Source organism: Amycolatopsis arida (assembly GCF_900115565.1).
Classification (GTDB): Bacteria; Actinomycetota; Actinomycetes; order Mycobacteriales; family Pseudonocardiaceae; genus Yuhushiella; species Yuhushiella arida.
Genome location: NZ_FOWW01000001.1, coordinates 253,731 through 369,073, shown reverse-complemented (window position 1 = coordinate 369,073; position 115,343 = coordinate 253,731). Strand labels below are relative to the sequence as shown.

The 115,343-nt window shown below is 73.0% G+C and carries 87 protein-coding genes, 4 pseudogenes and 1 riboswitch (1 of these 92 only partly in view); of the genes and pseudogenes, 60 read left to right on the top strand and 31 right to left on the bottom strand.

Features of this window, described 5'->3' with window-relative positions; translation table 11 throughout:
• The 6 genes in view from BM051_RS01725 to BM051_RS01700 are tightly spaced (at most 23 nt apart) and all read right to left on the bottom strand, a layout consistent with a single transcriptional unit that may run on beyond the window.
• Window positions 1–254, bottom strand: partial view of a Cgl0159 family (beta/alpha)8-fold protein gene (locus tag BM051_RS01725; protein WP_092526849.1) — the beginning only. It extends 640 nt beyond the left edge of the window; the window shows 254 of its 894 coding nt (coding positions 1–254); it begins with the start codon at window positions 252–254; the stop codon falls past the left edge of the window.
• A complete protein-coding gene (gene iolC, locus BM051_RS01720) occupies window positions 251–1,186 on the bottom strand; it encodes a 5-dehydro-2-deoxygluconokinase (RefSeq protein WP_092526846.1) in 936 nt (311 codons plus the stop codon). Before iolC ends, BM051_RS01725 begins: the two co-directional genes overlap by 4 nt.
• Window positions 1,183–1,968, bottom strand: coding sequence for an ATP-binding cassette domain-containing protein (locus BM051_RS01715; RefSeq protein WP_092526843.1), 786 nt, complete (start codon window positions 1,966–1,968; stop codon window positions 1,183–1,185). Before BM051_RS01715 ends, iolC begins: the two co-directional genes overlap by 4 nt.
• Window positions 1,965–3,011 (bottom strand): ABC transporter permease, encoded by a 1,047-nt coding sequence (locus BM051_RS01710; RefSeq protein ID WP_092526840.1) that lies wholly within the window; start codon window positions 3,009–3,011, stop codon window positions 1,965–1,967. The genes BM051_RS01715 and BM051_RS01710 overlap by 4 nt, the downstream gene beginning before the upstream one ends.
• Complete coding sequence (locus tag BM051_RS01705) at window positions 3,008–4,024, bottom strand: sugar ABC transporter substrate-binding protein (RefSeq protein WP_425319709.1); 1,017 nt, start codon at window positions 4,022–4,024, stop codon at window positions 3,008–3,010. Before BM051_RS01705 ends, BM051_RS01710 begins: the two co-directional genes overlap by 4 nt.
• Before the next feature lie 23 nt (window positions 4,025–4,047).
• On the bottom strand, window positions 4,048–4,956 hold the full coding sequence (locus BM051_RS01700) for a sugar phosphate isomerase/epimerase family protein (protein WP_092526836.1): 909 nt from the start codon (window positions 4,954–4,956) through the stop codon (window positions 4,048–4,050).
• A 155-nt stretch (window positions 4,957–5,111) separates the two neighbouring features.
• Between BM051_RS01700 and BM051_RS01695 the strand changes: the two genes are divergently transcribed.
• The 3 genes from BM051_RS01695 to BM051_RS01685 are packed head-to-tail and all read left to right on the top strand — an operon-like array spanning window position 5,112 to window position 8,659.
• Window positions 5,112–6,119, top strand: coding sequence for a LacI family DNA-binding transcriptional regulator (locus BM051_RS01695; protein WP_092528373.1), 1,008 nt, complete (start codon window positions 5,112–5,114; stop codon window positions 6,117–6,119).
• Window positions 6,120–6,131: 12 nt separating this feature from the next.
• The gene (locus BM051_RS01690) at window positions 6,132–7,634 is read left to right on the top strand and encodes a CoA-acylating methylmalonate-semialdehyde dehydrogenase (protein ID WP_092526833.1); all 1,503 of its coding nucleotides are present in this window, start codon (window positions 6,132–6,134) and stop codon (window positions 7,632–7,634) included.
• A gap of 20 nt (window positions 7,635–7,654) precedes the next feature.
• The gene (locus tag BM051_RS01685) at window positions 7,655–8,659 is read left to right on the top strand and encodes a Gfo/Idh/MocA family protein (RefSeq protein WP_092526830.1); all 1,005 of its coding nucleotides are present in this window, start codon (window positions 7,655–7,657) and stop codon (window positions 8,657–8,659) included.
• Window positions 8,660–9,219: 560 nt separating this feature from the next.
• On the opposite strand, the gene BM051_RS01680 is transcribed toward BM051_RS01685, so the two are convergent.
• The 6 genes and pseudogenes from BM051_RS01680 to eat all read right to left on the bottom strand — a co-directional run bounded on the left by BM051_RS01680 (window position 9,220) and on the right by eat (window position 14,733).
• Window positions 9,220–9,840, bottom strand: coding sequence for a LysE family translocator (locus tag BM051_RS01680; RefSeq protein ID WP_092526827.1), 621 nt, complete (start codon window positions 9,838–9,840; stop codon window positions 9,220–9,222).
• A 123-nt stretch (window positions 9,841–9,963) separates the two neighbouring features.
• Window positions 9,964–10,790: pseudogene (locus tag BM051_RS01675) on the bottom strand (dioxygenase family protein).
• 79 nt (window positions 10,791–10,869) lie between these two features.
• The gene (locus BM051_RS01670) at window positions 10,870–11,799 is read right to left on the bottom strand and encodes an AraC family transcriptional regulator (protein ID WP_092526824.1); all 930 of its coding nucleotides are present in this window, start codon (window positions 11,797–11,799) and stop codon (window positions 10,870–10,872) included.
• Window positions 11,800–11,945: 146 nt separating this feature from the next.
• Window positions 11,946–12,350 carry a DUF6098 family protein gene (locus BM051_RS01665; RefSeq protein WP_092528371.1) on the bottom strand — a complete coding sequence of 135 codons (405 nt, stop codon included), beginning with the start codon at window positions 12,348–12,350 and terminating at the stop codon, window positions 11,946–11,948.
• Window positions 12,351–12,454: 104 nt separating this feature from the next.
• Window positions 12,455–13,087, bottom strand: coding sequence for a DUF4360 domain-containing protein (locus BM051_RS01660; protein WP_092526821.1), 633 nt, complete (start codon window positions 13,085–13,087; stop codon window positions 12,455–12,457).
• A 170-nt stretch (window positions 13,088–13,257) separates the two neighbouring features.
• Window positions 13,258–14,733: an ethanolamine permease gene (gene eat, locus BM051_RS01655; RefSeq protein WP_092526818.1), complete on the bottom strand. Its 1,476-nt coding sequence runs from the start codon at window positions 14,731–14,733 to the stop codon at window positions 13,258–13,260.
• Between the two features lie 234 nt (window positions 14,734–14,967).
• Here eat and BM051_RS01645 point away from each other — a divergent pair, with 234 nt between their 5' ends.
• The 13 genes from BM051_RS01645 to BM051_RS01585 all read left to right on the top strand — a co-directional run bounded on the left by BM051_RS01645 (window position 14,968) and on the right by BM051_RS01585 (window position 29,689).
• Window positions 14,968–16,308 carry a glutamine synthetase family protein gene (locus tag BM051_RS01645; protein WP_092526812.1) on the top strand — a complete coding sequence of 447 codons (1,341 nt, stop codon included), beginning with the start codon at window positions 14,968–14,970 and terminating at the stop codon, window positions 16,306–16,308.
• A complete protein-coding gene (locus tag BM051_RS01640) occupies window positions 16,289–17,053 on the top strand; it encodes a gamma-glutamyl-gamma-aminobutyrate hydrolase family protein (protein WP_092526809.1) in 765 nt (254 codons plus the stop codon). The genes BM051_RS01645 and BM051_RS01640 overlap by 20 nt, the downstream gene beginning before the upstream one ends.
• The gene (locus tag BM051_RS01635) at window positions 17,050–18,414 is read left to right on the top strand and encodes an aldehyde dehydrogenase family protein (protein WP_092526806.1); all 1,365 of its coding nucleotides are present in this window, start codon (window positions 17,050–17,052) and stop codon (window positions 18,412–18,414) included. The genes BM051_RS01640 and BM051_RS01635 overlap by 4 nt, the downstream gene beginning before the upstream one ends.
• Window positions 18,415–18,419: 5 nt before the next feature.
• Complete coding sequence (locus BM051_RS01630; RefSeq protein ID WP_092526803.1) at window positions 18,420–19,184, top strand: 3-oxoacyl-ACP reductase; 765 nt, start codon at window positions 18,420–18,422, stop codon at window positions 19,182–19,184.
• Between the two features lie 94 nt (window positions 19,185–19,278).
• Window positions 19,279–19,683 (top strand): hypothetical protein, encoded by a 405-nt coding sequence (locus BM051_RS01625; RefSeq protein ID WP_134046405.1) that lies wholly within the window; start codon window positions 19,279–19,281, stop codon window positions 19,681–19,683.
• 285 nt (window positions 19,684–19,968) lie between these two features.
• Window positions 19,969–20,068: riboswitch (glycine riboswitch) on the top strand.
• Window positions 20,069–20,115: 47 nt separating this feature from the next.
• Window positions 20,116–22,986 (top strand): aminomethyl-transferring glycine dehydrogenase, encoded by a 2,871-nt coding sequence (gene gcvP / locus BM051_RS01620; protein ID WP_092526797.1) that lies wholly within the window; start codon window positions 20,116–20,118, stop codon window positions 22,984–22,986.
• Window positions 22,983–24,092, top strand: a complete 1,110-nt coding sequence (gcvT, locus tag BM051_RS01615) for a glycine cleavage system aminomethyltransferase GcvT (protein ID WP_092526794.1) — start codon at window positions 22,983–22,985, stop codon at window positions 24,090–24,092. The genes gcvP and gcvT overlap by 4 nt, the downstream gene beginning before the upstream one ends.
• Window positions 24,093–24,100: 8 nt before the next feature.
• Window positions 24,101–24,478: a glycine cleavage system protein GcvH gene (gene gcvH, locus BM051_RS01610; RefSeq protein WP_092526791.1), complete on the top strand. Its 378-nt coding sequence runs from the start codon at window positions 24,101–24,103 to the stop codon at window positions 24,476–24,478.
• Complete coding sequence (locus BM051_RS01605; protein WP_092526789.1) at window positions 24,478–25,755, top strand: serine hydroxymethyltransferase; 1,278 nt, start codon at window positions 24,478–24,480, stop codon at window positions 25,753–25,755. The genes gcvH and BM051_RS01605 overlap by 1 nt, the downstream gene beginning before the upstream one ends.
• A 3-nt stretch (window positions 25,756–25,758) precedes the next feature.
• A complete protein-coding gene (locus BM051_RS01600) occupies window positions 25,759–26,733 on the top strand; it encodes a lipoyl synthase (protein WP_092526786.1) in 975 nt (324 codons plus the stop codon).
• A gap of 9 nt (window positions 26,734–26,742) precedes the next feature.
• Window positions 26,743–28,119: an L-serine ammonia-lyase gene (locus BM051_RS01595; RefSeq protein WP_092526783.1), complete on the top strand. Its 1,377-nt coding sequence runs from the start codon at window positions 26,743–26,745 to the stop codon at window positions 28,117–28,119.
• A 43-nt stretch (window positions 28,120–28,162) separates the two neighbouring features.
• A complete protein-coding gene (locus tag BM051_RS01590; RefSeq protein WP_092526780.1) occupies window positions 28,163–28,912 on the top strand; it encodes a FadR/GntR family transcriptional regulator in 750 nt (249 codons plus the stop codon).
• Between the two features lie 285 nt (window positions 28,913–29,197).
• Window positions 29,198–29,689, top strand: a complete 492-nt coding sequence (locus BM051_RS01585) for a mycothiol transferase (protein WP_092528369.1) — start codon at window positions 29,198–29,200, stop codon at window positions 29,687–29,689.
• Window positions 29,690–30,138: 449 nt separating this feature from the next.
• Here the strand turns inward: BM051_RS01585 and BM051_RS01580 are convergent, their stop codons facing one another.
• Window positions 30,139–30,795, bottom strand: coding sequence for an O-methyltransferase (locus BM051_RS01580; RefSeq protein ID WP_092526777.1), 657 nt, complete (start codon window positions 30,793–30,795; stop codon window positions 30,139–30,141).
• Window positions 30,796–30,834: 39 nt separating this feature from the next.
• Entirely contained in the window at window positions 30,835–31,830 is a 996-nt protein-coding gene (locus BM051_RS01575; protein WP_243859881.1) for an AraC family transcriptional regulator, read from the bottom strand.
• 256 nt (window positions 31,831–32,086) lie between these two features.
• Here BM051_RS01575 and BM051_RS01570 point away from each other — a divergent pair, with 256 nt between their 5' ends.
• Window positions 32,087–33,244, top strand: coding sequence for a glycoside hydrolase family 172 protein (locus BM051_RS01570; RefSeq protein ID WP_092526774.1), 1,158 nt, complete (start codon window positions 32,087–32,089; stop codon window positions 33,242–33,244).
• On the opposite strand, the gene BM051_RS01565 is transcribed toward BM051_RS01570, so the two are convergent.
• Entirely contained in the window at window positions 33,245–33,448 is a 204-nt protein-coding gene (locus BM051_RS01565; protein WP_092526771.1) for a hypothetical protein, read from the bottom strand.
• A 180-nt stretch (window positions 33,449–33,628) separates the two neighbouring features.
• On the opposite strand from BM051_RS01565, the gene BM051_RS01560 reads away from it, so the two are divergent.
• A complete protein-coding gene (locus BM051_RS01560; protein WP_092526768.1) occupies window positions 33,629–34,855 on the top strand; it encodes an NAD(P)/FAD-dependent oxidoreductase in 1,227 nt (408 codons plus the stop codon).
• A gap of 73 nt (window positions 34,856–34,928) precedes the next feature.
• Window positions 34,929–35,513: a Uma2 family endonuclease gene (locus BM051_RS01555; RefSeq protein WP_243859879.1), complete on the top strand. Its 585-nt coding sequence runs from the start codon at window positions 34,929–34,931 to the stop codon at window positions 35,511–35,513.
• Here BM051_RS01555 and BM051_RS01550 read toward each other — a convergent pair.
• The 3 genes from BM051_RS01550 to BM051_RS01540 form a co-directional block, all read right to left on the bottom strand.
• Window positions 35,491–36,726, bottom strand: coding sequence for a Bcr/CflA family multidrug efflux MFS transporter (locus BM051_RS01550; protein ID WP_092526765.1), 1,236 nt, complete (start codon window positions 36,724–36,726; stop codon window positions 35,491–35,493). The genes BM051_RS01555 and BM051_RS01550 overlap by 23 nt on opposite strands.
• Before the next feature lie 143 nt (window positions 36,727–36,869).
• Window positions 36,870–38,507, bottom strand: coding sequence for a trypsin-like serine protease (locus BM051_RS01545; protein ID WP_166677871.1), 1,638 nt, complete (start codon window positions 38,505–38,507; stop codon window positions 36,870–36,872).
• A 16-nt stretch (window positions 38,508–38,523) separates the two neighbouring features.
• The gene (locus tag BM051_RS01540; protein WP_092526759.1) at window positions 38,524–39,039 is read right to left on the bottom strand and encodes a hypothetical protein; all 516 of its coding nucleotides are present in this window, start codon (window positions 39,037–39,039) and stop codon (window positions 38,524–38,526) included.
• 401 nt (window positions 39,040–39,440) lie between these two features.
• On the opposite strand from BM051_RS01540, the gene BM051_RS01535 reads away from it, so the two are divergent.
• The 7 genes from BM051_RS01535 (at window position 39,441) to hrpA (ending at window position 53,645) form a co-directional block, all read left to right on the top strand.
• A complete protein-coding gene (locus tag BM051_RS01535; RefSeq protein WP_166677870.1) occupies window positions 39,441–43,391 on the top strand; it encodes a polymorphic toxin-type HINT domain-containing protein in 3,951 nt (1,316 codons plus the stop codon).
• A gap of 29 nt (window positions 43,392–43,420) precedes the next feature.
• Window positions 43,421–44,209, top strand: a complete 789-nt coding sequence (locus BM051_RS01530; protein WP_166677869.1) for a HEAT repeat domain-containing protein — start codon at window positions 43,421–43,423, stop codon at window positions 44,207–44,209.
• A gap of 157 nt (window positions 44,210–44,366) precedes the next feature.
• Entirely contained in the window at window positions 44,367–45,593 is a 1,227-nt protein-coding gene (locus BM051_RS01525) for a PucR family transcriptional regulator (protein WP_092526750.1), read from the top strand.
• 132 nt (window positions 45,594–45,725) lie between these two features.
• On the top strand, window positions 45,726–46,616 hold the full coding sequence (locus tag BM051_RS01520) for a hypothetical protein (RefSeq protein ID WP_092526747.1): 891 nt from the start codon (window positions 45,726–45,728) through the stop codon (window positions 46,614–46,616).
• Window positions 46,616–48,391 (top strand): GMC family oxidoreductase N-terminal domain-containing protein, encoded by a 1,776-nt coding sequence (locus BM051_RS01515; RefSeq protein WP_092526743.1) that lies wholly within the window; start codon window positions 46,616–46,618, stop codon window positions 48,389–48,391. The genes BM051_RS01520 and BM051_RS01515 overlap by 1 nt, the downstream gene beginning before the upstream one ends.
• Window positions 48,392–48,488: 97 nt before the next feature.
• Window positions 48,489–49,658 (top strand): lactate 2-monooxygenase, encoded by a 1,170-nt coding sequence (locus BM051_RS01510; protein ID WP_092526741.1) that lies wholly within the window; start codon window positions 48,489–48,491, stop codon window positions 49,656–49,658.
• Between the two features lie 42 nt (window positions 49,659–49,700).
• Window positions 49,701–53,645: an ATP-dependent RNA helicase HrpA gene (hrpA, locus tag BM051_RS01505; protein ID WP_092526738.1), complete on the top strand. Its 3,945-nt coding sequence runs from the start codon at window positions 49,701–49,703 to the stop codon at window positions 53,643–53,645.
• A 109-nt stretch (window positions 53,646–53,754) separates the two neighbouring features.
• Here the strand turns inward: hrpA and BM051_RS01500 are convergent, their stop codons facing one another.
• Window positions 53,755–55,452 (bottom strand): bifunctional 3'-5' exonuclease/DNA polymerase, encoded by a 1,698-nt coding sequence (locus BM051_RS01500; RefSeq protein WP_092526735.1) that lies wholly within the window; start codon window positions 55,450–55,452, stop codon window positions 53,755–53,757.
• Window positions 55,453–55,619: 167 nt separating this feature from the next.
• On the opposite strand from BM051_RS01500, the gene BM051_RS01495 reads away from it, so the two are divergent.
• Entirely contained in the window at window positions 55,620–57,254 is a 1,635-nt protein-coding gene (locus BM051_RS01495) for an acyl-CoA synthetase (RefSeq protein WP_092526732.1), read from the top strand.
• On the opposite strand, the gene BM051_RS01490 is transcribed toward BM051_RS01495, so the two are convergent.
• Entirely contained in the window at window positions 57,247–58,203 is a 957-nt protein-coding gene (locus tag BM051_RS01490; RefSeq protein ID WP_243859891.1) for a hypothetical protein, read from the bottom strand. The genes BM051_RS01495 and BM051_RS01490 overlap by 8 nt on opposite strands.
• A 191-nt stretch (window positions 58,204–58,394) precedes the next feature.
• Here BM051_RS01490 and BM051_RS01485 point away from each other — a divergent pair, with 191 nt between their 5' ends.
• From BM051_RS01485 to BM051_RS01470, 4 genes are all read left to right on the top strand, one after another.
• Window positions 58,395–59,585: a S8 family peptidase gene (locus tag BM051_RS01485; protein WP_092526729.1), complete on the top strand. Its 1,191-nt coding sequence runs from the start codon at window positions 58,395–58,397 to the stop codon at window positions 59,583–59,585.
• Window positions 59,586–59,696: 111 nt separating this feature from the next.
• Window positions 59,697–60,449, top strand: a complete 753-nt coding sequence (locus tag BM051_RS01480; RefSeq protein ID WP_092526726.1) for an SDR family oxidoreductase — start codon at window positions 59,697–59,699, stop codon at window positions 60,447–60,449.
• A complete protein-coding gene (locus tag BM051_RS01475; RefSeq protein WP_092526723.1) occupies window positions 60,449–61,102 on the top strand; it encodes a histidine phosphatase family protein in 654 nt (217 codons plus the stop codon). The genes BM051_RS01480 and BM051_RS01475 overlap by 1 nt, the downstream gene beginning before the upstream one ends.
• Before the next feature lie 64 nt (window positions 61,103–61,166).
• On the top strand, window positions 61,167–62,087 hold the full coding sequence (locus BM051_RS01470) for an SMP-30/gluconolactonase/LRE family protein (RefSeq protein ID WP_243859877.1): 921 nt from the start codon (window positions 61,167–61,169) through the stop codon (window positions 62,085–62,087).
• A gap of 99 nt (window positions 62,088–62,186) precedes the next feature.
• On the opposite strand, the gene BM051_RS01465 is transcribed toward BM051_RS01470, so the two are convergent.
• The gene (locus BM051_RS01465; RefSeq protein ID WP_092526717.1) at window positions 62,187–62,789 is read right to left on the bottom strand and encodes a GNAT family N-acetyltransferase; all 603 of its coding nucleotides are present in this window, start codon (window positions 62,787–62,789) and stop codon (window positions 62,187–62,189) included.
• Window positions 62,790–62,916: 127 nt separating this feature from the next.
• Here BM051_RS01465 and BM051_RS01460 point away from each other — a divergent pair, with 127 nt between their 5' ends.
• Entirely contained in the window at window positions 62,917–63,759 is an 843-nt protein-coding gene (locus BM051_RS01460; RefSeq protein WP_243859889.1) for a TetR/AcrR family transcriptional regulator, read from the top strand.
• A gap of 10 nt (window positions 63,760–63,769) precedes the next feature.
• The gene (locus BM051_RS01455) at window positions 63,770–65,023 is read left to right on the top strand and encodes an MFS transporter (RefSeq protein ID WP_243859875.1); all 1,254 of its coding nucleotides are present in this window, start codon (window positions 63,770–63,772) and stop codon (window positions 65,021–65,023) included.
• Window positions 65,024–65,030: 7 nt separating this feature from the next.
• Here BM051_RS01455 and BM051_RS01450 read toward each other — a convergent pair whose 3' ends face one another.
• From BM051_RS01450 to BM051_RS01440, 3 genes are read right to left on the bottom strand one after another with little or no spacing between them, the layout of a single operon-like run.
• Complete coding sequence (locus tag BM051_RS01450) at window positions 65,031–65,888, bottom strand: alpha/beta hydrolase (RefSeq protein ID WP_092526708.1); 858 nt, start codon at window positions 65,886–65,888, stop codon at window positions 65,031–65,033.
• Window positions 65,888–72,412: a type I polyketide synthase gene (locus BM051_RS01445; RefSeq protein ID WP_092526705.1), complete on the bottom strand. Its 6,525-nt coding sequence runs from the start codon at window positions 72,410–72,412 to the stop codon at window positions 65,888–65,890. Before BM051_RS01445 ends, BM051_RS01450 begins: the two co-directional genes overlap by 1 nt.
• The gene (locus BM051_RS01440) at window positions 72,412–74,226 is read right to left on the bottom strand and encodes a fatty acyl-AMP ligase (RefSeq protein ID WP_092526702.1); all 1,815 of its coding nucleotides are present in this window, start codon (window positions 74,224–74,226) and stop codon (window positions 72,412–72,414) included. The genes BM051_RS01445 and BM051_RS01440 overlap by 1 nt, the downstream gene beginning before the upstream one ends.
• Before the next feature lie 501 nt (window positions 74,227–74,727).
• Here BM051_RS01440 and BM051_RS01435 point away from each other — a divergent pair.
• Window positions 74,728–76,044: an MFS transporter gene (locus BM051_RS01435; RefSeq protein WP_243859874.1), complete on the top strand. Its 1,317-nt coding sequence runs from the start codon at window positions 74,728–74,730 to the stop codon at window positions 76,042–76,044.
• Here the strand turns inward: BM051_RS01435 and BM051_RS01430 are convergent.
• The 3 genes from BM051_RS01430 to BM051_RS01420 form a co-directional block, all read right to left on the bottom strand.
• The gene (locus BM051_RS01430; RefSeq protein ID WP_092526696.1) at window positions 75,947–78,106 is read right to left on the bottom strand and encodes an MMPL family transporter; all 2,160 of its coding nucleotides are present in this window, start codon (window positions 78,104–78,106) and stop codon (window positions 75,947–75,949) included. The two genes, BM051_RS01435 and BM051_RS01430, sit on opposite strands and share 98 nt — an antisense overlap.
• A 218-nt stretch (window positions 78,107–78,324) precedes the next feature.
• On the bottom strand, window positions 78,325–78,960 hold the full coding sequence (locus BM051_RS01425) for a TetR/AcrR family transcriptional regulator (protein ID WP_092528361.1): 636 nt from the start codon (window positions 78,958–78,960) through the stop codon (window positions 78,325–78,327).
• Between the two features lie 73 nt (window positions 78,961–79,033).
• Window positions 79,034–80,119, bottom strand: coding sequence for a LacI family DNA-binding transcriptional regulator (locus tag BM051_RS01420; protein WP_092526693.1), 1,086 nt, complete (start codon window positions 80,117–80,119; stop codon window positions 79,034–79,036).
• A gap of 444 nt (window positions 80,120–80,563) precedes the next feature.
• Here BM051_RS01420 and BM051_RS01415 point away from each other — a divergent pair, with 444 nt between their 5' ends.
• The 5 genes from BM051_RS01415 (at window position 80,564) to lpdA (ending at window position 84,444) form a co-directional block, all read left to right on the top strand.
• Window positions 80,564–81,538 (top strand): threonine ammonia-lyase, encoded by a 975-nt coding sequence (locus tag BM051_RS01415; RefSeq protein WP_092526690.1) that lies wholly within the window; start codon window positions 80,564–80,566, stop codon window positions 81,536–81,538.
• 71 nt (window positions 81,539–81,609) lie between these two features.
• Window positions 81,610–82,017: a nitroreductase family deazaflavin-dependent oxidoreductase gene (locus BM051_RS01410; protein WP_092526687.1), complete on the top strand. Its 408-nt coding sequence runs from the start codon at window positions 81,610–81,612 to the stop codon at window positions 82,015–82,017.
• A 26-nt stretch (window positions 82,018–82,043) separates the two neighbouring features.
• Entirely contained in the window at window positions 82,044–82,220 is a 177-nt protein-coding gene (locus tag BM051_RS28890; protein ID WP_166677867.1) for a hypothetical protein, read from the top strand.
• Between the two features lie 12 nt (window positions 82,221–82,232).
• Window positions 82,233–83,021, top strand: coding sequence for a lysophospholipid acyltransferase family protein (locus BM051_RS01405; protein WP_092528359.1), 789 nt, complete (start codon window positions 82,233–82,235; stop codon window positions 83,019–83,021).
• A 22-nt stretch (window positions 83,022–83,043) separates the two neighbouring features.
• On the top strand, window positions 83,044–84,444 hold the full coding sequence (gene lpdA, locus BM051_RS01400; protein ID WP_092526683.1) for a dihydrolipoyl dehydrogenase: 1,401 nt from the start codon (window positions 83,044–83,046) through the stop codon (window positions 84,442–84,444).
• Between the two features lie 27 nt (window positions 84,445–84,471).
• Here lpdA and BM051_RS01395 read toward each other — a convergent pair whose 3' ends face one another.
• A complete protein-coding gene (locus BM051_RS01395) occupies window positions 84,472–85,671 on the bottom strand; it encodes a cytochrome P450 (protein WP_092526680.1) in 1,200 nt (399 codons plus the stop codon).
• A 223-nt stretch (window positions 85,672–85,894) separates the two neighbouring features.
• Between BM051_RS01395 and BM051_RS30580 the strand changes: the two genes are divergently transcribed.
• The 14 genes from BM051_RS30580 to BM051_RS01325 all read left to right on the top strand — a co-directional run bounded on the left by BM051_RS30580 (window position 85,895) and on the right by BM051_RS01325 (window position 106,108).
• Entirely contained in the window at window positions 85,895–86,611 is a 717-nt protein-coding gene (locus BM051_RS30580; RefSeq protein ID WP_092526677.1) for a GbsR/MarR family transcriptional regulator, read from the top strand.
• A gap of 797 nt (window positions 86,612–87,408) precedes the next feature.
• On the top strand, window positions 87,409–88,896 hold the full coding sequence (locus tag BM051_RS01385) for a sugar ABC transporter ATP-binding protein (RefSeq protein ID WP_092528357.1): 1,488 nt from the start codon (window positions 87,409–87,411) through the stop codon (window positions 88,894–88,896).
• A 29-nt stretch (window positions 88,897–88,925) separates the two neighbouring features.
• Entirely contained in the window at window positions 88,926–89,948 is a 1,023-nt protein-coding gene (locus BM051_RS01380) for an ABC transporter permease (protein ID WP_243859885.1), read from the top strand.
• Entirely contained in the window at window positions 89,945–91,003 is a 1,059-nt protein-coding gene (locus BM051_RS01375; RefSeq protein WP_092526671.1) for a substrate-binding domain-containing protein, read from the top strand. The genes BM051_RS01380 and BM051_RS01375 overlap by 4 nt, the downstream gene beginning before the upstream one ends.
• A 52-nt stretch (window positions 91,004–91,055) precedes the next feature.
• Window positions 91,056–92,231: a Gfo/Idh/MocA family protein gene (locus tag BM051_RS01370; protein WP_092526668.1), complete on the top strand. Its 1,176-nt coding sequence runs from the start codon at window positions 91,056–91,058 to the stop codon at window positions 92,229–92,231.
• A 141-nt stretch (window positions 92,232–92,372) separates the two neighbouring features.
• A complete protein-coding gene (locus BM051_RS01365) occupies window positions 92,373–96,938 on the top strand; it encodes a ThuA domain-containing protein (protein ID WP_092526665.1) in 4,566 nt (1,521 codons plus the stop codon).
• Window positions 96,939–97,043: 105 nt separating this feature from the next.
• The gene (locus tag BM051_RS01360; RefSeq protein ID WP_092526662.1) at window positions 97,044–98,213 is read left to right on the top strand and encodes an inositol-3-phosphate synthase; all 1,170 of its coding nucleotides are present in this window, start codon (window positions 97,044–97,046) and stop codon (window positions 98,211–98,213) included.
• Between the two features lie 41 nt (window positions 98,214–98,254).
• Complete coding sequence (locus tag BM051_RS01355) at window positions 98,255–99,109, top strand: SCO3242 family prenyltransferase (RefSeq protein ID WP_092528355.1); 855 nt, start codon at window positions 98,255–98,257, stop codon at window positions 99,107–99,109.
• An 11-nt stretch (window positions 99,110–99,120) separates the two neighbouring features.
• On the top strand, window positions 99,121–100,587 hold the full coding sequence (locus BM051_RS01350; RefSeq protein WP_243859873.1) for an EboA domain-containing protein: 1,467 nt from the start codon (window positions 99,121–99,123) through the stop codon (window positions 100,585–100,587).
• Window positions 100,584–101,462: a TatD family hydrolase gene (locus BM051_RS01345; protein ID WP_092526659.1), complete on the top strand. Its 879-nt coding sequence runs from the start codon at window positions 100,584–100,586 to the stop codon at window positions 101,460–101,462. The genes BM051_RS01350 and BM051_RS01345 overlap by 4 nt, the downstream gene beginning before the upstream one ends.
• On the top strand, window positions 101,462–102,568 hold the full coding sequence (gene eboE, locus BM051_RS01340; protein ID WP_092528351.1) for a metabolite traffic protein EboE: 1,107 nt from the start codon (window positions 101,462–101,464) through the stop codon (window positions 102,566–102,568). The genes BM051_RS01345 and eboE overlap by 1 nt, the downstream gene beginning before the upstream one ends.
• A complete protein-coding gene (locus BM051_RS01335; RefSeq protein ID WP_092526656.1) occupies window positions 102,565–103,983 on the top strand; it encodes an alkaline phosphatase family protein in 1,419 nt (472 codons plus the stop codon). Before eboE ends, BM051_RS01335 begins: the two co-directional genes overlap by 4 nt.
• Complete coding sequence (locus BM051_RS01330; RefSeq protein ID WP_092526653.1) at window positions 103,980–105,002, top strand: sugar phosphate isomerase/epimerase family protein; 1,023 nt, start codon at window positions 103,980–103,982, stop codon at window positions 105,000–105,002. The genes BM051_RS01335 and BM051_RS01330 overlap by 4 nt, the downstream gene beginning before the upstream one ends.
• Before the next feature lie 269 nt (window positions 105,003–105,271).
• Window positions 105,272–106,108: a sugar phosphate isomerase/epimerase family protein gene (locus tag BM051_RS01325; protein WP_092528349.1), complete on the top strand. Its 837-nt coding sequence runs from the start codon at window positions 105,272–105,274 to the stop codon at window positions 106,106–106,108.
• Window positions 106,109–106,227: 119 nt separating this feature from the next.
• Here BM051_RS01325 and BM051_RS01320 read toward each other — a convergent pair whose 3' ends face one another.
• Window positions 106,228–106,674 (bottom strand): NUDIX hydrolase, encoded by a 447-nt coding sequence (locus BM051_RS01320; protein ID WP_092528347.1) that lies wholly within the window; start codon window positions 106,672–106,674, stop codon window positions 106,228–106,230.
• Between the two features lie 324 nt (window positions 106,675–106,998).
• Between BM051_RS01320 and BM051_RS01315 the strand changes: the two genes are divergently transcribed.
• Window positions 106,999–109,092 carry an acyltransferase family protein gene (locus BM051_RS01315; RefSeq protein WP_092526650.1) on the top strand — a complete coding sequence of 698 codons (2,094 nt, stop codon included), beginning with the start codon at window positions 106,999–107,001 and terminating at the stop codon, window positions 109,090–109,092.
• A gap of 4 nt (window positions 109,093–109,096) precedes the next feature.
• On the opposite strand, the gene BM051_RS01310 is transcribed toward BM051_RS01315, so the two are convergent.
• A complete protein-coding gene (locus tag BM051_RS01310; RefSeq protein ID WP_134046547.1) occupies window positions 109,097–110,494 on the bottom strand; it encodes a wax ester/triacylglycerol synthase domain-containing protein in 1,398 nt (465 codons plus the stop codon).
• A gap of 105 nt (window positions 110,495–110,599) precedes the next feature.
• Here BM051_RS01310 and BM051_RS01305 point away from each other — a divergent pair, with 105 nt between their 5' ends.
• The 6 genes and pseudogenes from BM051_RS01305 to BM051_RS01285 all read left to right on the top strand — a co-directional run bounded on the left by BM051_RS01305 (window position 110,600) and on the right by BM051_RS01285 (window position 114,884).
• Complete coding sequence (locus tag BM051_RS01305) at window positions 110,600–111,637, top strand: DNA polymerase IV (RefSeq protein ID WP_092526644.1); 1,038 nt, start codon at window positions 110,600–110,602, stop codon at window positions 111,635–111,637.
• Window positions 111,638–111,766: 129 nt separating this feature from the next.
• Window positions 111,767–112,576, top strand: a pseudogene (erm, locus tag BM051_RS01300) (ErmE/ErmH/ErmO/ErmR family 23S rRNA (adenine(2058)-N(6))-methyltransferase); the annotation flags it as partial.
• A gap of 98 nt (window positions 112,577–112,674) precedes the next feature.
• Window positions 112,675–112,797, top strand: a pseudogene (locus BM051_RS28885) (DegT/DnrJ/EryC1/StrS family aminotransferase); the annotation flags it as partial.
• A gap of 75 nt (window positions 112,798–112,872) precedes the next feature.
• Window positions 112,873–113,430, top strand: a complete 558-nt coding sequence (locus BM051_RS01295; RefSeq protein ID WP_092526639.1) for a hemerythrin domain-containing protein — start codon at window positions 112,873–112,875, stop codon at window positions 113,428–113,430.
• Window positions 113,431–113,512: 82 nt separating this feature from the next.
• Window positions 113,513–114,055, top strand: coding sequence for a DUF2231 domain-containing protein (locus BM051_RS01290; RefSeq protein WP_092526636.1), 543 nt, complete (start codon window positions 113,513–113,515; stop codon window positions 114,053–114,055).
• A 1-nt stretch (window position 114,056) separates the two neighbouring features.
• Window positions 114,057–114,884, top strand: a complete 828-nt coding sequence (locus tag BM051_RS01285) for an MBL fold metallo-hydrolase (RefSeq protein ID WP_092526633.1) — start codon at window positions 114,057–114,059, stop codon at window positions 114,882–114,884.
• An 86-nt stretch (window positions 114,885–114,970) separates the two neighbouring features.
• On the opposite strand, the pseudogene acnA reads toward BM051_RS01285, so the two are convergent.
• Window positions 114,971–115,343 (bottom strand): annotated as a pseudogene (gene acnA, locus BM051_RS01280) (aconitate hydratase); the annotation flags it as partial.

Below are 115,343 nucleotides of genomic sequence, written 5' to 3'. Positions count from 1 at the left end.
AGGCCGTCCACCGCCGGATGGTCGAGCGCGATCAGCAGCCGCTCGACCAGCGAGCGGCGATCGGCCATCGCCAGCGGGTCGGCGCCCACCCCGAGCGCGCCGCGCGCCGGATGGTCGGCGGCGACCAGGAACAGCGTGCCGTCGCCGGACAGCAAGGACGGTCGGCGGCGCCGGGCGGCGTAGGCGCGAGCCACGGCGGCGGGATCGGTGGCGCGCATGGCCAGCAACTCCCGCCAGCGTGCGTCGGACATCATGTGCGCAGCAACTCCTCGATCTCCGCGGCCGTGGGCATGGCGTCGGCGCAGGCGAGCCGGCCGGCGACCAGCGCGCCGGCGGCGTTGGCGTAGCGGGCGATCCGCACCGGGTCCCAGCCGGCGAGCAGGCCGTGCACGAGCGCGCCGCCGAAGCCGTCGCCCGCGCCCAGCCCGCACACCACCTCCACCGGCCGCGGCGGCACCGTCCACGCGCCCTCCGGTGTCGCCACCAGCACCCCGTCGGCCCCCTTCTTGATGATCGCCAGCTGCACCCCCCGGTCGAGCATCCGGCGCGCGGCCTCGTCCGGGTCGGCGGTGCCGACCGCCACCTCGGCCTCGGTGCGGTTGCCCACGGCCACGGTCACGTGCTCCAGCATGCCGCCTATCTCCGCCCTGGCGGTGGCGACGTCCGGCCAGAACATCGGCCGGTAGTCCAGGTCGAGCACGGTGTGCACGCGCCGGCTGCGGCGGCGCAGGATCTCCCGCTGCGTGCCGCGCGCCGGCTCGGTGCTCACCCCGGTGCCGGTGACCCACAGCAGCGGCACCTGCTCGACCACCTCCCATGGCACGTCGTCCGCGGTGAGCGTGAGGTCCGGGGCGACGGGGGAGCGGTAGAACAGCAGCGGCGGGTCCTCCGGGGGGTCCAGCGCACAGAACACCACCGGCGTCCGCAGATGCTGGGCGGTGCCGACGTGATCGGCCGCCACCCCGAACTCCCGCAGCGCCGCGCGCACGTAGTCGCCGAACCCGTCCGGGCCCACCTTGGTGAGCACGGCCGTCCGGCGGCCCAGCCGCGCGGCCGCCACCGCCACGTTGGTCGCGGTGCCGCCGAGCGACTTGGCGAACGTGCGCACCTCGGCCAGCGGCACGCCGCTCTGCTCGGGGTAGAGGTCCACCCCAACCCTGCCGATCGTCAACGCCTCCAGCGTCATGCACTCTCCATGGACCGCAACTCGTGCTCCAGCGCCGCCAACTCGGCGCCGCCGGCCATCTGCCGGGTCAGCTCGGGCAGGTCGATCTCCGACTTCTCGTAGCCGCCCAGCGCGGCACCCCGCTTGAGCAGCAGGAAGCGGTCGCCCACCGGGTAGGCGTGGTGCGGGTTGTGGGTGATCAGCACGACGCCGAGGCCGCGGTCGCGGGCCTGCGCCACGTACTTCAGCACCACCCCGGCCTGCTTGACGCCCAGCGCCGCGGTCGGCTCGTCCAGGATGAGCACCTTCGCGCCGAAGTACACCGCCCGCGCGATCGCCACGCACTGCCGCTCGCCGCCGGAGAGCGTGCCCACCGGCTGCTCGACATCGCGCAGGTCGATGCCCATGTCGGCCAGGGCCCGCTTGGTCGTCGTCCGGCCCTTGCGCCGGTCCAGCAACCGGAACGGGCCGAACCCGCGGGTCGGCTCCGAGCCCAGGAAGAAGTTGCGCCACACGCTCATCAGCGGAACCACGGCCAGATCCTGGTACACCGTGGCGATCCCGCGGTCGAGCGCGTCCCGCGGCGAGGTGAACCGCACCGGCTCGCCCTCCACCCGGAACTCGCCGCTGTCGTGCTGGTGCACCCCGGCCAGGATCTTGATCAGCGTCGACTTGCCCGCGCCGTTGTCGCCCAGCACGCAGGTGACCTCGCCGGGCCTGACCACGGTGGACACGTCGCGCAGCGCGATGACGCTGCCGTAGGTCTTGCCGATCCCGGTGACCTCGATCAGTGGCTCGCTCATCTCCGTACCCTCTCCGCCCTGCGCCGGAACGTGTTGTTGACCAGCACCGCGGCCAGCAGCATCACGCCGAGGAAGAGCATGAACCAGTCGCTGTCCCAGCGGGCGAACACGATGCCCTGCCGAGCCATGCCGAAGATCAGCGCGCCGATCGCGGCGCCGATCGCCGAGCCGAAGCCGCCGGTGAGCAGGCAGCCGCCCACCACCGCGGCCACGATGAACTGCAGCTCGAGCCCGATGCCCTGGTTGGCCTGCACCCCGGCGAAGCGCAGCACGTTGATCGAGCCGACCAACCACGCGGCGAACGCGGTGGTCATGAACAGCATGATCTTCGTGCGCACCAGTGGCACGCCGACGGCCCGCGCGCTCTGCGGCGCCCCGCCCACGGCGAAGATCCAGTTGCCGAACCGGGTGCGGACCAGCACCAGCGCGGCGAGCGCGGCGAAGGCGATCCACCACAGGATCGAGACCTGGAACGCCGTGCCGCCGACGTTCACCGTGGAGGCGAACACCAGGCCGGCCGACTCGTAGCCGTCGGTGGCCCGCATGCCGGACACCTGCACGGTGCCGGTGACCAGCCGGGTGACGCCGAGGTTGAGGCCCTGCAGCGCGAGGAACGTGCCGAGCGTGACGATGAAGCTGTGCAGGCCGGTGCGCATCACCAGCCAGCCGTTGAACGCGCCCACACCCATCGCGAACACCAGCGACGCCAGCAGGGCCAGCCACACGTTCCAGCCGGCCTGGGTGGCCAGTGTGGCGGTGACCAGCGCGGTCGAGGCGGTCATCACGCCGGCGGAGAGGTCGAACTCGCCGCCGATCATCAGCAGCGCCACCCCGACGGCCATGATGCCCAGGGTGGACGAGTCGTCCAGCCAGGTCGCCACCCCGCTCGGGCTGAGGAACTGCTCGGTGACCACGGAGAAGAAGGCGAACACCACCACGGCGCCGAGCAGGGCGCCGATCTCCGGGCGGACGATCAGCCGGTCGAACAGCCGCGGGGTGGCCACCCGCTCGTCCACCTGTGGCGGGGACGCGGTGACGGTCATCGGGTGCCTCGCTGGACGTACTCGGCGATCCGATCGACCTCGCCCTGCTCCACCAGGTCGGGGCCGGTCAGCACCGGCCGGCCGCCACCGACGACGTTGGCGTTGTCCCGGTACAGCCTCAGGAACGACACCGGCAGGTAACCCTGCAGGTACTGCTGCTGGTCGACGGCGAAGAGCACCTCGCCGGCCTGCAGCGCGGCCACCACGTCGGAGTTGAGGTCGAACGTCGCGACCTCGGCCTTCGAGTCGACGCTCTTGATCGCCGCCACGGCGCGGGTGGCCACCTGCGAGTTCAGCGCCAGCACCGCGTCGATCGTGGCGTCGGTCTGTACCGCGCCACGGATCCGGGACTCCACGTCGGTGGGGTTGTTGATGTCCACCTGCAGTGTCTGCACGGTGCCGCCGAAGCCCTCCCGCGCGCCGTCGCACCGCTGGTTCTGGCCGATGTTGCCGGCCTCGTGGATCACGCACAGCAGCTTGGTCTTGCCCAACTCGGCGAACCTGCTACCGGCGGCCTCGCCGGCGATCGTCTCGTTCTGTCCGACGTGGGTGAGCGCGCCGAACTCGGCGCTTTGCTGGTCACCGGAGTTGATGGTGATCACCGGAATGCCGGCGCTCACCGCGTTCTGGATCGAGGTGCGCAGCGCGCCCGGGTTCGCCATGGACACGACCAGCCCGCCCACGCCCTGCGCGACGGCGTTGTCGATCAGCTTGGCCTGGTTGCCGGGGTCGCCGTCGGAGTTGTACTCGACCTGGACGTCGAGCTCGCGCCCGGCCGCCTCGGCGCCGTTCTTGACCACGTTCCAGAAGGCGTCGCCGGCGGTGCCGTGGGTGACCACCGCGACCCGCAGCGGGCCGTCCTGGGACGGCTGCTGCTGCGGCGCGCCGTCCCCGCCGCCCTGCTCGCCGCCGGGTCCACTGCACGCGGCGAGCAGCAGGCCGGCCGCGGCCAGCGCCAGGATCCGGCCCGCCCGGACGGATCGGGTTCCGTGGGATCGGGACATCGGGGACATCGGGGACATCGGGGACATCATTGTCACTCCTGATCGATGGGTTGCTGCTGGAGACGATCCACGATGGACGCCAGCCGGTCCAGGCTGCGCGCGGTGTCGCGGCGGGGCTCGTCGAGCGGGCTGTCCGGGCCGAGCGCCGCGTCCTGCTCGAGCACGTACCAGCCGGTGTAGCCGGCCTCGCGCACGAACCGGACCATGGCCTCGATGTCGACGTCGCCGTCGCCGAGCGGGACGTAGAGTCCTTCGGCCACGGCCGCCGCGTAGCCGATCTCGCCCGCGCGCACCCGGCCGGCTAGGTCGGCGCGCACGTCCTTCAGGTGCAGGTGGGCCACCCGGTCGGGGTGGCGCTTGGCGAGGTCGACGGGATCGGTGCCGCCGACCATCAGGTGCCCGGTGTCCAGGCACAGCGGCAGGTCGGAGTCGGCGAGGAAGCGCTCCACCGCGGCGCTGTTCTCCACGTGCGTGCCCACGTGCGGGTGCAGCACGGTGCGCAGGCCGTGCCGGGCGGCGGTGCCGGCCACCTCCCCGGCGGTGTCGACCAGCGTGCGCCACTGCGTCTCGGTGAGCGCGGGTCGCTCGTCGTAGCCGTCCAGTCCGGTGGCCGCGGCGAGCACGAGCACGTCGGCTCCGCACGCGGCGAGCAGCGCCGCCGAGTCGGCCGCGGCCCGCACCGCGTCGGCCGGCCGCTCGTGCAGCGGCACGGCGAGGAACCCGCCGACCAGGCCGAGGCCGTGGTCGCCGAGCAGGCTCCGCAACGCGGCCGGGTCGCGGGGCAGGTAGCCCGGCGGGCCGAGCTCGGTGGCGCGCAGTCCCAGCTCGGCCATCTCGCCGAGCACGGTCGCCGCGTCCAGCACCCGGCCCCAGCCCGGCACCTCGCACACGCCCCAGGAGATCGGGGCGGCGGCGACGCGGATGGTGGACGGAGTGGTCATGCGGTGCCCTCTTCCCACGTCGTGCGGTGACTCCTCCACGCCGTGGCGCCGCGTCCGGCAGTCCGGGTGTTGGAGCGCTCTATTGATTAGAGCGCTCCAAGGATGTAGCGTGCGTCACGGCAGTGTCAAGGGTTGGTTTTCCGGCGGGAGGCGTGGTGGTCCGACCGACCATGGAGGACGTGGCCGCGCGAGCGGGCGTGTCCCGCGCGTTGGTGTCGCTGGTCATGCGGAACTCGCCCAAGGTGAGCCCGCGGCGCAGGGCGGCCGTGCTGAAGGCCGCCGAGGAGCTGGGCTACTCCCCGCACGTGCTCGCCAGGTCGCTGGCCAGCCGGACGTCCACCGTGCTCGGCGTGATGGTGTCCGACCTGCGCAACGCGTTCTTCGCCGAGGTGATCGAGGGGCTCGACGCCGCCGCCAGCGCCGCGGGGTTCCACGTCGTCCTCAACACCGGCGGCCGGCGGCCGAGCCGCGAGCGGGACGCGCTGCGCGGCCTGCTGTCGTTCCGCCCGGCCGGGGTGGTGCTGCTCTCTCCGGTGCTGCCGGCGGCGGCGATCGAGGAGGCGGCCCGGCAGTGCCCCGTGGTGCTGGTCTCCCGCGGCTCCCGGCTGCCCACCGTGGACACCATCAACGACGACGGCGAGGCCGGCGCCACGCTCGCGGTGGATCACCTCGTCGGGCTCGGCCACCGGCGGATCGCGCACTTCGACGGCGGCGGAGCGGCCGCGTCGGCCCGCCGCCGCGGCTACCGGGCGGCGATGGTCCGGCACGGGCTGGAGCCCATGGTGATCCCCAGCGAGCACACCGACAGCGCCGGGGAGAAGGCCGTGCGCCAGCTGCTCGCCGAGCACCTCGCGGACCTGCCCACCGCGGTGTTCGCCGGCAACGACTTCAACGCGATCGGCACGATCTCCGCGCTGGAGGAGGCGGGGCTGCGCGTGCCGGACGACGTGTCGGTGGTCGGCTACGACAACACCTCGCTGGCCGCGCTCCGGCACGTCTCGCTCACCACGGTCGACCAGCCCCGCGTCGAGATGGGCCGGCTCGCGGTGGAGGCCGTGCTGGAGCGGGTCCGCGGCGAGCGCACCGAGCCGGTCCGGCACCTGCTGCACCCCTCGCTGGTGGTACGGGCCACCACCGGTTCCCCGACATCCCGCAGCGCCTAGAAGGAGAGTTCGATGACCGAGATCGTGCCGCACTGGATCGACGGTGCCCGCCATCCCGGCGGGTCCGGCCGGCACGGGGACGTGTTCCAGCCCGCCACCGGCGCGGTGGCCCGCAGGGTCGCGCTCGCCGACACCGCGGACGTGAACGCCGCGGTGGCCTCCGCCGTGAAGGCCGCGCCGGACTGGGCGGAGAGCTCGCTGTCCACCCGGGCCAGGGTGCTCTTCGCGTTCCGCGAGCTGGTCGAGCGGCACGCCGGCGAGCTGGCCGAGCTGATCACCGCCGAGCACGGCAAGGTGCTCTCGGACGCGGCCGGCGAGGTGCGCCGCGGCCTGGAGGTGGTGGAGTTCGCCTGCGGGATCCCGCACCTGCTCAAGGGCGAGCACTCCGAGCAGGTGTCCCGGGGCGTCGACGCGTACTCGGTGCGCCAGCCGTTGGGCGTGGCCGTCGGGATCACCCCGTTCAACTTCCCGGTGATGGTGCCGATGTGGATGTTCCCGGTGGCGATCGCCTGCGGCAACACGTTCGTGCTCAAGCCGTCGGATCGCGATCCCTCGCCCTCGGTGCGGCTGGCCGAGCTGTTCGCCGAGGCGGGGTTGCCGCCGGGGGTGCTCAACGTCGTGCAGGGCGACGCCGACGCGGTGAACGCGCTGCTCGACCACCCGGACGTGGCGGGGGTGTCGTTCGTCGGCTCGACACCGATCGCCCGGCACGTCTACTCCAGCGGCACCGCGGCCGGCAAGCGGGTGCAGGCGCTCGGCGGCGCGAAGAACCACATGGTGGTGTTGCCCGATCTCGGCCCAGCCGACCTCGACGACGCCGCGGACGCCGCGGTGTCGGCGGGCTACGGCAGCGCGGGGGAGCGGTGCATGGCGATCTCCGTGGTGGTCGCGGTCGGCGACGTCGGTGACGCGCTGGTGCCGGTCATCGCCGAGCGCACCCGCGCGCTGCGCACCGGGCCGGGCACCGAGCCCGAGTCGCAGATGGGGCCGCTGGTCACCGCGCAGGCTCGGGACCGTGTCCTGTCCTATGTGGATGCCGGTGTGACGGAGGGCGCCACGCTGGTGGTGGACGGGCGCGGGTACGCCCCCGCCGGGCACGAGAGCGGCTTCTGGGCGGGACCGACGCTGTTCGACCACGTCACCCCCGACATGTCGATCTACACCGACGAGATCTTCGGACCGGTGCTGTGCGTGGTGCGGGTGCCGACCTTCGAGGCGGCGGTGGAGCTGGTCAACGCCAACCCGTACGGCAACGGCACGGCCATCTTCACCGGCGACGGGTTGGCCGCGCGGGAGTACCAGCGGAGGGTGAGCGTCGGGATGGTCGGCGTGAACGTGCCCATCCCGGTGCCGATGGCCTACTACTCCTTCGGCGGCTGGAAGGACTCGCTGTTCGGCGACACCCACGTGCACGGCGCGCACGGCGTGCACTTCTACACCAGGGCCAAGGCGATCACCGCGCGGTGGCCGCGACACCGGGCGGGTGTCGACCTCGGCTTCCCGACCCACGGCTGACACGAGAGGACGACGAACGGATGAGACTGGGACTGGCCGGTGCCGGCCGGATCGGCGCGATGCACGCGGAGATCCTGCGCGGGCTCGACGAGGTGGACGCGCTGGTGATCGCCGACGCCCAGCCGCAGCGGGCCGGGGAGGTGGCCGGCAAGCTCGGCGCGGAGCACGTCGAGGATGTCGAGGCGCTGTTCGGCGCCGGGCTGGACGGCCTGGTGGTCGCCGCGGCCACCGACGCGCACCCGGAGCTGATCGTGCGGTCGGTGGAGGCGGGGATCCCGGTGCTGTGCGAGAAGCCGGTGGCCGGGGACGTCGCCGAGACCGTGCGCGTGCTGCGCCGGGTGACCGGCGCCGAGGTGCCGGTGCACGTCGGCTTCCAGCGGCGGTTCGATCCCGGGTACGCGGCCGCGCGGGCGGCCGTGCGGTCCGGGGAGCTGGGGTGGGTGCACACCCTGCGCGCGACCACATTGGACCCGGCGCCGCCGCCGGCGACCTACATCCCCACGTCCGGCGGGTTGTTCCGGGACTGCGGTGTGCACGACTTCGACGTCATCCGTTGGGTGAGCGGGCAGGAGGTGGCCGAGGTCTACGCGGTGGGGACCAACCGCGGCGAGGAGTTCTTTCGCGCGGCCGGCGACGTCGACACGCTCGGGGCGGTGCTGACCCTGGCCGACGACACCATCGCGCTGGTGTCGGCCACCCGGTACAACGCGGCCGGGTACGACGTGCGGCTCGAGGTGATGGGGTCGCGGCAGAGCCTCGCCGTGGGGTTGGACGAGCGGATGCCGCTGCGGTCGGTGGAGGCCGGCGTGGCGTGGCCGAGCGGGCCGGCGTACCCGACGTTCGTGGAGCGGTTCCAGCCGGCGTACGTCGCGGAGTTGCGGGCGTTCGTGGCCTCGGTGCGCGGGGAGACCAGCGAGGCGTGCACCGTTGCCGACGCGCTGGAGGCGAGCTACGTCGCGGAGGCGTGCGAGCTGTCCCGCCGCGAGCACCGCCCCGTGCGGATCTCCGAGGTCCGCCGGGACTGACCACGCCGTGCCGCGGCGGGGTGACCACGCTCAGCCACGGACCTCCGCCGCGGCGGCCTCTCACACCGCGTGTGCGCCCGGTGCGGGTGAGCACGGCGGCGGTGAGCACCGCGGCGGCGGTGAGCACGGCGGCGGTGAGCACGGCGGCGGTGGCGAGCACGGCGGCGGTGAGCGCCGCGGCGCAGAGGCCCGCTCGGATGTCCAGTCGACGCAGGCGGAATCACCGGAACGGGCCCACCGAGAACGAATGTACGTCCCCGGCCCACCTACCTATTACCCGCCGCACCCTGGGGGCCATCCCCGGGTCCATTCTATCGGTTCTGGGGGTCCGCAACGGGCGCTCGCGAAATCTGTGGATCACTATGGGTGGTGTGGACAACTCGCCGTCGGCAGGGCCGGGAGACTCCGCAGGCACATCGGGGGGGAGTGGCCGTGGGATGGACAGACCCGGCCAGCCGTGGTGGTGGTGATGGCGGGTGGACGGCGGTGCGGGCGGCAGTTGGCGGCCGCTTTCTCGGTCGAGTTTGGCGAAAGAATATGACGATGCTGGAAAACGTCGATCAACGGTCGGTGAGCGCGAGCCGGGCACCGAGTCCCACGAACGCGCCGGCGAAGACCCGGCGCATCCAAGTGAGCACCCTGGGTCGGCTGATGACGTAATTGCGGATCAGCGCGGCGAACGCGCCGTAGCCGACGAAGACGACGAAGGTCAGCACCATGAACACCGCGCTGAGCTCGACCATGCGCAGCAGCGCGTACGGCTCGCCGGAGGACACGAACAGCGGCAGGAAGGCGACGAAGAAGATGGTCAGCTTCGGATTGAGAATGTTGATCAGGACACCGGAGACGATCACCTTCCTGGCCGATCGTGGCGCGGAGTCTCGCGCGGTGGTGTCGAGCGCCAGCGCGCCCTTCTCCCGCAGCATGCTCCACGCCATGTAGAGGAGGTAGGCGACGCCGAGGTACTTGAGCACCTGGAAGGCCACCGCGCTGGTGTGCAGCAGCGCGGCGAGGCCGGTGATCGCCGCGACCAGGTGCGGGATGATACCGAGCGTGCAGGCGAACGCGGCGACGACGCTGGCCCTGGTGCCCCGGGAGAGTCCGGCCGCCATCGTGTAGAGCACCCCGGTGCCCGGTATCGCGACGACGACGAGTGCGGTCAGCAGGAACTCGACGCTCACGGTGGCCTCCCAGCTCGACGGTGCCGCGCCGGCACCACGGGCGCCGCGCTGTCGGTCGTCACCTTACTCCGAGACGCCGAGGGTGGAACCCGAAACCGGTCCCACCGCTCGGCACTGGCTGGGTCATCGGGCTCGCCAGAGCGCCGGCGCGGCGGGAGGCTCCCACCCCGGCTGGGTTACGTGCGCCTGGAGGCAGACGTAGCCGCGCCCACCGTGGGTGACTCGGTCGCCCGCCGCGTACGCGGTGCCGGCAGCCCAGGTGCCACCACCTGCGGGCCCGGCTGTTGCGGCACGTCGAGCACGAAGTCGAACGTGGCCTCCCTCCCGGTCGGGGTGTCCCGCACGGTCATCAGCAGCCGCGGATCGAAGATCGCGTCCGTGTTGTTGCGCGGCTCGCCGGGGAAGTAGAGCTGTGTGGTGAGCACCCGCCGCCCCGGTGCCTGCACCTTGACGTGGATGTGCCGGGTGCGGCCGGGGTAGAGGCCCGGCACGATCGTCACCAGCCTGTACCCGCCGTCGGCACCGGTGAACTGGTGTCCGCGGAAGCGGAAGCCGACGTTGTCGTAGGCACCGGCGTGGTCGGCCTGCCAGAAGCCGAGCAGCACGTCGCCGATCGGCAGGCAGGCGAGGCCGAAGACGTAGCCGGTGACGGTCAGCCTCGTACCGGGCGTTCTCGACTGCACCAGCGAGGCGCGCCGCGGCGAGTTCGGCTTGAAGTAGGGGCCCTCGGTCTGCGGCGGGGTGGGGTCGTCGCCGTCGTCGCACTCGGGGGTCAATGTCGGGGTGCCGCCGGCGGCGCCGACCGTCCTGGCCAGCGCGGGCAGGCCGGTCAGTGCCGCACCCACGGCGGGGGCCGCGACGCCCGCGGCGAGCGCCGCGCGCAGCACGGTCTTGCGGCGGAGGCCGCGGCTGCCGTGCGGTTGTCCTTCGGTCGTGGTGGGGTCGTCCATGCCGGCTCCTCGGGGATCTCGGGAAGGCGTGGCACGACCGTAACCAGGCTGTACGGGCCCGGACGATGGACGGAATCGGTCAATCGTGGTGAATCTCGCGGGTGTCGCCGCCGCGCCAGTGCCGGTCCCCGGTGCGCCGGAAGTCACCAGGACTCACGCCCGTCTCCCGGCGGAAGAACCGGCAGAAGTACGCGGGATCGGCGAAGTCGAGCCGGCCGGCGACCTGCCGCACCGTCAGCGCCGTCTTCACCAGCAGCCGTTTGGCCTCGGCGACGCGGGCCTCGCGGAGCAGTTGGGAGGGCGTTCGGCCGGTCGCCGCCCGCACCGCCTCGGTGAGGTGGCCCGGCGTGACGCCGATGCGCTCGGCGTAACCGCGGACCGACCACTCGGTCAGGTCCGTCCGGTCGGTGAGCCGGGCGAACTCCGCGGCGACCGCCCCCGGTCGCGCGGGTGACGCGGCGACCGCCGGCGCGGCCAACCGGGCGGCGCGCACGACGAGGACGTGGAGCAGTGCGCGCAGGACCGACTCCGCGCCCTCGGCCCGGCGGCGGTACTCCTCGTCGAGCTCGGCGATCAGCCGGGCCGTCCCGCGGTGCGCGGCCTCGTCGAGGGCCAGCCACGGCCGCTCGCTCAGCCGGCGCAGCAGGTCCCGGTCCTCGGGGTGGTCCAGCAGGAAGTCGTCGGTGAACAGCACGACGAACCCGGTCAGGTCGCGGACGCCCTCCCAGTGGTGCACCTGGCCGGGGGCGAGCACGCCGAGGTGTGGCGGGCGCAGCTCCCACCGGGCGACGTCGACGACGTGCGTGCCGGTGCCGGCGGTGACGTGGACGATCTCGTGGAAGGTGTGCCGGTGCGGGAACGGCGCCCGGGACATCGGGCCGATGCTGTCGAACGTGCCGATGGCGAACGGCAGCGCGGTGGGTGTGGGTACCTCGAGGCGGTGCACCGGCGGGTCCCCGTCCCGCGGGGCTCGGCAGGGCGTCCCCGGCAACACGGTGGTCCCGCGCATCAGTCCCTCCCAGTGGTCCGCACAGCGGCCCCTTCCGGCGAAGAGGTTCAGACCAATCGGGTGTACCGGCATGATGGCACGGAGCGGGGGCGGCGCGGAACGATCCGAACGTGGGATTCGCCGTCCCGACCGTCGAACTCGCGGTTCTAGTGAGTGGACTCACCGGCGTTGAGGCGCTGGTGGTAGTGGCGCTGGGCCTGGTCGAGCAGGGCCGGGCTCACCCAGGCAACCGGCGTGATGTCGACGACAAGGGGCTCGTTGTCCGGGCCGAAGTCCACCTGTCGGCCGTTGAGCAGCCACGGGCGGGCGCCCTCGCGCAGCTCCCGCAGGTACTGGCACACCCGCCGGGCCAACCAGTCCTCCAGCGGGAGCGACCACCAGCCGGGCGCCGGCAGCGGGTTGACCGAGAGGCCGGGCATCAGCAGCCCGCTCTCGTGGTCCCGGCTCGGGTGCCGCGCGTCGGACTCCGGCCCCGGCGAGTAGCGCAGGTAGGGCGCCACGCCGAGCGATGTCAACTCGGCCAACTCGGCCAGGTCGTGCACGGTGAACATGTCGGTGCTCACCGCACCGGGGTCCCCCCGTCCCGCGCCGGTCAAACCTCGACGGGGTACGCCCGGCCGGCGCGCCGGCCGGGCGTACCACCTCCTCTCCGGTATCAGGAATCGCACTTCTTCCACGCGAAGTGGTACGTCGTCTTGATGCTGCCGTCGGTGGAGTCCATCGTCATGAAACTGGTGGTCTTCGTCGGGTCCGACGTTCCGGCGCTCACCCGCAGTTCCGTGTTGACGTTGAAGTTGCGTTCCTCGCCGCACGGCTTGTACACCAGCTGCGCGATGTCGGTGACGTCCGTGGCCTGCCAGTTGTCACTGTAGGGCCCGTTGTAGTTGTGGTCGACGTGCGCGGTGGGCGCCATTCCCTGGAAATAGTAGTTCGCCCGCTGCGTTCCCTTCGCGCCACGGGCCAGGTGCGCGAAGCCGCGGTAGTCGGCCTGGGCGATCGCGTAGGTGAACCCGTGCGGCACGTGCACCCGCAGATTGAGTTGGCAGTTCTTCCGGAAGTCGGTCGGCGACGCGCCCACACCCACCTGCGCCAGGTAGTCGCTGTAGGTCACGGTGAACGCCTTGTTGTCCGCCGACACCGCCACCGCCGCCGTCCCGAGCGGGCAGCCCGAGCCGTTGACGGTGACGATGTCGATGACGATGGAGTCGTTCGGCGGATTCCAGGATGTCGCCGCGGGTGCGGTGACCGTCGACAGGGCGAGGCCGGCTGCCGCTATCATGCTGAGCATCAGGGGGTCCTTTCCAGGGGCGAAGGGAATCGGATTCCGAGGGGCACCGCGCGGTAAGCAGAGCCTAGCCTTCGGTCCGGTTCCCCGGCGCCGCTGAATGGGGCAAAATTCCCATCATCGAATGGTATGGACCCGCCGTTATGTATTCGATTGTCTCGGTTCGCCGAAAGTCAGTCGGCGAGTTCCTCCTCCGCTTTCCGGATCGCCGCGAACTCCTCCTCCGGCGCGGCGGCGACCAGCCGGTGCCGGCTGTAGAACCAGAAGTAGCCGAGGAACGCCAGGAAGATCGCGGCGGTGATGCCCGCGGCCAGGATGTCGACCAGGAACGTCGCCACCACGGCGGCGACGGCCAGCACCAGCGCCACCGCCGTGGTGGCGATGCCGCCCGGCGTGCGGTACGGCCGGTCGAGCCCCGGCTCGCGCACCCGCAGCACGATGTGCGAGAGGTTCAGCAGCACGTACGACACGGTCGCGCCGAACACCGCCACGTTGATCAGCAGCGCACCGTCGCCGGTGGCCGTCGCCAGCGCGAAGCCGATCGTCCCCGGCACGATCAGCGCCAGGTAGGGCGTCTTGCGCCGGCCGGTCCGGGACAACCAGCGCGGCAGGTACCCGGCCCTGGACAGCGCGAACAGTTGGCGCGAGTAGGCGTAGATGATCGAGAAGAAGCTGGCGACCAGCCCGGCGAGGCCCACGTAGTTGATGATCTGGGCGAGCAGGTTGTCGCCGCCGTAGGCCGCGCGCACCGCCTCCGGCAGCGGGTTGTCCGACGTCGCGATCGCCGCCGAGCCCGCCCCGCCCGGCGCGGTGACCAGGATCAGCGCGGCGAACACCACCAGCGCCGCCATCGCGGCGATGATGCCGCGCGGCATGTCCCTTCGCGGGTCGCGGGCCTCCTCGGCGGCCAGCGGCACGCCCTCGACGGCCAGGAAGAACCAGATGCCGTACACCAGCGCGGCGAGCATCCCGGCGATGCCGAACGGCAGGAACGAGCTGGCGCCCCACGCGTCGGTCGGCGCGATGTCGAACAGCTTGTCGGTGGAGAACTTCGGGATCATGCCGGCCACGAACGCCACCAGCGCCAGCACGGCGACCGCGGTGATCACGAACATCACCCGCAGCGCCTCGCCGACGCCACGCAGGTGGATCCCCACGAAGATGAGGTAGCAGACCAGGTAGACGGGCCAGCTGTTGGTGAGCCCGAACAGCCCGAGCGTCTCGACGTAGCCGCCGATGAAGATAGCGATCGCCGCCGGGGCGATCGCGTACTCGATGAGGATGGCCGTGCCGGTGGCGAACCCGCCGAGCGGGCCGAGCGCGCGCCGGGCGAAGCCGTAGCCCGCGCCGGCCACCGGGAGCGCCGCGGACATCTCGGCGAGCCCGAACACCATGCAGCCGTACATCACGGCCATCAGCACGGTGGCGACGAGCAGCCCGCCCCAGCCGCCCTTGTCGAGCCCGAAGTTCCAGCCGGCGAAGTCGCCGGAGATGACGTAGGAGACGCCGAGGCCGGCCAGCAGCAGCCAGCCGGCCGCGCCGCGGCGGAGCTGGCGCCGGCGCAGGTAGTCGGCGTCGACCTGCTGGTACTCCACGGACGCGGAGGGTTTGGCAGGCTTGGGGGGACCGGCGGAGGTGGTGTCGGACATTCGGAAGCTCCCTCGACGGGCTCGGCAATGGGTAGCTGTTAGTCCTTTGGGATTGTCCGAGAGTCGGGCAGGGTCTCCGTCTTGTCAAGCCGCCTGTCAAGCGTCTTGTCGGGCCGCCTTGTCAAGGTGTCGGCAGAACGGCTACGGTCAATGGTCTGGAAGAGAACCTTTAAGGGGTCGGTGATGACAGTGCCCGCCACGTCCGACACGCCCGCGGCGCGGCCGCGACCCGGCATGCTCGACCTCGACCGGCTGCGCCGGCTGGTCGACGACGGCACCGTGGACACCGTCCTGGTGGCCATGACCGACATGCAGGGCCGGCTGCAGGGCAAGCGCTGCGCCGCCCGGTACTTCCTGAACGAGGTCGTCGCGCACGCCACCGAGGCGTGCAACTACCTGCTCGCCGTGGACGTCGACATGAACACCGTCGACGGCTACGCCATGTCGTCGTGGGACACCGGCTACGGCGACTTCGTGCTCCGACCCGACCTGTCCACCCTGCGGCTGGTGCCCTGGCACGAGGGCACCGCGCTGGTGCTGTGCGACGTCGAGCGGGTCGGCGGCGGGTCGGTGCCCGCCTCGCCGCGGCAGGTGCTGCGCCGCCAGCTCGACCGGCTCGCCGAGCGCGGCCTGACCGCCTTCGCCGGCACCGAGTTGGAGTTCATCGTGTTCGCCGACTCCTACGAGCGGGCCTGGCGGCGTGGCTACCGAGATTTGACCCCGGCCAACCAGTACAACGTGGACTACTCGATGCTCGGCACCGGCCGGATCGAGCCGCTGCTGCGCCGGATCCGCAACGCCATGGCCGGGGCGGGCCTGTACGTCGAGTCGGCCAAGGGGGAGTGCAACCCCGGCCAGCACGAGATCGCCTTCCGCTACGCCGACGCCCTCACCACCTGCGACAACCACGGCATCTACAAGACCGGTGCGAAGGAGATCGCCGCGCAGGAGGGCAAGAGCCTCACGTTCATGGCGAAGTACAACGAGCGCGAGGGCAACTCCTGCCACATCCACGTCAGCCTGCGGGGCACCGACGGCACGCCGGTGTTCCCCGGTCCGGACGGACACTCCCCGCTGTTCCGCCACTTCCTCGCCGGGCAGCTCGCCTGCCTGCGCGAGCTCACCTACTTCTTCGCGCCGAACGTCAACTCCTACAAGCGGTTCGTGCCGGGCAGCTTCGCGCCGACCGCCGTCGCCTGGGGCACCGACAACCGGACCTGTGCGCTGCGGGTGGTCGGGCACGGCGACTCGCTGCGGGTGGAGAACCGGGTGCCCGGCGGTGACGTCAACCCCTACTTGGCGGTCGCCGCGCTGCTCGCCGCCGGCCTGCACGGCATCGAGCACGAGCTGCCGCTGGAGCCGGAGACCACCGGCAACGCCTACCGGGCGGAGCTGCCGCGGGTGCCGACCACCCTGCGCGAGGCCGCCGACCTGCTGGCCGGCAGCGAGGTGGCCCGCACCGCGTTCGGCGACGACGTGGTGGAGCACTACCGCAACGCCGCGCGGGTGGAGCTGGCCGCCTTCGACGCCGCCGTCACCGACTGGGAGCGGATCCGTGGCTTCGAACGGCTCTGAGCGGGACCGACGCCCGGTGGTCGGCCTGACCACCTACGTCGAGCCGACCCGGTTCGGCGTCTGGGCGGTCGACGCCGCCGTGCTGCATCGGTCCTACCTGGACTGCGTGGTGCGGGCCGGTGGTGTTCCCGTGCTGCTGCCGCCGGTCACCGACGGCCACGCCGAACTGGTGTCCACGGTGGACGCCCTGGTGCTGGTCGGCGGCGCGGACATCGACCCGGCCCGCTACGGCCGGCCGCCGCACCCGGCCACCGTCACCCGGCCCGAGCGGGACGCGTTCGAGTTCGCCCTGCTCGACGCCGCGCTCGCCGCCGGCCTCCCGGTGCTCGGCGTGTGCCGGGGCATGGAGGTGCTCAACGTGGCACTCGGCGGCACCCTCGTGCAGCACCTTCCGGAGGTCGCCGGGCACGCCGCGCACCAGCCCGCGGTCGCCACGTTCGGGACCACGGAGATCACCCTCGCCGAGGGCAGCCGCGCGGCCGCCATCCTCGGCCGGCGCACCACCAGCCACTGCTACCACCACCAGGCGGTCGAGCGGCTGGGGAACGGGCTGGTGCCCGTCGGCTGGGCCGCCGACGGCACGGTCGAGGCGGTGGAGCTGCCCGCCGAGCGGTTCGTGCTCGGCGTGCAGTGGCACCCCGAGCAGGTCGGCGACGACCTCCGGCTGTTCGCCGCGCTGGTGGAGGCGGCCCGCGATCCACGACACCGACAACACCGAACGACCCGTGCGGGGAGGCAGCCATGACCGACATCCCGGTGATCAACCCGGCCACCGAGGAGGTGGTTCGGACGGTGCCGCTGACCTCGGCCGAGGAGACCGACGCGGCGATCGAGCGGGCGGTGGCCGCGTTCCCGGCGTGGCGCGCGGTGGCGCCCGGCGACCGCGCCCGGCTGCTCCGCCGCTTCGCCGAGGCGGTGGACGCCGACATCGAGAACCTGGCCCGGCTCGAGGTGGCCAACGCCGGGCACACCATCGGCAACGCCCGCTGGGAGGCCGGCAACGTCCGCGACGTGCTGCACTACTACGCCGCCGCGCCGGAACGGCTGATCGGCCAGCAGATCCCGGTGCCCGGCGGGGTGAACGTGACCTTCCACGAGCCGCTCGGCGTGGTCGGCGTGATCGTGCCGTGGAACTTCCCGATGCCGATCGCCGGTTGGGGGTTCGCGCCCGCGCTGGCCGCCGGCAACACCGTCGTGCTCAAGCCGGCCGAGCTGACCCCGCTCACCGCGGTGCGGCTGGCCGAGCTGGCGCGGGAGGCCGGCATCCCGGAGGACGTCTTCCAGGTCCTGCCGGGCAAGGGCTCGGTGGTCGGGCAGCGGTTCGTCGACCACCGCGCGGTGCGCAAGGTGGTCTTCACCGGCTCCACCGAGGTCGGCAGGCAGGTCATGGCCGGTTGCGCCGCGCGGGTGAAGCGGGTGACCCTGGAGCTGGGCGGGAAGAACGCCAACATCGTCTTCGCCGACGCCGACCTGGAGCGGGCCGCCGCCAGCGCGCCCTTCGGCGTGTTCGACAACGCCGGCCAGGACTGCTGCGCCCGCTCGCGGATCCTGGTGGAGGCGCCGGTGTACGACCGGTTCCTCGAGCTGCTCGAGCCGGCCGTCAAGGGTGTCGTCGTGGGCGACCCCAGCGCCGAGGGCACCGAGATGGGCCCGCTGATCTCGGCCGAACACCGCGCGCGGGTGGCCGGTTACCTGGCCGACGGCGCGCCGGTGGCGTTCCGCGGCAGCGCCCCCGACGGCCCGGGCTTCTGGTTCCCGCCCACCGTGGTCACCCCCAGCGACCCGGCCGACCCGCTGGTCACCGAGGAGGTCTTCGGCCCGGTGGTCGCCGTGCTGCCGTTCCGCGACGAGGCCGAGGCGATCGCCATCGCCAACGACACCGACTACGGCCTGTCCGGCTCGATCTGGACCTCCAACGTGGGCCGCGCGCTGCGGGTCTCCCGCGGGGTGGAGGCCGGCAACCTCTCGGTCAACTCGCACGCCTCGGTGCGTTACTGGACGCCGTTCGGCGGGTTCAAACAGTCCGGCCTCGGCCGCGAGCTGGGGCCGGACGCCGTCGCGGCGTTCACCGAGACCAAGAACGTCTTCATCGACACGGAGGTGTGACAGGCATGGAACGCTTGCGGGACCGGGTCGCCGTCGTCACCGGCGGGGCCAGCGGCATCGGGCTGGCCACCGTGCGGCGGCTGGCGAGCGAGGGCGCGCGCGTGGTGGTCGCCGATGTCGACGCCGACGCCGGCAAGGCCGCCGCCGAGGAGGTGGACGGACTGTTCGTGGCCACCGACGTCACCGACGAGGCCCAGGTCGAGGCGCTGTTCTCGACGGTGGTGGACCGTTTCGGCAGCGTCGACGTCGCGTTCAACAACGCCGGCATCTCGCCGCCGGAGGACGACTCGATCCTCACCACCGGGCTGGAGGCCTGGGAGAAGGTGCAGCGGGTCAACCTCACGTCGGTCTACCTGTGCTGCAAGCACGCCATCCCGCACATGCGGCGGCAGGGCAAGGGGTCGATCATCAACACGGCCTCGTTCGTGGCGGTGCTGGGCGCGGCGACGTCGCAGATCTCCTACACGGCGTCGAAGGGTGGCGTGCTGGCGCTCAGTCGGGAGCTGGGCGTGCAGTTCGCCCGCGAGGGCATCCGGGTCAACGCGCTGTGCCCCGGCCCGGTCAACACGCCGCTGCTCCAGGAGCTGTTCGCCAAGGACCCGGAGCGCGCCGCGCGCCGGCTGGTGCACGTGCCGATGGGCCGGTTCGCCGAGCCGGAGGAGCTGGCCGCCGCGGTGGCGTTCCTGGCCAGCGACGACGCGTCGTTCGTCACGGCGTCGACGTTCCTGGTGGACGGCGGGATCTCGGCGGCGTACGTGACGCCCCTGTGAGGGAGGAGATCGAGTTCCCCCGCTCGGGGGTACGCGCCCGCGCCGGTGGTCGAAATACTGCGGAGGTCCAGACCAATCCGGTGATGGAGGTCAGATGAGATCGATCCAGCAGAGAGTCCTCGGGGTGACCGCGGCCGGGCTCGCCGCGGCCGGTGTGGTGGTCGGCGCCGCGGCCCCCGCGGCCGCGGCCACCGAGCCACCCGGCGGCTGCGTCACCCACGAGATCCACCTCGACCCGGCCGCGCGCGAGGCGGGCTGGACCGTCGAGTGCGTCGGCCGCCGGTACGTGTTCGCCGACGTGGTCGTCTTCTCCGGCGGCGTCGCCACTGACAACCCGCGCGAGGCACGGTGGGTCGAGGCGGGCGAGACCTGGAAGGACCGCAACGTCTACGAGCAGACCGACCCGCCGATCGACCACCTGTGCGTACACCTGGTGAGCTACGAGGACCCGACCGATCCGCTCGAGATCCCGGGCCAGATCGGCCACCGCTGCGTGTGACCCGCTGAGCGGATGACCGGCGCGCGAGCAGACTGGGGACCAACGACGTTCACCCGCGCCGGTCATCCGTCCCACGGCGGTGCCGAGTTCGTCACCGGGCGGCCGTGGCGGTAGACGGCGGCGTGGCGGGCGGCGTAGGTTACCCCGCGATAGACTGAGGACCAGACCACAACTGCATATCGGCCGGACGAGCCGGAGCGGGAGAGCTTCCGCCGCGGACCAGCGGGCGGGACACCGAAGGAGCAAACTCCCCACCAATCTCTCAGGTACAGCTACCGCTTCAGGCCAGGCCACTCTGGAAAGCAGGCGCCCGGCGCGCCTCACCCAAGGTGAAAGCGGCACCACGTGCCGTGAAACTCTCAGGTGCCATGACAGAGGGGGAGTTCCGAGCGCGAGCGGGCGAACCGCCTCGCGTGAGAGAGAGGAGCTCCCGTGTCCTTCGCGTCGCGTCACATCGGACCCGCACCGGCGGAGCAGGCCAAGATGCTCGCCGAGTGCGGGTACGGCAGCCTCGACGCACTGGTCGACGCCGCCGTTCCGGCCGGTATCCGGCAGCACGGCGAGCTGCGCCTCCCATCGGCCGCGGCCGAGCACGAGGCCACCGCCGAGCTGCGTGCCCTCGCGGCGCGCAACCGGCCGATGACCCAGATGATCGGCCTCGGCTACTCCGACACGCACACCCCGCCGGTGATCCGCCGCAACGTGCTGGAGAACCCCGCCTGGTACACCGCGTACACCCCGTACCAGCCGGAGATCTCGCAGGGCCGGCTCGAGGCGCTGCTGAACTTCCAGACCATGGTCGCCGACCTCACCGGGCTGACCACCGCCAACGCGTCCCTGCTCGACGAGTCCACCGCCGTCGCCGAGGCCGTGCTGCTGATGCGCCGCGCGAGCAAGTCGAAGGCCGCGACGGTGGTGCTCGACCGCGAGTGCCTGCCGCAGACCATCGCCGTGGTGCGGACCAGGGCCGAGGCGGTGGGCATCGAGGTCGACGTGCGCGACCTCGCCGAGGGGCTGCCGGACGACGTCTTCGGTGTCGTCGTGCAGTACCCGGGGGTGTCCGGGGTGCTGCGCGCGCCGGAGTTCTACCGCGGGGTCGCCGAGGCCGCCGCCGCGGCCGGCGCGCTGACCTGCTACGCCGCCGACCTGCTCGCCCTGACACTGGTGACCTCGCCCGGTGAGCTCGGTGCCGACGTGGCCGCCGGCACCACCCAGCGGTTCGGTGTCCCGCTCGGCTACGGCGGCCCGCACGCCGGGTACCTGGCGGTGCGGTCCGGGTTGGAGCGGTCGCTGCCCGGCCGGCTGGTCGGCGTGTCGGTGGACGCCGACGGCGCGCCCGCCTACCGGCTCGCGCTGCAGACCCGCGAGCAGCACATCCGCAGGGAGAAGGCCACCAGCAACATCTGCACCGCCCAGGTGCTGCCCGCCGTGCTGGCCGCGATGTACGCCGTCTACCACGGCCCGGACGGGCTGCGCGGGATCGCCCGGCGGGTGCACGGGCACGCCGTCGCGCTGGCCGCCGGGTTGCGGGCCGGTGGGGTCGAGGTGGCGCACGAGCACTTCTTCGACACCGTGCTGGCCAGGGTGCCCGGCCGGGCGGCCGAGGTGGTGGCCGCGGCTCGGGAGCGCGGCGTCAACCTGGGGCTGGCCGGCGCCGACACCGTGCGGGTGGCCTGCGACGAGGTGACCACCGCCGACATCGTCGGCACGGTGCTCGCCGCCTTCGGGGTCGAGGCGGGCGAGTCCCCTGGCGGCGACGCGCTGCCCGAGGGCCTGGCCAGGACGTCCGGCTACCTCACCCACGAGGTGTTCTCCGCCTACCACTCCGAGACCGCGATGCTGCGGTACCTGCGCCGGCTGGCCGACGCCGACTACGCGCTGGACCGCGGCATGATCCCGCTGGGCTCGTGCACGATGAAGCTCAACGCGACCAGCGAGATGGAGCCGATCAGCTGGCCGGAGTTCGCCGGCCTGCACCCGTTCGCTCCGGTCGAGGACGCCGAGGGCTACTCCGAGCTGGTCGGGCAGCTCTGCCGGTGGCTGGCCGAGGTGACCGGCTACGACGAGGTGTCCCTGCAGCCCAACGCCGGCAGCCAGGGCGAGCTCGCCGGGTTGCTGGCGATCCGCGCCTACCACCGGGCGGGCGGCCAGCCGGAGCGCGACGTCTGCCTCATCCCGTCCTCGGCGCACGGCACCAACGCCGCGTCCGCGGTGCTGGCCGGGATGCGGGTGGTGGTCGTGGCCTGCACCGACGACGGCGACATCGACCTCGCCGACCTGCGGTCCAAGGTGGATCAGCACGCCGACCGGCTCGCCGCGATCATGGTGACCTACCCGTCCACGCACGGGGTGTACGAGGAGGGGATCGCCGAGCTGGCCCGGATCGTGCACGACGCCGGCGGGCAGGTGTACGTCGACGGCGCCAACCTCAACGCGCTGCTCGGCGTCGCCAAGCCCGGCGAGTTCGGCGGCGACGTGTCGCACCTGAACCTGCACAAGACGTTCTGCATCCCGCACGGCGGCGGCGGTCCCGGCGTCGGCCCGGTGGCGGTGCGCGCGCACCTGGCGCCCTACCTGCCGAACCACCCGCTGCTGCCCGCGGCCGGCCCGGAGACGGGCGTCGGCCCGATCAGCGCGGCGCCGTACGGCTCGGCCTCGATCCTGCCCATCTCGTGGGCCTACGTGCGGATGATGGGCGCCGCCGGGCTGACCGAGGCCACCAGGGTGGCGGTGCTGGCGGCCAACTACGTTGCCGCCCGGCTGGCTCCGCACTACCCGGTGCTCTACACCGGACAGCACGGGCTGGTCGCCCACGAGTGCATCCTGGACCTGCGCGGGCTGACCAAGCAGACCGGCGTCACCGTCGACGACGTGGCCAAGCGGCTGATCGACTACGGATTCCACGCGCCCACCATGTCGTTCCCGGTGGCCGGCACGCTGATGGTCGAGCCGACCGAGAGCGAGGATCTCGCCGAGATCGACCGGTTCTGCGCCGCGATGATCGCGATCCGCCGGGAGATCGACGAGATCGCCGTCGGCCGGTGGCCGGTCGAGCGCAGCCCGCTGCGCAACGCGCCGCACACCGCGGAGATGCTGACCCGCGAGTGGGACCTGCCCTACGACCGCGCGCTGGCCGTGTACCCCGGGGTGTCCGCCACCGGTGGCCGGCCGCGGGACAAGTACTGGCCGCCGGTGCGCCGCATCGACGGCGCGCGCGGGGACCGCCACCTGGTTTGCTCCTGCCCGCCACCCGGCGCGTTCGACCAGCCCACCCCCACGTCCGGAAAGGACGGTGCGCGATGACGAGGCAGTCCCCGCTGCACGAGGTGCACGCCGCGCTGGACGCGTCGTTCACCGACTTCGCCGGCTGGTCGATGCCGCTGCGCTACCGCAGTGAGCTGGCCGAGCACAAGGCGGTCCGCGAGGCCGCCGGGATCTTCGACCTCTCGCACATGGGCGAGCTCGAGGTGCGCGGCCCGGAGGCGGCCGGCGCGCTGGACCACGCGCTGGTGGGCAACCTGTCCGGGGTCAAGCCCGGCCGCGCCCGCTACACGATGCTCTGCCACGACACCGGTGGCGTGCTCGACGACCTGGTGGTCTACCGCCTCGCCGAGGACCGCTACCTGGTGGTGGCCAACGCCAGCAACACCGCCGTGGTGGCCAGCGAGCTGCGCGACCGGGCGCACGGCTACTCCGCCGAGGTGGTCGACTCCTCGGCGGACACGGCGTTGATCGCCGTGCAGGGCCCGCGCGCCGCGGAGATCGTCGGCGGGGTGCTCGACTCCGTCGAGCTGGAGGGCGGCCTGCCGGCGCTGAAGTACTACGCGTCGACGCCGGCCGTGGTGCGCGGGCACGAGCTGCTGCTGGCCCGCACCGGCTACACCGGCGAGGACGGCTTCGAGCTGTTCGTGCCGGCGGCGGAGGCCGCCGACGTGTGGCGGGTGCTCACCGAGGCCGGCGAGCCGCACGGGCTGCGGCCGGCGGGGCTGGCCAGCCGGGACACCCTGCGGCTGGAGGCCGGCATGCCGCTGTACGGCAACGAGCTCACGGTGCGGACCACGCCGTTCGACGCCGGCCTCGGCCGGGTGGTGAAGTTCGACAAGCCCGGCGACTTCGTCGGCAGGGCGGCGCTGGAGAAGCGGCGGGACGAACCGGACCGGCGGGTGCTCGTCGGCCTGCGGGGCGCCGGCCGCCGCGCGCCGCGGCACGGCTACCGGGTGCTGGACGGCGAGCGGGAGGTCGGCGAGGTCACCTCGGGCGCGCTGTCGCCCACCCTCGGCCACCCGATCGCGATGGCCTACGTGAATGCCGGCCTGCGCGAGCCCGGCACCGCGCTGTCCGTCGACGTCCGCGGCCGGACCGAGCCCGTCGAGGTCGTCGCCCTGCCCTTCTACTCGCGAGCCAAGTGAGGACTCCCGTGAACGTTCCCCAGGACCTGGGCTACACCAAGGAACACGAGTGGCTGCGCGTCGCCGACGGCGTCGCCACGGTCGGCATCACCGCGTTCGCCACCGACTCCCTCGGTGACATCGTCTACCTGCAGCTCCCCTCGGTCGGCGACACCGTCACCGCCGGCGAGGTGTGCGGGGAGATCGAGTCGACCAAGTCGGTGAGCGAGCTGTACGCCCCGGCCGGCGGGGAGATCGTCGAGGTCAACGACGCCGCGGTCGACTCGCCGGAGATCGTCAACACCGACCCGTACGGCGACGGCTGGCTGTTCCGTGTCCGCACCGCCGAGGTGCCGGAGCTGCTCGACGCCGCGGCCTACGTCGCGTTGACGGACGGGGAGGTCTGATGTCTCTCTTCGGCGCTGATCTGGCCACGGTGGACCCCGAGGTGGCGAAGGCGGTGGCGGCCGAGCTGGACCGCCAGCAGTCCACCCTGGAGATGATCGCCTCGGAGAACTTCGCCCCGCTCGGCGTGTTGGAGGCGCAGGGCTCGGTGCTCACCAACAAGTACGCCGAGGGCTACCCCGGTCGGCGCTACTACGGCGGCTGCGAGCACGTCGACGTGGTCGAGCAGCTGGCCATCGACCGGGCCAGGGAGCTCTTCGCGCCGGGGAGCGACACGCACGTGAACGTGCAGCCGCACTCCGGCGCGCAGGCCAACGCGGCGGCGATGGCCGCGCTGCTGCAGCCGGGCGACACCATCCTCGGTCTCGACCTCGCCCACGGCGGGCACCTCACCCACGGCATGCGGATCAACTTCTCCGGCAAGCTCTACGACGTGGTCGCCTACCACGTCGACAAGGAGACCGGGTTGGTCGACATGGCCGAGGTCGAGCGGCTGGCCGCCGAGCACCGCCCAAAGCTGATCATCGCGGGCTGGTCGGCGTACCCGCGGCGGCTCGACTTCGCGGCGTTCCGCCGGATCGCCGACGCGGTCGACGCGAAGCTGCTGGTGGACATGGCCCACTTCGCCGGGCTGGTCGCCGCCGGGCTGCACCCGAACCCGGTGCCGCACGCGGACATCGTGACCACCACGACGCACAAGACGTTGGGCGGACCCCGTGGCGGCATCGTCCTGTGCCGCCCGGAGCTGGCGAAGAAGGTCAACTCGGCGGTGTTCCCGGGCCAGCAGGGCGGGCCGCTGGAGCACGTCATCGCGGCCAAGGCGGTGGCGCTGAGGATCGCGGCGAGCGAGGAGTTCCGGGACCGGCAGCGGCGCACCCTGGAGGGCGCCAAGACGCTGGCCGCCCGGCTGTCCCACCCCGACTGCGTGGCCGCCGGCATCCGGGTGCTCACCGGTGGCACCGACGTGCACCTGGTGCTCGTCGACCTCGTGCGGTCCACGTTGGACGGAAAGCAGGCGGAGGACCGGCTGCACTCGGTGGGGATCACGGTGAACCGCAACGCCGTGCCGTTCGACCCGCGCCCGCCGATGGTCACCTCCGGGCTGCGGATCGGCACCCCGGCGCTGGCCACCCGAGGGTTCGGCGCGGACGACTTCGCCGAGGTCGCGGACGTCATCGCCGCGGCACTGCGACCGGACTTCGACGCGAGCACCGAGCACGAGCTGCGGGCGCGGGTCGAGCTGCTCGCCCGCAGGCACCCCCTCTACCCGGAGTTGTGAGATATGAGTGCGTCGCCTGAGGGTCGTCGGTTGTTGCGGTTGGAGGTTCGTAACAGCGAGACGCCGATTGAGCGGAAGCCGTCGTGGATTCGGACGCGGGTGCGGATGGGTCCGGAGTTCACCGAGTTGAAGGGCTTGGTGCGCCGGGAGGGTTTGCACACGGTGTGTGAGGAGGCGGGGTGTCCGAATATTTATGAGTGTTGGGAGGATCGGGAGGCGACGTTTCTGATCGGGGGGGATCAATGCACGCGGCGGTGTGATTTCTGTCAGATCGACACTGGCCGTCCGGCGGAGTTGGATCGGGATGAGCCGCGGCGGGTGGCGGCGTCGGTGGCCAGCATGGGGTTGCGGTATGCCACGGTGACGGGGGTGGCGCGGGATGATCTGGCGGGATTGGTAATCCACGCGGAGTGTCCGGGGGCGGGGGTGGAGTTGTTGATCCCGGACTTCACCGGCAACCCCGACCAGTTGGGTGAGGTGTTCTCGTCGGGGCCGGAGGTGTTGGCGCACAATCTGGAGACGGTGCCGCGGGTGTTCAAGCGGATCCGCCCGGCCTTCCGCTATCAGCGTTCGTTGGAGGTGTTGGCCGCGGCGCGGGCGGCGGGGTTGGTGACCAAGTCCAACCTCATCCTCGGGCTGGGGGAGACCCCCGAGGAGGTCGAGCCCGCGCTGCGCGATCTGCGGGAGGCGGGGTGTGAGCTGATCACCCTGACCCAGTATCTGCGGCCCTCGCCGCGGCACCACCCGGTGGATCGGTGGGTCAAGCCCGAGGAGTTCGTCGCGCACGCGCGCACCGCCGAAGCCCTGGGGTTCTCCGGGGTGATGGCCGGGCCACTGGTCCGCTCCTCCTACCGCGCCGCCCGACTGTATGCCCAGGCCATGCACCACCGCGGCCAACCCCTACCCGACCACCTCACCCACCTCGCCACCACCACCCCCGCCACCCAGGAAGCCACCAGCCTCCTCGCGAACCGTTAGGAGTCGGCCATGGCGATCAGCGTCTTCGACCTGTTCTCCATCGGCATCGGACCCAGCAGCTCGCACACGGTGGGCCCGATGCGCGCGGCACGCACCTTCGCCGAGGGGTTGGCCGCCGACGGGTCGCTGGACCGGGTGACGCGGGTGCGTGCCGAGCTGTTCGGCTCGCTCGGCGCGACCGGGCACGGGCACGGCAGCGGCAAGGCCGTGCTGCTCGGCCTGCTCGGCGAACGGCCCGAGTCGGTGGACACCGACGCCGTGCCGGGCATCGTGGCCGGGATCCGATCCGCGCGGCGGCTGCGGCTGCTGGGCCGGCACGCGATCGACTTCCGCGAGGACGACGACCTGGTGCTGCACCGGCGGCGCTCGTTGCCCGCCCACCCGAACGGCATGGTGTTCCGCGCCTTCGACGCGGCCGACGGGGTCGTGCGCGAGCGGACGTACTACTCGGTCGGCGGCGGGTTCGTGCTGGACGAGTCGGCGATGGCCGGCGAGCCGGCGATCGCCGAGGACGCGACGCCGGTGCCGTACCCGTTCCGCACCGGCGCGGACCTGCTCGGGCACTGCCGGGAGACCGGGTTGCCGATCAGCGAGGTCATGCTGCGCAACGAGCTCACCTGGCGGTCCGCCGCGGACGTGCGGGCGGGGCTGCTGGAGATCTGGCAGGTCATGGTCGAGTGCGTGCGGGCCGGGTGCGCGCGGGACGGCGTGCTGCCCGGCGGGCTGAAGGTGCCCCGGCGGGCCAAACGGCTGCACGACAAGCTGCGCGCCGAGGACGGCGCGGGGGACGCGCTGTACGCGATGGACTGGGTCAGCCTGTACGCGCTGGCGGTGAACGAGGAGAACGCCGGCGGTGGGCGCGTGGTGACCGCGCCGACCAACGGCGCGGCCGGCATCATCCCCGCCGTGCTGCACTACTACCGGCGGTTCGTGCCCGGCACCGGCGACGATGGCGTGGTGACGTTCCTGCTCACCGCCGGGGCGATCGGGTCGGTGCTGAAGCAGACCGGGTCGATCTCCGGGGCGGAGGTGGGCTGCCAGGGCGAGGTGGGGTCGGCGTGCGCGATGGCGGCGGCCGGGCTCACCGAGGTGCTCGGCGGGACGCCGGACCAGGTGGAGAACGCCGCGGAGATCGGGGTGGAGCACCACCTGGGGTTGACCTGCGACCCGGTGGGCGGGTTGGTGCAGATCCCGTGCATCGAGCGCAACGCGATCGGCGCGTCCAAGGCGATCCACGCGGCGCGGATGGCGCTGCGCGGGGACGGCAGCCACGTCGTGTCGCTGGACAAGGCGATCAAGACGATGCGCGAGACCGGCGCGGACATGAAGGTCAAGTACAAGGAGACCGCGCGGGGCGGGCTCGCGGTCAACGTGATCGAGTGCTGACGTCTCTACACTCGACAGTAGGGACTCGACTCGAGGAGGCACAGTGAACGCGCAGCCCGACCGCGCCCCCGCGGAGGGGCCGGGCGGCGGGGTCAGCGCGGGGGAGGCGCTGTTCCGGCCGGTGCGAGCGGGCAACGCGTTCGAGGAGACCGTGGAGCGGCTGCTGCAGGCCGTGCGACTCGGGGTGGTTGGCGCGGGGGAGCGGTTGCCGGCGGAGCGGGAGTTGGCCGAGCGGCTCGGGGTGAGCCGGGTGACGCTGCGCGAAGCCATCCGCGTACTGGCCGACGCCGGGTACGTGGTGTCCCGGCGGGGGCGGTACGGCGGGACGTTCGTGACCGACCAGCTGCCGGAGCCGCACGGCGCCGGGCGGGCGGTCGACCCCGGGGAGTTGGAGGACACGCTGAGCCTGCGGTACGTGGTGGAGACCGGGGCGGCGGAGTTGGCGGCCGCGCGGGCGTTGCCGCCGGCCGACCGGCGGCACCTCACCGGCACGCTGGCCGAGGCGACGGGGGCGAGCGTGGCCGACTACCGGCGTCGCGACTCGCGGTTCCACCTGGCGATCGCGGAGATGACGGCGTCGGAGTCACTCACCACCGTGCTGGCCGACGTGCGGATGCGGGTGAACCAGCTGCTGGACGAGATCCCGCTGATCGAGCCCAACCTGGACCACTCGAACCGGCAACACGGGGCCATCGTCGACGCCATCCTGGCCGGCGACGCGCCCGCCGCCCGCAGAGCGATGGCCGAGCACCTCGAGGGGACGGCATCCCTCCTCCGCGGTTTCCTCCGCTGACCGGTCGCCGGCAGCGTCGTCTGTAGAGGACAGTGGTTGTTGGGCACCGCTGCCCGCCGTCGAGGAGCGCAGGAGCACTGAACGACGCTGGCCGGCCCTTGCCTTCGGCAGACCTGACCGGCTCGCGCCCACACCGGGCGTGGCGATCGTCAGCTACCGTGGGAGGCACGGCCACCGTGTTCTGTTCACCATCCAGCGCGCCTTGACAGTGACCACACGGTGGCCCTTTCTGATCACGGCACACCATGAGCACAACATGCGGCAAGCAGGGAGTACCGCGTGACGATGCCCCATCGGCGCTGGCCCGACGAACTCGCGACCGACGAACTGCGGCTCCAGTTGGATTTTCTTCGGTTCTCACGGCAGACCGCGGTCGGCAAGGTCGCCGGGCTCACCCCCGCACTCGCCACCGCGGCACCGCTGGCCACCTCACCCCGCACGACCGCGCTCGGTGTGATCAAGCACCTCACGGCCGCGGAACGGTACTGGATCTCGATCATCGCCGCCGGCGCCGACCTGCCCTCCCTGTGGCAAGGCAGCCCGGACCCCTCGTGGAACCTCTCCGACACCGACACACCCCCGACGGTCATCGCCGCCTACCAGACGGAGTGGACCCATTCCGCCGTCGCACTCGCCGACAAAGGACCGGATGACCTGACGGCGGACGGCCAACGAACCATCCGGTGGATTATGGCCCACGTCAACCAAGAAACCGCCCGACACGTCGGGCACCTCGACATCCTGCGTGAACTCGCGGACGGCGAAGTCGGCGAGTGACCCGCGATCACAAAGCGCGGCTGCCGTACTAGAGCGTCCCCCACCCACTCCGGGGGCCGGCCCCGCTTCCAGTCTACCGATGACAGGGGCCGCGGAAGGGGGTCGTGAAAATCTGTGGATCACTGATGGGGGATGTGGACAACTGGCTGCGCGAGCGAACAGTATGGCGACGCCAGCGGACAACTCGTCGACGCCCCGGCCAACACGGTGATGCGAGGGCCAAACAGTGACGCGAGGGGTCAACTAGGTGACGCGAGGCGCAGCACGGCGACGGGAGCGGCAAACTCCGTGACGCGAGGGGCCAACACGGCGACAGGAACGGCGAACACGCGCGCACGGCGCGCGGACACGGGTGCGTGGAGCGCGGACACGGGTGCGTGGAGCGCGGACACGGGTGCGTGGAGCGCGGACACGCCGGTGGGGGCGTGGAACGGGTTGGGGTGGGCTGGTCAGGAGGTGACCAGGGCGAGGGTGAAGCCGTCGTAGCCCTTGGCACCCACGGTCTGCAGTGCGGTGGCGTCCACCCGGGGCTCGGCGGCGATCAGGTCGTGCAGCTCGCGCACCCCGCGCACGCTGGGGTCGTCGGCGGGGCCGTGCACCACCGCGCCCGCGCGGACGACATTGTCCACCACGATCACCCCACCCGGCCGGGACAGCCGCAGCGCCCAGCGGAAGTACTCGGGGTTGTTCTCCTTGTCCGCGTCGATGAAGGCCAGGTCGAACGGGCCGGTCAGCTCCGGCAGCGTGGCCAGTGCCGCCCCCAGCCGGACGTCTACCGCGGACCCCAGTCCGGCTCGGTCGAGGTTGGACCTGGCCACCTCGGCGTGGCGCGGATCCGCCTCCAGGGTGACCAGCTCCCCGCCCGGCGGCAGCGCCCGCGCCATCCAGATCGCGCTGTACCCGCCGAGCGTCCCCACCTCGAGCACCCTGCGCGCCCCGCACAACCGCACCAGCAGGTTCAACAGCTTCCCCTGCGCGGCGGACACCGCGATCGCCGGCAGCCCGGCTTCCCGGCTCGCCGCCAGCGCGCCCTCCAACGCCGGGTCGTCGCCGACGAGCACCCCCGCGAAGTAGTCGTCGACCTCGGCCCACAGCTCATGATCCATAGGTCCTGTCTACCCGTCCCCGGCCGCCGGCGCGACCGGTCACCCGGCGAGCTTGCCCGGATGGAACGCGCTCGGCGACGACCCGGTCCACCGCTTGAAGGCCCGGCGGAACGCGCTCGGCTCCGAGAACCCCAGCCGCTCCGCGAGATAGCTCACCGATCCCGTCCCCGCGGCGAGCGTGGAGATCGCGATGTCCCGGAACAACGCGTCGCGGATCTCGGCGAACGACGTCTTCTCCCGCGCCAGCCGCCGACGCAGCGTCTGCTGGCTGACCCGCAGCCGCCGGGCCACCTCGCCCGGCGTGGCCACCTCGCCGTCGAGGCTCCGCTCGAGGATCCCCCGCACCTGGTCGGCCACGCTGGTGATGTCCTCGTCCCGCCCGCACAGCAGCGGTGAGGGCGTACACCGAAGGAACCGCTCCAGCGAGTGCTCGTCCCGCACGATCGGCGCCGGCAGGGCCGCCGGGCTGAACACCAGCGCGAGGGTGCCGGCACAGAACCGGGCCGGGCAGCCGAACACGATCGGGTAATCGCCGGCGTGCGCGGGCGGCGGGTATGGGAACGTCGCGAGCCGCACCGCCGTGCGCCTCCCGATCAGCCAGCTGGCGAAGTGGTGCGTCAACCGCAGCATCGACTCGCTCAGGAACCGGTCCGGATCGGACTCCGGCGCGATCGCGCACTCGAACCGCAGCGTGTCCTGCTCCGGCCGCAGCCGCATCGGCGGCGCCCCGGGCAGCAACCGGTAGAAGCGGCACATTCGGCGCAACGCATGCGCCAGGTCGTCGGCGTGTACCGCGCTCTCGCACATCACCGCGAACGCCCCGCGCGGCACCTTCTGCGTCGTCCTGCCGAGGAACTCGTCGTCGAGCACCTCCAGCAACACGCGGACCAGCCGGGTGAACTGGCAGACGCTCACCCGGCCGTGGACCGCGCTGCCGGCGCTGCCGGCCGAGCCGGTGGGGGCGATGCCCGCCCTGGCCAGCAGCGCGACGCCGTCGTGCCCGGCCCGCCGCGCGCCGAGCAGGGCCGCCTCCACGTAGTGCGCGGGAACCGTCCGAAGCGCCGTGCCCGCTCCTCGAGTCCATGCCGACGTCGGGTGCCGCCGGATTTTACTTACGGTCGGGTATGAACGTAAGTATCGAAACGAGTAAACGTGGCCCTTGGTTGCGCACACGCTGCCTCCATCGAGAAGCCCGTAACTTCCGTGCAAACTTGCAGGTATCTTCCCAAGAGTCACTCGCCGGCCGCCTGTGCCGCTGCACGGACGGGGCGGGCCTCGCTACCGTTCTGGTATGGACGTCCGCGACCTGACCACGGTCTCGCCGACGCTGGAGTGCCGCTCGGTCACCTTCGAGAACCCGGCCGGGGAGCGAGGCGCCGGCGGCGTGGCGGCACACGGGCGCAAGGGCGCGCCGAGCCGCGATGTCGCCGCGGGGGAACGCGTCACCCTGGCCGACCTGCCCGGGCCGGGCACCGTCCGGCACCTGTGGCTGACCTTCCCGCCGGGGCCGCCGGAGCGCACCCGCGCGGTGTACCTCGAGGTGTTCTACGACGACCTCGACGAGCCGAGCGTCTCGGTGCCGTGCGCGGACTTCTTTGGCGTGCCGCACGGCCGGCCCAAGCCGCTGGTCAGCGCGCTCACCACCGTCCAGGAAGGGCGCGGGTTCAACAGCTACATCCCCATGCCGTTCGGCGACCGGATCCGGGTGGAGCTGGTCAACGGCTCGGACCGGACCCTGCCGGTGTACTTCCAGCTCGACCTCACCCTGGGCGCGGACCCCGGCGCCGGGCGGTTGCACGCGCGGTTCAGCCGGCAGAACCCGACCACGTTGCGCCAGGACTTCGTGATCGCCGAGGGGCTGCGCGGACCCGGCCGGTTCCTCGGCTGCGTGCTCGGCATCCGGCCGCTCGACCGGGGGACCTGGTACGGCGAGGGCGAGGTCAAGATGTACCTCGACGGCGACACCGACCTGCCGACCATCTGCGGCACCGGCCTGGAGGACTACGTCGGCACGGCGTGGGGGATGGGCGTGCACTGCGCGCCCTACGGCGGGGTGCCGCTCGAGGTGAAGCCGCCGGACGCGGGGCTGGGCACGCTGCCGGACTTCGTGGGGTGCTACCGCTGGCACGTGCTGGATCCGGTGATGTTCGCCGAGGAGCTGCGGGTGACCGTGCAGCAGATCGGTGCCGACCACTTCCTGGCCGGCGAGGAGGAGCGGCTGCGCGCGGCGGTCGAAGGAGGGCGGGTCGCCGGGCGCGGCGTGCGGCACCGGGAGGGCCCGGTGATCGCGACCGGGCTGTTCGAACGGGTCGACGACTACTGCGCCACCGCGTTCACCCTGTGCGCCCGGCCGCAGCCGGTGCCGAGGGTGGACATCGCCGCGGCGACCGCCGACCTCGACCGCCGGGAGTACGAGCGGCCCGACGAGCTGGAGTTCCTGTTCCCCTGACTACCCGTTGCCGGCGCGGGCCACGGCCACCACGGCGTCGCGCAGCGCCGCCCGCAACCGGCCGACGTCCAGCGGGGCGAGCACGGCGGCCTCGCCCGGTGGTGCGACGAGGACCACGCGGTCACTGCTGACGAACACCGTCAGCTCGCGCCGCCTGCCCGCGATGTCCCGGCAGCTGATCGCCCATTCGTCCCGCACTGCCACGTCCCTCGCCCCTCGACTTCTCGCGTTCCTCGTGCGTTCGAGGATGGGACGTCCGGTTCGGGCGGGCATGACGCGATCACCCGAAACCGGCCATCGACCACCCGATCGGGGCTGCCGGGGGTGGGTCACGCCGGTAACGTCCTCGGTGTCGCGCTGACCGCTCGTCCGAGGAGATGACGCATGCCCGAGCCCAGCCGAATCGTGATCATCGGTGGCGGACTGGCCGGTGCCACCGCGGCCGGCGAGCTGCGGGAGCGCGGCTACTCGGGAGACGTGGTCCTGCTCGCGGAGGAAAGCCATCGCCCGTACGAGTTACCCGCGCTGTCCAAGGCGGTGCTGCTGGGCGAGGCCGACGAGCCCGACTGGGTGCACGAGCCGGGCTTCTACGCCGAGCGCGGCATCGAGCTGCGCTCCGGGGTGATCGCGACCAGGGTCGAGCTCGGGGCGCGGGTGGTGCGGGACTCGGCCGGCGCGGAGCATCCCTACGACCGGTTGCTGCTGGCCACCGGGTCGGTGCCGCGTCGGCTGCCGGTGCCGGGCGCCGACCTGCCGGGGGTCTGGCACCTGCGCACGCTGGACAGTGCGCTCGGGTTGCGCGCGGCGTTCCAGGAGGCCGAGCGGGTGGTGATCGTCGGGGCCGGGTGGATCGGCACCGAGGCGGCCGCCGCGGCCCGCCGACACGGCGCCGAGGTGACCGTGGTCGACCAGTCGGCGTTGCCGCTGCAGGGTGTGCTCGGCGACGAGGTGGCCGAGGTCTTCCGTGACCTGCACGGCGAGCACGGGGTGCGCTGGGAGCTGGGCGCGGCCGTCGCCGAGCTCACCGGCGGGCCGGAGCGGGTGCGCGGCGTGCGGCTGGCGGACGGGACCGAGCTGCCGGCGGACGTGGTGCTGGTCGCGGTGGGCGTGCAGCCGCGGACGGAGCTGGCGCACACCGCGGGGCTCGAGCTGGCCGACGACGGCGGGGTGGCGGTGGACGCCGGGCTGCGCACCGCCGCGCCCGACGTGTACGCGGCCGGTGACATCGCGGCGCACTTCCACCCCCGGTACGGCCGGCGGGTGCGGGTGGAGCACTGGGCGAACGCGAAGAACCAGGGCGCGCACGTGGCCGGCAACCTGCTCGGCGGGCACGAGCCGTACGTGCGCGCGCCGTACTTCTTCACCGACCAGTACGACCTGGGCTGCGAGTACCGCGGACTGGCCGACGTGGACACCGACGAGGTGGTGGTGCGTGGCGACCTCGCCGGGCGCCGGTTCCTGGCCTTCTGGCTGCGCGACGGCAAGGTCACCGCGGCGATGAACGTCAACGACTGGGAGCACGGCGACACGCTGAAAGCCCTGGTGGACGGACAGGTACCGGCGACAGGGGACCGGCTGCGCGAGGGCGACCTCGCCGCCCTGCTCCCCTAGCGACACCCTGATCGAGGGAACGGGTTGCCGGCCGGTGACGCGGCTAGGCTCTCCGTGAGGAGGTGGTACACCCATGGCGTTCCCAGGCGCGTACCCCGACCAGCGGTGGCTGCGGTTGCCGGCGCCGCCGGTCGCACTGGCCGACTTCGACGCCATCGAGGAGGACACCCGCTACCGCTACGAGGTCGAGGACGGTGTCCTGATCGTGTCCCCCCGGCCGGCGACTCTCCATCAGATCGCCCTCGCGAAGCTGATCGTCCAGCTCGACGCCCAGGTTCCGAGCGGTATGACGTTGGCGCCCGAGGTGGAGGTGCTGCTCGCCGAGTCGCCGCTGAGGATCCGCGTTCCCGATCTGGTCGTGCTGCGGCCGTCGGTCGACATGTCCGGACCACGGCAACGGGCGGAGGACGTGCTGCTCGTGGTGGAGATCGTGTCGCCGGGGTCGGTGCGGCCGGACACCCGGGACAAGCCCGACGAGTACGCCGAGGCCGGCATCCCGCACTACTGGTTGGTGGACCTGAACCGGCCGGTGTCGGTGACCGGGTACCACCTCACCGGGGAGTTCGGCTACCGGGAGTCGTTCGAGGCGAGCGGGCAGGTCGCGGTGGACAGCCCGTTCCCGGTGCGGCTCGACCTCACGCGGTTGCCGGCGCGCTGACCTCGCGCCGGGTGAGGGTGGCGAAGGCGAGCAGCGCCAGCACCGCGAACCCGAGCATGACCAGGGTCATCGGCACGGCCGAGCCCCGACCGGCCAGGCCCACCAGTGGTGCGGCGAACCCGCCGACGACGAACTGCAGCACCCCGAGCAGCGCCGCCGCCGAGCCGGCGATGTGCGCGTGGTGGTGCAGCGCCAGCGACGACGAGTTGGGCATCACCAGCCCCATGCTCGCCACGACGAGGAACAGCGCCGGCAGCAGCCAGGCCAGGCCGAGACCCAGCGCGGCGGCCAGGACCATGCCGAGCGAGCCGGCGGCCGAGGCGAACAGGCCCACGCCGAGCAGCACGCGCTCGGGCACCCTGCCGACGATCCGCCCGTTGACCTGGCCGAGCAGCACCAGGCCCAGCGCGTTCAGCCCGAACACCAGGCCGTACTGCCGCGGGGTCAGCCCGTAGACGCCCTGCAGCACGAACGACGAGCCGGCGAGGTAGGCGAACATTCCGGCGAAGACGAACCCGGAGGCCAGCGCGTAGCCGAGGAACGTGCGGTCGCGCAGCAGCCGGGCGTAGGTGCGCAGCGCCCGGCCCAGCCGGGCGGGGGTACGCCGCTCGGCGGGCAGCGGCTCGGGCAGCGCGAGCAGGGTGGCGAGCAGCAGCAGCGCGCCGAAGCCGGCGAGCACCACGAACACGCCGCGCCAGGACGTCCAGGTCAGGACCTGCCCGCCGAGCACCGGCGCCAGGATCGGTGCCAGGCCGGTGACCAGCATGAGCATCGAGAAGAAGCGGGTCATCGCGGTGCCCGAGTAGAGGTCGCGGACGGTGGCCCTGGCCACCACCATGGCGGCCGCGGCGCCGGCCGCCTGCAGTGCCCGCGCGACGATCAGCACCTCGGCGGAGGGACTCAGCGCGCACAGGACCGACGCGAGGACGTAGCCGACGATGCCGACGGCGAGCGGGCGGCGCCGGCCGAGTGCGTCGGACAACGGGCCGACCACCAGTTGGCCGACCGAGAGCCCGACGACGAACGCGGTGAGCGTCAGCTGCATCGTGGCGTCGGCGGCCCGCAGGTCGGCGGCCATCTCGGGCAGCGCGGGCAGGTACATGTCGATCGACAGCGGCGCGAACGCGGACAGCCCACCGAGCAGGAGGACGTGCCGCAGGTGGCCCTCCCGCCGCGGTGTCGCCGGAGGAACATCCAGTTTGCTCGTGCTCATCCCTCTCCCCACGGTGCCCAGTCTGTCGGAAGAACTTAGGTAGCGACACTAAATATTCCGACCAGTGCCGGGTCACCCGCCGAGCACCGCGAGCTGGCGGTCGGACCGCCCACGGCGTGAGCCGGGGCGGCCCGACCGGCGGGTCAGTTGCGGTAGGCGATCACCTCGCCGGTGCGCGCGATGTAGTCGATGCGGCCACCCTGGAACCAGCTACGACGGCCGGCTTCGAAGGCCTGCTCATTGCTGATGGGGTAGCCGAGGTACGAGCGCTCCCACCCCATGGAGGCCCACTTCTGCCGGATGGCGCCGTGTACTTCCCAGGCTCCCGTGGTCGGAGTCCAGTAGATCGAGGCGTTCCTGGTGAAGTGCACGTAACGGCCGACCCCGTCGGGTGTGGCGGTCACGTCGATCTCGGGGACTCCGAGGCCGCCCTTCTCCCGCCCGTACTCCTTCCATCTGATGTAGATCCCGCCGTACACGGCACACAGACGGGTGTCGGATCCGACGTAGAGGATGGCGCCATGGCTGTTCTTCCGGAACTCCACGTATGCGCCCCATTTCCCAGTGGAGTCGGTTGTCTCCTTCTGCTCGCCAACCGGAAATCCGAGGCCCCCTTCTCGACCCAGGTCCTCCCACCTGTGGTAGAAGGACCCTTCGAGGTGGTGTGCCCCAGTGCTCGGTGAGTGTGAAATAGTGCTGAAACTGTTGCAGCCGAGACTACTGTCCGCGGTGCTGGCTTGGGTGGCGGTGGAGCGGCATACGTTCAGTTCCAGATTGTTGTAGCTGCCAGCTCCGTCTGCTGTGCTGATCTCGTCGGTGTACGGGGCTCCCAGTTCTCGATGCCCACCCAATCGCAAGTAGGTGTCGAGGATCGCGCCACGGATGAACTTCGTCTCGTGGGTGTCGTCCGACCAGTACAGGCGGGCGCGTTGCTCACCGCGCTCGAACTCCTGGTAGCGGTAGGGCCAATCCACGACTTCGGGGCCGACAGGTGTTCCGATCTCGTCTTCCAAGGTGGGGTCGCTCGCCATGCGTTGCTTCACCGGCGAGCGTTCCAGCCACCCGGCGATGTCGTCGAGTCGGGTTTCCACAACGCCGCTCCGGGTCTCGGACTCGCCGAAGCACCCTCCTTGCCATGACGCGCTGTGGATCCCGACGAGCTCGAGCCGGCCATCCGCCTCACGCACGGCGGGACCGCCGGCGTCGCCCTTGCAGATCGCGGCGTCAGAAGCCACCGGTGTGAGGGAGACTGTGGTGTCGTCCAGTGTGTCGACGGAGAACTCCCCCGCGTGCAGCCGACCTGGTACCCATTCAGTTGCCGTCCGACCGAAGCCGAGCGCCGTCACTTGATCTCCCGGAGAGGGAGCGGTGGTGCCGACGGAAACCGGTGGGACGTCGAGCACGGGTTCGTCGAGTTTGGCCAGCACCAGGTCCCGGTGTTCCCGCGGCACCAACGTGGTAATCGTGCGCTTCTGCGCGGTACTGGCTCCAAGATCCGGACTGCCGACCGTGACCGTGGTGTAGATCGATGGCTTGCCCGGCGGAATGGGGAAGCCCTGATCGGGATTTGTGGCGAAGCAACTGCTCGTCGTGATGATCCACTCCACGTCGATCAGTGCCCCGGTGCATTCTCGCTCGTAGGTCTGGATGCTCGCGACGAAGCGGTACTTCTCGTCGAGTGCGGATCCACCGCCCACCGCGTGCGCGGACGCGGCGGTGAGCGCGCCGGCCGTCGTGGCGGCCACCAGCAGGCTGGAGATGATCGCAGATCTTCTTCTCATGACTCGGCACTCCCGATCAGTAGACGCTGATCCTGAGCAGGGCCTGCGGTCCGCCATCCGGATCAGCACCCTCGCCCACCGAATTCCACTTGCCGGACTCGAGGTAGTAGGTCTTGGTTCCCTCGGGCGTCGTGAGTCGGGCTCGGCTGGACCGGTCGCTGGCTTTGATCAGGAACACACTGGGAATCTCCATCGTGAGCCACGCCACTGGGTCAGGATCTTTGCTGCTTCCAACCGACGTAGCATCATCCGGTCCGATGTAGTCGAAACAGATCTTGCTGACGTCGTTGCTGAGAACCTCGATGAGACCGGCTGGACCGCAGTCGACCAGCAGTAGTTGGCCGTTGCCCTTGATCAGCTTCACGCCCCGCTCGGCGAGGATTCGTTCCGCGCCCGGATAGCTGAAGTCCTCGACCAGATGTGGTGGGTTCTCGCTGGCCGCGGCTTGCCGGACCAATGATCCTTCCTCGGCGTCCGCGGGCTTCCCGGCCGTACCCGTCCCCAGCGTGATGGCCAGCAGGACCGCCAGCACGCCGAGCGCCGCACCCCCCGTTCGGATCAATGTTCCTCGACGAATTTGCATAACTCGGTTCCTTTCGGACATGACTCATGTCGTGGTAGGGGAACGCGATGTCCCCCTGGTGTGGACCCTTCTCGGGTTCGCGTTCGAGTCAACCGGGCCGCCGGCGGAGGAGTCATCGGCCAAGTGGCGGATTGATTGAGACGTGAGCTTTACTAATGTCGACGAAGTCTGACGTACACGGCCACATGTTGGTGTAGCGGCGACAGGGGGTTTCAATGCCGCGGGGTCGAATTCGTGCTGCCTTGGTCACGATATTGTCGGTAACGCTGCTGGCTGGATTGTTTACCATTCCCCCGGCCACCGCCGCGCCAGCAGCGCCAGCCTTGTCCCAGGCAACGGGAACCGAGCCGGTGAGCGAGCGCGCTCAGGCCGTCGCCATGCTGAAGACGGGTGGGCCGAACCTGGCGAAAGCCGCGGAGCGTGCGTTGCTCGGCTCGGCCGAGGATCTGCGGGAATTCCTCGAGAACGGGCGTCATACGGCGACAGCACAGGATCTCCGCGGCCAGGTGGAGCAGGTTCTCGCCGCGGGCGGCCGGTTGACGAGGGAGGCGGCGCAGAAAGCGCTCGACGGCTCCGCCGACGACATGCGCGCCTTTGTCGAAGGTGGCTGGAAAGGACCCTGGGAACAGGACCTGTTGCTGCGGGTGTCGCAACTCCTGCACACCGGTGGACCCAAGGTGCGGGAAGCCGCCCAACGTGCCCTCGACGGCACCACCGAAGACGTGCTGGCATTCGTCTCCAGCGGGCACCAGCAGGCTCAGGACAACGACGACCTGCTGAAGGTCGCCCAGCTGATGCACGAAGGCGGACCGCGGGTGCGGGAGGCGGCGCAGCGCGCGCTGGACGGCACGATCGAGGACGTCCGCGAGTTCCTCCGATCCGGGTACCAGGTCGCGGCCGCCCGTGATCAGGAAGCGGCGTCGGTGGCTCAGCTCGCCGACGTGGCCAGGGCCGCCGGGGCGCGGGCGGCCGAGCAGACGAAGCTCGCCGAGGAGGCGTCGGCGCGGGCGGTGCACGCCACCCGGTTGGCGAAGGAGGCCGCGGATCGCGCCGCGGCCGAGACCGCGGCGGCCCGGGACTCGTCGGTGCGGGCAGCGGATGCCGCGGGCAGGGCGGCGGACGCCGCCCGCCGTGCCGCGCAGGCCGCCCAGACCGCGATCACCGCGGCCAACGCGGCCAACCATGCCGCGCGGGTGGCCGCCGACGCGGCCAGCCAGGCCGCCACCGCGGCCGGCCTGGCCGGGCAGGCCGCCGCTCGAGCCAACCGTGCGGCGCAGGCGGCACATGCCGACGCCCAGCAGGCCGCCGCTGCCCGGCGCACCGCGGAACAGGCGCGCGACGCGGCGGCGGGTGCGCGCAAGGCGGCCGAAGCGGCCGAGGCCGCCGGGCAGGCGGCCATCGCGGCCGCGGAAGCCGCCGTGGCCGCGGCCAGCGCCGGAGCGCATGCGGCCGAGGCGTCCACGGCGGTGAACGAGGCCGGTGCGTATGCCGAACAGGCCGGTGCCAGCGCCGAGCAGGCGCGACGCGCGGCGGCCTACGCGAAGCAACGTGCCGACGAGGCCATCCGCGCGGCCCGGCGGGCGGAGGCGATCGCGCGCGAGGCCGCCGCCGCGGCGTTCGAGGCGCGGCAGGCGGCCAACGACGCGGCGAGACATGCCGACAACGCGGCCGCGGCCGCCGAGGACGCCGCCAGACATGCCGGAGAGGCGGCCGGAGAGGCCGACGTCGCGGAACGGCACGCCGCGCGTGCGGCGGCCGCGGCGGACCAGGCCACCAAGGCCGTCGAGCAGGCGCGCCGGATCAGCGAGGTCGCCCGCCAAGCGGACGAGGAACGGCTGCTGGCCCAGGAGAAGAAATGGGTCGCCGACGCCGAGCAAGCCGCGCGGGCCGAGGCCGAACGCGAAGCCGAGCAGGAGTGGCAGGCGGGCGAAGCCGAACGGTTGGATGCCGAGGCCGAACGACTGCTCGCCGAGGCGCGGGACCCGAACGCGGATCCCACCCTGGTGGTCGCCAACGGGCGCAAGGTCGCCGCGCGGCTGATGAAGACCGGTGGCGCGTGGGTCAAGGCCGCCGCGGAGGACGCACTCGCCGGAACCCCCGACGATGTGCGGCAGTTCGTCCACGTGGGTCTCGCCGTCGCGACCGAGGCCGACGACCGGGCCAGCCTCGACTACCTGGCCGGGGTCACGGACAAGCCCGCGCTGCACGACGCGGCCATCGCCGCCATGGCCGGCGCGCACGAGGACGTTCGCCGGTTCCTGGACATCGGGCAGCACGAGGTGCAGGCCAACGACTACCGGCTGCAGGTCGCCCAGATCATGCACACGGGTGGGCGTGAGGTGCAGGCCGCCGCGCAGGCCGCGCTGGACGACGGTGGGGTCGAGGCGCTCGTGCGGTTCCTGCGAATCGGTCAGCACGAAGCCCGGGAGAAGGACGACCGGCTCACGATCGCGCAGATCCTGCACGACGGCGGGCCTGAGGTGCAGGCGGCGGCGCAGGCGGCGCTGTCCGGCCCACCGTCCTACCTGCGGAACTTCCTGGACACCGAACTGCACAAGGCCCGGCAGCGCGACGCCGATGCCGCCTCGCACGTCGCGCAGATCAACTCCTTCATCGCCGGCGCCGCCGGGTTCGCCGCCAGGGCCAGGGAGGACGCCGCGAGGGCGAAGGAGGCCGCCGCGATCGCGCACGGCGCGGCCGGCGAAGCGGACAACTACGCCCGGCAGGCACGGGCGAGCGCCACCCAGGCACGGCAGCACGCCGACAACGCCAGGCAGTCCGCCGAGGCCGCGGAACAGTCCGCCAGGCAGGCCGCCGAATCGGCGCGGATCGCGCGCGACGCGGCCGCGGCGGCGCAGGCGGCGGCACGCGCGGCCGCCGAGTCGGCCGCCCGCGCGACCGCCGCCGCTCAGGTGGCCCGCGGTTACGCCGACCAGGCGTACGCCGCCGCCGCTCAGGCTCGTGCCGACGCCATCCGGGCGGGGCAGGACGCGGCAGCCGCTGCCCGGGCGGCCACCGAGGCCGCCCGGATCGCCGCCGAGAAGCAGCGCCAGGAGCGTGAGCGCGAACGGCGCGAGGACAAGGAGCGGCGAGACGATCTCGACGGTGGTCTCGGAGACCCGGGGGACGTCGTCGATCCCGACGTCGACTACAGCGGGTTTCGTTCCGACGACGACATCCTGCGCGCCGAGGGCGGGCAGGCGATGGTCAACGAGTACCACACGGCGCGGACCAACGCGGGCAAGACCGTCCTCGACTTCGTCCTCGCCAACGGCGGGCAGATCTTCCTCGACCTGATCGGGTGGACCGACGCCGAGAAGTGCTTCACCACGGGCGACATCGGCGCCTGCCTGTGGACCCTCCTCAACACGCTCGGCCCGATCAAGCTGCTCAGCGCGGCGTTGAAGCTGCCGGAGATCGGTACCGCCATCTACCGCATCGTCACCGGGATCGGCCGGTTCAAGGTGGCGGTCACGGCAGGTCGGCATACCGTGCAACGTCTGCGCAATCTCGTCGACGACATCTTCCAACGCATCCGGAGACCGTGCGGCAGCAACAGCTTCACCGCCGGGACGCCGGTGCTGCTCGCCGACGGTTCCAGCAAGCCCATCGAGGAGATCGGCCTCGGTGACCAGGTGCTGGCCACGGATCCCGCCGAGCATCTCACCGCGGCGAGAACGGTCACGAACCTGATCCGCGGCGAAGGCACCAAACGTCTGGTCACCGTCACCGTCGACACCGGTGACGGCAATGGCTCGGTCGACGCGACCGAGGAGCACCCCTTCTGGGTCGCCGAGCCCGGTGAGTGGAAGGACGCCAAGGACCTCGCGCCCAACGACCGGCTACGACTGCCGGACGGGCACTACGTCACCGTCACCGCCACCCATCACTGGACCTACCACCTCGAGGTCTACAACCTCACCGTCGAGGGCCTCCACACCTACTACGTCCTCGCCGGCACCGCCGCGGTCCTCGTCCACAACTCGGGCGGACCCGAGATCTGCCGCCTCGGCCAAGCCGGCGAGGCCGCCATCAACCGGCCGAAGTACACTGGGGATCCGATCATGGTGAATGGAAGGGAGCGGCTACCAGACTTCGTCGACGGGCTAGGGATAGGCGAGGCGAAGAACGTTCAGTACCAGCACCTGTCCGCGCAGATCCGGGACTACATGGAGATTGCGAGACAAAGAAAGACCGTCTTTATCCTCTATGTTCGAACCAGTGGCCGCACGAAACTTTCCGGACCATTGAGGGAACTTCGAGACAACGGGACTATTCAAGTCAAGGAAGTGATTCCATGACGAGAGAGTCATGGACGAGCTCCGAGGGAATGACCCACCGCGAGGTCGTTGAGCGGGTCCTCAATGATCCAGAGATCCAAGCCGGTGTGGAAGCCGACCTGGCCGAGGATCCGAGGTACGTCGAGTTGCGGCGGCTGTACGATGAGGCTGCCGCAGGGCTGCTCGCCGACCTGCAAGGCCTGGTACCCGACTTCGATGAGTTGGGTTACCGGATGACAGCGGTCAGTGACTTGTGGGCGCGCGCCGTGTTTCATTACGACAGTTCTGGGAACGTAGTTTCGCGGCGGAAGATCGACTATCGAGCCGCTGTGCCGGTGTTGTTGGAGTGGTCGCCGAAGGTGAGATTGTTTCACCTCGCCGAGGACATCGTCCGTGCGCTCTCGGCCAACTTTGCCAAGAAGCAGGCTCGGCCTGTGTTCTTCCAACTCTTCAGGGACGTGCCCCCGGTGGAGGACCCGCGATATCCAGAAGAGAACGATTTGAAACAAGAGATCTTACGCACGACTATCGGTACAGCTTTGGGCTCCTTTGCTGATCCCTCCGTGGCGGACGAGATGATCGAGTTGGCGCTGGACCGGTCCTACGGCTCCGCGCGGGCGGGGATCGTGAACCCCGGGTTGGCCAAGACCAAGGACGAGCGGGTTCCGGACGTGCTGCTCAGCCTCCTGGACGACCCCACCGTGGCCCCTCAGGCCGTGCAGGGCCTGGGGCGGATCCGCCACGAGCCGGCGCGACCCCCAATCGAGCAAGCGCTGGACAGCCCGGACGAGAACGTCCGGTACCAGGCCAAGCGAGCCCTCAAGCGGCTGACCTCCTGAACCCGGGCGACCCGGCAGGGGCGTGACCGGTCACCACGCTGCACGGGAAGGGAACCGAGCGTGTCACGACCGTGACAAGGGACGGGCCGCGGCCGAGCGGGGATAATCCACCGACCCGAGGTGGGGCGGATAATCCCACCGCGAGGAGGCGGTGGCGATGACGGAGTTGTCCCAGCGGATGGCGCGGGTGCTGATCACCCGGCTCGACGCGCTCACCGACGCCCTCGTCGACGACATCCTCACCGAGAACCCCGGCTACCACGACGCCGCGCTGGTCTCGCTCGCGGAACTGAGCCGCTCGTGTCGGAGCAATCTCGAGCGGGTCCTCCAGCTGCTCGGCGACACCGTCCCCACCGGCGCCAACCCCTTCGACGCCGCCATGGCCACCGGCGCGCGCCGGGCCGAGCAGCGCGTCCCACTGGACTCGGTGCTCCGCTCCTTCCGCCTCGGCGGCCGGGTCATCTGGCGCGCCATGGTGCGGCTGGCGAAGGAGGACGACAGCGTCGACCGCGACCAGCTCCTCGACCTCGCCACCTCACTGTGGACCGTGGTCGACGAGACCTCCTCCGAGCTGTCCCGCGCCTACCGACACGCCGAGGTGCAGCTCCGCCAGCTCGACACCCACCGCCGGCACGCACTGGTCGAGGACCTCCTCCGCGGCCGCGGCCGGGAGGCCGGCTTCATCGACCAGGCGGCCACCGAGCTCGGCCTTCCCGCGGCCAGCGACTACGTCGTGCTGGTCGCCGACCTCGCCGCGGACGGCACCCCCGGCCTGGCCATGCCCCAGGACGCCCTCGCCGTCTACGGCGTCCGCTCCGTGTGGGAGCCCCGCGCGCAGACGATGGTCGGCCTGGTCGCGCTCGAGGGCCACCCGGTGACCCACGTCCTCGACCTCCTCCGCGGCGGCGTCCGCGCCCGCGTCGGGGTCAGCCCGGCCGTGCACGGCCTCGCCGAGGTCGCCGCCGGGCACGACCTCGCCCTGCTCGCCCTGCGCACCCTCCCCACTGACGGCATCGGCCTCGCCCAGCTCGACGAGCGGCTCCCCGAAGCCCTCGTCGCCCGCTCACCCGAGCTGGCCGAGCGGCTCCTGCACGCCGTGCTCGGCCCCCTGCTGCGCCTCCCGCCCGGCGAGCGCCAGGTGCTGCTCGACACCCTGCGCGCCTGGTTGGAGACCAATCGCTCGGCCGCCGGCACCGCGGCCCGCCTCTACTGCCACCGCAACACGGTCCTCAACCGGCTGCGCCGGCTGACCACACTGCTCGGCCGTGACCTGCAGGACCACGGCAGCGGCCTGTCGCTCGCCCTCGCCCTGATCGCCCACGACCTGCGCGGGGCTGGCACCCCTGCACAGGGGAGGACCCGGCATTCTGGGCATTCGGCCTAGTGCGCCCGGACCGAACGGCTGATAGGCACGGATGTGCCGGGCGTCACAGCGCGAATCGTGCCGCTCCAGGTGCGCAGGGTGGCGTCCGGTGGAGTGCTGACCGCTGCCCACCCCACAGGGAAAGAACCCACCATGAGCCACTCACCCTCGCTCGGCCGGCGGGCCTTCCTCGCCCGGCTGGGCCTGCTCGGCGCGGCCGTCGGCGCCGGCGGCCTGCTGCCCCGCGGCGCGCTGGCCCCGGCCGCCGCCGCGCCCGACCCGCTCGCCGGCGTCGTCGGCCTGCTCCGCCCGGTCCTCGCCGAGCTCGCGCGGGACACGCTCAACGGGCTGAGCGTGTTCGCCACCCCCGGCCCCGACCGCTACTCCGCCGCCCAGGGCACGCCGAGCGACACCCCCGGCGCGCTGGAGGCCGGCACCACCGACTTCCTCATCCAGGCACTGGACAACTTCGTGCCGTTCCCCGACCAGCTCGCCAAGCCGATCGGCGCCGCGCTGGCCACTGGCCTCGCCGACACCGGGATCGACCTGCCCGGCCTGGACCTGCTGCCCGGCGAGCTGGGCACGCTGGACCGCGCCCTGCGCGCCCTGCTGGAGAACGACGCCACCATCCCGCTGTCGCTGCCCGCCGCCGGCCTGCTCAACCTGCTGGGCACCCAGGTCAACCCGGCCGCGGTGAACGGGCCGCTGTTGTCCCCGTTCTCCCGGCTGAGCTACGCCGAGAAGGCCCGCGCCTTCGCGCTGCTGGAAGGCCCCGACTCCGACCTCGTCGCCCTGCTCGACGTGCACTTCCCGCAGCCGCTCAAGGAGTCGGTGTCCGGCCTGCTGAAGTTCGTCGCCGGTGCGCTCATCGAGTTCGCCACCTTCGGCTCCTACACCGAGTTCGCCGTGTTCGACCCGCGCTCCAAGCAGCTCACCGCCCGGCCGGTGGGCTGGCGGCTCACCGGCTACCAGCCGCACGGCCCGGTGGAGGGCTGGGACGAGTTCATCGGCTACTACCAGGGACGCCGGGAGGTGCACGACTGATGCGCGACGTCATCGTCATCGGTGCGGGCGGCGGCGGTCCGGTGGTCGCCAAGGAGCTGGCCGCCCAGGGCCTCGACGTGCTGATGCTCGAGGCCGGACCGCGGCACGCCGATCCGCGCGAGCAGTGGACCAGCTTCGAGAACGACGCCAACAACCCGCTCACCGGCTACTTCCGGTTCGGCCCCACCGACCGCTCGAAGCCGGCGTGGTTCCGGGAGTGGCCGCAGAACTCGTTCGTCTGGCAGCTCTCCGGCGTCGGCGGCACCACCCAGCACTTCTACGGCAACTACCCGCGCGCCTACCCCGGCGTGTTCAACGACTACGCCGGGCCGGACCGGGCCGAGTACGACGTGGCGCACCGGTTCCCGTTCGGCTACGCCGAGCTGGTGCCCTACTTCGAGTGGGTGGAGGCCACCGCGCCGGTGATGACCGCGGCGATGGGCACCAAGGAGCAGACGTTCTTCCGCGGCTGCGAGACACTCGGCCTGCCGGTGCAGACCACCAAGACCACCCTCGGCCCCTCGTACCGGCCGCAGGAGAACGCGATCTTGCAGCCCGGCGGCAACGCGGGGAAGACGTCCGACCGCAACCTGCTGACCTTCCCCGACGCCACCGGCTGCACGTTCTGCGGCTACTGCTTCCAGGGGTGCATGCGCCCGGTCGGCGCGCCGCGCAACCAGTTCGCCAAGCGCTCCACCGACAACAGCTACGTCCCGATGGCGCTCACCGCCGACGTGTGGGCGCCCGGCGGCCGGCCGGTGGAGCTGATCACCGACGCCTACGTCACCCGGATCCACACCGAGCGGCGCGCCGGCGAGCTCGTCGCCACCGGGGTGACCTGGCGGGACAACGCCTCCGGCGCCGAGCACCGGGAGGAGGCGGAGGTCGTGGTGATGGCCGGCGGCTGCACGGAGAACCCGCGGCTGTGGTTCAACAGTGGGCTGCCCAACCCGAACGGCTGGGTCGGCCGCGGCTACACCGACCACTTCTTCGACTGGGTGATCGGCGCGTTCGACGACTACACCGGGCACAGCAAGGGCGTCGGCTCGTCGGCCCGGCTGGACCACCCGCCCTACGGCGGGCTGGAGAACGTCGGCCTTCCGCCGGCGCTCACCGCGTTCTCCACCGCGCTGTCCGACAGCGGCATCCGCGGCCACTACACCAACGGGCGGGGCCCCACCGGCCCGTGGGACGGCCCGGGCGGCCGGCTGCCTGGCCCCGAGCTGAAGGAGCTGCTTCGCCACGGCGTCGACCGGCTGCTGGCCATCCTGGTGATCACCGACGACGACGTGGAGCCGGACAACCGGGTGACGCTGTCCGCATTGCCGGCCGACGAGAACGGACCGATCCCGAAGGTGGTCTTCCAGCACCGCCGCCGCTCGGCCAGGACGAACCGCAACCGGGAGTTCATGGCGCGCAAGGCCGCCGAGGTGCTCCGCGGCGCCGGGGCCAGGAAGGTGTACCGGATCGACTGGGCACCGCTGATCCTGCACGTCCAGTCGTCGATGCGGATGGGGGAGTCGGAGCGGGACTCGGTGCTCGACGCCAACGCCGAGACCCGCGCGGTGCGCCGGCTGTTCGTCGCCGACAACTCGGCGTTGGCGAACGCCCTCGGCGGGCCGAACCCGACGCTGACCACCCAGGCGGTGGCCACCCGCACCGCGGAGCGGATCTTCCGGACCTACTTCGGCGGTGACCCCTGGGTACGCGACGGTTCCCCGGTGGTGTCCACCGACCCGCGGATCAGCGTGCGGCTCGGCGAGCTCGGCCGCTGAGGCCACCCAGCCAGCCGAGGCCACCGAGGCCACTCCGCCTACCGGCCGGTAGGTTCGAGTGCCAGGCCGGTACGGCGGACACCTCGGGAGGCAGGACGTGACGGAGCGATTCGGCGGATACCAGAACGAGATCTACCTGCAGGGCCTCGGCGGTGCGGTACCCCCGTTCACCACCGACCCGACGAAGCTGGAGGACTCGGCCAGGGAGCTGATGGACCCGGGCCCGTTCGGCTACGTCGCCGGAGCCGCCGGCTCGGGCGCGACCGCCAGGGCCAACCGGGCCGCGTTCGACCGCTGGCGAATCGTGCCGCGCATGCTCGCCGAGGCCACCGACCGCGACCTGAGCACTACCGTGCTCGGCACGCCGATGCCGGCGCCGGTGGCGCTCGCGCCGGTCGGCGTGCAGTCGATCGTGCACCCGGACGCCGAGCGGGCCACCGCCCGCGCCGCCGCCGCGCTCGGCCTGCCGTTCGTGCTGTCCACGGCCGCGTCCAGCACGATCGAGGAGGTCGCGGCGGCCGGCGGCGACGGCCCCCGCTGGTTCCAGCTCTACTGGCCCACCGATCCGGACGTCTGCGCCAGCATCCTGGACCGGGCGAAGCAGGCCGGGTACACCGCGCTCGTCGTCACCCTGGACACCTGGACGCTCGCCTGGCGGCCGGTCGACCTGGACCAGGGCTACCTGCCGTTCCTGCGCGGCGAGGGCGTGGCCATCCCGTTCTCCGACCCGGTGTTCCGGGCCACGCTGGACGCCCCGCCGGAGGACGACCCCGGCACCGCCATCCTGCGGTGGCTGTTCATGGTCACCGGCACCGACCGGAACTGGGACGCGCTGCCGTTCCTGCGCGAGCACTGGGACGGGCCGATCGTGCTCAAGGGCATCCAGCACCCGGACGACGCCCGCCGCGCGGTGGACGCCGGCATGGACGGCGTGGTGGTGTCCAACCACGGCGGCCGGCAGGTCGACGGTGGCGTCGCCGCGCTCGACGCGCTGCCGGAGGTGGTCGCCGCGGTGGGCGACCGGATCGAGGTGCTGTTCGACTCCGGCGTGCGCACCGGTGCCGACGTGCTCAAGGCGCTCGCGCTCGGCGCGCGGGCGGTGCTGCTCGGCCGGCCCTACGTCTACGGGCTGGCGCACGGCGGTGAGGACGGGGTACGGCACGTGCTGCGCGCCGTGCTCGCCGATCTCGACCTCACGATGGGGCTGTCCGGGCAGCGGAGTGTCGCCGGGCTCACCCCGGCGGTGCTCACCCGCTCGGCCGGCTGACCGGCGAGGTCACCGCGGGCGGGCGGCTATTGTGGAATCCGTATGTCCACGCGATCCCCCCAGCTGACGGCCGACGACCTGCGCGCCGAGCTGCCCGACCTGATGATCGCCGACGAGCACCGGCTGCGCCGCCGGCTCGACGGCGCCCACGACCGCAGGGGCGTGCTCGCCAAGATCGCCGCCGACGTCGAGGCGGCGCGGCGGCGGGTGGACCGGCGGCGGGCCGCGGTGCCGACCCCGGAGTACCCGCCGGAGCTGCCGGTCAGCCAGCGCCGCGACGACCTGGCCGCGGCGATCCGCGATCACCAGGTGGTGATCGTCGCGGGGGAGACCGGCTCGGGCAAGACCACCCAGCTGCCGAAGATCTGCCTCGAGCTCGGCCTCGGGGTGCGCGGCACGATCGGGCACACCCAGCCGCGGCGGATCGCCGCCCGCACGGTGGCCGAGCGGGTCGCCACCGAGCTGCGTACCGAGCTGGGCGGCGTGGTCGGCTACCAGGTGCGCTTCACCGACCAGGTAGGTGAGGACACGCTGGTCAAACTGATGACCGACGGCATCCTGCTCGCCGAGATCCAGCACGACCGGCTGCTGCGGAAGTACGACACGCTCATCATCGACGAGGCGCACGAGCGCAGCCTGAACATCGACTTCCTGCTCGGCTACCTCAAGCAACTGCTGCCCCGCCGGCCGGACCTCAAGGTGGTCATCACCTCGGCCACCATCGACCCGGAGCGGTTCGCCCGGCACTTCGCGGTGGACGGCGAGCCCGCGCCGATCGTGGAGGTCTCCGGCCGCACCTACCCGGTCGAGGTCCGCTACCGGCCGATCGTCGACGACGCGGCTCCCGACGCTGATCAGCGCGCGGACCCGGACCGCGACCAGGTGCAGGCCATCCTGGACGCGGTGGACGAGCTGGTCGCCGAGGGGCCGGGGGACATCCTGGTGTTCCTGTCCGGCGAGCGGGAGATCCGGGACACCGCCGAGGCGCTGGCGCGGCAGGACCTGCCGAACACCGAGATCCTGCCGCTGTACGCGCGGCTGTCCGCGGCCGAGCAGCACCGGGTGTTCCAGCCGCACCGGGGGCGGCGGATCGTGCTGGCCACGAACGTCGCGGAGACCTCACTGACCGTGCCGGGCATCAAGTACGTGGTCGACCCCGGCACCGCGCGGATCTCCCGGTACAGCCACCGCACGAAGGTACAGCGGCTGCCCATCGAGCCGGTGTCGCAGGCGTCGGCCCACCAGCGCGCCGGGCGCTGCGGGCGGACCTCCGACGGCATCTGCATCCGGCTGTACGCCGAAACGGACTTCGCCAGCCGCCCGGAGTTCACCGACCCGGAGATCCTGCGCACCAACCTCGCCTCGGTCATCCTGCAGATGACCGCGCTGGGGCTGGGCGACATCGGGTCCTTCCCGTTCGTCGAGCCGCCGGACCGGCGGCAGATCACCGACGGCGTCGCGCTGCTGGAGGAGCTCGGCGCGCTCGACCCCGACGCGCGGGACCCGCGCCGGCGGCTCACCGGCATCGGCCGCAAGCTCGCGCAGCTCCCGGTGGACCCGCGACTCGGCCGGATGGTGCTGGAGGCCGACCGACACGGCTGCGTGCGCGAGGTGATGGTGATCGCCGCCGCACTGTCCATCCAGGACCCCCGGGAGCGGCCGGCGGAGCAGCAGCAGGCGGCCGACGCCCAGCACAGGCGCTTCGCCGACCCCCACTCCGACTTCCAGGCGTTCCTGAACCTGTGGGAGTACCTCAACACCAAGCAGCGGGAGCTGTCCGGCAACCAGTTCCGCAAGCTGTGTCGCGCGGAGTTCCTCAACTACCTGCGGGTGCGGGAGTGGCAGGACATCTTCGGCCAGCTCCGCCGGCTGGCCAAGCCGCTGGGGATCACCGTGAACGCCCCGGCGGCGCTCGCCGAGGGGGATTCCGCGGCCGCCGACTACCAGCGGGTGCACACCGCGCTGATCGCCGGGATGCTCTCGCACATCGGTCTGAAGGACCCGGTCAAGGGCGACTACCTCGGCGCGCGCGGCGCCCGGTTCGCGATCTTCCCCGGCTCGACGCTGGCGAGGAAGCAGCCGCGCTGGGTGATGGCCGCCGAGCTGGTGGAGACGTCCCGGCTGTGGGCCAGGGTGGTGGCGCGGATCGAGCCGGAGTGGGTGGAGCCGCTGGCCCGGCACGTCGTGAAGCGCGCCTACTCGGAGCCGCACTGGGAACGCCGGCGGGGCGCGGTGATGGCCAACGAGCGGGTCACCCTCTACGGCGTTCCGCTGGTGGTCGGGCGGAAGGTGAACTACGGGCGGATCGACCCCGCGACCTCCCGCGAGCTGTTCATCCGGCACGCGCTGGTCGAGGGCGAATGGGACACCCGGCACCGGTTCTTCTCCGAGAACCGGGCGCTGTTGGCCGAGGTCGAGGAGCTGGAGCACCGGGCCCGCCGCCGGGACATCCTCGTCGACGACGAGACGCTGTTCGAGTTCTACGACCAGCGGGTCGGCGAGGAGGTGGTCTCCGCCCGGCACTTCGACTCGTGGTGGAAGCGGGTCCGCCGGGAGCAGCCCGACCTGCTCAGCTTCGAGAAGTCGATGCTGGTCACCGACGCGGCCGAGGACGTGCGCGCGGCCGACTACCCCGACGAGTGGGTGCAGGGCGAGCTGCGGCTGCCGCTCACCTACCAGTTCGAGCCGGGCGCCGACGCCGACGGGGTGACCGTGCACATCCCGCTGCCGGTGCTCAACCAGGTGCGTGCGGAGGGCTTCGACTGGCAGGTGCCCGGGCTGCGGCACGACCTGGTGACCGCGCTGATCAAGTCGCTGCCGAAGCAGCTGCGGCGGAACTTCGTACCCGCCGCGGACACGGCCGCGCAGGTGCTCGCCGAGGCCGGCCCGGCCGACGGCCCGCTGCTGGCGGTGCTGGGTGACCGGCTGCGCCGGCTGCGCGGGGTGGCGGTGCCGCCGGGGGAGTGGCGGCTGGACGCGGTGCCCGACCACCTGCGGATGACCTTCCGGGTGGTGGACGAGCGCGGCCGGCGGGTCGACGAGGGCAAGGACCTCGACGAGCTGCGGCGCCGGCTGAGCGGGAAGCTGCGGGCGAGCATCTCCGCGGCGGCGGACAGCATGGAGCGCACCGGCCTGCGCGAGCCGGCGTTCGGCGCGCTGCCGAAGGTGTTCGAGGGCGAGCGGCGTGGGCACGCGGTGAAGGCGTACCCGGCGCTGGTGGACGAGGGCGACAGCGTCGCGGTGCGGATGCTGGAGTCGCCGGGGCGGCAGCGGCAGGAGATGTGGGCGGGCACCCGGCGGCTGCTGCGGCTGAACCTGCCGTCGCCGATGAAGTTCCTCAACCGCAACCTGAGCAACCGGTCGAAGCTGGTGCTCGGCCGCAACCCACACGGGAGCGTGGCCGAGCTGCTCGAGGACTGCGTGCGGTGCGCGATCGACACGCTCATGGCCGACAACGGCGGGCCGGCGTGGGACGACGCCGGGTTCGCGACGCTGCTGGCCGCGGTGCGCGCCGGGGTGAACGGGGTGGTGCTCGACGTGCTGCGCGAGGTGGAGCGGGTGCTGCTCGCCGCGCACGACGTCGAGGCGCGGCTGGCCGAGCTCGACGACCGGACGTTCCCGGAGTCGCTGGCGGACGTGCGGGCGCAGTTCGCCGGGTTGGTGCACGCGGGGTTCGTGACCGAGGCCGGCCACGCGCGGCTACCGGACCTGGTGCGCTACCTGCGGGCGATCGAGCGGCGGCTGGAGAAGCTGCCCACCGACCCCGCCCGGGACGTGGAGCTGCTGCGTGAGGTGCGGTGGGTGGAGCAGGAGTACCGGTCGGTGCTGGCGTCCCTGCCGCCGGAGGCCCCGCCGAGCCCCGAGCTGGCCGAGATCCGCTGGATGCTCGAGGAGCTGCGGGTGAGCTTCTTCGCGCAGACCCTGCGCACCGCGTATCCGGTGTCGGTGAAGCGCATCCTCCGCGCCCTCGACACCGCCGCGGCCTGACCTGGTGGGTACCGCGACGCCCGGATCTCCACGATGGGTCTCGATGCGGATCAGTGGCCCGTCAGTGGCCCGTCCATGGCCCGTCAGTGGCCCATTCATGGCCCTGGGGTCACTTGGCGTCGGCGTAGGACTCGACGGTGGCGGCGGGCAGGGGGAAGCGCACCGGACAGGCGGCGCCGAACACCAGCTCCGTCGTCTCCCGCGCGGCGGCCGCCACGCACCCCGCGACCTCCTCGGCCAGCTCGGCGGGGGTGTGCACCAGCACCTCGTCGTGCTGGAAGAAGACCAGGTGCGCCGGCGTGGGAAGCCGCCGCCGGAGGGTGGCCAGCAGCACCGCCGTCCAGTCCGCCGCGCTGGCCTGCACCACGAAGTTCCGGGTGAACCGCCCCCAGTCGCGGGCCGCGCGGCGCGCCCGGTCCTCCGCGCCGGTGTCCCCGCCCCCGGTCAGCGCCCGCCACGCCGCCGACGGCGCCGGTGACGTCCGCCCCAACCGCGACCGCACCCGCTCCCCGCGCTCGCCCGCCAGTGCCGCCTGCTCCACATAGGACACCGCGAGCGGGAAGCGGCGGCGCAGCAACGCCAGCGACGCCGCCGCGTCGCCCGCGGTCCCGCCGTACATCGCCGACAGCATCGCCACCTTCGCCTTCGACCTGTGGTCGTCGGCCGCGGGCACCCCGGCGAACATCACCGAAGCCAGGGTCGAATAGAGATCCACCGCCGCCGACACCTCCGCCAGCCGCCGGTCGCCGGACAGCGCCGCCAGCACCCTCGGCTCCAGCTGCGCGGCGTCGGCCACCACCAGCCGCCACCCCGGGTCGGCCCGCACGCACCCGCGCAGCGTCTTCGGGATCTGCAGCGCCGCCCCACCCCGGCTGGCCCACCGCCCGGACACCACCCCGCCCACCACGTACACGGGGCGGAACCGGTCGTCGCTCACCCACTCGTCCAGCCACGCCCACCCGTGCGCCGAGTGCAACCGGGCCAGCTCCTTGTACTCCAGCAACGGCGCCACCGCCGGGTGGTCCACCCGCCGCAGCACGTGCGCCCGCGCCGAGGGCACCTCGATCCCCGCCCGGCCGAACGCGCGCACCACGCTCGCCGGCGCGTCCGGGTTCACCGGCCGCCCGCCGAACGCCCGCGAGATCCGCTCCGCCAGCTCGGCCAGCCGCCGCGGCCGCTGCCCCGCCGGCGCCCGTGGCCCCAGCAGCTCGGTGAGCAGCTCCGCGTGCACGTCAACCCGCCACGGCAACCCGTCGGCCGACATCTCCGCCGCGGCGAGGGCGCTGGCCGACTCCGCCGCCACCAACAGCCGTAGCCGCTCCGGGTGCGCGGCACCGGTCACCCGCCGGCGCTGCTCGGCGAGCACCAGCTCGGCCGCGTCGGCCACCCGCACTTCGTGGGGAAGGCCCGAGCCCCGCGGGTCGAACAGCGCCGGCTGGTCCACCACGTCGGGATGCCCCGGGTCGACGTCCGCCGGCACCGGCAGCCCGCGCGCCCTGGCGTGGGCCGCCGCCAGCCCTCTCGGCTCGCCGTGCCGGCCCTCGTGCGCCAGCAGCAACCCCTCGGCCAGCGCCAGGTCGTGGCACCGCCGCACCCGCACCCCGGCCCCGAGCAGCACCGGGTAGTCCCGCTCCACGCTGGCGAACACCCAGCGCGGTCGGTGCGCCCGCTCCCACTCGGCCACCTGGCGGGCCAGTGCCGCGGGGTCGAGCCCGGTGAGCTCGGGCAGCCCGGGCAGCCCGGGCAACCCAGCCGATGGCCGCAGGGAGTGGACGCCGTCGGCGTCCCGGGCCACGATGATGTGCACGTCGAAATTCTGCGCGCCGGGACCGACATCGGCGTGCGCACAACCGGACGGAAAGCGGGTTCGCGCCGCGCGAGGGGTGGAGCAGGGGCCGGCCGGTCGGATACTGTCGACCGGCGTTCATACCGGCAGTACGGTATGGATTCGTCGGCCAGCAACGGAGGTGCCGGATGAGAAAACCGCCCAGCCTGTCGGCGCTCGCCGAGAAGGTGCCGGAGACGGTCCGCAGCGTGGGCGTGTTGTGGCGGGCCGGCCTGGTGCCGTTCCCCCGGCTGGACGAGGGCCTCAGAGCGGTGGTCGCGGTGCGGCGGATGGGCCCGTTCGCCGGTGCGACCCAGATCGCCGCGCGCCGCGACCCCACCGCGGTCGGCCTGGTCGACGAGCTGGGTCCACTCACCTTCAAGCAGCTCGACCAGCGGTCCGACGCGCTGGCCAGGGCGTGGCGCGAGCGTGGCCTCACCGCCGACTCGGTGATCGCGACCCTGTGCCGGGACCACCGCGGCCTGGTGCTGGCGATGCTCGCCGCCGGCAAGCTGGGCGCCCGCCTGCTGCTGATGAACACCGGGTTCGCCAAGCCGCAGCTGGCCGACGTGGCCGCGCGGGAGAAGGTCGGCGCGCTGGTGTACGACCAGGAGTTCACCGACCTGCTGGACGCGGTCGACCCCGCGGTCGAGCGCTACCTGTCCTGGGTCGACCCCGGCACCGAGCGGGCCGACCCGTCCGTCCCGGTGCTCGACGAGCTCGTCGCCAGCACCGACGACCGGCCGCTGCCCGCGCCGCCCCGGCCGGGTGGCATGGTGCTGCTGACCAGCGGCACCACGGGCACCCCGAAGGGCGCGCCGCGGCCGCACGTCTCGGCGCTGGACTCGGCGCAGTTCCTCGACCGCGTCCCGCTGCGGGTGGGGGAGAGCACCTACATCGCCGCCCCGCTGTTCCACGGCACCGGCCTGTCCCAGTTCATCCTGTCCTTCGCGTTGGGCTGCACGGTGGTGGTGCGCCGCCGGTTCGACCCGGAGGAGACCCTGCGCGGCGTGGCCGAGCGTCGCTGCACCGCACTGGTGCTGGTGCCGACGATGCTGCAGCGCATCGTCGACCTCGACCCCGCCGTGCTGGACAGGTACGACACCTCGTCGCTGCGGATCGTCTTCGTCGCCGGGTCGGCGCTCTCGCCGGACCTCGGCAACCGCGCGACCAAGCTCTTCGGTGACGTCGTCTACAACCTGTACGGCTCCACCGAGGTCGCGGTGGCCACGGTCGCCACCCCGGAGGACTGGCGGCGGGCGCCGGGCACGGTGGGCCGGCCACCGGTCGGCTGCCGGGTCGCGCTCTACGACGAGGCGGGCCGCCGGATCACCCAGCCGGACGTCACCGGCAGGGTGTTCGTTGGCAGCGGGCTGAGCTTCGGCGGCTACACCGACGGCCGCACCAAGGAGATGATCGACGGGTTGCTGTCCACCGGTGACGTCGGCCACGTCGACGAGGACGGGCTGCTGTTCATCGACGGCAGGGACGACGAGATGATCGTCTCCGGCGGGGAGAACGTGTTCCCGATCGAGGTGGAAAACCTGCTGGTCGAGCGGGAGGACGTGCTCGAGGCGGCGGTGGTCGGGGTGCCCGACGACGAGTTCGGGCAGCGGCTCAAGGCGTTCGTCGTCCCGGCGCCCGGCGCCGACCTGGACGTCGAGACGGTGCGCGAGTACGTGAAGGCCAACCTCGCCCGCTACAAGGTGCCGCGGGACGTGGCCTTCCTGGACGAGCTGCCGCGCAACGCCACCGGCAAGGTGCTGCGCACCAAGCTCAGGTAGGGCTCCACGCGATCCCGAACACCCCGGGGCCGAAGTCGAGGGCGACGGCGTGGGCCGCGCCCCCGGCGTCGACCCGGAGGTCCCGGCGGGCCTCGGGCTCGCCGGGACCGGTGCGGGAGTACCGCCAGCACCGCCGCGGCCTCGCCCGTCCGAAGTGGACCTCGAGGAGGTACTCCCGGACCGGGCGGCGGAACTCGCGGTAGTGCGTGCGGTCGCCCTGCGGGTAGGGCGGCCCGGCGTTGGTCACCGTGTACTCGACGAGGTAGGTCTCGTCCCGGTCCACCGGCCGGTGAAACAGCAGCTCGGCGACCGTCAGCCCGTGCTCGGCGTCGTGCGCCACCCGCCCGACCGAGCAGTTGCGCTGGGCGTCCACCGCCGGCGGCCTCGCTTCCGGACTGTCCTGCGAGTACACCAGCAGCCAGCGGTCCTGGCCGTCGGCGGCGGCCCGGAACACCGCCCTGCTAGCCACCGCGCGCTGCCCGCCGTCGTCGGCCAGCTCGCACCGGTCGTGCAGCGCGACAAGGTCGAGCAGGTGGGGTCGGCGCAGCGCGTGTGGCGCGCCGACCTCGGCCAGCAGCGTTCGCAACGCGTCGGGCGGGAAGGCCAGCGGGCGCTCCGGGGCGGCGCGGCGGGCGGCGGCCGGCCGGCGGGGCCGGAGCGGGGCGAGCTGGCCGAGCAGTGCGCCCGGCGGCACGTCGAGGATCTCCTCCAGCGCGCGCACCGCCGCCAGCGACGACGGCCGCTCCGGGCGGCGCTTGCCCGACTGCCAGTAGCTCAGCGCGGTGACGCTCACCGCGACGCCGTGCCGCTGCAGCCTGGCCTGGATCCGGTCGAGGCTCAGCCCGCTGGCCGCGATCGCCGCGCGCAGCGCCGCCGCGAAGGTGGTGGGGGTGGGATCACCGGGTGGATCCGGCCGGTCCCCCGCGGAGGCCGGATCCCGGTCTGCCATCACCCGGTCACGTTACTCCGATCGGCCTAGTACTGGTAAGTGGGAAACCTTGCCCGCACCACCCGCCCGACGCTTGCATGGCGGGACGGTGACGGTGGGTGGCCCGGGGTCGAGGGGCCGGGGCGCCGAGCGCGCTCCCCGGTGCGGGCATCGCGGTTGCCGCGCAGATCGCCGACGAGGAAGGAAGGCGAATGGGCAACTCGCGATGGTTCCGCGCGCTCGGCGCGCTCTCGCTCGCCGGGATCACCGCACTGGGCGCGACGGGCGGCGGGCCCGCGCACGCGGCCGAGGGCGCGCTCCTGGGCACGGTGACCGCCGGAACCGTTCCGGACAGCTATCTGGTCGTGCTGGACCGGGACGCGGGAGTCCGAGGGCTGGCCGCCACGGCGGAGGGTCTCGTCACCAAGGTCGGCGCGCGGCTGACCCGCACGTTCGGTAGCGCGCTGCACGGCTTCGCGGTGCACGCCAGCGAGGAGCAGGCCCGCCGGCTGGCCGCCGCGCCCGGGGTGGCCTACGTGGCGCGCAACCAGACGCTGCACGCCCTCGACACCCAGCCGGACCCGCCGTCGTGGGGCCTGGACCGCGTCGACCAGCGAGACCTGCCACTGGACCGCTCCTACACGTACCCGACCGAGGCCGACACCGTGACCGCGTACGTCCTGGACACCGGCGTGGTGGCCGACCACCCCACGTTCGGCGGCCGGGTGTCCGGTGGCCGGGACGTCATCGACAACGACGACGACCCCGCCGACGAGCACGGGCACGGCACGCACGTCGCCGGCACCATCGGCGGCGCGGAGTACGGCCTCGCCAAGGGCGTGCGGATCGTGCCGGTGCGGGTGCTGGGCGCCAGCGGAGCCGGCACCACCGAGCAGGTCGTCGCCGGCATCGACTGGGTGGCCGAGCACGCCGGCGGGCCGGCCGTGGCCAACATGAGTCTCGGCGGCGGGGCGGACGAGGTGTTGGACGAGGCGGTGCGCGGCGCGATCGCGAAGGGCGTGACCTTCGCCGTGGCCGCCGGCAACAGCCGCGCCGACGCCGGGAACTTCTCGCCGGCGCGGGTGCGCGAGGCGATCACCGTCGCGGCCAGCGACTCCACCGACCGCAGGGCCTCGTTCTCCAACACCGGCGCCGTGGTCGACCTCTACGCGCCGGGCGTGGACATCACCTCGGCTTGGCCGGGGGGCACGGACAAGCCGCTGAGCGGGACGTCCATGGCGGCGCCGCACGTGGCCGGCGCCGCCGCGCTCCACCTGGCCGACCACCCCGACGCCACGCCCGAGCAGGTGACCGAGGCGCTGACCGCGGGCGCGACCGCCGGCAAGGTCCGCGACCCCGGCGCCGGCACGACCGACCGGCTGCTGCACGTGGCGCCTCGGTAACCCCAGCTCCACGTTTCCCTGGAGAGCCCGGCGATCCCGGTGGCGGCGACCGCGCCCGCCGTCACCGGGTCGCCGGGTTGTTACCAGCCGGTAGGGGTGCCACGATGAGGCATGACCTTCCGCAGGAACATCGTGATCACCGGGGCCAGCTCCGGCCTCGGTGAGGGGATGGCCCGGCAGTTCGCGGCCCGCGGCCACCACCTCGCGCTGTGCGCCCGGCGCACCGACCGGCTCGACGCGCTGGCCACCGAGCTGCGGGAGCGGCACGCGGGCGCCGTGATCGTCACTCGCAAGCTCGACGTCAACGACCACGACCAGGTGTTCACCGTGTTCCGCGAGTTCCGCGCCGAGCTGGGCACGCTGGACCGGGTCATCGTCAACGCCGGGCTCGGCAAGGGGCAGCCGATCGGGTCCGGCCGGTTCGACGCCAACCGGGACACCGTCTGCACGAACTTCGTCGCCGGGCTGGCGCAGTGCGAGGCGGCGCTGGAGATCCTTCGCGAGCAGAACGCCGGTCACCTGGTGGTCGTCTCGTCGTTCAGCGCGCTGCGCGGGATGCCCCGCAACCTCACCGCCTACGCCGCGTCGAAGGCGGGCATCGCCGTGCTGGCCGAGGGGATCCGGGTGGACACGCTGGACACCCCGATCGCGGTGACCTGCCTGCTGCCCGGCTACATCGAGTCGGAGATGACCGGGCGGGCCGGCCGGACGCCGCTGCTGGCCGACGCGGGGCAGGGCGCGCGGGCACTGGTGCGGGCCATCGAGCGGGAGCCGGCGCGGGCTTACGTCCCGGCGCTGCCGTGGGCGCCGCTGAGCGCGCTGGTGCGGGTGCTGCCGGCCCGGTTGCTGCGGAAGCTCGGCTGATGGGCGCGATCTACCTGGTGCGGCACGGCCAGGCGTCGTTCGGCGCCGCCGACTACGACGTGCTGTCCGACCGCGGCCGGGAGCAGGCGGTCGCGGTCGGTGCCGAGCTGCGCCGCCGGCGGGTGCGGCTCGCCGAGGCCCGCTGCGGGTCGATGGCGCGGCAGCGGGGCACCGCCGAGGCGGCGCTGGCGGAGCTGCGGTCCGGGCTGGTGGCGAAGGAGGATCCGCGGTGGAACGAGTACGACCACCTGGACGTGCTCGACGCCTACGGGGGGTCGATGCCGGGGGAGGACCCGCGGGCGTTCCAGCGGGCGCTGGACGCGGCGCTGACCTGCTGGGTCGACGCCGGCGCGACGAGCGCGTGCGCGGAGAGCTGGCCGTCGTTCACGACGCGGGTCCGCGAGGCACTCGACGATGTCGTCGGCGCGCTGGGCCGGGGTGAGCACGCGGTGGTGTTCACCTCCGGCGGCGTGATCGCCGCGCTCGGCGCTCAACTGCTCGGCGCGCCGGAGGCGTTCCCGCGGCTCAGCCGGGTCGCCGCCAACGCGAGCATCACCAAGGTCGTCTCCGGCCGCGGTGGGCTCTCGCTGGTGTCGTTCAACGAGCACGCGCACTTCGATGGCGACGCGGGCGAGCTGCTCAGCTACCGGTAGTTTCCGTCGTGTCGTTCGTGGTCGGTCGGTTCTGTTCGGTTCACGTCGGTTCAGGGAGGTAGAGGTGGCGTTCACGGGGGTGCGGCTGGTCCCGGTCAACGGTGAGGGGCCGGAGGACGTGGTGGTCGACGAGCAGGGCCGGATCTACACCGGCGTGGCCGACGGGCGGATCCTGCGGATCAGCCCGGACGGCCGGCGGATCGACACCATCGCCGACACCGGGGGTCGGCCGCTCGGCCTGGAGCTGTACGGACCGGACGAGCTGCTGATCTGCGACTGCGACCGCGGCCTGCTGGCCGTGTCCCGCGACGGTGGCGAGCCGCGGACGCTGGCCACGGAGGCCGCCGGTCGCAGGTTGCTGGCCACCAACAACGCGGCCGTGGCCGCCGACGGCACCGTCTACTTCACCGACTCCTCGGCGGTGTTCCCGATCCCGCGGTGGCGGGAGGACCTCATCGAGCAGACCGGCAGCGGGCGCCTGCTGCGCCGCGCGCCGGACGGCACGATCGACGAGTTGCTCGGCGGCCTGCAGTTCGCCAACGGCGTCGCGCTGGCCGCGGACGAGTCGTTCGTGGCCGTGGCCGAGTCCGGGGCGTGCCGGGTGCGGCGGGCGTGGCTGACCGGCGACCGGGCCGGGACCACCGACGTGTTCCTCGACGACCTGCCCGCCTACCCGGACAACATCTCCACCGGCAGCGACGGCCTGATCTGGGTCGCCAAGGCCAGCCCGCGAGTCGCCGCGCTGGACGTGGTGCGGCGGCTGCCCCCGCCGCTGCGCGCCACGGTGCGCCGGGCACCGGTGTGGCTACAACCCGGCCTGGGGCGCACGGTCGGCGTGCTCGGCGTGGCGCCGGACGGCCGCGTCGTCCGGGAGCGCACCGGCGAGATCGACGGCTTCCACGTGCTCACCGCCGTCCGCGAGAAGGACGGCCAGCTCTACTTCGGCAGCCTCGTCGAACGCGCCATCGCCATCGCCCCCCGCTAACCCGCGCCCTGTGCACACGTGTCCGCGCTCTGTGCACACGTGTCCGCGCTTCGCGTCGCTGTGTTCGCCGTTTCCGTCGGTGGTTGGCCGCTGGGCTCGTCAGCTCCTGGGCTCGCGCCACAGCGGTTGGAGGGTGGAGCCTTCGTCGGGAAGGAGGATCGGGGGGCCGTACGGGGTGAAGCCGTGGCGGGTGTACAGGCGTTGGCTGTCCTGGGTGCTGGCCTCCAGATAGGCCGGCTGCCCCTCGTCGTCCGCCCGCTCCAGGCGGTACCGGAGCATCCCGCCGCCCACGCCCCGGCCCCGCCCGGCCGGCACCACCCCCATCGACGACAGGAACACGTGCGGCCGCTCGGGGTGCCGCTCCGCCACCCGCCCCAGCACCGTGGCCATCCGTTGGTACGCCGGCTCCGGCCGCTCCAACGCCAGCTCCGCGACCCGCGCCGCGTCCTGGCGGGCTCGCTCGGCGGACGGCATGTCGACCCACACCGACACCCCGACGATCCCGTCCCCCGCCTCGGCGACGATCACCTCGTCGGTGCGCAGCGCCTCGGCGAGGAAGTCCCGGTACGTCGACGCCAGCGCCGCCATCTCCGGCGCCACCCACCGCGCGACGGCCTCGTCGGCGAACGCCTCCGCGATCTGGGCCAGCTCGTCGGGCCCCGCCACGCGGACGATCACGTCCTCCCGCCGCGCCGTCCTCATCGATCACCTCTCCTTTCGTACGCCGTACCAACGGTGCCGACGTTTCCATCCACCACACCGGTCCGCTAGCTTTTACGTCACGAAAAGTGCCGTGACGAAAAGGGGCGACCGTGGGGCGTTGCGCGCAGTGCGGGGAACCGATCCCCAGATCCGGCCGCGGCGGCCGCGCCGCTACTGCGGCCGGGCCTGCCAGGCTCGGGCCTACCGTGCCCGCAAGGACGGCGGCCCGAGGCCGGTCCGCCGGATCGCGCCGGACCACCGCGCGAAACCAGACCACGTCCCCGACCGCGCCACGGTGGTCCGCGTCGCCGTCCGGCTCGCCGACGCCGAAGGGCTGGCGGCGGTGTCCATCCGCGCCCTGGCCGCCCACCTGGGCCTGCCCGCCATGTCGCTGTACCGCCGCGTCTCCGGCAAGGACGACCTGGTCGCCGGCATGGCCGACACCGTACTCGCGGAGTACCGCCCGCCACCGGAGCCAGCGACCGGCTGGCGAGCGCGGCTGGAGCACGAGGCCCGCCAGGAATGGGCGCTCTACCAGCGCCACCCCTGGATACTGCCCGTCCTCGCCACCACCCGACCACCCCTCGGCCCCGGCGTGCTCGCCGCCGTCGACCGGACTCTCGCCGCGCTCGGCGACCGCGTCGACCCCGAGGCCGCGTTCGCGCTGTATCTGCTGGTCAGCGGCTACGTCCAGGGCATGGCCCTGCTGTCGGCGGCCGAGTCGGCGGCGGTGCGCGACACCGGCGTGACCGGTGGCCGATGGTGGTCGGCCCGGTCCGCCGCGCTGCCCCGCACCGCAGCCGCCCGGCATCCGGCGCTCGCGGCCCTGGTCGAGCGGGGCCTGGTCGCGCCGCCCGCCCCCGACGCCGTGCGGGCGTGGTTCGAGTTCGGTCTCCGGCGGGTGCTCGACGGCGTCGCCGTGTTCCTCGCCGAGCCCGTGCCACCGGCCGGGCACCGGAGCACCGGATAGGCTCGGTGGCGTGACCAGGGGCACCGGACGGGCGGAGGCCGCACTCCGCGAACCCACAGTGCCCGTCGGCATGGGCTGGACGCTGAAGCTGTCCGCCGCCGTGCTCGGGTTCTCCATGGCGGTGATCACGCCGATCCAGATCCTGCTCCCGCTGCAGATCGCGGACATCGCGCCCGAGCGCAAGGAAGCCAGCCTCGCGGTGGTCACGGCCTGCGCGGCGGTCGTCGCCATCCTCGCCGCGCCGATCGCCGGCGCGCTGTCCGACCGCACGACGTCCCGGCTCGGCCGACGCCGGCCGTGGATCCTCGGCGGCGCCGTGGTCTGCGGCCTCGCGCTGGCCGCGCTGCCCGCGCAGGCCACGGTGCTCGGCGTCGCGCTGCTCTGGATGGCCGCGCAGGGCGCGCAGAACGCCATGTTCGCCGGCCTCACCGCCACCGTGCCCGACCAGGTCCCGGTGCGCCAGCGCGGCTTCGTGTCCGCCTTCGTCGGCCTGCCGCTGCCGCTCGGGGTGGTGCTCGGCGTGTTGCTGGTGACCACGGTGGTGCCCACCCGCATCGGCGGCTACCTGCTGCTGGCCGGCCTGGTCGTGCTGCTGGCGCTGCCGTTCGTGCTCACCACCCGCGACCCCCGGTTGCCGCCCGGCGCGCGTCCGCCGTTCGCGCTGCGCCGGTTCGTCCGGAGCTTCTGGATCAGCCCGCGCCAGCACCCCGACTTCGCCTGGGCGGCCGTCGCGCGGCTGGCGATCCAGCTGGCGAACTCGATCGCCACGCTGTACCTGCTCTACTTCCTGCGCGACGTGCTGCGGCTGCCCGACCCGGCGCGCGGCGTGTTCGTGCTGACCCTCGTCTACACCGCCGGCATCCTCGCCACCAGCGTGCTGGCCGGCCGGCTGTCCGACCGCAGCGGCCGGCGCAAGGTCTTCGTCGTGGTGTCCTCGGTGGTGATCGCGGTGTCGATGCTGATGCTGTCGGTCTGGCACACGTGGAGCGCGGTCGTGGTGGCCGCCGGCGTGCTCGGCCTCGGCTACGGCGTCTACGTCGCGATCGACAACGCGCTGATCACCCAGGTGCTGCCGGCCGCCGGGGACCGCGCCAAGGACCTGGGCATCGTCAACCTCGCCAACACCGCGCCGCAGGCGTTCGCGCCGGCGATCGCCGGCGGGATCATCGCCACGCTCGGCAGCTACACCGTGCTCTACCTGACCGCCGGGGCGATCGCGCTCGTCGGCGCCGCGCTCGTCCTGCCCATCCGGAGCGTGCGCTAGGCCGTGCTCACTCCCTGAGCACGTCGAGGGCGTACGGCCAGAGCTCGGTGACCATCCGCCGCCACGTGGTCCAGAAGTGGGTGCCGGGCCCGAACCGGGTCGTGACGTCTCCACCGAGCTCGCGCAGCCGCGTCGCGAGATCCTCGCTCATCGCCCGGGAGTAGCGCTCCACCAGCCCCATCCCTGGCACGCGCTCCTCACCGGGCACCCGCCGGCCGTCGCCCGCGGCGAGGTAGACCCTGGTGCCGCGCAGGGACTCCGCGCACAGGTACGGGTCGTTGGCGGCCCACTCGTCCCGGCAGGTCCGCCGCGGCCCCCACACCCGGCCGGGGCGCATCCCCTCGCGCAGGGACAGCGCGCCCAGCAGTGCCGCCATCCCCGGCCGGGTGAGGTGCATCAGCCCGCTGAGCGACGCGGCCGCTCGGAACATCCCCGGATGCCGCATCGCGTAGCGCAACGCGCCGTAGCCACCCATCGACAACCCGGCGACCATCCGCGCTCCGCCGGCGCCGAACTCGCGCTCCACCAGCTCCCGCAGCTCGACCAGGTGGAAAGTCTCCCACCGGGGCACCGTGCCCCGCCGGTCCGGCACCCGCCAGTCGGTGTAGAAGCCGAGCCGCCCGGCCTCGGGCAGCACCACCAGCACCCCCGATCCGGCGGCGCGGGCGGCGACGTCGGTGTGCGCCAGCCAGGACCGGTGGTCGTCGGACGAGCCGTGCAGCAGGTACAGCACCGGGTGCGGCGGCGGGCCGTCCGGCACGAGCAGCACCACCTCGGCCTCCCGGCCGAGCGCGGGGGAGAACAACCGCAGCTCGCGGACGTTCGCCCCCGTGCCGGCCGAGGCCAGCACCCGCAGCCCGCCCATCACGCTCCCCGCGAGCCGACCGGCCGGGCGGTGACGGTGAGCAGGTTGTGCAGGTGCTTGCCGATGTGGTCCACAGTGGGCGGATCCAGCAGCGAGAGGTGGTGGCCGGGCACGGTGATCACCTCGAGATCCGGGCAGTAGGCGTCCCAGCCGCGGGCCGGGTCGGTGCGGTCGAACCGCTGGTCCCGCAGCCCGCCGGGCACCTGCTCGGCCGCGCTGAAGAACACCACCCGCCCCGGGTACGGCTCCGGCCGGTACCGCTCCAGCGAGCGGGCGTCCAGGAACGACGTCCGCTGGTGCCGCAGGATCGCGTCGCTGACCTCGGTGTTGACCAGGCCCTCGGCGAGCATGGTCTCGATCAGCAGCTGCACCTGGTCCTCGTCGCCGAGCCGGGCCAGCCGCTCGTACGGCAGCCGCACCCTCCGCCCGTAGCTGGTCTCGAGGAACTCCGCGAACCGGGCGAACCTCCGCTCCGTCAGCTCTACTTCGGACAGTCCGGTCTCGTTGGGCAGCGGTAGGATCGGGTCGATCAGCGCGAGCAGCTCCACCCGCTCACCCGCCCCGCGCAGCTGCTGGGCCAGCTCGAAGGCGAGGAACCCGCCGAACGACCACCCGGCGATCCGGTACGGACCCGCCGGCTGGATCGCCCGCAGCTCGGGCAGGTAGCGGCGGACCCGGTCCTCGACGTCGGCGACGCCGTCCAGCCGGTCGAAGCCGTACGCCGGCACCTCCGGGTCCAGCAGCTGCACGAGCTGCCGGTACACCGCGGTGTCGCCACCACCGGGGTGGCAGAAGAACAGCGGCGCCCTGCCGCCCTCGGCCCGCAGTACCCGCACGGGCGAGCCGGTCCGCTCGTCCTCGCGCAGGTGCCGGGCCATCCGCTCCACCGTCGGGTGCTCGAACAGCTCGGACATCGTCAGCTCCCGGCCGCTGCGCTCCACCAGCAGCGCGGTGACCGCCTCGGCCTTGGCCCTGGTGCCGCCGACGCCGTAGAAGTCCTGCGTCACGCCGACGTCGCTGCCGAGCACGTCCCGCCATGCGCTGGCCACCAGCCGCTCCGCGGCGTCGCGCGGCGGCACCCGCAGCAGCTCGGTGCGCGCCGGCCGGTCGGCCGTGCCCAGGCCCAGCTCGTCGAGCAGCCACTGCTCCACCTCGGCCACGCTCGCGCCGCGCAGCAGCAGCGACACCGGCAGGGACAGGCCGAAGTCGTGCTGCACGGCGTTGCGGATGCGCACCGCGAGCAGTGAGTCGACGCCGATCGCGGGCAGCGGCGCGGTGGTGTCCAGCCGCTCGGCCGGGAAGCCGAGTACCCCGGCGACCCGGGCCCGCAGCTGGCCGGCCGCGGCGTCCCGCGCGGCGGCCGGTTCGAGCGCCCGCAACCCGTCCGGGCCGGGCCAGTCGGTGCTCTCGTCGGCCACCACGTAGTCACCGAGCAGCTCGGCGAAGAAGGGCAGCTCGGCCAGCTTCGGAAACGCGGTGAGCAGCCGCGGGGCGTTCAGCCGCAGCGCGCCGGTGCTCGCCCGATCCTCGGCCAGCACGGCCGCGAGCACGGCGAGGCCCTCCGCTGGCCGGATCGGGTGCAGCCACGGCACCTCCACGCCGGCCGCGGCGCCGACCTCGGCCCAGGTGCCCCAGGACACCGTGCAGCCGGGCAGGCCCTCGGCCCTGCGCAGGGCGACCAGCGCCTCGAGGTAGGCGTTGGCGGTGGCGTAGGCCGGCTGCCCCGGCAGGCCGTGCAGCGCCGCCCCGGAGGAGAACCCGACGAACCAGTCCAGCTCCCTGCCCCGGGTGGCCTCGTGCAGTCGCCACGCCCCACGTGCCTTCGGCCGCCAGCACCGGTGCAGGGTGTCGGCGTCGAGCCGGGTGGTGGTTCGGTCGTCGAACACGGCCGCCGCGTGCACCACGCCGCACAGCCGGCCCGCCGCCACGACCAGCCGCTCGGCCACCCCGGGCTCGGCCACGTCACCGAGCACCACCTCGACGTCGGTGCCCCGCGCGGTGATCCGCTCGATGGCCGCGGTCGCCTCCGGCCGCGGTGCCGACCGTCCGTTGAGGACGATCCGGCCGGCGCCGTGCTCGGCCAGCCACTCGGCCAGCAGCAGGCCGAGCCCGCCGAGGCCACCGGTGACCACGTAGCCGCCTTCGGGACGAACCGGTGGGGTGGAGTCGGCCGGCACCGGCGGGACCCAGCCCAGCCGCAGCGCGAACCGCTCGCCGCCGCGCCAGGCGACCTCGTCGTCACCAGGGGCGGCGGTCGCCGCCAGCTCGGTGGCCAGCGCGGCGGCCCGCTCGGCCAGGTCCGCCCGCGGGTCGAGGTCGACCAGCGTGGTGGTCAGCTCCGGGTGCTCGTAGGCCAGCACCCGCACCAGACCGCGCAGCGCGGCGAGGGCCGGCCGGCCGGGCTCGCCGGCCACGGCCGCGGCACCGGCGGTCGCCAGCACCAGCCGGGGCGGGCGACCGGCGCCGCGCTCGACCAGCGCGCGCACGGCGTCCCCGACGGTCAGCACCGCCCGCTCGGCCGCGTCCAGCGCCGCCTCGCCCTCGGGCACGTCCGGGAGCGGCACCACCACCGCGGAGAGACCGTCCACTGTGTCCACGTCGCCGCCCCGGACGTCCACCCCGGCCGCGACCAGCGCGCCGGCCAGCGGCGTCGGACCGTCGGACACCACCAGCACCGGGCCCGCCGGCCGCCGGCCCTCGGGCGCCGGCACCGGCTGCCAACGCGGTTCGAGCAGCCGCTCGGTCAGCGGGGCCAGCTCGCTACCGGTGACCGAGCGGACGAAGACGTCGGTGACCTCCAGCAGCACCCGGCCGCGGTCGTCCACCAGGTGCAGCTCGCCGAGCAGGCCGGCCGCGCCGTCCGTGGGGGCGGTCACCGACACGTGCACCAGCCGGCCCAGCGCCGGGTCGCCGTACACCCGCACGCCGCCGAACTCCATCGGCACGTAGGCGCCGTCGAGGCCCTCGGCGGGGTCCGGGCCGAGCAGCGCGCCGGCGAAGGCCTGCAGGCACGCGTCGAGCAGCGCCGGGTGCAGCCGCAGCAGCGGGTGCCGCGGCGCGGCTTCCGGCAGGGCCACCTCGGCCACCGCGCACAGCCGGCCGCCCTGGTCGTGCCGCCCGGCCCGGACGGTGGTCATCCCGGCGAACGCCGGCCCGTAGCGCACACCGAGCCGGGCCAGCCGGTCGTACAGCGGCCGGACCGCCACCTCGCGCAGCTCGGATGTGTCCACTTCGGACAGGAACTCGTCGGCGCTGGTGCCGGGCACGACGGCCACCTCGGCGCTGGCGTGCGTGAGCCAGCTTCCGTCGGGCTGCTTGGTCCGTACGGTCACCGTGCCGGTGTCGCCCTCCCCGGGGACCAGCACGGTGGTCACCGGGGTGTGCTCGGCCAGCGGCAGCGGCGCGTGCATCACCAGCCCGGTGACCGCGACCCGCTCGGCCGGCACGTCGAACACCGCCCGGGCGGCGGCGCCGGCCAGCTCGACGTAGGCCGCGCCGGGCAGCACCGGCCGCCCGTCCATCCGGTGGTCGGACAGCCACGGCTGGGCGGCGGCGCCGAGGTCGGCCCGCCACACGTGCCGGCCGTCGTCGGGCACCTCGACGTGCGCGCCGAGCAGCGGGTGCTCGTCCCGGCGCTGGGCGGTGCCCAGGCTGGGGCGCGGCAGCCAGTGCCGCTCGTGCCGCCACGGCAGCGGCGGCACGTCCACGATCGCGCCGCCGCGCGGCGCGGCCTGCCCGGCCAGCTCCAGCCGGGCCAGCTGCCGGTGGAAGTGGGTGACCTCGTCGTCCCCGGAGGGCGCTGGCTGGCGCAGCGTGGACAGCACCACCGGCGCGCCGTTGTCGGCGAGCGCGTGCCGCAGCACGGGATGCGGGGACACCTCGACGAACGTGCTGTGCCCGTCGGCGACCGCGGCGGCCACCGCAGCGGCGAACCGCACCGGCCGCCGCAGGTTCGCCGCCCAGTAGCCGGCGTCGAACACCGGCTCCCGCCGCGGGTCGGGCAGCACGGTGCCGTAGCAGGGCAGCTCCGGCGTGGCGGGGCACAGCTCGGCCAGCTCCTCGCGCAGCGCGCCGGTGACCGTGTCGACGACCGGCGAGTGCGCGGCCACGTCCAGCTTGACCAGCTTCGCCAGCAGGCCGCGGGCCGACACCTCGGCCACGATCTCGCGGACCCGGGTGGCGCTGCCGGCCACCACCGTCTGGCTCGGCGCGGTGAGCACCGCGACGTCGACGTCGGGCAGGTCGCGGACCAGCTCCTCGGCCTCCTCGGCGCTCACCTCCAGCAGCGCCATGGCGCCGTCACCGGCGAGCGAGGCGAGCAGTCGGGAGCGCAGCGCCACGATCCGCGCGCCGTCGGCCTCGGTGAGCGCGCCGGCCACCACCGCCGCGGCGACCTCACCGAAGGAGTGGCCGATCACCGCCGCCGGCCGCACACCGTGCGAGCGCCACAGGTCGGCGAGCCCGACCTGGATGCCGAACACCAGGGGCTGGACGTGGTCCATCGTGCGGGCGTCGATCCCGGCTTCGAGGTCGGCGCGCAGCGAGCGCCCGGTCGCGGCCAGGATGTGTGGATCGAGCCGGTCGACGGCCGCGGCGAACACCGGCTCCTCGACCAGCAATCGCCGGCCCATCCCGGCCCACTGCGACCCGTGCCCGGAGAACACGAACACCGGGCCGCCCCGCGCCGCGTCGACCGGCGCCGGGGTGTCCTCGCCGGAGGCCAGCGCCCGCAGCCCGGCCACCAACTCGGCGGTGTTACCGCCGACGACCGCGGCCCGGCACCGGCCGTCCAACCGCCTGGCCAGGGTGTGCGCGATGTCCGCCGTGGCGAGCTCCGCGCCCTCCCCGGCCAGCCAGCCGGCCAGCCGGGTGGCGTGCGCGCCGAGCCGCGTGGCGTCGGGGGCGCCCAGCAGCAGCCGGGTCCGGGAGGCCGGGGGACTGGCCTCGGTCTCGGGCGCGAGCCGCTCCCGCTGGAGCACGACGTGCGCGTTGGACCCGCCGAAGCCGAAGCCGGACACTCCGGCCACGGCCGCGCCTTCGGTCGGCCACGGCCGCTCCTCGTCGACCACCGCCAGGCCCAGCTCGGCGAACGGGATGTGCGGGTTGGGGCCGGCGTAGTTCACCGTGGCCGGAACGCGGCCGTGGTGCAGGGCCAGCACCACCTTGATCAGCCCGGTGATCCCGGCGGCCGCCTCGAGGTGGCCGAGGTTGCTCTTGACCGAGCCGATCAGCAGCGGCCGCTCGCTCGGCCGGTCCGTGCCGAGCACGGCACCGAGTGCGCGGGCCTCGATCGGGTCGCCGAGCAGGGTGCCGGTGCCGTGCGCCTCCACGTAGTCGACGGTCGCCGGGTCGACGCCGGCATCGTCGTAGGCGGCCCGCAGCAGCGCCCGCTGGGCGTCCGGGTTCGGCGCGGTCAGCCCGTTGGACCGGCCGTCGGAGTTGGTCGCGGTGCCGCGGATGACGGCGAGCACCCGGTCGCCGTCGGCCCGCGCGTCGGCCAGCCGCTTGAGCACCACCAAGCCAGCGCCCTCCGCCCTGCCGATGCCGTCGGCGTCGGCGGAGAACGGCTTGCACCGGCCGTCGGCGGCGGTGATGCCCATCTGGTCGAAGTTCGCGGTGACCGCCGGGCCGAGCAGCAGGTTCGCCCCGCCCACCAGGGCCAGCCCGCACTCGCCGGCGCGCAGACTGCGTACGGCGAGGTGCACCGACGTCAGCGACGACGAGCACGCGGTGTCCACGGCGAGGCTCGGACCGCGCAGGTCCAGCACGTAGGACAGCCGGTTCGCCGCGATGCTCAGCGCCGCGCCGGTGCCCGCCCAGGCGTCCACTCCGGACAAGTCGGCCAGCGATCGGGCGCCGTACTCGGTGCCGCTGATCCCGACGAACACTCCGGTGTCGCTGCCGCGCAGCGAGCCGGGGGCGATGCCGGCGTGCTGCACCGCCTCCCAGGCGACCTCCAGCAGCATCCGCTGCTGCGGGTCCATCCGCGCGGCCTCGCGCGGCGCGATGCCGAAGAACTCCGCGTCGAACCCGGCGATGTCGGGCAGGAAACCGCCGCGTCGGCTCACCCCCTCGGGGGCGTCGGGGTAGTCGTCCCAGCGGCCCTCGGGCAGCTCGGAGATCGCGCTGCCACCCTCGGTGAGCAATCGCCAGAACCGGTCGGGCCCCGCCACGCCGCCCGGCAACCGGCAGCCGACGCCGATCACCGCGATCGCGTCGTCGTCCCCGGTGGCGGCCGGGGACGGGGCGGGCTCGGTGGGAACCCGACTGGGAGCCGGGGCGGGCTCACCGGTGAGCCCGGCGGCCAACTCGGCGATCGAAGGGTGGTCCCACAGCAGGGTGGTCGGCAGCGCGCGGTCGAGCAGGTCCTCCAGCTCGCCGGACAGCTCGACGGCCTTGCGGGAGGACAGCCCGTACTCGACCAGCGGCCGGTGCTCGTCGATCTCGGCCTCGGTCAGCTCGCACGCCGCGGCGACCTGCTCGACCAGCCAGCGGCGCAGCTCCTCGGTCGTCGGCTCGGCCACTACCGCTCCCGCCGCCCTCGGTCGTCGCGCCGCTGGTCGTCGCGCTGTTGATCGACGCGCTGTTGGTCATCCCAGTAGCGCCGCCTGGTCGCGGCGCGCGCGATCTTGCCGCTGGACGTGCGCGGCACCCCGCCCGGCCGGACCAGGATGACGCCGCGCAACCGCACGTCGTGCTCCGCGGACACCGCACGGCGCACCGCGCGGACGATCTCCTCCTCGTCGACCTGGGTGGGGTCGGCCTGCCGGCGGTACTCCGCCACCACGGCCGCGCCCTCACCCTGCCCGGGGGAGGACACCGCGAACGCGGCCACGTGGTCGCGGCGGATGGCGGGGTGCGCGTCCTGCACGGTGGCCTCGATGTCCTGCGGGTAGTGGTTCTTCCCGTCGATGATGATCAGGTCCTTCATCCGGCCGGTGACGTAGAGCAGGCCATCGTGGCACAGGCCCAGGTCGCCGGTGCGCAGCCACCCGGTCGCGGGGGTGTCCGCGTCCGGGTCCTCAATGGTCGCGCCGAACGTCTCGGCGCTGCGCTCGGGTTGCTGCCAGTAGCCGTCGGCCACGTTGGGCCCGTGCACCCAGATCTCGCCCACCTCGTCCTCGGCGCACAGGGTCCGGTGGCGCGGGTGCACGATCCGCACGAGCTGACCGTGCGGCCGGCCGGCGGCCACCAGGTCCACCGCGCCGGGGCTGCCGGCGGGCACCGTCACACCGCGGTCGGCGCCGAGCGCCGCGCGGTCGAAGCCCGTGATGGTGGGCCCCTCGTCGCGGGTGTTGGTCACGAACACCGTCGCCTCGGCAAGGCCGTACGACGGCCGGTGTGCCTCGGCGCGGAAGCCGTACGGGCCGAACTCGGCCAGGAACCGGGCGATGGTGTCCGGCCGCACCGGCTCGCTGCCGTTGATCACCACGTTCGCGTTGGCCAGGTCCAGCCCGGCGCGGTCGGCCTCCTTGACCTTCCGGGCGGTGTAGTCGAAGGCGAAGTTCGGCGCGGCGGTGAAGACGTTCGGGTGTTCCGACATCTGCCGCAGCCAGCGCACCGGCCGCATGATGAAGTCGAACGGGGTCATGAACACCGAGTGCGCGCCGGAGAACACCGGCAGGCACAGCAACTGCACCAGCCCCATGTCGTGGAAGAACGGGATCCAGCCGGCGCAGGTCCAGGTGTCGTCGACGCCGTAGGCGGACCCGCCCTGCCAGGTGTTGGTGACCACCGCGCGGTGGGTGATGACCGCGCCGGCGGGGTCGCGGGTGGAGCCCGAGGTGTACTGCAGGTAGGCGGGCGCGTCGAGGTCGACCTCGGGGGCGCTGAACCCCTCACCCGCGGCGAGGTCCACCCGGTCCACGGCGAGGATCGACTTCGGCATCGGCACCGGCTGCTGCTCGGCGAGGGCCCGCACCGAGTCGAACGCCGGCTCCGTGGTGAGCCACACCTCGGGCGCGCAGTCGGCCAGCGCGTTGACCAGCCGACCGCCGTGCTGGCTGACCTCCGGCGCGAACAGCGGGACGGCGATGGTGCCGGCGTGCAGGGCGCCGAGGAACGCCGTCACGTAGCCCAGGTCCTGCGGGGCGAGCACGGCCACCCGCTGTCCGGGAGTGGTGGTCCTGGTGATCTCGGCGGCCACCGCGCGCACCCGCCGGGCCAGCTCGGCCCAGGTCACCGTGTGCCGGAAGCCGTCCCGGTCGGACGCGTGGTCGAGGTGGGTGAACGCGGGCCGGGTGGAGCCGGCCCGCTCGGCCAGGTACGCGGTCAGTGGCCGCAGCGTGGGGACGACGCCGTCCGGTTCCGAGAAATGCCGGCGGTCAGCCAACGACATGTGCAATCACCTGCGGGGAGATAGTTGTGGAAGCGGGGAGTCGCCTATCGCCGTGCTCAGCCGTCATGGTGTGTCCGGACTGGATCCGTTCATCCTCCGGCAATCAGTACTTCTACCGAAGTCCGCAATTCTGTTGATCCGGCAACGGGCACACCCTCACGGTATGTCGGGGTATTCGAATCACGCTATTGGCTGATAAGCGGACCCAACCGTAACGATCCTGTGACTGGTGCGCAAGGCGGGGGGTGGTCTGTTCCACTATCGGGTGCGTCCACTCGTGGTCAGATCACTAACTCTGCGCAGTCATCTGTCATGCTGGTGAGCGCTTCCCGGCAGGTGAACGGGGCGGTTGGCGGATGCGCTGGGTGACGGTTCATGCTAGGCGCCGCGACGAAAGGCGGAGAAGTGGTGCACGTGGAAACCGGACACGATCTTGCGACCCGCCCCGAAAACCCGGTCGCGGAGCCGGTCCGCTATCGTGGCCGACCCTGGCTCACCCTGGTGGCGGCGGTGCTGGGCGGCGCGATGGTGGGGTTGGACGGCACCGCGACCACGATCGCGGCGCCCTACATTTCCGCCTCCGTGGGGGCCACGCTGGGTGAATTGGAGCTCATCGCCAACGCCTACCTCGTGGCGCTGGCGGTCGGCCTGCTGCCCGCCGGCCGGCTCGCCGACCGGATCGGCCGGCGCGCGACCTTCGTCGCCGGTGTCGTCGGGTTCGGTCTCGCCTCGCTGGGCATCGCGCTCTCCGGCGGCGTGTGGGCGCTGGTGCTGTTCCGGGTGCTGCAGGGCTTCGCCGGTGCCCTGCTGCAGCCCGCCGCGCTGGCCCTGCTCCGCAACGCCTTCCCCACCGACCGGCTCGGCCTGCCGCTGGGCATCTGGGGTGGGGCGAACGCACTGGCCATCGGCCTGGGTCCGGTGATCGCCGGCGTCGTCGTGCAGGGCTGGGGCTGGCCCGCGGTCTTCCTGCTCAACCTGCCGGTCGCGGCCGCCGTGGTCGCGCTGACCTGCTACGCCGCCGTGGAGTCCCGCGGGGAGCGCCGGCCGGTGCCCGGCGCGGTGCGGGCACTGGTCGGCCGGCGCGCGGTGCACCTCGGCTCGGCGCTGGTCGGGGTGAGCTCGTTCGGCGTGTTCGGGCTGCTCTTCCTGCTCACCCTCTACCTGCAGAACGTGCGCGGGCTGGCCCCGGTGCAGGCCGGGGCGTGGATGCTGACTCCCACCTGCGTCGTGGTGCTCTCGGCCCCGCTGGGCGGGCTGCTGGCGCAGCGGTTCGGGCCGCGCTGGCCGGTCGCGGCGGGCCTGCTGCTCGTGGCCGGCGGGCTGGCCACGCTGGCCGGGCTCGACCCGCGCTCGACGTTCGGCGACCTGCTCCTTCCCGGCGCGCTGGTCGGGTTCGGCACCGGGATGTGCGCGATCGCCGCGACCGAGGCCATCCTCGGCGCCACCCCCGAGGGCGACACCGGCACCGCGTCGGCGGTGCAGCAGATCGCCAGCCAGCTCGGCGGGGTGCTCGGCATCGCCACGGTCGGCGCGGTGATGGCCTGGCAGGTCGGACAGACCCTGCCGACCCGCGTCGCGCAGGCCGGCCTGCCGGGCCCGATCGGGACGGCGGTGCTGGCCGACCAGGACGCGGTCGCCCAGGGCACCGTGCCCGCGGGCTTCGACGGGCTGGGGGAGTCGGCGGTCGCCGGCGCGGTCCGCGCGGTGAGCCAGTGGGGCTTCACCGACGCGATGGGTGCCGCGCTGCTGGTGGCGGCGGCGGTGACCGCGGTGGGGGCGGTGGCGGCCCTGCTGCTGCCCCGCCCCGCGGCCCGGTGACCCCGGTCAGCCGGCTCGGCCACCAGATGCGCCTGCCGATGTCGACGGCCAGCGCGGGCACCAGCAGCGAGCGCACGACGAACGTGTCCAGCAGGACGCCGAAGGCCACCAGGAACGCGATCTGGGCGAGGAACAGCACGGGGATCACCGCCAGCGCGGCGAACGTCGCGGCGAGCACGATGCCCGCCGAGGTGATCACGCCGCCGGTCACCCGCAGCGCGCTGAGCGTGCCCGCCTCGGTGCCCAGCGCGGCGGTCTCCTCGCGGGCCCTGGTCATCAGGAAGATGTTGTAGTCGATGCCCAGGGCGACCAGGAACACGAACGCGTAGAGCGGGATGGCCGGGTCGGCGCCGGGGAAGTGCAGCACCTCGTTGAACACCAGCGCGCCGACGCCGAGGGTGGCGGCGAACGACAGCACCACGGTGGCGATCAGCAGCAGCGGCGCCAGCAACGCCCGCAGCAGGAGCGCGAGCACCGCGAAGATCACCACCAGGACGATCGGGATGATCAGGTTCCGGTCGCGGGTGGCGGCGGCGAGCATGTCCACCTGCTGGGCGGTCTGCCCGCCGACCTTCGCGTCCGCTCCCGGCACCTCGTCCAGCGTCTCGCGCAGCGTGCGGACGACGTCCATGGCGGCCTCCGAGTCGGCCGGGTGGCGCAGCGTCGCCGAGATCTCCACCATCCCGTCGACCACCTTGGGCCCTGCCTCGGGGTTGGTCGGGTCGGCCGGGGTGGGACGGGCCTCGACCACGCCGCCGGTCGCGGCGGTGACACCCAGCACCTGCTCCGCCGCCGCCCGCTCGGTCATGATCACCACCGGGCTGCCGGTGCCGCCGGGAAAGTGGGCGCTGAGCACGTCCTGCCCCGTCACCGCCTCCGCCTCGGCGAGGAACAGGTCCTGCTGCGAGGTGCCGGTGGCCCGCAGCGACGGCACGAACACCACGCCGACCAGCAGCACCAGCGTGGTGACCGCCCACGTCCAGCGGGGCCGGCGGCGGACCAGCCGGGCGATCGCGTCGAACATGCCGTGGGTGACCTTGCGGTGCCTGCGCGGCACCGGGGTCCGCGGCCAGAACGCGGCGCGGCCCACCAGCAGCAGCGCGCTGGGCAGGAACGTCAACGACGCCAACAGGGCGGCGGCGATGCCGATGGAGACCACCGGGCCGAGGCTCCGGTTCGAGGTGAGCTCGCTGACCAGCATGCACAGCATCCCGAGGATCACCGTGCCGCCCGAGGCGAGGATCGGCTCGAACGACGTCCGCCACGCCGTGCGCATGGCGTCGGCGGTGCGCGGCCGGCGCAGCAGCTCCTCGCGGTAGCGGGCCACCAGCAGCAGGGCGTAGTCGGTCGCCGCGCCGAACACCAGGATCAGCAGGATGCCCTGGGTCTGGCCGTTGAGGACGAGCACGTCGCCGGCGGCCAGCCAGTAGACCACCGCGGAGGACGTGGTCAGCGCCAGGCCGGCGGAGAGCAGCACGATCACCGGCAGCAGCGGGCTGCGGTAGACGAGCACCAGGATCAGCGCCACCGCGCACGCGGTGACCAGCAGCAGCATGCCGTCGATGTGGCCGAACACCTCGGCGAAGTCCGCGGTGTAGCCGCCGGGGCCGGTGACGTGCGCGGTCAGTCCCTCCGGCAGGCCCCGCTCCACCTGCTCGCGCATGGCGCGGACGGCCTCGCTGGCCGCGAACGGGTCCTCTCCGGACACCGGCACGATCAGCTGGGCGGCCTGCCCGTCGGCGGAGGGCAGCGGGGGCGGGACCTGGCCCACCACCTCGGGGCCGCCGGCGAGCAGCGCCGCCTTCTCGGTGATCGCCGCGGAGTCGGCCGCGGTGAGCCCGCTGGTCCGCTCGAACACGACGACCGCCGGCAACAGCCGCTGCTCGGCGAAGCGGTCCTGCAGCTCGGTGACGGCGGTGGACTCGGCGGAGGCCGGCAGGAACGAGCCGGGGTCGTTGCTCTGGACCTCGCTCAGCTTGCCGAGATAGGGACTCCCGGCGCCGCCGAGGAACAGCCAGAGCAGCACGAACAGCGCGGGCAGTAACCAGCGCCAGGCACGCATGTCACCCCTTTGGGTTACTGTTCGCGACGAACAGGTGGTGCATTTGTGCGCACCCTAGCGCAAGGGTCGGCGGACCGGCCGCTCGTGCCCAGAGAAACGATCTTCACATTCGCGTGTCTCGCGAATTCGTGCGAGGGGCGCCATTCCGGTGTGGCCGAAATGCTGATCCGCGTGCGTGGAACGCGGACACGCGTACCCGGGGCGCGAACACGGTCTGGTCAGGGCTGGGGTTCGAGGTCGCCCTGCACCGCGGGGAACACCTCGCTCACCAGGGTGATCAGGGTGCGGGTGAGCAGCACGTGCACCTCCCGCCGGTCGAGCGCGCCGCGCACCAGCCATTCCCGGCCGGCCGCCTTGACCAGGCCGCCGTAGGCCCGGATCACCGCGTTGAGCTCGTCCCACCGGCTGTTCGTCGGCTCGATCCCCACCGCCTCCAGGACCCGGTCGGCCGACTCGCGGTCGGCGTCCTCGAGGATGCGCTCCACCTCGGGATCGCGGCCGATGCCCTCCGGCGCGATGGCCGCGAGCCACATCTTCTCCTGCTTGGAGATCATGTCGAGGAACCACTCGACGGCCGCGTGCGCGCGCACCTCCAGCGGGCCCTCCGGCAGCAGCTCGACCGCGAAGTGGGGGACCGTCATCGCCCTGCGGACCACCGCGAGGTACAGCTCCCGTTTGGTCCCGAAGTAGTGGTTGATCAGGCCCCTGGCGACCCCTGCCCGCACGGCGATGTCCGATGTGGACACCTCAGCGTACGGGCGCTCGCCGAACAGCTCGGCCGCGCAGGCGAAGATCTGCTCCCGCCGCTCGTCGGGCTCGAGGCGGCGCCACCGTGGCACGGAGTCGGTGCTCATGACCAGCATCTTGTCACGTGTCGCGGAGCCGGCCACCCGGCTGTCGAGACTGCTCGGTCGGCCAGCACGGGCGTCACCCCACCGGCGGACCCGGCGCATGGACCCGTGTGTGGTGGAATCCGCGCCTTCCTCGGACGGGTGCGGTGCTTTCCCGCACCACGACCTCGCCGGCCAGCCGGACCACCTTGCTGCGGCTGCTCCTGCCGTCCCGCATGGCCAGCGCCATCACCTGCGCGCCGAGCTCCTCCAGCGGCAGCGCCACCGTCGTCAGCGGGGGCGTGAGGTCACGGACCACCGGGATGTCGTCGAAGCCGGCGACGGACAGCTCGCCCGGCACCGCCACGCCCGCCTCCCGCGCGGCGGTGAGCGCGCCGATGGCCATCACGTCGGTGACGGCGAACACACAGGTCACGTCCGTGCCCGCGGCGAGCAGCCGGCGCATGGCGTCGTGCCCGCCGTCGCGGGTGAACGCCGCCTCGACGACGTTGTCCTCGGGCAGTTCGAGGCCGGCCTCGGCCAGGCCGGCGCGGAAGCCGGCGAGCCGGTCGACCACCGTGGTGAGCGAGCGGGGCCCGGCGAGCACCGCGAACCGGCGGTGCCCCATGCCGACCAGGGTGCGGGCGAGCTCGGCCGCACCGTCCCGGTTGGCCGGCTGCACGGTGTCCACCCGCAGGCCCCGGTGCCGGCTCACCACCGCAACCTGGCCGCCGCCGCGGCGGTAGGGCTCGATCTCGGCGGCCAGCGCCCGCTCCCAGGCGCGGTCCTCGAAGCCGGATCCGACGAGCAGGATCGCCGAGGCCCGCTGCGCGCGCAGCATCGAGACGTAGGCGATCTCCTTCCGCGGATCACGGAAGGTGCTGGCGAGCATCACCAGCAGGTCGTTCTCCCCGGCCACCCGCATGACCCCACGGGCGATCGCGGCGAAGTAGGGGTCGCTGACGTCGTGGCAGATCACCCCGACCGTGCGGTGCGAGGCGCCGGCCAGCGCCTGGGCGTGCGCGTTCGGGGTGTAGGCCAGCTCGGCGGCCGCGGCGAGCACCCGGTCGCGCAGGTCCGCCTTCACCCTGGTGGTGCCGTTCAGCGCCCGGGACGCCGTGGCCAGCGAGACCTCGGCGGCGCGCGCCACGTCCTCGAGGGTCACGTGTGGCCGTTCGTTCATTCGTCCCGTTCCCTTGCTCCGTCTTGCCCGCCGGCCGAGTCCGGCGTCGCTCCAGGGTAGCTGGAAAACGCATTCAGAAAGCGCATTCCCCCTTGTCGAAGCGCTTCGGCATCCGGTTCGGGTTTGATCGCCAACGGAACCGGGTAGCTCACCCGTAACGGCCGGTTCCGGAGTGCGGCTGGCCGAGTCGGGCATCGTCCGAGCACCTGCTCCGATGCCACGGCGCCCGCGGGGCCCGGCACGGTCCCACCCCCTGACCGTGCCGGAGCCCCGCTCCACACCCCCGCGTGTTCGCCGCTCCGGTCGGCGGGTTGGCCGTTCCCGTCGGCGCGTCAGGCGTTCGTGCGGGTGTGCCGGCCGCTTCCGCCGACCGTCCACAGGGCTGGCAGTGTCCTCGGTGACGTTCTTGGCGGGATCGGCGCGCGGTAGGGCAGACTCGATCCCGTGCACCTGGTGACTCTCGACGACATCCGCGCCGCCGCCGACCGCGTTCGGACCTCGGTCGTGCGCACCCCGCTGCTGCCCGCTCCGTCGGCCGACCCGGAGCGTCCACTGTGGCTCAAGCCGGAGAGCCTGCAGCCGATCGGCGCGTTCAAGATCCGCGGCGCGTTCTCCGCCATCGCCCGGCTCGACGAGCGCACCAGGGCCCGCGGGGTGGTGGCCTACTCCAGCGGCAACCACGCACAGGCGGTCGCCTACGCGGCCCGCGCGTACGGCGTGCCCGCGCACATCGTGATGCCCGACGTCACCCCACGGGTCAAGGTGGACCGGACCCGGGAGTACGGCGCGGAGGTCGTGCTGGTGCCGATCGGCGAGCGGGAGTCGGCCGCCTACAACATCGTGGCCGAGCGCGGCGCGGTGCTCGTCCCGCCGTTCGACCACCCGGACGTCATCGCCGGGCAGGGCACGATCGGCCTGGAGATCGCCGCCGACCTGCCCGACGTGGCGCTGGTGCTGGTCCCGGTCAGCGGCGGCGGACTGGCCTCGGGCATCGGCACCGCGGTCAGGGCGCTCTGCCCGAACGCCGCCGTCGTCGGCGTCGAGCCGGAGTTGGCCGCGGACGCGCGGGCGAGCCTGCGGGCGGGAGAGCGGGTGGACTGGCCGGTGGAGCGGCGGGCCCGCACGATCGCCGACGGGCTGCGCTCCCAGCCGTCCGAGCTGACGTTCGCCCACCTGCGGGCCGTGCTCGACGACATCGTCACGGTGAGCGAGGACGAGATCCGCCGGGCGATGGTAGAGCTGGCCCACTCCGCCCGCCTGGTCGCCGAGCCGAGTGGCGCCGTCGGGCTCGCCGCCTACCACCGGTACGCCGCCGAACTGCCCGCCGGTCCCACGGTCGTGGTGATCTCCGGCGGCAACGTCGACCCGGCACTGCTGCGCGCCGTGCTCGACGCGCCCGATCCGGCCGACCGGCAGTAGGTTGAGAAGGGCGAACTCGCTCCCGGGGGAGCGGGGTGAGCGACGCCGAACCGACGAAGGGACACCAACGCATGCTGTACGGTGACGAGCACGTCCGTCGCTACGAGGAGACCAACGGCGAGGTCGGGCACATCTGGGAGCGCGGCGCGCCGTGCCTGATCCTCACGACGAAGGGCCGCAAGACCGGCGAGGACCGCAAGTTCCCGCTGATCTACCAGGAGCACGACGGCTCCTACGTGGTCGTGGCCTCCAAGGGCGGAGACCCCAACCACCCCGGGTGGTACCTGAACCTCCTGGCCAACCCGGAGGCGCAGATCCAGGTGGGGCCGGGCAGGTTCACCGTCCGCGCGCGCACCGCGAGCACGGAGGAGAAGGCCGAGCTGTGGCCGAGGATGGTCGAGGTCTGGCCGGACTACGACGAGTACCAGCGGAAGACCGATCGGGACATCCCCGTGGTCATCCTGGACAAGGTCTCCTGAGGACCTGCTGAGGCGGAGGGCAACCGATGATGGCGCGGCAGGACACGGTCGACGTCGTGGGTTTGTTGACCAAGCTGGCCGAGGCACAGCACAAGGCCGAGCTCGGCGAGCTCGACCCGCGGGAGCTGCCCGGCCTCGTCCGGGCGCAGCGGCTCGTGCGGGAGTACGCGGGGTGGCCGGTCGAGGCCGACTCCGACCGGTGAGTGTGGGCTGACGTGCTCTTCGATCGATCCGGTCGGCGCCGGGCGTCCCCGGCCGCCCCGCCGACCGGTGCCGCGCCGGTCCGGCTCGGACTCCGGTTCCCCCGGCGCGGCCGCGGCCGTTGGTTCGGGCTGGCGATCGACGTCGTGTGGCCGGTGCTCGCGCTCGGGACCCGGCTGCGGCTCTCCGGTGCCGACCGGTTGCCGCGCGAGGGCGGCGTGCTGGTGGCCGCCAACCACCTGTCCAACCTCGACCCGGTGGTGCTGACCGCGTTCTGCCTCGCCGGCGGTCGGGTGCCGCGGTTCCTGGCGAAGGCCGGCCTGTGGCGGGTGCCGGTGGTGCGCGCGGTGATGGCGTCGGGTGGGCACATCCCGGTGCGTCGCGAGGCGACCAGCGCCCGGGAGGCGTACCTCGCCTACCAGCGTGCGGTGGGGGCGGTGCGCGAGGGAGAGGCCGTGGTGGTCTTTCCGGAGGGCGGCTTCCCCGAGCGGGCCGACGGGTGGCCGGGGCCGGGCAAGGCCGGGCTGGTGCGGATCGCGCTGGCCACCGGGGCGCCGGTGGTGCCGGTCGCCGTGTGGGGGACGCAACGCGTGCTGCCGCGTGGCGGTCGGCGGCTACCCAGGGTCGTGCCACGGCGGACCGTGCACGTGGTCGCCGGGCCACCGGTGAACCTCGCCGACCTGGCCGGTTCGCGGCCGACCGCGGCGGCGGTGGCCGAGGCGACCCGACGGGTGATGGCGGCGATCACCCAGTGTGTCGCCGAGGTGCGCGGCGAGCGGCCACCGGCACTGCGGGAGGGCTGAGCCGGGCGGCATAATCCGCCGTATGAGTGAACACTTCGACGTCGTGGTGCTGGGTGCGGGACCGGGTGGCTACGTGGCCGCGATCCGGGCGGCCCAGCTGGGGCTGGACACCGCCATCATCGAGGAGCGGTACTGGGGCGGTGTGTGCCTGAACGTCGGGTGCATACCCTCGAAGGCGTTGCTGCGCAACGCCGAGCTCGCGCACCTGTTCCAGCACGAGGCGCGGACGTTCGGCATCCAGGTGGACGGCGAGGTCAGCTTCGACTACGGCGCGGCGTACCGGCGGAGCCGGAAGGTCGCCGACGGCCGGGTCAAGGGCGTGCACTACCTGATGAAGAAGAACGGCATCAGCCAGTTCGAGGGGTGGGGCTCGTTCGACGACGACAAGACGATCACGGTGCGGCGCCGGGACGGCGGCACCGACACGGTGACGTTCGACCACTGCATCATCGCGGCCGGCGCGACGCCGAAACTGCTGCCGGGCACGCGGGTGAGCGAGCGGGTGGTGACGTACGAGGAGCAGATCCTCGAGGCGGAGCTGCCGGAGAGCGTCGTGATCGCCGGTGCCGGCGCGATCGGCGTGGAGTTCGCGTATGTGCTGCGCAACTACGGCGTGCAGGTGACGATCGTGGAGTTCCTCGACCGGATGGTGCCGCTGGAGGACGAGGAGGTGTCAACCGAGCTGGCCCGGCGCTACCGGCGGCTGGGGATCGAGGTGTTGACCTCCACGCGAGTCGAGTCGATCGACGACAGCGGTGAGAAGGTGCGGGTCACCGTGTCGCGGGAGAGCGAGGAGCGGGTCCTCGAGGCGGACCGGGTGCTGCAGGCGATGGGGTTCCAGCCGCGGGTCGAGGGCTACGGGCTGGAGAAGGCCGGGGTGCGGCTCACCGAGCGCGGCGCGATCGAGGTGGACGGGCGGTGCCGGACCAGCGTGCCGCACATCTTCGCGATCGGGGACGTGACCGCGAAGCTGATGCTGGCGCACGCGGCGGAGGCGATGGGGATCGTGGCGGCCGAGACGATCGCCGACGCGGAGACGATGGAGCTGGACTACCAGATGATTCCGCGGGCGACGTACTGCCAGCCGCAGATCGCCAGCTTCGGGTGGACCGAGGCGCAGGCCCAGGAACGCGGTTTCGACGTGCGGGTGGCGAAGTTCCCGTTCACCGCCAACGGAAAGGCTCACGGCCTCGGCGACACGGTCGGCTTCGTGAAGCTGATCAGCGACGCGAAGTACGGCGAGATCATCGGCGCGCACCTCATCGGGCCGGACGTGACCGAGCTGCTGCCGGAGCTCACGCTGGCGCAGCAGTGGGACCTGACCGTGCACGAGGTCGCGCGGAACGTCCACGCCCACCCCACCCTCGGCGAGGCGGTCAAGGAGGCGGTCCACGGCCTGGCCGGCCACATGATCAACATGTGAGGACCGCGCTCCCTGACTCCACGGCGTTCACGTGTCCCAGGTGACGGGGAGGGCGTGGACGCCGTGGATGAGGGCGTCGGAGCGGAAGCGGACCGCCTCGGAAGGCACGGCCAGGCGGAGGGTGGGGAACCGGGACAGCAGCGCGGGGAAAGCGATCCTCAGCTCCACCCGCGCCAGTTGCTGGCCGAGGCACTGGTGGAGCCCGTGGCCGAAGGCGGCGTGGCCGGTGGCCGCGCGGCTCAACACGAGCGTGTCCGGCTCGGGGAAGCGCTCCGGATCGCGGTTGGCGGCGGTCAGCGAGACGGTCACCGTGTCGCCGGCCGCGATCGTCTCGCCGGCGATCTCGACGTCCTCCAGTGCGACCCGCACGGTGGCCGGCACGATGCTCAGGTACCGCAGCAACTCCTCCACCGCCGGCTCGACCAGGCCGGGATCGGCGCGCAGGGCCGCCACCCGCTCCGGCCGTCCCAGCAGGGCGAACGTGCCCAGCGCGAGCATGTTCGCCGTGGTGTCCAGCCCGGCCCCCAGCAGCAGGACGCCGATGTTGGTCAGCTCCTCGTCGGTGAGGTCGGTCCTGGTCAACCCGCTGAGCAGGTCGTCGGTCGGCTCGGCGCGCTTGGCCGGCACCAGCTCCGCCAGGTACTCCTGCAACGCCAGGTACGACGCCGCCTGCTCCTCCGCGGTCCCGATCGAACCGGTGACGACCACGGCGTGGTGGTGGAACCGCTCCCGGTCGGCGTAGGGCACCCCGAGCAGGTCACAGATCACCAGCGCGGGAACCGCCTGCGCGAACGCCGGCACCAGGTCCGCCGGGGGGCCCTGCCGCTCCATGGCGTCCAGCCGCTCGGCGGTGAACCGCTCGACTCGGTCGGCGAGCTGCCGCATCCGGCGCACCGTGAACTCTCCGGTGAGCAGCCGCCGGTACCGAGTGTGCTCGGGCGGGTCGACGTGGAGGAAGTCCCCCGGCTGCGCGGGCGGCAGTGGCGCGTCCTCACCGGAGCCGTACGGGTTGTGCGCAAGCTCGAGCCTGGTGCTGAACCGCCGGTCCGCCAGCACAGCCCGCACCGCGGCGTGACCGGTCACCAACCAGCCCACGTGTCCGTCCGGGTACCGCATCCGGCTCACCGGTCGGTGCTCGCGCAGCCACGCCAGCCGGTCCGGCGGGTCGAGGGGCCGACCGTCGGGGGCACCGATCGGCAAGGTCGCCTCGTGAAGGATGTCGGTCATCGCGTCGCTCCTGGCGCTGGTCGTTTCGGTTTCCACGAACGCTAAGCAAACTTTCTCCGATGGGCAACAGGATCCGCGTTGATTCGGGATATATCAGGGATTTTCCCGGATATTGTTGCAATGGCGGTGCCAGGTAATGCAATGAGCTGTTGCCCTGTGTTGCAATGGGTTGGCGATGAAAGCACACTGGACCCAGGGCACGACCATCGGGAGGCGAGGCAGGATGCCGGGTAGCAGGCTCAGCTACGACGACCGCCGGCGCATCGCCGCGGGCCTGCTCGAAGGGCTCGGCTACGCCGAGATCGCCCGGCAGTTGGACCGGCCCACGTCGACCATCAGTCGGGAAGTGGCACGCAACGGCGGGCCGGGCAGCTACCGGGCCGATCGGGCGCAGCTGAGCACCGAACGGCGGGCCCGCCGGCGCAGCCCGTTGACGCTCGCCGTGGTGCCGGAGACCGGAACGTCGGGCCGCGACCCGGCGGCGGTGCACTCCTTCCTGGAGCGGTTCACCGAGGTCATGTTGCGAAACGGGTTGCCGAGGATGGCGGCCAGGGTGCTGGCCAGCCTCTACGCGACCGACGCCGGCAGCCTCACCGCGGCCGAGCTGGTCGGTCGGTTGCGGGTCAGCCCGGCGTCGATCTCCAAGGCGGTCGGCTACCTGGAGGAACTGGGGCTGGTCCGGCGCGAGCGCGACACCCTGCGGCGGCGCGAGCGCTACGTCATCGACGACGACGTGTGGATGCGCGCGTGGGAGGTGAGCACCCGGGCGACCGTGGCGTGGGCCGACGTCGCCCACGAGGGAGCGGAGGCCTTCGGCACCGACACGCCCGCCGGCGCGCGGCTGAAGGACATGCACGCGTTCTTCGACGAGCTCGCCCGGGACATGGTTCAGGTCGCCGACCACTGGCAGCGGTTTCGCGCCACCCGCCAGGCCCGCTGACCCTCTGGACCCGCGAACTGGAGCGCCGGCCGGCTCGTGCTGGCCGCGATCCCGCCGCTCGCCGCGGCCCGCGGTTCAGGGCAAGCGCCCGGAGACCTGGATCCGGCTGACCGGCGAGGGCGTGAGGGCACTGGCCGCGCACCGGGAACGGCTCGGCGCGCCGCGCGAACGGGCGAGCACGTGGCGCCCGGACGGTCCACCCGCCTCGTGAGTGAACGGCGGCGAGCGAGCCGCACACGGAGCGTCTCGGCTCGCGACGGCCACGGCGAACGGGCGGCTGGTGACGCGCACCGGGGGTGCGGGCTCACCCGGCAGCAACAACACCGCCAACCTGTCCGGCAGCGTCACCGGCTGACGAGCAGCACCACGCCGACCGTGGAAGTGGCCTCGTCGGTGTAGGTCATGCCCGGCAGCACCGTTTTCGGCGGCCGCCGCCGTCACCGCCTAGCCCGCCGATTCGAGGACCGCTTCCGCCTGGCGGCCGTCGAACCGCGCTTCGGTGCCGACGTCGAGCCCCGCCGTCTCGAACGGCTGGCTCGTGCCCGAGATGACGGAGTCGGCGAAGGCTGCCGGGTTGCCGCAGGTGAGAGCGGCGCGGACGGTCGGAAACCGAAGGGTTCGTCACGGAACGAAGCGTCGGGCGGCCAGGCGTCACGGAGCGAAGTTCACCTTGACGGGTGGGCGCCGTCACCCTACTTTTGCATGGCACAGGACGAAGTGGGGCCGAGGTGGATGTAAGTCTGCACGCGTCGAACGATGACGTGGATGGCGACGGCGCAGCCCGACCGTTGCTCGTGATGCGGGGCATCGTCAAGAACTTTCCCGGCGTGCGTGCGCTCGACGGGGTGAACCTGGAGGTCCGCGCGGGCGAGGTGCACTGCCTGCTCGGCCAGAACGGCGCCGGCAAGTCCACCCTCATCAAGACCCTCGCCGGCGCCCACCAGCCGGACGCGGGCGAGATCGTCTGGCGGGGCCGGCCGGTCACGCTCGCCTCACCGGTCGCCGCGCTGCGGCGCGGCATCGCCACGATGTACCAGGAGCTCGACCTCATCCCCACCCTCCCGGTCGCCGAGAACATCGTCCTCGGCCAGGAGCGCTCCCGCTTCGGCTTCACCCGTCCCGCCGCGGCCCGCGCGCGGGCCGCGGCGCTGCTCGACCGGCTCGGCCACCCGGAGATCCCGCCCGACGCCGAGGTCGGCCGGCTGCCCGCCGCCGCGCAGCAGCTGGTCTCGATGGCCCGCGCCCTGGCCCACGACGCCCGCCTCATCGTCCTCGACGAGCCCACCGCCGCATTGGCCAGCGACGAGGTCGACAACCTCTTCCGCATCGTCGGCGAGCTCACCGCCGACGGCGTCGCCGTCGTCTACATCTCCCACCGCATGGAGGAGATCCGCCGCATCGGCCATCGCGTCACCGTCATCAAGGACGGCCGCACCGTCGCGGCCAACCTCGACGCCCGCCGCACCCCGGGCACCGAGCTGGTCGACCTCATGGCCGGCCGCAAGGTGGAGACCGCCTTCCGCGCCGCCCAGCAGGCCCACGTCGACCTCGGCGACGAGGTGCTGCGGGTGTCCGGGCTCGGCCGCGCCGGCGAGTTCCGCGACGTCACCTTCTCCGTGCGCGCCGGCGAGATCGTCGGCCTCGCCGGCCTGGTCGGCTCCGGCCGCAGTGAGATCCTCGAGACCATCTTCGGCGCGCGCCGCCCCGACACCGGCACCGTCTCCGTCGCCGGCCGGGCACTGCGCCCCGGCAGCGTCGCCGCCGCGGTCGACGCCGGCGTCGGGCTCGCCCCCGAGGAGCGCAAGAGCCAGGGGCTCGTGCTGGACATGCCCGTCATGCACAACGTCACCCTCGCCAGCCTCCGCGCCTACAGTCGGTTCGGCTTCTCGCAGCGAGCCAGCGAGAACCGTGACGCCAAGTCCACTCTGGAGCGGCTGGAGTTGCGGCCGGCCGACCCACGGCGGATCATCCGCACGCTCTCCGGCGGCAACCAGCAGAAGGTCGTGGTGGCCCGGTGGCTGGTGCACGGTTGCCGGGTGCTGCTGCTGGACGAGCCCACCCGCGGCGTCGACGTCGGCGCCAGGGCCGAGCTGTACCGGCTGATCCACGAGCTCGCCGCGGGCGGGGTGGCGATCGTGCTGGTCTCCAGCGAGATCCCCGAGGTCCTCGGGCTCGCCGACCGGGTCCTCGTGCTGCGCGAGGGCACGGTGCTCGCCGAGCGGCCGGCGGCGGAGCTGACCGAGGCGGACGTGCTGGACATGGTCATGGAAGGAAGTGTCGCGTGACGCAAACCGTGCACGAGCCGCCGGTCCGGGTGGACGAGCCCGGCCGCGAGCGGCGCCGCGGACCGTCGGTCGACGTGCGCCTGCTCGGCCTCACCGGCGTGCTCCTGCTGCTCTGCGTGGTGGGCTACCTGACCCGCCCCGACACGTTCCTCACCCAGGAGAACGTCTCCACCATGCTGCGCCTCGCCGCGGCCATCGGCGTGGTGAGCGTCGGCATGACCTTCGTGATCATCGCCGGCGGGATCGACCTGTCCGTCGGCTCGCTGGTGGCGCTGTCCAGCGTCTGGATGACCACGCTCGCGACCCAGTCCTACGGCCCCTGGGTGATGGTCCTCTGTTCCCTCCTGGTCGGCCTCGGCGCCGGGTTGGTCAACGGCGTGCTGGTGGCCTACGGCAGGGTGGTGCCGTTCATCACCACGCTGGCGATGATGGCCTCCGCGCGCGGCCTCGCCGAGCGGATCAGCGGCCGGCGCACCCAGGTGGTCACCGAGACCGGCTTCACCGACTTCTTCCGCGGCGCCTTCCTCGGCGTGCCGGTGCTGGTCTGGATGCTGGCGATCACCTTCGCCGCCGGCTGGGTGGTGCTCAACCGCACCACGTTCGGCCGGCGCACCTACGCCATCGGTGGCAACGTCGAGGCCGCCCGCCTCTCCGGCATCAACGTCCGCCGGCACACCGCGCTCGTCTACGGCATCAGCGGCCTGTGCTGCGGCATCGCCGCGATCATGGTGGTCGCCCGCACCACCTCGGGCGCCTCCACCAACGGGCTGTTCTACGAGCTCGACGCCATCGCCGCGGTGGTGATCGGCGGCACGCTGCTCTCCGGTGGTCGCGGCAGCATCATCGGCACGCTGATCGGCGTGCTGATCTTCACCGTCCTCAATAGCATCTTCACTCAGAACAACCTCGACACCGACATCCAGAACATCGCCAAGGGTGCGATCATCGTCGCCGCCGTGCTGCTCCAGCACACCACCTCCGCCAGGAGGCGGGGCCGGCGACGCGCTCCGGAGCGATCCACAGTAGACACGGCAACCGGGAGCAAGCCATGACCGCAGACACCTCCTTCCTCGCCCGCCGCGGTTTCCTGCTCGGCGCCGCCGGAGTCGGCGCGGGCGCGGTGCTCGCCGGCTGCACCTCCAACCAGCCGGCGCAGCAGCAGGCGCCCACCCAGGCGGGCGCGCAGGGCGCGAACGCCGAGCCGGGCAAGCCGGTCACCATCGGCTTCTCCGCGCCGGCCGCCGACCACGGCTGGATGGCCGCGGTGACGATCAACGCCAGAGCCCAGGCCGAGAACTTCTCCGACGTCACGCTCAACGCCACCGAGGGCACCAACGACGTCAACCAGCAGATCGCCCAGGTCGAGTCGCTGATCAACGGCGGGGTGGACGTGCTGGTGATCCTGCCCTTCGACGGCAAGGCGCTCACCGCCGTGGGCCAGCAGGCCATGGACAGGGGCATCCCGGTGGTCAACGTCGACCGGGTCTTCGACACCCCCCTGGCCTACCGCGCCTGGATCGGCGGCGACAACTACCGGATGGGTGTCAACGCCGGCAACTACATCGCCGAGGAGCTCAAGCGGCAGGGGGTGAGCGACCCGGTGATCGGCGAGGTCGCCGGCATCGACTCGCTGCCGCTGACCCAGCAGCGCAGCCAGGGCTTCGCCGACGCGCTGCAGCGGCACGGCTTCTCCGTCGGCCCGCGGGTGGCCGCGCAGTTCACGCCGGAGTCCGGCGAGACGCAGGCGGCCAACCTGCTGCAGTCGTCGCCCGAGCTGCACGCCCTGTGGAACCACGACGACGACCAGGGCGTGGGCGTGGTCGCGGCGATCGAGAGCTCCGGCCGCTCGGACTTCTTCATGGTCGGCGGCGCCGGCTCGAAGAACATGATGAACCTGATCAAGAACGACAGCGGGCCGGTGAAGGCCACCGTGCTGTACAGCCCGTCGATGGCCTCCTCGGCGATCGCGCTGGCCCGGTTGCTCGGCCAGGGCAAGGGCCTCGGCGACCTCGCCGAGCACGAGATCCCGGCCGAGATCACCACCTACTCGGCGGTGGTGACGAAGGACAACGTCGACTCCTACCTCGACGTCGGGTTCGACTCGTGACCCTCGACCACCACCGGACATCGCCCACACCACCGACACAGGGGGAAGCTCGATGAGCCAGCAGGACGGCGACGCGCTCGGCGTCGCCATGGTCGGCCACGCCTTCATGGGCGCGGTCCACTCCCAGGCGTGGCGCACCGTGCACCACTTCTTCGACGTGCCGTTCGTCCCGCGCATGGTCGCGCTCGGCGGACGGGACCAGCAGCGCACCAAGGAGGCCGCGCAGCGGCTCGGCTGGGAGTCGGTGGAGACCGACTGGCGCGCGTTGGTCGCCCGTGACGACGTCGACGTCGTGGACATCTGCACGCCCGGCGACACGCACTGTGAGATCGCCGTCGCCGCGCTCGCCGCCGGCAAGCACGTGCTGTGCGAGAAGCCGCTGGCCAACAGCGTCGGCGAGGCCGAGCACATGGCCGAGGCCGCCGCGCGGGCCGACCGGGCCGGGGTGCGCTCGATGGTGGCGTTCAACTACCGGAGGGTGCCGGCGCTGGCGCTGGCCCGGCGGCTGGTCGCCGAGGGTCGGCTCGGCGAGCTGCGCCACGTGCGGGCGGTGTACCTGCAGGACTGGCTGTCCGACCCGGCGGCGCCGATGACCTGGCGGTTGCGCAAGGAGCAGGCCGGGTCCGGCGCGCTCGGGGACATCGGCGCGCACATCGTCGACGCCGCGCAGTTCGTCACCGGGGACACGCTGGTCGGGGTGTCCGGCGTGACCGACACGTTCGTCCGCCACCGCCCGGTGGCCGGCGGCTCCCACGGCACCGAGGAGGTGACCGTCGACGACTGCGCGCTGTTCCTCGGCCGGTTCTCCGGTGGCGCACTGGCCAGCTTCGAGGCCACCCGCTACGCGCTGGGCCGGAAGAACGCGATGCGACTGGAGCTCAACGGCTCGCGCGGCAGCCTCAGCTTCGACTTCGAGGCGATGAACGAGCTGTGGTTCTACGACGGCGCCGACCCCGGCGCCGCCGACGGGTTCCGCCGCGTCCTGGTCACCGAGCCCGACCACCCGTACCTGTCCGCGTGGTGGCCGCCGGGTCACCTCCTCGGTTACGAGCACACCTTCACCCACGAGGTCGCCGACTTCCTCACCGCCATCGGCACCGGTGAGCCCCCGCGCCCCGGCTTCGCCGACGGGCTGCGGGTCCAGCGGGTGCTGGACGCCGTGGAACGCAGCGCCGCCGACGGCTCCTGCTGGACCCCCGTCGACCGCGCCGACCAGCACGTGCCGTGACCATCATGACCATCATGACCATCCTGACCACACCGACGACGGCAACTCCACACCGACCGCACCACCGCGTACCGCCCCTCCCCCTCCCCGAGAGAGGTACCCGTGCCACGACGCACCCCGCCCCGAGCGAGATCCGGTAGGTTGTTCCGACTCGGCGCCCGGCTGGGCGCCACCGCGCTGGCCCTGGGCACGACGCTGGCCGGCGCGTCCCTGCCAGCGGCCGCCCAGCCCGCGGCCGCGCAGCCCTCCACCACGCACACCGCCAACGTCCTGGTGTTCAGCAAGACCGCCGGGTACCGGCACGACTCCATTCCGGCGGGCATCGCCGCGATCGAGGAGCTGGGCGCGGAGAACGGCTTCACCGTGGAGGCCACCGAGGACGCCGCGGCGTTCACCGACGACAACCTGGCCAGGTTCGACGCGGTGGTGTGGCTGTCCACCACCGGCGACGTCCTCGACGACGCCCAGCAGGCCGCGTTCGAGCGCTACATCGCCGGCGGAGGTGGCTACGCCGGGGTGCACGCCGCCGCGGACACCGAGTACGACTGGGCGTGGTACGGCGATCTGGTGGGCGCGTACTTCCAGTCGCACCCGCACATCCAGGAGGCGACGGTCAACGTCGAGGACCGGCAGCACCCCTCCACCGCGCACCTGCCGTACCAGTGGACGCGTACCGACGAGTGGTACAACTACGGCGCCAACCCGCGGCGGAACGTGCACGTGCTGGCCTCGCTCGACGAGTCCAGCTACGCCCCGGGTCAGGGCGCGATGGGCGACCACCCGATCGCCTGGTGCCACGAGAACAGCGGCGGCCGGGCCTGGTACACCGGCGGCGGGCACACCACCGGCTCGTACGCCGAGCCGGAGTTCCGGGCGCACCTGCTCGGCGGCATCCTCTACGCGGCGGGGGAGCGGGCGGCCGACTGCTCGCCGCCGGAGCCGGGCGGCCCGCCGGTCGACGACGACTTCGACCAGATCACCCTGGCCAAGGGGGAGGAGCGCACCGGCGAGCCGATCGCGCTCGCGGTGCTGCCCGACCGCAGGGTCCTGCACACCTCGCGCGACGGCGAGGTGTGGCTGACCACCCCGGAGGCCAACACGACGCTGGCGGCCAAGCTCGACGTCTACAGCCACGACGAGGACGGCCTGCAGGGCGTGGCGATCGATCCGGACTTCGCCACCAACCGGTGGGTCTACCTCTACTACGCGCCGCCGCTGGACACCCCGCCCGGGGACGCCCCGGAGAACGGCACCGAGGCCGACTTCGCGCCGTTTCGTGGGCACAACCAGCTCTCCCGGTTCACGCTGACCGACGCCGGCACGCTGGACCTGGCCAGCGAGCAGAAGATCCTGCAGGTGCCGGCCGACCGCGGCATCTGCTGCCACGCCGGCGGGGAGATCGACTTCGACGCCGCGGGCAACCTGCTGTTGTCCACCGGCGACGACACCAACCCGTTCGCCTCCGACGGCTACACCCCGATCGACGAGCGGGCCACCCGCAACCCGGTCTTCGACGCGCAGCGCACCTCCGCCAACACCAACGACCTGCGCGGGAAGCTGCTGCGGATCACGGTGGAGGAGGACGGCAGCTACTCCATTCCGGACGGCAACCTGTTCCCACGGGGCACCGAGAAGACCCGCCCGGAGATCTACGCCATGGGCTTCCGCAACCCGTTCCGGTTCGCCGTCGACAAGCAGACCGGGTGGATCCACCTCGGCGACTACGGCCCCGACGCCGGCTCGGCCAATCCGAACCGTGGACCGGCCGGGATGGTGGAGTTCAACCTGATCAAGGGGCCGGGCAACTACGGCTGGCCGTACTGCGTGGGGGACAACGTCGCCTACCGCGACTACGACTTCGCCACCGGCACCTCCGGCGAGCCGTTCGACTGCGCCCAGCCGAAGAACACCAGCCCGCACAACACCGGCCTGGTCGACCTGCCACCGGCGCAGCCGGCGTGGATCGCCTACGACGGCGGTTCGGTGCCGGAGTTCGGCACCGGTGGCGAGTCGCCGATGGGCGGCCCGGTGTACCGGTTCGACCCGGAGCTGGACTCGGTCACCAAGTTCCCCGAGCACTTCGACGGCAAGAACTTCGCCTACGAGTGGGACCGCGGCTGGATCAAGACGATCGACATCGGGCCGAACGGCGAGCGCGGCGAGATCCGGCCCTTCTTCGACTCGATGGAGCTGGTCCGGCCGATGAACATCGAGTTCGGTCCGGAGGGCTCGCTGTACGTGCTGGACTACGGCACCGGCTTCTTCGGTGGGTCGCCGGAGTCGGCGGTGTACCGGATCGACTACACCAAGGGCAACCGGACGCCGTCGGTGTCGCTCACCGCCGACCGTACCTCCGGGCCGGGGCCGCTGGAGGTGACCTTCGAGCCGGCGGTCTCCGACCCGGACGGCGGGACGCTCGCCTACGCCTGGGACCTCGACGGTGACGGCACCACCGACTCCACCGACACCGGCCCGGTGACGTTCACCTACACCGAGCCCGGCCAGTACACCGCGAAGCTGGAGGTGACCGACCCGACCGGGCTGACCGGCGCGGCCAGCGTGGTGATCACCGCCGGGAACACCGCCCCGACGGTGACCCTGGAGGCCCCCGCGCACGGAGGGTTCTTCGGCTTCGGCGACACCGTGCCGTTCAGGGTCACCGTGACCGACCCGGAGGACGGGCCGATCGACTGCGCCAAGGTGACCGTGGAGTACATCCTCGGCCACGACAACCACGGCCACCCGCTGAGCAGGGCGACCGGCTGCGAGGGGGTCATCCAGACCCCCGCCGACGAGGGCCACGGCCTGGACGCCGACATCTTCGGCGTCATCAACGCCCGCTACACCGACACCGGCGCGCCGGGCGCGCCGCCGCTGACCGGCTCGGCGGAGAACATCCTGCAGCCCAAGGTCAAGCAGGCCGAGTTCTTCACCGAGCACCACGGCACGCGGATCGTGAACGCCGCCGGGGCCAGCGGCGGCAAGCGGGTCGGCTACATCGACGACGGCGACTGGCTCAAGCTCGACCCGGCCAACCTCACCGGTGTCGAGGCGATCGACTACCGGGTGTCCTCCGGCGGTGCCGGCGGCCGGATCGAGCTGCGGGTCGGCGCGCCGGACGGCCCGCTGGTGCACACTGTGCCGGTGCGCAACACCGGCGGGTGGGACGACTACGTCGACGCGCCGATCGCGCCGGTCACCGACCCCGGCGGCACCGCGCCGCTGTACCTTGTGTTCCGTGGCACCGGCTCGGGTGGACTGTTCGATGTGGACGTCCTTCGGGTGCGCGGGTCCGGGGTGGCCCAGCCCGGCACGCCCACCTGTCAGCCGACCCAGCCGGACCCGGGGTACCGGATGCTCTTCGACGGCACCGAGGCGAGCATGGCCGGCTGGCGGCAGGCGGGCCCCGGCTCGTTCCAGCACCAGCCCGACTGCACGATCCGCTCGGTCGGTGGGATGGGGCTGTTCTGGTTCGGCGAGGAGCTGGGCGCCTACCGGCTCGAGCTGGACTGGAAGCTGGCCGGTGACGACAACTCCGGGATCTTCGTCGGGTTCCCCGACCCCGGGAACGACCCGTGGGTCGCGGTGAACCAGGGCTACGAGGTCCAGATCGACGCCACCGACGCGCCCGAGCGCACCACCGGCGCGATCTACGGCTTCCAGTCGGCCGACATCGCCGCCAGGGACGCCGCGCTGAAGCCGGCGGGGGAGTGGAACACCTACGAGATCGTGGTCCGCGGGCAGGCCATCCAGGTGCACCTGAACGGGGTCCTGATCAACGACTTCGTCAGCACCGACCCGAACCGCGACCTGACCCGCGGCTTCGTCGGGATCCAGAACCACGGCGACGGCGACGACGTCTGGTTCCGGAACATCCAGGTCAGCCCGCTCGACGTCGCCGCGCCGGTCACCACGGCCAGCTTCAGCTCGCCGGGGCCGAACGGCTGGCACCCCGGCGAGGTGCCGGTGACGCTCACCGCCACCGACGAGGGAACCGGCGTGGAGCGCATCGAGTGGAGCCTGAACGGCGGCGACTGGGCCACCTACACCGAGCCGATCGCGGTTCGCGACGACGGCGACCACACGCTGCGCTACCGCGCCGTCGACAGGGCCGGCAACGTGGAGCCGGACAAGGCCGCCACGATTCGGATCGACGGCACGTCGCCCACGCTGATGCTGGCCGGCGTCGCCGACGGCAGGGTCTACGGCGACGCCACCGACGTGGTGATCTCCTGGCGGGCCACCGACGCCACCTCCGGCGTGGCCGAGCGGTCCGCCACGCTCGACGGGCAGCCGGTCACCTCCGGCGCGGTGGTGCCGCTGCACCAGCTGGAGCTGGGCACGCACACCCTGGCGCTGTCGGCCAGCGACACCGCCGGCAACCGCGCCGAGCAGTCGGTCGTCTTCGCCACCACCACGTCGCTGCGCGACATCGACCAGCTGGTCGAGCGGTTCAGGGCGAGCAACCGGCTCGCCCTGACGGCGTACGGCGAGCTGGGCAAGCAGCTGCGCAAGGCCAGGACGGCCGAGGCGAAGGGGAAGGACGCCAAGGCGGTGCGCGAGCTGCGCGCGTTCGCCGAGCTGGCCGGTGACCCGGCGCTGGTGCCCGACGCCGGGGTGCGCGCGGTGCTCACCCGGGACGCCGAGGCGGTCATCGGCCACATCGAGGGGGTGGCGCCACTGGCCTCGGCCGGTGCCACCGACTGACCGGCCACAGCGAATCCAACACGGCGGACGGACGCCGGCTGCCGGGCGCGGCAGTGTCAGCAGTGCCCGACAGCCGGCCCCGGCGACGAGCGGAAAGGGGAAGCAATGGCAGCGTGCGGACGCACCGGGCTGTGGCTCATCGGGGCCAGGGGATCGGTGGCCACCACGGCGATCACGGGGCTGCTGGCCCTGCGCGCGGGGGTCGTCCCGCCCACCGGCTGCGTCAGCGCGGGGCCGCGGTTCGCCGAGCTCGGCCTTCCGGACTGGGACGAGCTGGTCGTCGGCGGGCACGACATCGTGTCGACCCCGTTGGACAAGCGGGCGGAGCCGCTCACCGAGGCGGGGGTGATCCCGCACCGGGTGCTCGACGCGGTGCGCGGGCAGCTGGCGGACGTGGACGCCGAGGTGTGCGCCGGCTACCACCCGGCCACCCACGACGGGTCGCAGGCCGACGCGGCCGCCCGGCTCGGCGCGGACATCCGGGCGTTCGCCCGTCGGCACGACCTGGCCAGGGTGGTGGTGCTCAACGTCTCGTCCACCGAGCCGGTGTTCCCGGAGTTGCCCGAGCACCGGTCGCTGCGGTCGCTCGAGGCGGCGATGGCGGTGCCCGGCCGGACGGTGCTGCCGCCGAGCTCGGTCGCCGTCCACGCGGCGCTCTACGCGGGCTGCCCCTATGTCGACTTCACCCCGTCCACCGGCATCCGGCTGCCCGCGCTGGCCGAGCTAGCCGAGCGGCAGGGATTGCCCTACGCCGGGTCGGACGGCAAGACCGGGGAGACCCTCGTGCGCAGCGCGCTCGCGCCGATGTTCGCCGCGCGGGCCCTGCGGGTGCGCTCGTGGGCGGGCACCAACCTGCTCGGCGGCGGGGACGGGCAGACCCTCGCCGACGCCGAGCACGCCGGCAGCAAGCTGGAGTCGAAGGGCCGCGGTCTGGCGACGTTGCTCGGCGGCGAGGTCACCGCGCCGCTGCACATCGACAACGTGCCCGACCTCGGCGAGCAGAAGGTCGCCTGGGACCACGTGTCCTTCGAGGGCTTCCTCGGCGCGCGAATGAGCCTGCAGTTCACCTGGACCGGGCTCGACTCGGCGCTGGCCGCCCCGCTGGTGCTGGACCTGGCGCGGCTCACCGCGGCCGCGCACGCCGCCGGCCAGCGCGGCCCGCTCGGCGCGTTCGCGTTCTTCTTCAAGGACCCAGTCGGCAGCACCGAGCACCGGCTGGCCGAGCAGGCGGCCGCGCTGCACGCGTGGGCGGCAGACCTGCGGGAGCGACAGTGACCTCGCGGAGCCCGCGGACCCGGAGGACCCGGCGGGCCCGGCTGCGCGCGCTGGCCGAGCTGGTGCGGGCGCCCGCCGCGCTCACCGTGCTCGGCGACACGGTGGCCGGCGCCGCGGCCGCCGGGGTGCCGGTGCGCGGCCGCCGGCTGCTGCTGCCGCTGGCGTCGGTGTCGCTGTACTGGGCGGGGATGGCCCTCAACGACTGGTCCGACCGGCGGTTGGACGCCGTGGAGCGGCCGGAGCGGCCAATCCCCTCGGGGCGGGTGAGCGCGGGCGCGGCGCTCGCCACCGGGGGAGCGCTGACCGCCGCCGGCCTCGGCCTGGCCCGGCTCGGTGGGGGCCGGCGCGCCGGGCGGATCGCCGCGCCGCTCGCCGCCGCGGTGTGGGCCTACGACCTGGTGCTCAAGGGCACTCCGGCCGGCCCGGCCGGCATGGCCGCCTGCCGAGCCCTCGACGTGCTGCTCGGCGCCGCCGGTGGTCGCGTGCGCGGCGCGCTGCCCGCCGCGGCGGCGCTCGGCACGCACACCCTCGGGGTCACCGCGCTGTCCGGCGGGGAGGTGCGCGGCGGCTCCCGCGCCGCCGCGACCGCCGCGCTGGCCGGCACGGCGGTGTCCGCCGGGGTGGCCGTGGCCGGGCCCACCCGGTCGCGCCCGCACCGGCTGGCCGCGCTCGCCCTCGGCGCCGGGTACGCCGGCACGGTCGGCGCCGCCCAGCTGGCCGCCGCGGAACGTCCCGCGGCGGGCCGGGTCCGCGCGGCGACCGCCGCGGGGATCCACGGCATGGTCCCGCTGCAGGCCAGCCTGGTCGCCCGGCACGGCGCGCTGCCCGCCGCGGCCGTGCTGGCCGGCGCGCTGCCCCTGGCCCGACGACTCGCGAGGCGGGTGAGCCCCACATGACCGAGCCCCCCATGACTGAGCCCCACATGGCGCTGCCCGGTGCCGGTGTGCCGTTCTCGCTGGGGTACGGCACGAACGGCTTCGCCAACCACCGGCTCGACGACGCGCTCGCGGTGATCGCCGAGCTCGGCTACACCGCCGTGGCGCTGACCCTCGACCACCACCACCTCGACCCGTTCGCCCCCGACCTGCCCCGGCGGGTGCGACGGGTCGGCGACCGGCTGGCCGAGCTGGGCCTGCGGGTCGTGGTGGAGACCGGGGCGCGCTACCTGCTCGACCCGTGGCGCAAGCACCAGCCCACCCTGGTCTCCGCCGAGCCGGAGGCCAGGGTCGAGTTCCTGCGCCGCGCGCTGCGGATCGCCGCCGACCTCGGCGCCGACTGCGTCTCCTTCTGGTCCGGTGTCGCACCGTCCGACGTGGACGAGGACGAGGCGTGGCGCCGGCTGCGCACGGCGCTGGGCCCGGTGCTGGAGGATGCCGACCGGCGGGACGTTCCGCTCGGCCTCGAGCCCGAGCCCGGCCACCTGGTGACCCGGCTGGACCAGGCGCTGCGGTTGCGCCACGAGCTGGGCAGGCCCGAGCCGCTGCGGATCACCCTCGACGTGGGGCACTGCGTGGCGGTGGAGCCGGTCAGCGCCGCGGAGTGCGTCCGCAGGGCCGGCCCGCTGCTGGTCAACGTGCAGCTCGACGACATGCTGCCCGGCGTCCACGAGCACCTCGAGTTCGGCGAGGGCGAGCTCGATCTGCCCGGGACGTTGGCGGCGCTGGTCGAGGTCGGCTATGCCGGGGTGGCCGCCGTCGAGCTGCCCCGGCACAGCCACGCCGCCCCGGAGGTCGCGCGGCGGAGCCTGGCCGCGCTCACCGCCGCGCTGGCCCCGGTCGGCGTGGACCACCCGTGGCTGGTCGAGGCCGAGCGCAGGGTCCGGGCCGAGCCGGCCGCCGCGCGCACGCTGTTCCCCGCGGTCGCGCGGAAGGTCGGCAGGGGCGCGCTGCGGCCGGAGAGCGACCGGGACGGGCTGGTCCACGGCACGGTCGACGACCTGGCTCGGGCGCGGCTGCTCACCGTGCTCGCCGACGCGCTGCCGGCGGACCGGCTGGCCACCGAGGTGCTCGAGCTGTACCGCTACGGCGACGCCGCCGAGCGCCGCGGCGTGCTGCGCGCGCTGCACCTGCTGCCCGAGGCGGTGGCCGGCACCGGGCGGGAGATCGTCGCCGACGCCCTGCGCACCAACGACATCCGGCTGGTGGCCGCCGCGCTCGGTCCGTTCGCCGCGCGCGAGCTGGACGCGCACACGTGGCGGCACGGCGTGCTCAAGTGCCTGTTCGTCGGGGTGCCGCTGGCCGCGGTGAGCGGGCTGCGCGAGCGCACCGACGGCGAGCTGGTCCGGATGGTGTCCGACTACGCGGCCGAGCGCAGGGCGGCGGGGCGGGACGTCCCGGCCGACGCGCTGGCGATTCTGCAGGAGGCAGGCAGGTGAGGATCTTCGATCCGCATGTCCACATGACGTCGCGGACCACCGACGACTACGAGGCGATGTACGCCGCCGGGGTGCGCGCGCTGGTGGAGCCGGCGTTCTGGCTCGGCCAGCCGCGGACGAACGTCGGGTCGTTCACCGACTACTTCGACGGGCTCGTCGGCTGGGAGCGGTTCCGGGCGGCGCAGTTCGGCATCCGGCACCACTGCACGATCGCGCTGAACCCCAAGGAGGCCAACGACCCGCGCTGCGTGCCGGTGCTCGACGTGCTGCCGCGCTACCTCGCCAAGGACGGCGTGGTCGCGGTGGGCGAGGTCGGCTACGACTCGATGACCGAGGCCGAGGAGGCGGCGTTCGCCCGGCAGCTGGAGCTGGCGCTGGAGCACGAGCTGCCGGTGCTGGTGCACACACCGCACCGGGACAAGCTCGCCGGCACCAAGCGCACCCTGGACGTGGTGCGCGAGTCGGGGATCGCGCCGGAGCTGGTGGTGGTGGACCACCTCAACGAGCTCACCGTGGGGCTGGTGGTCGACACCGGGTGCTGGATGGGCTTCTCGATCTACCCGGACACCAAGATGGACGAGCGGCGGATGGTGGCGATCCTGAAGGAGTACGGCACCGACCGGATGCTGGTGAACTCGGCCGCCGACTGGGGCCGCTCGGACCCGCTGAAGACGTACGAGACGGGGCGGGCGATGCTCGAGGGCGGGTTCACCGAGTCCGATGTGGACACGGTGTTGTGGGTCAACCCGGTGGCGTTCTACGGGCAGAGCGGCAAGCTGATGCTCGACGCGCCGGCGGGCACCGAGCCCACCGCGGAGACCTTCGCCGGTAACTCGGTGCTCAGGGGCGCCCGCCCGGACACGGGGGCCGCGTGATGCTGTCGTACTGCACCAACGTGCACCCGGCGGAGGACCTGGCCGGCATCGTGGCTCAGCTCGACGCCTACGCGGTGCCGGTGCGGGAGGAGCTGCACGCCGACCGGCTCGGGGTCGGGCTGTGGCTGGCCGCCGACGTCGCCGCCGGACTGGCCGCCGACCCCGCCGCCCGCCGCCGGCTCACCGCCGAGCTGCGCGCCCGCGGGCTGGCCGTGCACACGCTCAACGCCTTCCCCTACGGCGGATTCCACGCCGAGGTGGTCAAGCACGCCGTCTACCGTCCGAGGTGGACCGAGCTGGCCCGGCTGAAGTACACCCTGGACTGCGCGACGGTGCTCGCCGACCTGCTGCCCGGCGACGCGGACACGGGCAGCATCTCCACCCTGCCGCTGGGCTGGCGGGAGCCGTGGGACCGCGCGGCGGACGACCGGGCGACCGCCGCGCTCGCCGAGGTCGGCGCGGCACTGGCCCGCCACGATCGGCCGATCCGGCTCGCCGTGGAGCCCGAGCCCGGCTGCGTGCTGGACACGGTGGCCGACGCGGTGCGCTGGCTGGCCCCGCGGGTCGACCCCGAGCACGTCGGACTGTGCCTGGACACCTGCCACCTGGCGGTGTCATTCGCCGAGCCGGCGGAGGCGGTGGCCGGGATCTACCGCGCCGGGCTGCGGGTGGTGAAGGTCCAGGCGTCGGCGGCGCTGCACGTCGCGGCGCCGGGCACCGCCGCCGCGCGGGAGGCGCTCGCCAGCTTCGCCGAGCCGCGGTACCTGCACCAGGTGCGCGAGCGGGCCGAGGACGGGTCGGTACTCGCCGCCGACGACCTGCCGGACGCGCTGGACCGGCTGCCCGGCCGCGGGCCGTGGCGGGTGCACTTCCATGTGCCGCTGCACGCCCGGCCGGCGCCGCCGCTGGCCGCGACCACGGACGTGCTCACCACCGCACTCGCCGCGGTGCGGGAGCACGAGCCGGACCGGTTCCCGCACGTCGAGGTGGAGACCTACACGTGGAGCGTGCTGCCGCCGGCGCACCGGCAGGACCTGGTGACCGGCATCGCCGACGAGCTGCGCTGGATGCGGGCCCGGTTGCCCGGTCGGGAGGTGTGCGCGTGACCCCACTCGTGGTGCTCGACGTCGTCGGGCTGACCCCGGCGCTGCTGGCGCACGCGCCGAACCTGCGCCGCATCGGCGAGCGCGGCTGGCGGGCCGAGCTGGGCACCGTGCTGCCCGCGGTGACCTGCAGCGCGCAGTCCACGTTCCTCACCGGGCTGACCCCGGCCGAGCACGGCATCGTCGGCAACGGCTGGTACTTCCGCGATCTCGGCGAGGTCTTCCTGTGGCGGCAGCACAACCGGCTGGTCGGCGGGGAGAAGGTGTGGGAGACCGCGCGGGCCGCCCACCCCGGTTACACCGCGGCCAACATCTGCTGGTGGTACGCGATGGGCACGTCCACCGACCTCACGGTCACCCCGCGGCCGATCTACCACGCCGACGGCCGCAAGTCGCCGGACTGCTACACCCGCCCGCCCCGGCTGCACGACGAGCTGACCGCGGAGCTGGGGCCGTTCCCGCTGTTCCACTACTGGGGCCCGACGGCGTCGATCGAGTCCAGCCGGTGGATCGTCGCCGCGGCCCGCAGGGTGCTCGCCGCCGAGCGGCCGGACCTGCTGCTGGTGTACCTGCCGCACCTGGACTACGACCTGCAGCGGTTCGGCCCGGACGCACCCGAGGCGGTGGCCGCGGCGCGCGCGGTGGACGCCGCGGTGGCGCCGCTGCTGGCCGACGCCGAGGCGGCCGGCGCGACCGTGGTGGCGCTGTCGGAGTACGGCATCACCCCGGCCCGCCGCCCGGTGGACGTCAACCGGGCGCTGCGGCGGGAGGGGCTGCTCGAGGTCTACACCCAGGACGGCATGGAGTACCTGGACCCGTGGGCGTCGCGGGCGTTCGCGGTGGCCGACCACCAGGTCGCGCACGTCTACGTCGCCGACGACGCCGACCTGCCGAAGGTACGCGACCTCGTCGCCGGACTGTCCGGTGTGGATGAGGTGCTGGACCGGCCGGCGCAGGCCAGGTACCGGCTGGACCACGAGCGGTCCGGCGAGCTGGTCGCGGTGGCCGAGCCGGACGCGTGGTTCACCTACTACTACTGGCTCGACGACGACCGCGCGCCCGACTTCGCCCGCGGCGTCGAGATCCACCGCAAGCCCGGCTACGACCCCGCCGAGCTGTTCTTCGACCCGGCCGACCCGCTGGTCAAGGCGAAGGCCGGGCTCAACCTGGTGCGGAAGAAGGTGGGGTTGCGCTACGCGATGAACGTGGTTCCCACCGATCCGCGCTGGGTGCGTGGCACGCACGGCCGGCTACCCGACACCGCCGCCGAGGGCCCCGTGCTGCTGTGCTCCGACCCGGCCGTGCCGTCCAGCCTGGAGGACACAGTGGACAGGACCGGGCGGCTCGCCGCGACCGACGTCCGTGACCTGTTGCTGCGCCTGCAGGCGATCCCGACTCCGAAGGGAGCTCACCCATGAGCCGACCGATCACGTTGTTCACCGGCCAGTGGGCCGACCTGCCGTTCGAGGAGGTGTGCGAGCTCGCCGCGGAGTGGGGCTACGACGGGCTGGAGATCGCCTGCTCCGGCGACCACTTCGAGGTCGACCGGGCGCTGGCCGAGGACGACTACGTGGCCGACCGGCGCAAGCTCCTCGACTCCCACGGGCTGAAGGTGTGGGCGATCTCCAACCACCTGGTGGGCCAGGCGGTGTGCGACGACCCGATCGACGACCGGCACCGCGACATCCTCCCGGCGCGGATCTGGGGCGACGGCGAGCCGGAGGGCGTGCGGCAGCGGGCCGCCGCCGAGCTGGCCGACACCGCGCGGGCGGCGGCGAAGCTCGGGGTGGACACGGTGATCGGCTTCACCGGCTCGAAGATCTGGAAGTACGTGGCGATGTTCCCGCCGGTCGGGCAGGACGTGATCGACGACGGCTACGCCGACTTCGCCCGGCGGTGGAACCCCATCCTGGACGTGTTCGACGCCGAGGGGGTGCGCTTCGCCCACGAGGTGCATCCCTCGGAGATCGCCTACGACTACTGGTCCACCCGGCGCGCGCTGAAGGCCGTGGACCACCGGCCGGCGTTCGGGCTGAACTGGGATCCCTCGCACTTCGTGTGGCAGGACCTCGACCCGGTCGGGTTCATCCTGGACTTCGCCGACCGGATCTACCACGTGGACTGCAAGGACACCAAGAAGCGGTTCGACGGGCGCAACGGGCGGTTGGGCTCGCACCTTCCCTGGGGGGACCCGCGACGGGGCTGGGACTTCGTCTCCACCGGGCACGGCGACGTGGACTGGGAGAGCGCTTTCCGGGCGCTCAACGTGATCGGTTACGCCGGACCGATCTCGGTGGAGTGGGAGGACGCCGGGATGGACCGGTTGCGGGGTGCCGCGGAGGCCGTGCGGTTCCTCCGCGGGTTGCTGTTCGACAGGCCCGCGGCGGCGTTCGACGCCGCGTTCCGTAACCAATCCAGGAAGGAGCCGGAGTTGTGAGCGGAGCTTGCGGAGTGAACCTTTCAACACAGCAGCCTTGGCGAACGGGGCCGACGAGCGTCAGCGAGGAGGGGTTGTGAGCGGAGCTTGCGGAGTGAACCTTTCAACACAGCAGCCTTGGCGAACGGGGCCGACGAGCGTCAGCGAGGAGGGGTTGTGAGCGGAGCTTGCGGAGTGAACCTTTCAACACAGCAGCCTTGGCGAACGGCGCCGACGAGCGTCAGCGAGGAGGGGTTGTGAGCGAGGAGAGGGAACTGTCCCGGCGGGCGATGCTGCGCGGCACCGCGGGTGCCGCCGTGGCGGCCGGTGTGGTCGGCACCGTGCTCTCGGCGGGCGGCAGCGCGTACGGCGCCGAGGACGACTGCCCTGGCGGGCGGCGGGTGCCGCCCGAGCGGATCGCGATCCAGCTCTACACCCTCCGGTCGGCGCTGCAGGCCGACCTGCCGGGCACCCTGGAGGCGTTGGCCGACATCGGTTACCGCAACGTGGAGCTGGCCGGGACCTACGGGCGCTCGGCAGCGGAGTTCCGCGCGATGTTGGACCGGTACCACCTGCGCGCGGTGTCCGCGCACATCGGGCTCGAGGACATCGACCAGCTCGTCGCCGACGCGCGGACCCTCGGGTACCGCTGGGCCGACTGCGCGTGGGCCAACCTCGGCTCGATCGAGGCGTGGACGGACTTCGCCCGCCGGCTGGACAAGGCCGGCGAGGCGTTCCGGAAGGCTGGCATCTCCTACGGCTACCACAACCACGCGCACGAGTTCTGGCCGATCGACGGGGTGCGGCCGTTTGACGTGATCGCTCGGAACACCAGCCGGCGCAACATCCACTTCCAGTACGACCTGTACTGGCTGGTGGAGGCCGGGGTGGACCCGGTGGAGCAGTTCTACGCCCAGTTCGGCCGGGTGCGGCAGTTCCACGTCAAGGACCGGGCGGCCGACGGGAGCTTCGCCGACCTCGGCACCGGGACGATCGACTTCGCCCGCGTCTTCCGGATGACCCGCAACACCGGCGTGAAGCACTTCATCGTCGAGCACGACCAGCCCACCGACCCGCTGCACACCGCCAAGGTCGGCTACGAGTACCTCCGCGACCTGCGCTTCTGACCGGCTCCCGCCCGGACGCCATGAAGGCCACCTTCATCGCGCTCAACGCCATGAAGGTGGCCTTCATGGCACTCGGCACGCGCTGGAACGAGGCAGGTCCACAACAGAGGTGCTCGTGGTCAGGGGGCCGGCCAGCCGTGGGTGCTGAACGTCGTGCCGGTGCGGTAGCCGGCGATCCCGGTGGCGGGGTAGGCGATGATCCGCTCCGGGAGGTCGTCCAGCGGGAACCAGCGCAGTTCGGAGCACTTGTCGGGCTCGCGGTTGGCGGGGTGGCCGCGCCAGCGGTGGGTGGCGAAGAACAGGCCGAGGCGTGGCTCGAGGCCGGGGCCCACCACGTGGGTCGTGTGGACGTGGCCGAGGTCGGCCGGCTCGACGAGCACGCCGACCTCCTCCCGCACCTCACGGACGGCGGCGTGCAGCACGGACTCTCCGGCGTCGAGCTTGCCCGACGGCAGGTGCCACTTCCCGTCGAACTCGGGGTGCGTGTCCCGCCGGCGGGAGAGCAGCACGCGGTCGGCGTCGTCCACGAGGAGCACGTGCACGTCGACGAGGTGGCGGTGGATCACCATTCCGATCCTCGCACGAACTTCGGTGTCACCTGACCGAGTGGTAACCGCCGCGCGCCGAGCGTGGCCGCGGTCTACGCCGGGCGATTTGTCGCTTTTCCGGTAGTCTGGTTCTTCGGTTCTCTCGTGCCGGCCGGGTCGACATGACCGGGCGCGGCCAACCCACTCCGTATCGACACCGCGAGTTGGCTGGTGAGCGACGCGCCGGTGACGTGCGGGCCGTGTCCCCAGGGGTCGTGTGCCAACCCAACGGGGGGCGATGGCATCGTAGGAGCGCCACTCCCGGGTGGTGCCCTACCCCGAAAACCCCGGAGGACCTTGCGGATGCACCGGCTTCGTGCCGACCTCCCCGTGACCACGGACGGCGACCGGAAGCCCCACGCCGGGCGCGACCACGTCCCGACCCTGCCGACCTCGCCCGCCCCGCCGGCCCGGAGGTACCGCCCGGAGTTGCAGGGCCTGCGCGCCGTCGCGGCGCTGCTGGTGGTCGTCTACCACGTCTGGCTCGGCCGGATCTCCGGTGGGGTGGACGTGTTCTTCGTGTTGTCGGGGTTCCTGATCACCGGGCAGTTGGTGCGGTCGTGTGCGCGGGGTGGGATCCGGTTCCGGCCGATGTGGGGTCGGATGATTCGGCGGTTGTTCCCGGCGGCGTTGACGGTGCTGCTGGCGGTGATGGCCGTCAGCTTCGTCCTCCTCCCGGAGAACCGGTGGTTCCAGACCATTCGGGAAGTGGTCGCCTCCGCCCTCTACGTCGAGAACTGGCGGCTGGTGGCCGACACCGCCGACTACTTCGCCGACCACGACACCGCCAGTGTGGTGCAGCACTTCTGGTCGTTGTCGATCCAGGGCCAGTTCTACGTGGTGTGGCCGGTGCTGGTGGCGGGGTTGGCGTTGCTGGCGGTGCGGTTGCGGCGTGGGCTGCGGCCGGTGCTGGTGGGTGTGTTCGGTGTGGTGTTCGCCGGGAGCCTGGCGGTGTCGGTGTGGTTGACCGCGGTGGACCAGCCGATGGCCTATTTCCACTCGGCCACCCGGGTGTGGGAGTTCGCGCTGGGTGGGTTGTTGGCGTTGGTGATCGACGCGGTTCGGCTGCCCCGGGTGGCCCGGTGGGTGCTGGGCTGGTTGGGTGTGGTCGGGCTGGTGTCGTGCGGGTTGGTGCTGCAGGTGGGCACGGTGTTTCCGGGGTGGGCGGCGTTGTGGCCGACGCTGTCGGCGGTGGCGGTGGTGACCGCCGGCGCGACCGGCAGCCGCAGCGGCGCCGACCGGTTGCTGTCGACCCGCCCGTTGGAGTACCTGGGCAACCTCAGCTACGCCCTCTACCTCTGGCACTGGCCCGTCCTGCTCTTCTACCTGGTCACGCTCGACCAGCCCGAGCCCGGCGTGGCCGGCGGCCTGCTGGTCATCGCCGTGTCACTGGGCCTGGCCGTGCTCACCTACCACTTCGTGGAGACCCCGGTGCGGGAGGGCCGGCTCGGCCCGGTCCTGCGGATGGGCGCCTACCGGCTCGGCGTGCTCATGCTCGCGCCCGTGCTGGTGATGGCCGGCGCCTGGCAGGTCGCCGCCTCGCAGAAGGCCGACTACACCATCTCCCTCGACGACCCCGACCACCCCGGCGCGATCAGCCGGCTCCCGGACTTCACCTACGCCGGCGCCCCCGACGCGCCGCTCGCCCCGCGGTTCATCTCGCTGCCCAACGAGTTCGCCGAGATCGAGCCCGAGCAGTGCCACCTCTCGCCCCGCAGTGTGGAGCTGCGGGTGTGCGCGACCGAGACCGAGGGACCGCCGCCGGAGCGCACGATCGTGGTGGCCGGGGACTCACACGCCCAGCAGTTCATCGGCGCCCTGCGGCCCATCGCGGAGCGGCGGAACTGGCGGATCGTGTCCATGCTGCGCGGCGGGTGCCCGTTCTCCACCCGTTCCGAGACCGTGCCCGGCGACCAGCCCTGCGTCGACTGGAACGCCCACGTCGTCGAGGAGATCGTGGAGCTGCGGCCGGACGCCGTGTTCACCACCGCCACCCGCGACGTCCGGGTGGGCCTGACCGAGGAGACGCCGCCCGGCTTCGTCGAGCAGTGGCGCGCGCTGGCCGACGCCGGCATCCCGGTGCTCGCCGCCAGGGACAACCCGCGCTACGACTTCTGGCCGTCGATCTGCGTCGAGGCCAAGGGCCGGCACGCCGACGCGTGCGCCACCCCGCGGGCCGCGCTGCTGGCCCCCGAGCCGCCGTATCGCCACGTCCCGGACCTGCCGCCCAACGTCCGGTTCCTCGACTTCAGCGACTTCCTGTGCACCGAGGACGTGTGCCCGCCGGTGATCGGCAACGTGCTCGTCTACCTGGACGACAACCACGTCACCGAGACCTACATGAGGACCATGGCGCCGATCGTCGAGGGCGAGATCCTCGCGGTCATGGACTGGTGAGCGCTCAGGGGAGCCCGGCGAGCTCGTCCAGCTTCTCCTGCAACGCGGCGCTGAGCCCGGGCAGGTCGGGGCAGTGGTCCGGGTCGGCGATCACCGTCACGGTCAGCGTGCCGCCGTAGGACAGCGCGATGAACGACACGGTGATGTTCCCCTTGATCGTGGTCACCGGGATGATGTCGGTGATCGGCGCGCCCAGCAGCGACAGCCGGATCCCCGGCCCGCGCAGGTAGGTCACCGACGTCGAGACGAAGCGCTGCCGCTCGACGATCCCGCGGAGCAGGCCCAGCGCGTGGAGCAGCCGGAACGCCGGCGCCAGCAGGACCACTGACGCGCCCCTGGCCGACCGCGTGCGCCGCCGCATGGTCTCGGCGACCCGCTCCAGCTGCCGGGGCCCGCACGCGGGCAGGGCCACCGGGATCACCCCGACCTGGTTTCCCAGCCTGGCGTGGCCGTCCGCGTGGCGGGCCGACACCGGCACCGACACGGTGAACTCCGTGGCCGGCTCCCCGCGCCGGCGGAGCACGGTGTGCAGCGCCGCGGTCGCGGCGGTGAGCACCACGTCGTTGACCTGCACGCCGTGCCCGCGCACGGTCTTGCGCACCTCGGCCATCTTGACCCTGGCCACCGTGAACCGGCGGCGTGGCCCGGTGCGCCGGTTCAGCGCCGACGGCAGCGGTCGCCCGGCCACGCTCGGCAGCAGCTCGGCGACGGCCGCCCGCAGCCGGGCGACACCGGACGGCAGCCGGGCCAGCGCGCGCAGCCGGCCGCGCAGCGCGTCGGCGGCGAGCGCGACGCTCGTCGGCCGGGGGCGGGGGAAGTCGGCGGGCGGCTCGGCCCGCACGCCATCCACCAGGTTGGCCAGCACGGCCAGCCCGCCGATGCCGTCGGCGAGGACGTGGTGGTAGGTCACGATCAGCGCCGCGCGGTCGCCGGCCAGCCCGGTCACCCAGGTCGCCGACCACAGTGGACGGTCGGCTGGCAGCGGCTCGCCGGTGATCCGCGCGGCGAGGTCGAGCAACGCCTCCTCGTCCCCCGGCGCGGGGCAGGGCACGTGTCGCACGTGCTCGGCGACGTCGAACTCGGCGTGGTCCTGCCAGATCGGCCGGCCGCAGCCCGGCGGCACCGACAGCAGCCGCTGCCGGAAGCGGCGCACCGGCCGGATCCGCTCGGCGATCGCCGCGCGCACCTCGGCCAGGTCCGGCGGCCGCTCGGGTTCGAGCACCAGGATGCCGGCGATCTGCAGTGGCGAGTTCCCCAGATCCGATGCCACCATCATCAGGTCGGCCGCGCTCGCCCGCTCGATGTGGCCCGCGCGGCGGAAACTCGACGGTGTCTCCCTCGGCACCCCCCGCGGCGGCCCCCGGAACATCCCCTCGAGCGTGCGCGTGAACCGCGCTCTCATGAACACAGCCCTGTGGTCATGCTCTCCATGGTCGACCAACCCCCGCGGGCCGTCCACCTGGCTTTCCGGACGCCTCGGCGCCCCACCTGGCCCATACTGGACGGCGTGTCCGACGCGGACTGGGTCCTGCACGTGGACCTCGACCAGTTCATCGCCGCGGTCGAGCTGGCCAGGCGGCCGGAGCTGCGCGGCCGGCCCGTGGTGGTCGGCGGCTCGGGCGACCCGACCGAGCGGGCGGTGGTCGCGACCGCGTCGTACGAGGCCCGCGAGTACGGGATCCGGTCCGGCATGCCCCTGCGCACCGCGGCGAAACGCTGCCCGGACGCGGTGTTCCTGCCCTCCGACCCGCCGGCCTACGAGGAGGTGTCCGAGCGGGTCATGGCCGCGCTGCGGGAGCTGCCGGTGGTGGTGGAGGTGCTCGGCTGGGACGAGGCGTTCCTCGGTGCCCGCACGGCCGACCCGGAGGCGCTGGCGGCCGACGCGCGGCGTGTGGTGCGGGCGGCCACCGGGCTGTCCTGCTCGGTCGGCATCGGGGACAACAAGCTGCGCGCCAAGCTTGCCACCGGATTCGCCAAGCCAGCCGGGATCTACCGGCTGACCAGGGACAACTGGGTAGCGGTGATGGCCGACCTGCCCACCGACGCGCTGTGGGGGATCGGCAAGAAGACCGCGCGGAAGCTGGCCGAGGCGGGGCTGTCCACCGTGGCCCAGCTGGCGAGGGCCGACCCGGTGACGCTGGCGGAGCGATTCGGTCCCGCGCTGGGGCCGTGGTACCGGCAGCTCGCCCTCGGCGCGGGCGACAACGAGGTGACCGCGACGCCCTACGTGCCGCGGTCGCGCAGCAGGGAGACGACCTTCCAGCGGAACCTGACCGACCGGGCCCTGCTCGACGAGCACGTGGCCGCGCTGGCCCACCGGGTGGCCGACGACGTGCGGGCCGAGGGCCGGCCGGCGGTGCGGGTCGCGGTGAAGGTGCGGTTCGCGCCGTTCGTCACCCAGACCCGCAGCCGCACCCTGCCCGCGCCGACCGGCGACGCGGGCGAGATCGAGCGGGCCGCGCTGGAGCTGCTGGACCGCTTCACGCTGACTCGGCCGGTGCGGCTGCTCGGCGTGCGGGCCGAGTTCGACGACAACGCTCGGTAGCCGGGACGGCCCGGCCGGTGGCGACGACGGCGCGGCGCGGCGACGGCCGTTGGTAGGCTCGCCGAAGTGAGCAGGTCGAACGAGGGGGCCTCCGGCCGGCAGGGTTGGCAGGGTCGGCAGCGGGGACGGCGGCCACATCCCCACCAGACGCGCCCGGTGCACGGGCACACCCAGCGGGACCGCAACCGGCGCCAGTTCGGGCAGAACTTCCTCCGCGACCGTGCCGCCGTCCTCCGGATCGTCGACGCGGCCGAGCTCCGGCCCGACCTGCCGGTGGTCGAGGCCGGCCCCGGCGAGGGGCTGCTCACCAGGGAGCTGGCCCGCCGGGCCAGGGAGGTCCTCGCCTACGAGATCGACCCCGACATGGCCGAGCCACTGTGGCAACGGTTCGCCGGCGAGTCGAACGTGCGGATCGTCAATCGGGACTTCCTCACCGCGAAGCCGCCCGCCGAGTCGTTCGCCTTCGTCGGCGCCATCCCGTACGGCGTCACCTCGGCGATCGTGGACTGGTGCCTCGCGGCCCGCGCGCTCGTGTCCGCGACGATGGTCACCCAACTCGAGTTCGCCAGGAAGCGCACCGGGAACTACGGTCGGTGGAGCCTGCTCACCGTCTCGACCTGGCCGCGGTTCGCCTGGGAGTTCCACGGCCGGATCGACCGCCGCCTGTTCCGTCCGGTTCCCCGAGTCGACTCCGCCATCCTGCGGCTGGCGCGGCGGGACCGCCCTTTGCTGAGCGGCGCGGCGTTGACCCGGTACGAGACCATGGTGGAGCTGTGCTTCAGCGGGGTCGGCGGCAGCGTGCGCGCGTCGTTGCGGCGCATGTTCGACCGCGGCCGGATCGACGCGGCGTTGGGCGCGGCGGGCATCGGTCGCGACACCGTCGTCGCGTTCGTCCACCCGAACCAGTGGATCCGCCTCTTCGCCGAGCTCAACCAGCGCTGACCGCGGACACATCGGTAACAGTGCCTTTCCATTCGAGCGCGCCTCGCGGCGTTGGCCGCGGCAGGGCGGCACAGGCGCGGCGCTACCGGGCCGAGCTTGCCGTGGGCAGCCTGCCGGTGGCCGAGCGGCTGGCCGGTGAGGTGCTGAGTCTGCCCATCCGGCCGCAACTGCTGGCGGAGGCCGTCGACCACGTGATCGCGGTGCTGCGCGGGCGCTGAGCACTGGGCGGGTGTGGAGCGCGGTGGCCTGGGTACCCCTGATCCGGAGCGTGCCCGGACGAGGGAGGAGGAGCCGTGTCGCACGATGCCGAGAACGAGGACGTCATCGCGTTGCTGCGCCGGCAGCACGAGGAGATCCGCGACCTGTTCGGGGAGGTCGAGCGGGCGCGGGGGGACGAGCGCAGGGACGCCTTCCGCCGACTGGTACGGCTGCTCTCGGTGCACGAGACCGCCGAGGAGGAGCTGATCCACCCTGAGGTGCGCCGGGTCGACGGCGGCGAACCCGTGGCGGAGGCCAGGGTGAAGGAGGAGCACCGGGCGAAGGAGCTGCTGTCCACACTGGACGAGCTCGGCCCGGACGCCGAGGGGTTCGACACCCTGCTGTTCCAGCTCCGGGACGACGTGCTGGCGCACGCCGAGCACGAGGAGCGGGCCGAGTTCCCGCTGCTGGCCGCGAGCCACGACGCGGAGCGGCTGCGCGCCATGGCGGCCACCGTGCGCGTCGCCGAGGCGGTCGCGCCGACCCGGCCGCACCCCGGGGTGGAGAGCCCCGCCGGCAACGTGCTGCTCGGGCCACCCCTGGCGATCATGGACCGGGTGCGTGACGCCATCCGCTCCGCCCTCAACCGCTGACCGAGGGCAGGCGCCGAGACCGCGAGTCCCCGTTCGAGTCCGGCTGGTGGTTCGGTGCCGGCGGAGCGGGTATGCCCGGAAGGTGACCGTACACCGACTCATCCGGGCCGCCGACTCCTTCCGCGCCGCCGACCGGTTCTCCGGCGCCGCCGCCCGGTGGCTGCGCCGGGCGATCCAGGGGCGGGCGGCCGGCGTGCTGCGCGGCGCGTGGCTCGGCCATCCCGTGCACCCGCTGCTGGTGACGGTGCCGCTCGGGGCCTGGATCGGCGCCGCGGCGCTCGACCCGTGGCCCCACCAGCGGGACGCCGCCCGCAGGCTGGTGGCGCTCGGCCTGGCGGTCGTGCCGCCCGCGGTGGTCGCCGGGCTGGCCGACTTCCCCGAGTTGACCACCACGCAGCGGCGGGTCGCGGTCCTGCACGCCGCGACGAACACGGTGGGCGCGGGCTGCTTCGTCGCCTCCTACCGGCACCGCGCGCGGGGCGCCGACCGCGTCGGCATCGCGTGGACGTGGCTCGGCCTGCTCGGCATCTCCGCCGGTGGTGCCCTCGGTGGCCACCTCAGCTACGCCCTGGGTGCCGGCGTGCACCGATGGCAGGGCGGCCCCGTCACGGGAACGGGGACGTAGCGTGGCACCACTCTCCAGGGAGAGCACCCTGACCTTCATCGGGACGGCGACCACGCTGCTGCGGCTCGGGACGTTCACCGTGCTCACCGACCCGAACTTCCTGCGCCGCGGGCAGTGGGCCTACCTGGGGCAGGGCATGGTGTCCCGCCGCCGGACCGACCCGGCGGCACGGCTGGCCGACCTGCCGCGGCCGGACGTGGTGCTGCTGTCGCACCTGCACGGCGACCACTTCGATCGGGTGGCCCGGCGCGAGCTGCCGGCCGACGTCCCCGTGCTGACCACCGCCGCCGCGGCGCGCCGGCTCGGCAGGCGCGGGTTCCGCAACGCCGCCGCGCTGCCGACCTGGTCCACCGAGACACTGGCCGATGGTGGTGCCGCGCTGACCATCACCGCCGTGCCGGCGCGGCACTCGACCGGTCCGTTGGTCCGGCGGGTCCTCCCGCCGGTGATGGGCAGCGTTCTGGAGTACGTCGCGACTCCCGGGGCCGAGCCGCTGCGGATCTACGTCAGCGGTGACACCGTGCTGCACGACGAGTTGCGGGGCATCCGGGAGCGCTTCCCGCGGCTCGACCTCGCCGTGCTGCACCTCGGCGGCGCGCGGGTGCTCGGCGCGCTGGTCAGCATGGACGACCGGCAGGGCGTGGACCTGCTCGAGTTGCTCCGCCCGGCCCACGCCGTTCCCGTGCACTTCGACGACTACCCGATGTTCGCCTCGCCGGTGTCGAACTTCCTGGCCGAGGCCGCGAGACGGTGCCAAGGCGGCACGGCCGTGCGACTGCTCCAGCGCGGTGAGCGCCTGCCACTACCCCCGCCCGCGGTACTCGACTGACGAGGACGGGTAAGTCCGAACGGCAAGGCGCGCAGGGACATGACGCATCCCGCCGCGCCGCGGCCCGGGGCACACCGAGTGGGGACTCAACTCGTCGAGGTGTTGATCATCTTTCGGACGACGTAGTGCAGGATGCCGCCGTGGCGGTAGTAGTCGGCTTCGCCGGGGGTGTCGATGCGGACGGTGGCGTCGAATTCGGTGGTGGTGCCGTTGTCGTGGGTGGCGGTGATGTGGACGGTGTGGGGGGTGTGGCCGGTGTTGAGGGTGGTGATGCCGGTGATGTCGTAGGTTTCGGTGCCGTCGAGGCCGAGGGTGGTGGCGGTGTCGCCTGGGGGGTATTGGAGGGGGATGACGCCCATGCCGATGAGGTTGGAGCGGTGGATGCGTTCGAAGGATTCGGCGATGACGGCGCGGACGCCGAGGAGTCGGGTGCCTTTGGCGGCCCAGTCGCGGGAGGAG

Coding starts and splice junctions, on each gene's coding strand:
- iolC (WP_092526846.1), bottom strand. CDS start 1,186: ATGACGCTGGAGGCGTTGACGATCGGCAGGGTTGGGGTGGACCTCTAC.
- BM051_RS01715 (WP_092526843.1), bottom strand. CDS start 1,968: ATGAGCGAGCCACTGATCGAGGTCACCGGGATCGGCAAGACCTACGGC.
- BM051_RS01710 (WP_092526840.1), bottom strand. CDS start 3,011: ATGACCGTCACCGCGTCCCCGCCACAGGTGGACGAGCGGGTGGCCACC.
- BM051_RS01705 (WP_425319709.1), bottom strand. CDS start 4,024: ATGTCCCCGATGTCCCGATCCCACGGAACCCGATCCGTCCGGGCGGGC.
- BM051_RS01700 (WP_092526836.1), bottom strand. CDS start 4,956: ATGACCACTCCGTCCACCATCCGCGTCGCCGCCGCCCCGATCTCCTGG.
- BM051_RS01690 (WP_092526833.1), top strand. CDS start 6,132: ATGACCGAGATCGTGCCGCACTGGATCGACGGTGCCCGCCATCCCGGC.
- BM051_RS01685 (WP_092526830.1), top strand. CDS start 7,655: ATGAGACTGGGACTGGCCGGTGCCGGCCGGATCGGCGCGATGCACGCG.
- BM051_RS01670 (WP_092526824.1), bottom strand. CDS start 11,799: ATGCGCGGGACCACCGTGTTGCCGGGGACGCCCTGCCGAGCCCCGCGG.
- BM051_RS01665 (WP_092528371.1), bottom strand. CDS start 12,350: ATGTTCACCGTGCACGACCTGGCCGAGTTGGCCGAGTTGACATCGCTC.
- BM051_RS01660 (WP_092526821.1), bottom strand. CDS start 13,087: ATGCTCAGCATGATAGCGGCAGCCGGCCTCGCCCTGTCGACGGTCACC.
- eat (WP_092526818.1), bottom strand. CDS start 14,733: ATGTCCGACACCACCTCCGCCGGTCCCCCCAAGCCTGCCAAACCCTCC.
- BM051_RS01645 (WP_092526812.1), top strand. CDS start 14,968: ATGCTCGACCTCGACCGGCTGCGCCGGCTGGTCGACGACGGCACCGTG.
- BM051_RS01635 (WP_092526806.1), top strand. CDS start 17,050: ATGACCGACATCCCGGTGATCAACCCGGCCACCGAGGAGGTGGTTCGG.
- BM051_RS01630 (WP_092526803.1), top strand. CDS start 18,420: ATGGAACGCTTGCGGGACCGGGTCGCCGTCGTCACCGGCGGGGCCAGC.
- BM051_RS01625 (WP_134046405.1), top strand. CDS start 19,279: ATGAGATCGATCCAGCAGAGAGTCCTCGGGGTGACCGCGGCCGGGCTC.
- gcvT (WP_092526794.1), top strand. CDS start 22,983: ATGACGAGGCAGTCCCCGCTGCACGAGGTGCACGCCGCGCTGGACGCG.
- BM051_RS01605 (WP_092526789.1), top strand. CDS start 24,478: ATGTCTCTCTTCGGCGCTGATCTGGCCACGGTGGACCCCGAGGTGGCG.
- BM051_RS01600 (WP_092526786.1), top strand. CDS start 25,759: ATGAGTGCGTCGCCTGAGGGTCGTCGGTTGTTGCGGTTGGAGGTTCGT.
- BM051_RS01595 (WP_092526783.1), top strand. CDS start 26,743: ATGGCGATCAGCGTCTTCGACCTGTTCTCCATCGGCATCGGACCCAGC.
- BM051_RS01585 (WP_092528369.1), top strand. CDS start 29,198: ATGCCCCATCGGCGCTGGCCCGACGAACTCGCGACCGACGAACTGCGG.
- BM051_RS01580 (WP_092526777.1), bottom strand. CDS start 30,795: ATGGATCATGAGCTGTGGGCCGAGGTCGACGACTACTTCGCGGGGGTG.
- BM051_RS01570 (WP_092526774.1), top strand. CDS start 32,087: ATGGACGTCCGCGACCTGACCACGGTCTCGCCGACGCTGGAGTGCCGC.
- BM051_RS01560 (WP_092526768.1), top strand. CDS start 33,629: ATGCCCGAGCCCAGCCGAATCGTGATCATCGGTGGCGGACTGGCCGGT.
- BM051_RS01555 (WP_243859879.1), top strand. CDS start 34,929: ATGGCGTTCCCAGGCGCGTACCCCGACCAGCGGTGGCTGCGGTTGCCG.
- BM051_RS01550 (WP_092526765.1), bottom strand. CDS start 36,726: ATGAGCACGAGCAAACTGGATGTTCCTCCGGCGACACCGCGGCGGGAG.
- BM051_RS01545 (WP_166677871.1), bottom strand. CDS start 38,507: ATGAGAAGAAGATCTGCGATCATCTCCAGCCTGCTGGTGGCCGCCACG.
- BM051_RS01530 (WP_166677869.1), top strand. CDS start 43,421: ATGACCCACCGCGAGGTCGTTGAGCGGGTCCTCAATGATCCAGAGATC.
- BM051_RS01525 (WP_092526750.1), top strand. CDS start 44,367: ATGACGGAGTTGTCCCAGCGGATGGCGCGGGTGCTGATCACCCGGCTC.
- BM051_RS01520 (WP_092526747.1), top strand. CDS start 45,726: ATGAGCCACTCACCCTCGCTCGGCCGGCGGGCCTTCCTCGCCCGGCTG.
- BM051_RS01515 (WP_092526743.1), top strand. CDS start 46,616: ATGCGCGACGTCATCGTCATCGGTGCGGGCGGCGGCGGTCCGGTGGTC.
- hrpA (WP_092526738.1), top strand. CDS start 49,701: ATGTCCACGCGATCCCCCCAGCTGACGGCCGACGACCTGCGCGCCGAG.
- BM051_RS01495 (WP_092526732.1), top strand. CDS start 55,620: ATGAGAAAACCGCCCAGCCTGTCGGCGCTCGCCGAGAAGGTGCCGGAG.
- BM051_RS01490 (WP_243859891.1), bottom strand. CDS start 58,203: ATGGCAGACCGGGATCCGGCCTCCGCGGGGGACCGGCCGGATCCACCC.
- BM051_RS01485 (WP_092526729.1), top strand. CDS start 58,395: ATGGGCAACTCGCGATGGTTCCGCGCGCTCGGCGCGCTCTCGCTCGCC.
- BM051_RS01480 (WP_092526726.1), top strand. CDS start 59,697: ATGACCTTCCGCAGGAACATCGTGATCACCGGGGCCAGCTCCGGCCTC.
- BM051_RS01475 (WP_092526723.1), top strand. CDS start 60,449: ATGGGCGCGATCTACCTGGTGCGGCACGGCCAGGCGTCGTTCGGCGCC.
- BM051_RS01465 (WP_092526717.1), bottom strand. CDS start 62,789: ATGAGGACGGCGCGGCGGGAGGACGTGATCGTCCGCGTGGCGGGGCCC.
- BM051_RS01450 (WP_092526708.1), bottom strand. CDS start 65,888: ATGGGCGGGCTGCGGGTGCTGGCCTCGGCCGGCACGGGGGCGAACGTC.
- BM051_RS01440 (WP_092526702.1), bottom strand. CDS start 74,226: ATGTCGTTGGCTGACCGCCGGCATTTCTCGGAACCGGACGGCGTCGTC.
- BM051_RS01430 (WP_092526696.1), bottom strand. CDS start 78,106: ATGCGTGCCTGGCGCTGGTTACTGCCCGCGCTGTTCGTGCTGCTCTGG.
- BM051_RS01425 (WP_092528361.1), bottom strand. CDS start 78,960: ATGAGCACCGACTCCGTGCCACGGTGGCGCCGCCTCGAGCCCGACGAG.
- BM051_RS01420 (WP_092526693.1), bottom strand. CDS start 80,119: ATGAACGAACGGCCACACGTGACCCTCGAGGACGTGGCGCGCGCCGCC.
- BM051_RS01410 (WP_092526687.1), top strand. CDS start 81,610: ATGCTGTACGGTGACGAGCACGTCCGTCGCTACGAGGAGACCAACGGC.
- BM051_RS28890 (WP_166677867.1), top strand. CDS start 82,044: ATGATGGCGCGGCAGGACACGGTCGACGTCGTGGGTTTGTTGACCAAG.
- lpdA (WP_092526683.1), top strand. CDS start 83,044: ATGAGTGAACACTTCGACGTCGTGGTGCTGGGTGCGGGACCGGGTGGC.
- BM051_RS01395 (WP_092526680.1), bottom strand. CDS start 85,671: ATGACCGACATCCTTCACGAGGCGACCTTGCCGATCGGTGCCCCCGAC.
- BM051_RS30580 (WP_092526677.1), top strand. CDS start 85,895: ATGCCGGGTAGCAGGCTCAGCTACGACGACCGCCGGCGCATCGCCGCG.
- BM051_RS01385 (WP_092528357.1), top strand. CDS start 87,409: ATGCGGGGCATCGTCAAGAACTTTCCCGGCGTGCGTGCGCTCGACGGG.
- BM051_RS01375 (WP_092526671.1), top strand. CDS start 89,945: ATGACCGCAGACACCTCCTTCCTCGCCCGCCGCGGTTTCCTGCTCGGC.
- BM051_RS01370 (WP_092526668.1), top strand. CDS start 91,056: ATGAGCCAGCAGGACGGCGACGCGCTCGGCGTCGCCATGGTCGGCCAC.
- BM051_RS01360 (WP_092526662.1), top strand. CDS start 97,044: ATGGCAGCGTGCGGACGCACCGGGCTGTGGCTCATCGGGGCCAGGGGA.
- BM051_RS01350 (WP_243859873.1), top strand. CDS start 99,121: ATGACTGAGCCCCACATGGCGCTGCCCGGTGCCGGTGTGCCGTTCTCG.
- eboE (WP_092528351.1), top strand. CDS start 101,462: ATGCTGTCGTACTGCACCAACGTGCACCCGGCGGAGGACCTGGCCGGC.
- BM051_RS01330 (WP_092526653.1), top strand. CDS start 103,980: ATGAGCCGACCGATCACGTTGTTCACCGGCCAGTGGGCCGACCTGCCG.
- BM051_RS01325 (WP_092528349.1), top strand. CDS start 105,272: ATGCTGCGCGGCACCGCGGGTGCCGCCGTGGCGGCCGGTGTGGTCGGC.
- BM051_RS01315 (WP_092526650.1), top strand. CDS start 106,999: ATGCACCGGCTTCGTGCCGACCTCCCCGTGACCACGGACGGCGACCGG.
- BM051_RS01310 (WP_134046547.1), bottom strand. CDS start 110,494: ATGAGAGCGCGGTTCACGCGCACGCTCGAGGGGATGTTCCGGGGGCCG.